Raw genomic sequence first — 85,343 nt, 5'->3', positions numbered from 1 at the left:
CGTTTAGGGGCAACATTCTTCCCTGTGTTGCTTCCGTAAGGCTTTGCCCCTGCCCGATCGGAAGATTTGGAGCGGCCAGTTTTCACTTCCTTGCCAGATGGCAACGGTCGCGTGGGTGAACACGATCTCCCCACCCAAAATATGGCTAATTAACACGCCTGACATTAAATATAAAAAGGCCATCCACCGTGACCGGAAGACGGCCTTAATTCAACCCTGAAGCTTATGGTTGTGGGCTAGGATGAACCATTTGTTGTGCCTGTTGAGCCATTTGCTGATCGACTTGCACTTGTTTGGAGAAGTCTTTGGCGTTATACCATCCCTTTTGTTCCATGTAGGCGTACACTTGCTCATGGTGGTTGATGCAATCTTGTAACTGGCGTTTCAGCATTTCCCGAACTTCCGGAGTGGAGGCTTCTGTCAGGGCAAATGCGGTGTTCCGAACGCCATTTTTGGCAGCCAGTAGCATATCGACGGAAATCAAGCTTTCGTTCATTTGTCCCTGACCAGCCACCATCTGTTTCATCTGATTCATTTGAGTCATTGAGTCATCCCTCCTTGATTTTGCGTGAGCAGACCTTGGATTTCTTGAAGATGCTGACGGGCGGTCTTTACCTCCGATTGCATCAACTGGCTTAATTGACTGTCATTCACCAGGGATTGCATCATCGAACACTTCGCGATGCAGTTGGTTTTTAACATCCCCAATTCATGTAACTCCAAGGCTTCATGTTGTCCTAGCCTCATAATTATTCACCCCTTTATTTTCATTAAAAAGTAGTGTACGTAAAACTTCGTTGGATATGTAATCCGAAAACAGGGCTGTTGATTAACCAACAAGCGGATGTTGGGAACGGAACGAAACGATCCTTTCACTCTTCCCCTTGCTCCCATCGTAAAATATTGCTTGTGTTCCTGCCTAAAATATGGCTAATCAACACACCTGGGATTCCGTATACTTTTATTCTTTATAGAGTATGTTATGGATGGTTGTTTGAATATAGAGGAAAGGTGTATAACTCTGGCATGGCGTACAAAAAGAAGGGTCGACTTTGGATGGTTATTGCCTTTCTGGTTTTGTTTGTGATAATCATGACAATCTATATGACAGAGCCTGAATATGCCTATATGCCTCCAGAGGATAAGGTGGTTCAGGTGAAAGCCGGAACCCAAGCCAAAATAGGATCCGGATCAAAGGAGCAAAAGTTTGATCTCTCCGGCTATACAGGCCCCAGTAATAGAAACCTGGATCCTTCAAAAGAAGGGATCATTGATGATGCATTTCTTCGTACCGGGAGAGAAGCTTTTTACAAGGAAACATTCGGAAATGAAGTGTTTCTCACAGACATTATGGGAATTGTAAATGGGCCCTTGACGATCGGCAGTATTACTAAAGCGATTCTGAAATTACAAGGTGAAGGAACCACCAATCTAAGAGTGGAACTTGCAAAGGATGCCGTTGTCGGGGGGAAAAAATTCAAAAAAGGGGAACTGGTCGATACCGGTATTGATGTGCCAAAGGGAGCTTATGCACCACTGGGCATGCCAGTTAAATGGTCGAAAGGAAAACTAAAAGTGGGCGTTTCATGTGCCGCCTGTCATGCAAGTGTAGATTCTGTCTCGAAAAATGTGATTGAAGGAGCACCCAACCGAGACTTAAACGCGGGGCTGCTCATGGGGTTGGCAACAAATTCAACCGCTTATTTCACTCATGCCCAGATTGAAGGTCTGGAAAATTACCTGACTGAAACCAAGCGGAAAGTCACCACTTCGACCGGAAAAAAGCATGGCCTCCCCGACCCTGAAAAACTGGAAGATGCAGTGGATTCCACCTTTTTGAAATGGCCGCGGGGAAACTTTGATTCCACGATTGATATGGTCAGCAATCCTGCCCAAATTCCTGACTCATTCACCAAAGGCGACCATCCTTATGGATGGAGTGGATTTGCTACTGCGGGGCCCTTTCATGGATTGAGCGCATTCAGTAACAATGTACATGCTCAAAATTCCGATTCCCTCGGCCAGGCAGAGAATAGCTCGCCATTATTTGGAATAGATCAGGAGGTATATTTGGGAACGATCCTGCAGAATGCCGCCAATCCAAAGTTCAGGTATGATCCCAAAAAAGGAAAAAAACCTTCCAGTTTTTTTACAGCTGTGGATCCAACGCCAGGTGTTCCCGGCATAAATGAAATGGTTCAGTCTCCTTCCTTCCCGAAATTAAACCTGATGGCACCCGACGGGTTGCTCATTTCCTCCCCTGGGTTCAAAGTCGGGGAGCAGGTGAATGCCATGTCGGCATGGCAAAACAGACTGGAGCCTCCCCCTGCAAAATCTAAGCATGATCCCCAAATGATGAAAGAGGGGCGACGGTTATTCCAGTCGAAGTGCATGAGTTGCCATGCCGGCCGTGCTTTTACAAACAACCGGATAATGGATGCACGGGGGATTGGGACAGAGCCCTCCCGGGCACAAGCATTGAAAAAAACGGGAAAAATTTTTGGACCGACATCGGTCTACTCCTTTGATACTCCCGTTCCGATACCAAAGGATGCAAAAGTCCTGGATGTACCCATCCAACATTTGGATCCTGAACAAATTAAACTAGGTTTTGCTCACGGAAATTCTCCAGGAGGCTATAAAGTGAAGGGGTTGATTGGATTATATTGGTCCGCACCCTACTTGCATGACGGTGGGGTGGCAGTCGGTCCCGATATAAAAACTCAACTGGGGATACCGGGAACCATTTACAAAGGAATTGAACCGGATCCAGCCAATAGTCTACGGGCATTGGTGGATCGCCGCCTTCGCAAAAGGGTGATAGAGGCCAATCACTCGGTAAAAGCATTGCGGGATGTACACGTCCAAGGGATTGGACATGAATATTGGGCGGATGAAGATGCCGGGGTTACAAAAGAACAGCAGGATGGTTTAATCCAGTACTTGCTGAATTTGACCGGTGAGAATCACAAGCAACGGAACAAATGATGTTCTTTGTAACGGAAAGGTGAGAGTGCCCTACAGGTGTGTTGATTATCTCAGGTGTGTTGATCAGCTATACTTTGGGTGGGGAGATCGTGTTCACCCACGCGACCGTTGCCATCCGGCAAGGAAGTGAAAACTGGCCGCTCCAAATCTGACCATCGGGCAGGGGCAAAGCCTGACGGAAGCAACCCAAGGAAGGATGTTGCCCCTAAGCGCCCTCTCGTAAGGCGGGAGGGTGGCTACCTTCATTCTAACTTCAGCCCATCAAGTTGTAGTGCCTTGTGGCACAATCTTAATTTCAGATTGTAGTGCCTTGTGGCACAACCTTAATTTCAGATTGTAGTGCCCATGGCGCAAAAGTCGCTTTGGCAGCACACGACTCCCTTCCGCTGCCTATTTTCTGGTTAATCAACAGCCCTAAGTGCCCACTTTATATGCAACACTTGCGGTACAATCGTAGCTTTGGGTAGCTATTGTTCTCCCACGCTTTTTTTACCTATACAGACTTGACGGGAGCCAAATTTTCAAAATATACTATACCTATCGTATAGGTAGATAGTCTGATATCTCGGTCAAGTGATGGAGGTAGGAAGCGGGATGCGAGAAATTAAAAAAGTTTCATTAAGCAAGATGGTTGCCGATGAAATCAAAGACTACATCAAGAGCCAGCGCTTGCAGGAAGGAGACAAGTTGCCTTCGGTTGACCGTTTGATGAAACAGATGAACGTCAGCCGCTCTTCTCTTCGGGAGGGTTTGCGATTTCTGGAAGCCATTGAAGTGATCGAGGTGATCAACGGCAGGGGGGTCTTCGTTAAAGACGCCAATGTATACCGGATTGAAACGAAGATCAATATCGAGAATGAAAAGAGCTTCCTGTTGCAGATGAGTGAAGTGCGCCGTGCCCTAGAAGGAAAAGCAGTGGAATTGGCGGCTGAACGTATAACCCAAAAGCAATTGGAGGAGATGGAGGATTATCTAGCTCAGTATCAATATTTCCTGAAAATTGGTAATCGAAGAGAAGCATCCAAGGCGGATGCCTCTTTCCACCAAGTGTTGTACCGGGCCTCTCAAAATTCCATTTTAGAGGGAATCATTCATTCCATTCGCGACAATCTCGATGAATTTTGGAAAAATCCCTTTGGGATTGAGTCTATCTTTGATAACTCTTTTCCCTATCACGTCACGTTGCTGGATGCGTTGAAAAAGGGGGATTCGTCTCAAGCGATGAAGGAGTTTTCCAAACTCCTCGACGCAGTGGAGCAAGAAATCCATCATGTCGATTTTGAGCGAAAAGTTTCCCAATCTCCAGAAAAAGGGGCGTCCATCTAGAAGTGTTGTGAAAAAGTCGTCATAGGACAGGATACCAGTCGTTCCTAGGGTTGCTGGCTCTCTCTGCGCTATGCGGGGAGGGTTGGGTTTCACATTGGATCGCCAGTACAACAAAAAGGTCATATGAAACCCCATCCCAACAGACTCAGAAAGTACTAAAAAAAACAGGAGGTTTTACAAATGAAAAAAGTCGCCTTCGGTGTAGTCTGTACGACAACGTTGTGCAGTTTGCTGGCAGTGCAACCGGTTCAAGCCGCGCCACAGATCGCCACAGCAAAGGCGGATGAGGTTTCCTCTGTGGGAAAAAATGTGTATCAGCAGCATGAATACGTTCTAACTGTGGAGGACAGAGTAGGCGATCCCAATTTAAGCGAGACGATTCAGCAATTTGTGGACACGTATTTCGATGTGTATCCTCGTATTGTGGAGCGCTTCTCAGCTGAAGGCAAAATAGAGACCTCTGTCATTTTGAGAATTGAAAATTTTGACGGTGTCGCCTATGCGAATGGAAATGTGATTACAGTGAATGCGGAATGGATCCGGTCCAATCCCCAGGATATCGCTTTATTGACCCATGAGTTAACCCATGTCGCCCAAGGATATCCTCGTTATGACGAGGAGACCGTGTGGTTAACCGAAGGGATTGCTGACTACTCCCGGTATCTCTTCGGACCCAATGACGAGAGCTGGTCTCTGCCGGAAGTGAGTGAAGGGCAGCATTATACCGACAGCTATCGCGTTGCCGCCCGCTTTCTGTTGTGGCTGGAGAAGCACCAGCGGGATACCATTGTGGATGATTTGCATCGCCGTTTGCAAGCAGGGACCTACAGTCCGGATGACTTTGCTCATTTCACGGGCAAAACTTTGGACCAATTGTGGGATGAGTATGTCCAAAACCCAGAACTATAATTATCTAAAAATACGTAAGAGGGGGAGGGTTCCGTCATGGGTGGCCTGAAGAAAAAAGGTTGGTTGTCGCTGGTGATGGTGACGGCGTTGTCCACACTGGCAGCGGGTTGTTCCTTGTTTGGAGATGGTGGATCGAGTGATGAGGGGACAATCACCTTTTGGCATGGGACGACAGATGTAGAGAAGGAGGCACTGGAAGAGATCGTAAAGAAGTTCAACGAAAAAAATCCAGAAACAAAAGTAAAACCCGTCTATATTGCGCAACAGGGGGAAGGACAGAATGAGAAGCTGTTGGCGGCGATTGCGGGGGGGCATCCACCAGATGTGGCCTACTTTGATCGTTTTGAAATCGGCTCATGGGCAGAACAAGGGTCACTGACAGAGATCACTGAGCAGGCGAAAAAAGCAGGCATCGATAACGAGTCCTACTATGACTATGCCATCGCCGAAGCCACATACAAGGGCAAATTGTACGGTTTGCCGATGGATTCTGATTCGCGACTTTTGTTTTACAACAAAGATCATTTTAAGGAAGCGGGTTTAGATCCGGAAAAACCACCGAAATCCATCGCCGAACTGGAAAAGGCAGCTAAGAAATTGACGGTGAAGAAAGGGAATCGCTTTGAACAAATCGGCTTTGTTCCTTGGTATGGCCAGGGTTGGCTCTATACCTGGGGATGGGCCTTTGGCGGTGACTTTTACGACGAAAAGAGCGGAAAGGTGATCGCCCATGATCCCAAGGTTGTGGAATCTTTGCAGTGGATGGCGGATTACGCCAAGAAATATGGCATCGAGGATGTAACCGCTTTTACAGATTCGGCAGGTTCAGCGGCAGAAAGCCCCTTCCTCACTGGACAACTTAGCATGATGGTGAATGTACCAACGCAAATCGGCGGAATTCAAAAGTATAAACCGGATCTAAATTACGGTGTAGCTCCGATCCCCACACCGACCGGGGACAATTTTACCACATGGGCGGGCGGGTTTAGCTTTGTCATTCCCAAAGGTTCCAAACATGAGAAGGAAGCATGGGAGTTTATGAAATTTGCCGCCGGACCCGAGGGACAGGAAATCTACAGTAAGATGACCGGTAACTTTGCCTCCATTCAATCGATCAATGAGAAACTGTACAAAGACGATCCGATTAAAAAAGAATTTGTGGACAGCCTGCTCCAAGCCCATCATCGACCGGTCATCTCAGAAGGATCTCTGTTGTGGAATGAGCTGACCAAAGCTCGAGACTTGGCCATCCGTGGGAAGAATACTCCAGAAAAACTTTTGAAAGCGGTATCAAATAAAGTCAACGGTGCACTCAACAAATAGATGATCCACAGGGGAAAGGGTACCCTCTTTCCCCTGATTCTGGAGAAGAGGAGGTCACAGTATGGCAAACACAGAGCAACAGACGACGATGCAGGTTCCTCCTTTGAAGCGGAAGAAGATGAGGGCATCATCGAACAGGCGGGAGCGTTTCTGGGGTTGGATGTTTGCTGCCCCTTGGATCATCGGTCTACTCGTTTTTTTCGCCTTCCCACTCGTTTCATCGATTTACTACAGCTTTACGACGTACAGTATTTTGCAGCCAGGGCAGTTTGTCGGGTTGGATAACTATCGCGAGTTGATGCATGACAAAGTCTTTCTAGCATCTGTGTACAATACGGTCTATTTTACGATCTTTTTTGTACCACTCAGTATTCTGTTTGGAGTCAGCTTGGCCCTTTTTTTAAACCTGAAAGTGAAAGGAATGGCGATCTACCGGACCATCTATTTTTTGCCGACACTGGTCCCTCAGGTGGCGTTGGCAGTCTTGTGGATGTGGTTGTTAAATCCTCAATTCGGTCTGGTCAACGGGCTACTGGCTTCGATCGGGATCGATGGTCCCGCCTGGTTGGGCAGTGAAATTTGGTCCAAACCTTCCCTCATCTTAATGTCCCTGTGGGGAATTGGCCAAGCAGTAATCATCTACCTGGCTGGTCTCCACGATATCCCACAGGATTATTATGATGCAGCGGATGTGGATGGGGCCAACTGGTTTCATAAAATTAGGCACATCACGTTGCCGTTGCTTACTCCGGTCATTTTCTACAATCTGGTGATGGGAGTGATCGGGGCCTTTCAACAGTTCACCCTGCCGTACACCTTGACCAAGGGACAGGGCACCCCAGCCAACTCGCTTATGTTTTATGTGATGTATCTGTACGACAACGGATTTAAGTATTTTAAAATGGGTTATGCTTCGGCGATGGCCTGGATTCTTTTCATTATTATCATGATTTTAACCGGCTTGATCTTTTGGACATCCAAGCGCTGGGTCCATTATCAGGGTAAATGAGGAGGGGTGAGTCTCAGTGAATCCAAAGATGAAGAAAAGGCTACGATCCGTGTTGACGCATGCTGTGTTGATCATCGCCTCCGCCTTTTTTATCATTCCGTTTATCTGGCTGGTCTCCACATCTCTGAAACCATCTACACAAATCTTTACTTGGCCTCCGGAATGGATTCCACGTCCTTTTACTTGGTCTAACTATGCGGATGCGATGGAGTACATCCCCTTCTTCACCTATTTGAAAAACACGTTGTTTATCACTCTTGCGAGTACGATCGGTGCCATGATCTCCTGCCCTTTGGTCGCATACAGTTTTGCCAAGTTACGTTGGCGAGGGAATAAAATCTTCTTTGCGATCACCATCGCCGTCATGATGATTCCTACTCAGGTGACCATGATTCCCCTATTTATCATGTTCGAAAAATTAGGTTGGGTAGGCACCCCCTTGCCGTTGATTATTCCAGCCTTTTTTGGTGTACCGCTATATATTTTCTTATTGCGCCAATTTTTCCTCGGATTGCCCACGGAATTGTTGGATTCTGCTAGAATCGATGGGGCAGGGGAATTTCGCATTTACTGGCAGATCATGTTGCCTTTGGCTAAACCGGCTGTATTGGCTGTAGGTTTGTTTCAGTTTATGGCCAGTTGGACAGATTTCATCGGTCCCCTCCTGTATCTGACAGATCCGGGATCTTATACGCTTTCCTTGGGATTGCAGCAATTTCATAATCTCAGGGGGCCTGAGTGGGGACTGATGATGGCCGTCGCCACGATGATGACCTTACCAGTTGTGATCTTGTTTTTCTTCTTGCAGAAGACTTTTATCCGGGGAATCACGTTTACTGGTATCAAAGGGTAAAAATTAGACCAAGAAATGGGGAGAAACCGTATGATCTCTGTAGCATTGTTGAGTAAATGGCATGTTCATGCTCCTGACTATGCCCGCCAAGCTAATGAGCATCCCCATCTTTCCATCGCTAAGGTGTGGGATGAAGATCCCCAGCGGGGACAGGAGTGGGCGACGGAACTGGGGGTACCTTTTGAAGCTGACTTGAATCAAGTGCTGGAGGATCCAGCCATCGATGGAGTGATTGTCGATACAGCGACCCATTTGCACAAGGAGGTCATCATCGCAGCCGCCCGCAAGGGAAAACACATATTCACCGAAAAGGTGCTGGCTTTCACGGTGGCAGACTGCCAAGAAATATATGCGGCAGTGGAGGAAGCTCAGGTGCAAATGATGGTCTCCTTGCCGCGACTGACAGAGCCCGCCTATCTATATGCCCAGCAGGCTTTGGACCAAGGTTTACTCGGGCGCTTGACGACTATTCGTTGCCGGCTGGCACACAACGGGGCTGTGCCCTCAGGTCCTGAGGGACAAGGATGGCTTCCGCAACGCTTTTTTGATCCGGTGGCGTGCGGTGGAGGAGCGCTGATCGATCTGGGTGCTCACCCGATCTATCTGACCAATCGCCTGGCCGGTACAGCCACCGCTGTACAGGCCCGCCTCTCCTCTTTTCTGGGAGGAGAAGTAGATGATAACGCGACGGTGATTGTCGAGTATGCATCTGGTGCATTGGGTGTAATCGAAGCCGGGTTTGTCTCTGGTGGCAGTCCCTTTCTGTTGGAATGCCATGGGACGGAAGGCTCAGTGATCGTCACCGATTCCACGATCCGTGTCAACAGCAACCATAGTTCCCAACAGGGTTGGCACCAGCCGGAGCAGCTACCCACCCCCTTGTCGTCGCCGATGGAGCAGTGGGTGGATCGGATCCGAGATGGTAAGGAACCTACTATTACAAAAGAAGATGTGATTGGACTGACGGCAATCAATGAGGCAGCCCGGTTAAGCCATCAAGAAGAGCGTAGAGTGAAGATGGAATCCCAGAGCTGTTGATTAACGAGAAAATAGGTGGCGGAAGGGAATCGTGTGTTGCCAAAGCGGCCTTTGACATTCTACCCAGTGGAGAGTATAGAGAGGGCGCTTAGTGTTGCTTCCGTCAGGATTAGCCCCTGCCCGGAGGATTCAGAGCGGACAGTCTTCGCTTCCTTGCAGGATGGCATGGGAGTGTGGTAGAACCACGATCTTCCTATACAAAATATGGCTAATCAACACGCTTGATGGAATCCTATTAAACCGATAACAGCGAGAGGCGGGAATTATGATGACCAACACATTACGAGTCGGAATCATCGGTGCAGGCGGGATCGCCAAGGGGGTTCACCTACCTGCCTATCAAAAGTGCGGAGACCAGGTAAGTGTCGTGGCTGTAGCAGACGTGGCCAAGGAAAAGGCCGAACAATTGGCGGAAGAGTATGAGGTGCCTCATGTCTTTGCCAGCTATGAACAGATGTTTTCCGAGGTGGAACTAGACGCAGTCAGCGTATGTGTCCCCAATAAATTTCATGCTCCTGCAGTGATTGCTGCCCTGAAACAGGGGTGTCATGTCTTGTGTGAAAAGCCGCCGGCGATGACACCGGAAGAAGCGGAAGAGATGGCTCAGGTTGCCAAACAGGCTGGCAAGATTCTAACCTATGGTTTCCATTATCGACATTCGCCAGAGGTGGAAGTGTTGAAACGGTTTATCGATGCCGGCGAATTAGGGGAACTTTATGCCGCTCGAGTGCATGCCATCCGCCGACGGGGAATTCCCGGTTGGGGTGTTTTTACCAACAAGGAATTGCAGGGTGGCGGTCCCTTGATCGATATTGGGGTACATATGCTGGATACAGCCCTGTACCTGATGGGCTATCCGCAACCGGAACTCGTGCTGGGCAGTACTTATCAGAAGCTAGGCAACCGCGAAGGCGTGGGATTGATGGGGGCATGGGATTGGAAGAACTATTCTATCGAAGATATGGCCATCGGCATGATCAAATTTAAAAACGGAGCCACATTAACGTTGGAGACCGCCTTTGCGGCCAATGTGGAAAAGAATGATGTGATGCAAGTCTCCCTCATGGGCGACGAAGGAGGAGCCGATGTGTTTCCGCTGCAGATTTATCAAGAAAAGCACGGTGCTCTGTTGGATCTCACCCCCGCCTATCTCCCCTCTGGAGACTATCATGATTTGGAGATTAAGCGTTTTGTGAAAGCCTGCTTAACAGGGACTGACACGCTGTGTACCCCAGAGCAAGGGGTGATCGTGCAAAGGATCATCCATGCGTTGTACGAGTCAGCTGCAACCGGTGAAGCGGTGAAACCAAAATCTTGAGTTTGGAAGATGAATGATTTACAGAGAAAACAGACTCCTGCCGGATTCGGCGTGAGTCTGTTTTTTCAAGCTTCGGATTTCTGGGAACTTAGCCTCTTTACTGTTTGTGAATTCCTTTGTATATTTGAATAAGTCTTTTTGCTATGATGAGGGTACAGATGAGTACAGAACTGTGGATGAACTGAAAAATGAGGTGATTGAAACCTTTTAAATAGATCGAGCACGGGATCAGCAGAAGATTGTGATTGACTTCGTTTGCAGACGGTGGAGATGAGGGAAGCAGCCCTAGTGCCCCTTCAGGCAATTTTGATCTTGTTTTTCAGCAAAGCGGGGGCGGGATGGTGGGGCGGCTCCGATCTCTTGCAAAGAGCGCAAAGGCGAATCAAATCCCCACCATCTTTGCCCATCTGTGATTTTCCACACAATGTTTGCTGAGGGGGCACTAGGCACGACTGGTGTCCAGTGGGTATGGCCACTTTTTCACAAGCTTCAATCGGATTGGGCTTCCAAAGGCATAGTTTGAAGTCTGCATTCTGCATGGTTGTGCGAGGATCTAAAGCAGGGCGACGGCCTGCATGTTTTCCAAGGGGCTGTGGCTTTTTTCTTGGTTCAGAAAAATTTTTGGCCAGGGGATCCTTTGAAAAACAAACTGGCTACCGGAGACGGTATAACGAATCGACCTCCGGCAACGGATGGGTCTGATTGCCCCGAGTACTGTGGAACGGGATTGTTTGACTTTCACCACTAAATCGTTATGCTATGTATAACAGATCCGTAATCGAAGGGGACGGAAGAAGGAGGATTCCATTTTGGATATACGAGAAACTGACTTACCAGGAATCGGCCGCAAATTTCAATTGGAGACTCGCTCCGGCGAGAAGGCCGTGGTCATCCTCCATGACGACGGAAGAAGGGAAGTCTATCAATTTGAACCGGATGATCCAGATGAGAGCAAATGCATCGTCACACTGGACGATGAGGAATCTCGGCAACTGGCTGGAATCATCGGTGGAATGAGTTATCGCCCCAAAGCCTTGGAAAACATCGAAATGGCTTTGGAGGATTTGATCATCGAATGGTATAAGATTCCTCCCCATGCGAAATGTAACGGAATAACCATCGGAGAGCTGAAAGTGCGTCAAAGAACGGGAACGACAATTATCGCCGTGATCGAAAAAAATCAGCGTAAAATTATCAATCCCGGGCCCGATCATGTTCTGGTTTCAGATGCCACCATGATCATTGCTGGCAGCAGAAAACAGATCAACCATCTCAAACAGATTCTATCCGGTCAGGAATAGTTTGAAGACCCAAGAGGGCATCGCTTCAGCGATGCCCTCTTGCTTTTCTCATATGAAGAATCATTCTCGTGTTCGGACCCAGCTGGTAGCTTTTTGAAAAAGCCCGTAAATCCTTTTCGATTCCTTTGTCAAGAGGGGTCCCAGCACAGCCAGAATCAGAACGTAAAGTACGGCAAAGGACTGTAACACGGGCTGCAGGTCGCCCTCTTTTCCGATATTCGCCATAATGATCGAAAATTCCCCACGGGAGACCAGGGTAAATCCGATATTCGCCGAGGATTTTGTAGATATGCCGGATGCACGCCCAGCGAAAAACCCGGACACGATATTGCCAATAATGGTCAACAGGACACCGACCACCGCAACTGTGACAGCCCCTCCCAGGGTAGTCGGATCAATGGACAAGCCGAAGCTAAAGAAAAATATGGCACCGAATAAATCTCGGAAGGGCACGACTAATTGTTCGATTCGTTTAGCATGAACGGATTCCGCCAGTACCAGTCCGATGAGCAAGGCTCCGATGGCTTCTGCCACATGGAGTGATTCGGATAAACCGGAAACCAGGAACAGAGAAGCGATTACAAGTAATAAAAACAACTCAGAGGACCGGATGTCCAGCGCTTTATCCACCCATGGCATCACTTTTCGTCCCACGATAATGAACAGTAGGATAAAGACCAAGGCTGTCAAGCAAGTGAGTAGCACACCTGTCCAGGAGGTCGCTCCACTGAGTACGATCCCGGATAATAAGGAAATGTGAAAAGCGATGAATAAGTCATCGAACATGATCATTCCCATGATAATTTCCGTTTCCGGGTTGGCTGTCCGTTTCAGATCGACGAGCACTTTAGCCACAATGGCTGTGGAAGAACTGGTCATAATCCCGCAAATGACCATGGTTTCTTTAAATGGAAAGCCCATCATCCACCCGAGTAACAGCCCGGAAAGGAAATTGATCACGACATAAAATGATCCGCCGACCACGATCGATTTTCCCGACTTGATAAGTCGTCCGATGGAAAACTCCAAACCGAGGTAAAACAGCAAAAACAATACGCCGAGTCGTCCCATAAAATCGATAAAAGTTGCGCTTTCGATAAACCGCAAATCGATGATTCCGAAATGAGGGGCGTGGGGTCCAACCACCATCCCCACCAGAATATAAAAGGGTATTACTGAAAAACGGAGCTTAGCTGACAAGAGTCCAACCATTGAGACCAAAGCAACTGCCAGACCTATTTCAAATATGAGTGTGTCCATAGCTCCCTCCCCCGTCATAATCCCTTGTGTAAATAGGTTTTCAATGATTTTAACTGTTTCCGTTCGCCTGCGACGATGAGGGTGGAACCGGCAACCAATGGAAAGTCTGGTCCCGGAATCAGATTTTTTTGTCCTTTGTCAATCACTGCGATGATAGTGGCACCCGTCATCTCGCGGATCTTCAGTTCGCCGATGGTGTTGCCGATACATTTCGCACCGGGTTCAAGTTTGAACCATTCGATGATCAAGTCGTCGAGGGCTACCTCCATTGTTTCTAGTGCCTTGGGTTTATAAGTCATGCCGCCGATAATGCCTGCCAGGTGTCTCGCTTCGTCATCATCCAATGTTGCAATGGAGATATTTTTATCGGGATCGTGGGAGTTGATATGGTACAGTTCGCGCCTTCCATCATCATGAATAATGATGACCATTTCCTCGCCATTTCGGGTGGTCACCTTAAACTTATGCCCAATTCCAGGTAGGTCTGTTTCCCCGATTTTCAAAGTGGAACCCCTCCGTTGGTTAGGTTCATTTCCGTATGTCCAATGGACATTGTGATATCTTAAAATTGTAGTATACTCCAGGCATGAAGACTCTATTTGAAATTTGCACTTAGGATATGTAGGAAAACAAGGTTTTTATGGAATAAAAAAGAAAGAGCTTAAGTGGAGGTGAACTTCGTAGTCATGAGGAATAAATATCTCATCCGGATCCAGATGAGATTCAAAACAAAAACGATGGGACACGTAATCAGTAAGACCAAAAATAACGGGATAAATGCACATATAAACATATAAAATATCGATTTCACGGGAACGGTCCAGTTTCGATGAAGACAGTGTTGAGGATTTCTTTGGGAGAGAATGAACGTCTCCGATAAAAATGGGTACGATAGCAACGATCAGTAGAATCCAAACGAGGAAAAAAGTGAGCAGGTACCAACGTTAATTCCTGCGCATGGTTGACCATTCACCACCGAGTTTCAGATTAACTACCAAAAATAAGGGTATCATTTAGTATGGTATAAATCAAGATCGCTTTACTGCGAATTCCCGTGGATCCACATCTGTTTTGCCTAGTATGCTCTATTACATGGGCTTTAAGGCGAAATATATCCAGGGGTTTAATTTATTGGGTGCCCTTTGGTGCGAGGATGTTAAAATAAAGTTTTAAGCCTCCAAAAATAAAAGATGAGATCGTACATCGTCAGGATCGAATGAAAAAAGGAAGCCTTAATGATTAAACCAGAATAAGCGGTGATCCGAAGTGGATGTATTCTTGATGTTGCTGGTTATTACCCTTTTGGGTATCGTCTCCAAAAACGCCACGGTCTGGATCGCAGGAGCAGGATTATTGGCCCTGCGCCTGTGGCCGGGAAATCAGCTGTTGACATGGACAGAGCAGTACGGTTTGAAAATCGGAGTCATCATTTTAACCATGGGCGTGCTCGCTCCTGTCGCTTTGGGTAAAATCCCTTGGTCTCAGCTGGTGGATACGTTGAAGAGTTTTTCTGGTTGGGCAGCTGTGGTTGTGGGGATCCTTGTGGCTTATCTGGGAGGCAGGGGGGCCCACATGCTGACAAATCAGCCGACGATCGTCACCGGATTGATGATTGGAACCATTATCGGGGTTGCTTTTTTTCGTGGTGTTCCCGTGGGGCCGCTGATTGCCGCCGGGATCTTATCTTTGTTTTCTCAATTTCTGCGGGGATGAATGCCCAGGTGACTCCAGAAAAAAACCGCATTTCAAAGCCTTCAAATCGGCTTGAAATGCGGTTTTTTTCGGTTTGTGCAGGTATGAAAGATCCCTCCTCTGCTGATACTATGCCCGGATTTAACTGAAATGGGGCAAGGAGGGTGAGAATTGACTGAGCGAGAACATCACAAAAAGAAACGGAGATCCAAACATCGACTGGATGAAAAGGATATTACTGTCGTCGATCCCCAGGTGGCGAAAAAAGCGGTTGTGGCCACAGCTCTGGGGAATGCGATGGAATGGTTTGACTTTGGTATTTATTCCTACTTAGCTGTGACCATGGGCAAGGTGTTTTTCCCTGAAATGAGTAGCGGTGTGCAATTGATCTATGCCTTTGCCACCTTTGCAGTCGCCTTTCTTGCCCGACCATTGGGCGGTTTCCTTTTCGGAATGTTGGGGGACCGCTGGGGACGCAAACGAGTGTTGGCTATCACGTTGATCTTGATGGCGGTCTCTACCTTGAGTATCGGCTTGATTCCCAGTTATGCCTCGATCGGTTCCACCGCGACTTTCCTATTGTTACTCGCTCGCTTGGTTCAAGGGTTTTCAACCGGTGGAGAGTATGCTGGGGCGATGACCTTTATTGCAGAATCGACCCCGGATAAGAAGCGGGGAGTGATGGCCAGCGGATTGGAAGTGGGGACCCTGATCGGATATGTTGCCGGATCAGGCCTGGTCACATTGCTCACCTTTGTGCTTGGAACAGAAACGATGTTGGACTGGGGATGGCGTATTCCCTTCTGGATTGCCGCACCCTTGGGATTGATCGGCTTTTACTTGCGGAATCGTCTGGAAGAGACGCCTGCTTTCGAAGCGATGGAAGAGACACGGGAAGAAAATAATCATATCTCGATTAAGGAGATCCTTACCTCCTATTGGAAGACATTGCTGATCGGCATGATTGTGGTGTTTTTTTATAACGTGGTCAATTACATGGTTTTATCTTACATGCCTTCTCATTTGTCGGCTGTGCTGGGGTATGGAGAGACCAAAGGGCTGCTGTTGATTGTGATCGTCATGGTGATCATGATTCCGATTGTGATCCTGATGGGGTATTTTGGCGACCGTTTGGGTGCCAAACGGATTGTGCAGGGGGGATTGATCGGAGTGATCCTTCTATCCCTTCCCGCCTTTTGGTTGATCGGAAGCGGTAGTACAGGATACGTTTTTTTAGGTTTGATGATGTTGGCGATCTTTTCTTCCACTTTCCAAGGGTCGATGCCCTCCCTGCTCCCTTCCCTCTTCTACACGGAAGTGAGATATGGAGCGCTGGCGATCACCTATAATATCTCCGCCTCCATCTTTGGCGGCACCACCCCTTTACTGGTATCTTGGTTGATCAATTGGACGAAAAGCCATCTGGTACCGGCTTACTACCTGATCTTCGCCGGAGTGGTCGGGATAGTGGTCGTCACTTATTTTGTCAAAGACACTTCCGGTAAGTCCCTGCGCGGATCCCCGCCAGCGGTGGCAGGAGAACATGAAATTCAAGAGGTGCTGGAAGAGCCGGAAGAAGCCTTGTGGTGGCGGGAGGAAAAAGAGGACCAGCCATGAGGGGAACCGATTCCATGGGTGATCTAGAGGGGATGATGTTTGGAGGCCTTAAAGCAAGCTCTAAAGGGGGGCCCGTAAGAAAAACGGAACCTCTTCAGAACCAGCTCCGATATCGTCCAGCTTTACCCCTGCTCGATGGTCAGATTCTTAAACGGATCGTTTTCGCTTCCTTGCTGAATGGCAGGGTTACGTGGTAAATATGGTCTTTCTCTATAAGATATGGTTAGGGTTAAGGTCGGAAATAAGGTCGAGATGGTGGGACGGTGAAGAGCCTTTGCGTTCTTTGCAAGAGATAGCCGTCCCACCATTCCCGTCCCCTCAAGCGCTATTTTACGATGGGGGCAATGGGAAGGGCGAAAGGATCGTTTCGTTCCCATCATCCATTATGTCGTTAATCAACAGCCCTGGCCTGGGGTAATAAGTGTGTACCTCATTATCCTGATCCTCCGACAAAGGGAGACCAATCCAGGGGAAGAAGATGTGATGGTTTGTTCTGGTAGGTGATTTCCAACCGGGGAACGAAGCGCCGATAAAAGACGATTCCAGATAAGGCGTGGATTTTCGGCTTTTGTGGGCCCAAAAATTGAACGGCCCCGTGATCATGGGTGGGAAGGTAAAGATAAATTCCCAATGTTTTTTTCTTTTGTTGGATGAATCGTTGGATCAGTGAGGTGAGGTTCAGGGTGATCGGGACCTGATACACTTTTTTTCGGTTAAGGATGTTCATGTCCACGGAAATGGTCTGTGCTTCCTTTTCCAAGGTAGGGTGGCTCAGCTCTTCAGTACAACTGAAAAACCGGCAGGTGATTTTTGTGTTTTTAATGGGATCAATCGCAAGAAACAGCTTCAACTGGGCTTGATGAAGATCGAGTCCTTCCTTCGCACAGGAAGCGAGTGAAAACAATAAACCGCTTCGGATTTCCTGGTTGGGGGATCCTTTTTTCCTTTTTACGGTGAGATACGAACTTTTGCTTAATTTTCCTTGCGGCAGGATGCTTGAAAAAGTCGAGTGGATACGAATTTCTTGACGTAATAAAGGGCTGGGAAACCGATAAGATTTCCTTTTTTTTCGCTTGATTTGTAGCATTTTTGATGCAATGTCCAGCATCTCCTGGACGCGGTGGGCGTACCGGTGGTTCTGATGCACCGACTTCTGGCCATTGGCAGCTATTGTTTGCCGGGTTTCTTTATTTTGTAGTAGGAAATGAGCTAACTTCCGTGTCTCCTCTGCACTACGACTGGTCAGTAAATGTTGACGGGGCCGAAAGTGGCGGAGTACGGCAGGGGTGTGGTTGGTGATCAATAACCCGCCGGTGCCGAGGCATTCCCAGGTCCTGCGAGTTAATAGATCCCTGTGATTTTGAATCCCCAAGACCAATTTGGCAGAGGAATAAACGTAGGGAACACGGTTGTATGGAAGAGGCCCCCGGATGGTGCTATCGGGAACAGAAAAAGGAAGGAGCTTCTTCCCCTGTTCCCATCCCTTCCCCCATATGGATACCGAAAAATTTGCTCTCAGCAACGGTTCCAACAGAATTCGGAGGCTGCGGATTCGCCAACTCTCCATCGTTGCATTGGAGAAATTGGCCACTAGGGCAATATCAGATCGATATTGGGGGAGTGAAGGGAGAGAGCGGTGAATTCGGGGATTACAGGCAAAGGGAAGATAGTAGGAGGGAATCCCCCTTTCTTGATACATTTTCGGAGCGTGAACAGCGTGGGTGAAGACGATGTCAGGCTGCCCGATTTCCAGAATATACATTCCCCAATAATCGGTATGAAGGGGATCTTCCGTCGACCAAAACACATGAAGGCTTTGGGTTTCTTCGCAATACTGGCGAAGGACCTGAAAATAAGGTTCCCGATGAAAGGGTGTCCACCCATTGGTCAGGATCACGTCAGGTTGATATCGGTTCAATTCTTTGACCAACTCTTGTGAAGTTAAGTCTGGTTTGGGGATCCGAAGTGGGACTCCGTTCTTTTGAAACCCAGAAGGAACCGTATCAACATAATTGGGGATATTTTCAAAATAGTACCATTTCATTTTGCTTCCGCCCTTTATAAAAATCGATCTTTATATTCTTTAAATACGGATCGCCAGGGCAGAAGGTCTTGGATCATCCCATCCATTCCCACTTGGAGAGAAACCGCCTCCTGTGGGAGAAAATGCTGTCGAAACCCTTTGTTTTCCATCTGCATCTGGTGGGTTTCATTTTCCTTTCTGGGATTGGGAATATGGCTGACTTGGGCTTGCAGACCTTGCTTTTGCCCGGCTTGTTGGATCTGTTCTGCCAGTTGTTTAGGACTGATCAGCCCGGTCATTTGGTTAAACACCTGAAATTTATGGTTGAGGGGGCGTGCGGCGGCCTGAACCAGGGAGTCTACCGCATCTTCCAAGGCGATCATCGGCTTTTTCTGCTCCCCTTTTCCATAAAGAGTGATGGGATGATCTGCCAGCATCTGCGCACAAAAACGGTTCGCCACGACACCGAAGTAAAAATCAAAATCAAACCGGGTTGCCAGATGGGGGTGCAGCCGGGTTTCTTTCGTTCCGGTTCCAAATACGATTGCCGTTCTTAAATCAGTGATGGTTAACTCCCACATTTTGGAGGAGAGATACAGGTTGTTGATGTCCGCCACTTTGCTCATGTGATACCAGGAGGTAGCCATTCCGGGGTAAGGGATGACGTCAGAGCCCGTCTCCGTTTTCACATCGATAAATCCCTCCGGAATGGTGAAATTGGGTGATCCGTACACTCCGGTGGTTGTAGTTTCCACCAGATGGGTTTCCTGCTCCAGCCCGCATTCTTTGATGCCCCATAAGAGATTCCGACACATCTGGTTGTTGTTTTCCTGTGTATAATGGGCTAGCGGGGCGTGTAGGTGGGAATAGGGGGCGGCGGGTTGAGCAGCCACATGGAGGATCACTCGGGGGCGAAAGGTTTTTAATAATTGACAGACCCGCTGATAATCGGTGAGATCGGCATGGATAAAGGTGAGGTTCTGCATCCCGAATTCTTTTGCCGTCTCCAAGCGCTTTTCCATTGATGCGATCGGGATGGCGCTCACACTTCCGATCTCTTCGACCCAGCGACGTCGACCCAGGTGATCCACTCCGACCACCCTTTCCTCGGGATAAGCTTGACTCAGCTTCATCATCAACGGCCAGCCGATATAGCCATCTGCACCTGTCAATAAAATCACTTGGGCTCACTCCTTTTTCCCATTTCCGATTGAATTTGCTCCACCAGCTTCATGACGCGGAACCCATCCATCTGGGACACTGCCGGTGGGCGATCGGTTTGTACAGTCTGGATAAAGTGTTTGATTTCCTCCAACAAGGGAGAACTTGTCGGGGTAAGGACGGTCCGGCACTGGATAGAATCGGAGAATCGGTGGGATCGGGTGTATAGATCCAGACGGTGATTCAATAGATCAGCAACCCAGGTTCGGTCTGTCTCCGTCAAGATGATCTCCCTTTTTCGGAGAGAACCGGCCCGGACTGCGTGAATCGTCACATGAAAAGAAGAAGTAAAAGAGAGATGGACCTGGGCATTATCGACCTTACCTTGGTTCATCTCCTGCGGGTGCACCACCTGACCGGTGGCGGAAAGATCTGTAGGAGAGACTTTCATTCGATCGGCGATGTGAAGCACGTGGTCCAGATCGTGAACCATTAAGGTCAGGCAGACATCTGCATCGATTCTCTTTTTTAAAGGGACATAGCGATAAAATTCACCCATCACCAACTGTTCGTATCGAACCGACTGGAGCAACGTCTGAATTACAGGATGAAATCGCTCCACATGTCCCACTTGAATGTGAACTCCATAGTGGGAGGCCATCTGGCAGAGAGACTGCGCCTCTTCGAGGCGGTGGGTGAAAGGCTTTTCCACAAACACATGGCATCCCTGCTGAATCGCTTCCACAGCGACTGCATAATGGGCCATCGTCGGTACACAGATGACAGCAGCGTCTGCTGCTTTCGTCAGGTCAGGCAGTTTTTTGGCGAGAGGAACCTGATACTTTTCAGCAAGGATCTTGGATTTTGCAAAATCGGAATCAAATATCCCGATCACTTCTACATCGGGTAGGGAGATCAGATTTCGCAGATGATTCTCTCCCATAAATCCAGCGCCCACAAGGGCGATGTGTACGATTTTTGCGGACAAAGGCTCATCCCCTTCGGTCTTAAATGAATTGGATGGATCATAGAATGAACGGTGAGGAGGGGGAGCGATGATCCCATTAATCGATATCCAACGTCAGCATCAATCGCTGCGAGAGGAGCTGGAGAAGGAGATCAGAGATGTATTGGAGCGCGGGCAATTTATTTTGGGAAAAGCGAGTGAAGCCTTGGAAAAAGAGGTGGCTACCCTTTGTGGCACCCAATATGGGATCGGAGTAAACAGCGGAACCGATGCTTTATTCCTGGCGTTGACCGCCTGGGGTGTGGGTGAAGGCGATGAAGTGATTACGAGTCCATACACTTTTTTCGCCACCATCGAAGCGATCGTGCAAACGGGTGCTCGGCCGGTTCTAGTCGATATTGAGCCCCGGAACTATCAGCTGGATCCTGACCAGGTGGAACAAGCGATTACATCACAAACCCAAGCGATCCTTCCCGTTCACCTGTTTGGCCATCCTGCAGATATGAAAGCATTGTCCTCCATTGCCCAACGCCATCGACTGGCGGTGGTAGAGGACGCCTGTCAGGCGATCGGTGCCCAACTCGATGGGCAACCGGTGGGTTCCTGGGGAGATATCGGCTGCTTCTCTTTCTATCCCACAAAAAATTTGGGTGGGGTTGGAGATGGCGGCATGATCACCACCTCCAACCCCACGTTGTATGAAAAAATCCAACGCTTGCGCACCCATGGAACTGAGCGTAAATATCATCATTCTTGTTTCGGTTATAACAGCAGGCTGGATGAAATTCAGGCGGCGATCCTGAGGGTGAAGGTGAAACATTTGCTGAAATGGAATCAGCGACGGCGAGTTTTAGCCAGTCGTTATCGGGATGCGTTTCACTCATTGCCGGTTCGACTTCCCTCCACCTCTACGAGGGTGTTGCCAGCCTATCACTTGTATATTGTGCAGACGATGCACAGCGCCTCATTGAAAAAATGGTTGAACGCCCATGGTATTGGCTGTGAAATCTATTATCCGATGCCGTTGCATCACCAAAGAGCATGGCAAGACCGTTTTCCAGTCCCGGATCTGCCTCAGGCGGAAGCGGCGGCGGGAACGACATTAGCTTTGCCGATTTATCCGGAATTGACGAATGAGGAGCAAGAGATAGTGATCGAGAAAGTGGTTCAGTTTTTTGAGGAGGGGAACGCTCTTTGAAATCCTTTGTTCATCCTCAAGCGCAACTGGGTCAAAACGTTCACCTCGGCTACTCCTCCTATATTGGCCCCCAGGTGAAGATCGGCGATGATGTGGAAATCGGTTCCCATGTGATCATTCATGAGCAGGCGGTGATTGGAGAACAGGTAAAGATCGGGGATCACAGTATTGTGGGAAAACAACCGATGAAAGAAGAGGTTTCCGATCCGGTCATCCTCGGCAAAAAGGTGCAGATTGGGAGCAACAACATCTTATATCGTGGAGCCACTGTCGGTGACCATAGTTTGATTGCAGATCTGGTGACCCTCCGGGAACATGTGATCATCGGAAAGCAAGTGATAGTTGGCAGAGGAGTCACACTGGAGAATCAGATCCAGGTGGGAGATCGATCCAGCTTGCAGACCAACGTCTATCTGACTGCCTTTTCCCGCCTGGAGGAAGATGTGTTTGTAGCGCCATGTGTGGTGACCTCCAATGACCCCTTTGCGGCCCGCTCGCCTCATCCAGTCACGCTGAAGGGAATCCATGTAAAGCGTGGAGGCAGAATCGGAGCGGGAGCGGTCTTGCTTCCTGGGATCACGATTGAGGAAGAAGGATTTGTGGCGGCAGGAAGTGTCGTTACCAAAGATGTTCCTGGCAAAACCATTGTAAAGGGCGTTCCCGCCAAGCCTTTCCGACCGGTTCCCGAAGAACAATGGCTCTCCAATCTTCGACGGGGAACTTAGAAGCGTGGTGAAAAAGTTGTTTTCAGGAGGGTGGGGTGTTGTTAGTTCGTCTGAACCTTGGGCGCAACCCAACTCCTGCCGTCTACATCTGCAGTCAATCACAACGCTTTTAGGCATGTGTGGGGAGAAACCCCATACAAGCACACCTTGCAATCTCGAATCTAGTCAGGGTCTTCAAAGTACTCTTGAATTCCTTTTTGCAGGCTTTTCATAGTTCTGCCCTTGAAGAGACGGTCCGTCTTTTCAGTGTTCCATGTGATCAGGTGGGTCTTTGGTTCACTGATCGCTTGCTTCTGTTTTCGAATGATGGGCACTGATCTGTTGAAAGATTGTTCTCCAACCCGATTCACCAAGTGGGCCAGCTCCCAAATACTTAAGGTGTCTTTTCCCCCGAGATTGTAAATCCCTCGAATAGATGGAGAGAGCCCCTGGTAGTAAGCCCATACCACATCATCTACATGGATGAAATTGCGTGTCTGTTGCCCAGATCCATTAATGGTGATCGGTTGGTTTTCTAGGAAGGATTTGCAAAAACTTTCGACTACAGTTTTCTTGGAAACCCATCCCTTCCCGTACACGTTGGATTGGCGGAAAATGACGACATCGAGATGAACCTGTTCCTTCAGCAGAAGCTCCTCCGCCCACTTTTTCAGCTGGCCATAGAAATTGCTGGGATTTAAGAGAGTCTGTTCGGTAATCTCTTTTTGCTGGGGATCATATACCGCAAAAGTGGAGGGAAAAATGATTTTTTTCACTCCAGCCCGGACGGCCTCTCGCACCAAATACTTCAGGGAGAGCAGATTGATCAGGATGGCATCTTTGGCATGGGTTTCACATTGGGAGATATCGCTGATCGCACCCAAATGAATGATCGTGTCGATCCCCTTCACCATTTTTTTTACGTCATCGGCTTGGGTGAGATCCAAAGGCTGAATCGTCACTCCGTTGATAGGGGGCGGGGGATAGACACGAAAGTTATCAATCGCCCGCATGGGGATCTCTTTTTTTGCTAGAAAATCAACCAACTTGGAGCCGATATATCCTGCTGCCCCGGTGATGAGAATCATTCAGACGAAAATCCTCACATAGCCGACATTTTGAATGAGAAATGTCACCAGATTGGGGCCTCCATATCCCGGTGGGGGAGCGGTTTGAACGGTAAATGCAGCCTTAGATACATTGACCAGTTGACCCTCGACAGGACTCTCTGTTTCAGAGACTGCCACTTGAACGGTACTGCCGATGAATTGGCGAAGACGAGCAGCCATCGTTTTTGGATATCCTGCCATCTCAACTTACACCTCCCTGAGCGTCCACATAGATGATGCTCTCAAAGGGGATCAAAATGATCTCCCCAGCCGACTGTAATTCGAGATAGTCGGCGCCGACGGCAGTGACCAGACCGGATACTTCTCCGCTGACGGTTTCAACGATCACATTCTGGTTTAGATAGCGTAGAAGCCGCCGCCGGATTGCTTCGTTTTCATCACAGTCACCTGGGAATCCCGGGTGTCCTCCTGGAAAAGCAGGACCGAAAATACTGTCCAAGATCCCTCCGACCCATTGAAAAATGTTATTAAGCAATCTTTTTTCCACCTCCTGTTATAGAGTATTTATCTAAGAGAAAAGTGGTAGGGCGAATATAACTTTTTTAAAAGAATAGGATAGATTGGATAAGAACCCAATCAAAAAAACCCCGACTTCCAAGGAAGTACGGGGGAAATTCTGCCCGGTCACTGATCGACGGGGGACTTCACAAAGGCAGGATCGCATAGGCGAGGCTAAAGAACATACCCAAGGCGGAAAGCACTAGAATGGGGATATGGATCGCAGTGGGTAGAAAACTGCCATGGATGATCATCCGGTAGTCTTCTGCCGGATCGGCTCCCTTGACTTCCAGCCGGTAGTGGGTGGCTCTGTCATCCTTCACAATAAACAGTTTGTGAGCTTGTTGTATGGCAGTCAGTGAACTGCGGGTTTCATTCCAGAAGACGGGGATCAATTTTTGGGGTTGGCGGCTGGATTGATTGAACAGATTCAACTCTTTGTATGGAGGAGTGAACATGATACCTCTTTTTTTTCTTCTTCTTTGCAAGGAAATATTGTACCAACCTTTATCCGGGATGGTAAATTCATAGATTCCATTCCTCAAGAGGATTTCAAGAATCGGGTGTTTAGCTTTTCTCATTCCCTTGATGATTTTGATAACAGCGAAGATCAGAATGAGAGCACAGATGAAAGAGACGATCAGCAACCCATTTGCCATCAGATCCGATCCCTCCTTTCTATTTTCGGAATTCTTCTTCTGGCAACTTCATTACTGATTCTATAAAGAGAAATGGTTTGGTTTCAAGCCATCACGAAAGAGGAGGGAAGAGAGCAAAGAAAGCCGGGAGGGCAGAAGCTCCCGGCTTTTCCTTATTTCAGTCCGAACTGTGCTTTTTGCACTAGTTTATCACTTTGAAACATCCCATTCATGTTGGAGCCATCAGGGTTCATCCAGGTGTGTACAGGGTGGTTTTTTCTTCCGCTGATCTCGTTTTGATGTTTTCTTCACCTTCAAAACCGATGATGTTGACGACTTCCTTTTTAAGCTACTTTAGAAGCGGTCCCGACAAATACTCTCATAAGAGTAGAAAAACAAATCCCCTTAAATCTTTTTGTTAATGACAGGACTGTTGATGAACCATAAAGTGGGTGGAGGAAACAAAATTAACCCTTTCGCTCTTCCCATTGCCCCATCGTAAAATATGGCTAAGCAACACGCCTGTGTTAATGAATATCATGCTTTTTGAAGTTACCGCCTTTCACTTCTGCCACATCATATACAGTAACAAAGGCAGATTTGTCAATTTCATAAATGATTTCCTTCATTTTGCTGTCCTCTAACCGGTTAATGACACACGTGATTTCTTTGAATTGTTCATTTGAATAGCCGCCTTCAACTAGGTTATATGTTGCACTACGACCTAAGCGGTCCCGAATGGTTTCCACCATTAATTCAGGTTGATCGGTGATAATTTTAAAGGTTTTAGACCCACTTAAACCTTCTTCCACGAGTTCGATCACCTTAGAAGCAATAAAATAAGCGATTCCTGATAAGAAAGCCCCTTGAAGACCAAAGACGGTTGACACAACTATAAACACAAACAAATTTAAGAATAAAATGAGATCACTTGTTCCAAAAGGCAATTTTCGAGCCAGTAATACGGCTAACATATCAATCCCATCTAATGCACCGCCATTTCGCAATGCTAACCCTATGCCAAAGCCAATAATAATACCTCCAATAACGGTTACTAACAATGTATCTCCTTGAATAATGGTCGGAATATGGTGCATAATACTTGTCCCATATGCGAGTGAAGCAATACCAATAACGGAATAGATCGCAAAACTTTTCCCAATCTGTTTATACCCTAAAAATATGAATGGAATATTTAGTGCCGCAATTAGAAGTCCTAGAGGTAATCCAATTAATTGGGAACCAACGATACTTAGACCTGTCACACCGCCATCTGATACGTTGTTTGGAATTAATATCGCCTCTAGTCCATATGCAGTTATAAATGCCCCGATAATAACTGCTAACGCTCGTAATACTTTTTTAGATCTACTAGTCCTTTTTTTCTCAGTGATTGTATTCATTTCATTTCCTCTTTCTGGACTTTTTTTCTTTGGCTTTACACTTTTTTATATAGCCATATTTTAACCATATTTTTAATTTCATTTCCACCCTAACATTCACGCAACTGAAAAATTGCCATGATGCTTCATCTGAAACCTCTCTTGTACTGCCGACAGGTAAGCAAAGGAGTTCCCCATACGAACGTAGGTAATATTCGACGTAACGGGGCCTCGGCGGTAAACTTTCGATTCAGCCGGTTCGGAAAGAAGATGGATGCTTTCCGCCAGGATTCCAAGCCCTCGCATCAGTATACGGACCCATTTTCGATGGACCACCATGCCTTTGCGTCGGAGACGTTGGTCTTTCGAATATACTCGTAATACGGGTGGAGACGATGGATTGCAAGGATATGCTCTTGAATCCAGGCATCTCTGGATCGGCGTTTTTCGGCGAGAGATCGGGTCTTCTTCCGCTTGTAGTAACCAGAACGGGAAACCTGGGCGATTTGCAGCAACTGTGCCAAGGAGTGATGATGGCGTAGTTCATCGATCATGGCAAAACGATTGCTTTTGGAAATCACTTCAGTCCGAACTGTGTTTTTGCACTAGTTTCATTTTGAAACATCGCATTCATGTTGGAGCCGTCGGGATTCATCCAGGTGTACATGATGTTTGGCTCCGCTGATCTCGTTTTAATGCTTTCTTCACCTTCAAAACCGATGGTGTTGGCGACTTCCTTGTAGCTCATGCCGTTCTTGATCTGATCGGATTCTGCTTTGGTACATTTTCTTCTGTTTTGGCCACTTGATCCGCTTGGGTGTCTGCACCACCCAATCCCGGACCCTTTAAGGCTCACTAAATCACAACTTTAGGGTGTGGAAATCAGTAGCAAAAAAATATCGCCTTCCCGGAGGCGATGAACTCTGTATGATAGAAGTGGTCGTTTCCCGGGAAGGCAGGGTTAGATCCCATGGGGAAACAGCATCAAAAAAATGATGATGAACATGGAGACGGTGGTGAGAACTCCGTGGAGGCGAACCTTTCGCGACCATGGTTTGAACTCGGGCGGCGTGGGGGAGTTGAGATATTTTCGGATATGATAGCCAAACATTCCTCCAAAACCGCCGATCGCTGTAAAGATCACCGCCACCCCAATCATCCAGTGGAAAGGATATTCTCCTCGGATGTACAGGTAACCGCCGGAAAAGAACTGGACGACGAGAACCCACTGGGTGATGAAGTTCGTCCAATACATTGCATGAAGTACCGACCTTTCTTGTAAAAAAACTCTCTGCAGAAAAAAGGGCAATAAAAGATAAAACCCCATTCCAACCGCCCCTACAACATGAAAAAACAACATCAGCTTGGCCAACAGCGCCTCCCCTTCCTCGATGGGTGGATCCGATCCTCATTTTATCACGTTCTGAAAAAGAAGCTGTGATTTCTGTCACAATGGGTTCGATTTGGAGTCGGGAGGGCCAATCGGAGATGGATTGCCCGCCCATTTGTTTAAATAGGGTCAGGGTTGTTGATGAACCATCACGGGCAGGGGGCTCAGACGTGGGGACCTATCTGAGTGATGGATGACTTTGAAGAATTGATTCAGATACCGGAGATGCAACCCAATTTCGAAACCGATATATAATTCGGAATTATTTTAGTAAAATATACATGGCAGTAGCTAAGGGCGGAGGCCACACAACCTCTCGACGGAGAGGGGGTGAGGCCATAGAGCTTCTCAGCCTGATCATTAAGAAGGGCCGATGTGGTGGTACAAGCATGGGCTGTGTATGTGGCCATATCGGGCACTTAAAAAGAAGTAACCCGCCCCTACAGCAAAGGTACGCGGGTTACTTCTCGCCGTACTGTGGCCTCTGGTCTGCGGCAGCTGCCCGGCGGCAGGGGTGTCACCCTGACGCCGTTACTATTTCTATCCACAGAATAGCACGGATATGCACTTTTCGTCCAGTTTGAGGTAGTTCTCCTTCCGGGGAATCCCGCGGGGATTGTTTAGAATCAGGCTTACGATATTGGGAGGCTTTTACTCCGGGAGCACCTCTTTTTCTATCTCGTGATGTTCCTTTTTACAAGCGATCGTAATGGTCTCAAATAGAAGATGGAAGGTCGTTTGGTTTCTATTCCAGATTTCTTTCCCAGTTGGATGGTAAGGGTTTTACCCTTGGCTGTCCAGGTGTGCCGCGCCGATCAATCCGGAGTTCCCTTCCAGGGCTGCTGGTTTGATTTCTACCTGGCCTCGCAGTTGGGGATAGAGGTAGGCTTGCACCTTTTGCAGCAAGTCCTCCCAGAACCACTCTTTGGACTGAAGCACACCGCCACCGATGATGAGAAGATCCGGGTCTACCACATGGATGATATTGGCGATCCCGATGGAAAGGCTTTGCAAAAATTCATCCACCACTCGTTTTGCAGAGGGGTTACCCTCTGCAGCAGAGCGGAAAAGGGCCGCGGTGCTATCCAAGTGGCTCAACTCCCTTTGAATCTCTCGATTCAGGGCGGTCCCGCTAGCCATTACTTCTAGAGCTCCCCGGTTCAGTAGTGGATGTTCGGGGCCGTGGGGATCGATTACCATGTTGCCGATTTCGGCGGCGCAACAGTGTGCCCCCTGGATGATCTTCCCCTCATAGACGAATCCGCCACCAATTCCCGTGCTGACAGTCATATAGAAGACACTCTGTTTGCCCTGGCCAGCACCGAACAGGGCCTCCCCGAGGGCCGCTGCGTTAGCATCGTTCTCGAGCTGAACTGGCAAGTTCAGGATGGATTGCAAACGATCTTTCAGAGGAATCGCTTCCCAGCCAGGAAGGTTGGGCGGGTGGAGGATCACTCCTTGACGGGCATCCAGCGGGCCGGGGGAGGCGATCCCGATGGACTCAAAGTCCCACTCACTCTGCAGGGATTGTAGTAGCTGGATCATATTTTGGATGATATAGTCGGGACCCAGGTGAGCAAAGGTGGGAGTGGTCAGCATCCTGCCGATAGATCCGTCAGACAGGATGGCTGCGACCCGGAGGTTGGTACCGCCGAGATCCACCGCTGCTTTGGCTTTTTTTCTCGTCTGACCCTCTGGAGGGGTGGCAGGTTCGGTGATAAAGAGTTCGCCGGATCCGGACAGCCTATAGCTTCCCAGGTCATGAGGGAGCAGGAAGCTGTCCCCTGGTTTCAGTGGATAGACTCCTCCGTCTGTAATCAGGTGGAGGGAACCCCGCAGCAGATTTCCCAGGGCATAGGTGCGGTGGGGTGGGATGTCCAAGTCTCCTTGTACTTGAATTCGATGCAAGGAAAATCGGCTGTTTTCTGTCAAGGTTTCCACCCGATTCTCTCCTTCTGCAAAGACCTTTTTTTCTTCTGTGGACCGGATATGGGGAACTTGAATCACATCCAGCCCTTTCTTCAGATGAAGCTCTCTCTTTTTTCCCTGGGAATCTGTCCGGTCATAATCGTATAAACGATAGGTGGCATCAGAACTTTGCTGTACTTCCAGCACCACAGTGCCCCGGCAGATCGCATGGACGGTTCCGCTGGGAATCAAGTAAAAATCTCCTGGCTGAATCGGAATGCGTTGCAATAGATCCGTCCATTGTCCAGCATCGATCATCGATGCCAACTCTTCTCGGGTAGCGGCAGTATGACCGAGGATCAGCTCTGCATCCTCTTCACAGTCTACAACATACCAGCATTCAGTTTTTCCATAAGCTTCTTGTTCATATTTGTTGGCATAGGAGTCGTCCGGATGGACTTGTACCGATAAATCATGCGTCGCATCCAGCAGTTTGATCAGGAGGGGGAATTTTTCCTCTGGAGGATGGCCGAACAACTCGGGGTGCTCCTGCCACAGTTGTTGTAATGTTTTCCCCTGAAAAACGCCTCTGTTAACTTGACTGACCCCATGGGGATGGGCGGAGATGAGCCAGCTCTCTCCCACATTTCCTTCTGGTAATTCATATCCGTAACCTTGCAGTTTTCTGCCACCCCAAATTCTCTCTTTAAATACGGGATGAAAAAAGATCGGTTCCATCTTCGCCATCTGTACGCACCTCTTTTATGAAGTAAGTGTTGATTTGAGTTTACTAAAAATCCGCATCCTACTGCATAAGGATTTGAAATCCTTTATATCAAGCAGGACATTTTCACCTGATTCAGAAGATTTCATCGTAACCAACCTAGGGAGGTTTGCGAAATGATGAATTCAGGAGGAGTCATCCATCGCTTTCCAAAAGACTTCTGGTGGGGAACTGCCACTTCAGCCACCCAGATCGAAGGAGCGGCAGATGTGGGCGGCAAAGGTCCGAACATATGGGATTATTGGTTTGAGCAGGAGCCCCATCGTTTTTTTAACCAAGTGGGTCCAGGAAACGCTTCCCGGTTCTATGAGCAATACGAAGAAGATATTGAACGGATGAAAGAGCTGGGGCACAATTCCTTTCGTTTTTCCCTCTCTTGGTCGCGATTGTTCCCTGAGGGACAGGGGGAAGTGAACGAGCAGGGGGTCGATTTTTACAATCGAGTGATCGACAAGCTGATCGCCTGTGACATTCAACCCTTTGTCAACCTTTATCATTTTGATATGCCCCTCGCTTTGCAACAGCGGGGCGGCTGGGAGAGCCGCGAGGGGGTCGAGGCTTATCGGATGTATGCGAAGGAATGCTTTGCCCGGTTCGGTGACCGTGTGAAATATTGGTTTACACATAATGAGCCGATCGTTCCTGTGGAGGGGGGATATTTGTACGACTTCCACTATCCTAATCTCATGGATTTCCAAAAGGCGGTTCAAGTCGCCTTCCACTCGATCCTGGCCAGCGCCCAAGCGATTCAAGCCTACCATGAAGGGGGATATGGAGGGAAGGTAGGGATCATTCTCAACTTGAGCCCCTCCTATCCCCGTAGCCAACATCCGGCAGATCTGCGCGCCGCCCGCTGGGCGGATCTCTTTTTCAACCGTTCCTTCTTGGATCCCTCCGTAAAGGGGGAATTCCCCGAGGAATTGGTGAACTTGCTGGCGGAGACTAATCATTTGCCAAAGGTGGAAGAGGGGGACTTGGAGACCATTCGCATGAATACTGTGGATCTGCTGGGGGTGAATTATTATCAACCCCGCCGAGTGAAGGCAAAGGAACATCTGCCGCACCCGGAAGCTCCCTTCATGCCGGATCGTTTTTTCGATCCCTATGAGATGCCAGGCAGGCGCATGAATCCCTACCGAGGTTGGGAGATCTATGAAAAGGGAATCTATGATTTGCTGTTGGATCTGAAGGAAAACTACGGAAATATCGAATGCTATATTTCCGAAAACGGAATGGGTGTGGAAGACGAGGAGCGTTTTCGGACAGAGGAAGGGATCCAGGATGATTATCGGATCGACTTCATCCGAGAACATCTGCGGTGGATCCATCGGGCGATGGAGAAAGGGGCTCATGTGAAAGGGTATCACCTGTGGACGTTCATGGATAATTGGTCCTGGACAAACGCTTATAAAAATCGATACGGTTTGGTTGCGGTGGACCTGGAAAATAACTGCAAACGAACCGTCAAAAAAAGCGGCCTCTGGTTTAAAGAAGTGATCGCTCAAAATGGGTTTTAAAGAAGCAAGGGCTCTCAGGTTCATCTCCTGTTTTTTCGCAATCGGAGTCCGGTATATAAAAAAGACCGCCCCATGGCGGTCTTTCTTCAGCTCTGCGTACTTTGGAAACGGTCTTTGTCTTGTCTTTTGTCAATGATTTTGGAGGCGGCCCAAGCCACGACGATCGCGGAGAGTACACCGATCAGGATGCCACCTAAAATATCCGTGGGATAATGGTGGCCGACCCAAATGCGTGAAAAGCCCATGATCAGAGCCAGGACAGCCATAGGAATTCCCATTCTGCGATCGTAGATCCAAAGTGCACAGGCGATGGTAAAGGCTGCCGTGGTGTGGTCACTGGGAAAGGAAGCATCAGCCGCATGATGGACCAACATATTGACATGATCGTGATCCACAAAAGGACGTGTGCGCTCATACAGTTGTCCAATCACCCAACTGATCCCAAATCCCAGGAACAAAGTTGCAAAGCCCATGAGCCCGGCAGGCCGGGTGGAGCGCAGAATCACCAACAATACGAGCACACCAGCAAATAGATAAGGGACATACTCGGTAAATGCAATCATGATGAAGTCCAACCATCCCACTTGTCCAGCCCATCCATTGATCGTTTTGAAAATTTGGTAGTCCATAAAACTCCTCCAGGATAATGATGATGGCGGAAATATCAACGGAAGCTTACATCCCTTGCAACCTTCCGATCGCCTCCCACAGAGGGGGTTATACAGGCACTACAGTGGAAAACGGGAGATGAGGATGCAAAGGTTCACTGCGATAGACATTGGATCTGAGGAGGGTTTGTATTACTCTCCTGATGGTATTATACAGAAATCATGCGAAATAGTATCGATTCAGCGGAAATTTCCGTGAAAAGCTCACACTCCGGGAAATCCTGCAAATACCTAGAAGTGTGACTTATAGAATAAAAGATGATTAAGTAAATTGCGAAACCAGATCTCCTACTGTATGATAAAAGAGAGAATAGAAAAAAGAGGATAATAAGGGTGGTGAGTGCATATGAACTCAATGGAATTGCATGAGATCGGAGAAATTATCAGAAAGGTTCGAAAGGAGAGGCGTCTGCGGCTGGAAGATTTAGCTGATGAGAATATCTCACCGGCGACGATCAGCAATATTGAGCGCGGCGTCCCCCATGTCAATCCCCAACGGGCGGTCTACCTTCTCGAAAAGCTGAATATCGAAATAAAAGATCTTCCGAATCTGATTCTGGAGGAGAAGGAAAAGTTCAAAGAAGATCAGTTCCATCTGAATTCAGCGGATTTGAAACGGGAGATGGGGGACGTAAAGGGGGCACTGGCGAAACTGGATTCCTTGAAGATCGGCGATGATCACCCCCTGGCGCCCACGCTATACCTTATGAAAGGCAAGTGTTATCGGGATCTTCGAAATTGGAAACGGAACGAACGCCACTTGTACAAAGGAATTCAATTAGCCAGCCAGCGTCCGGACTCCAGCAATACGGAAGCAGCCTGCTTTCTGGAGCTGGGTCTGTGTCAGTTCCTGCAGAATGATCTGGACGCAGCTCTAAAGTTTACGGAAAGCGGGATCGATGCCTTTCAACCGGAGGGAGAGCGGCTATACGTCTGGCATCAGCTGCATGCGAACAAAGGGATCTACCTGGAACGGCTGGGTCGGACCGCAGCGGCTATGAAAGTGGTGGAGGAGAATTGGAAAGATATCGATCGGATGGAGAAAGTGTACACCACGCTGACCTTCTACTGGTTGCGCTCAGAATTAAATTACCGCCTGGAGATGTATGATGAGGCGGCCCACTATGCTGTAGAGGGGTTGGAATTGGCCCGGATCAACCGAGAATTTCGGTCCATCTTTCCCCTCGACATCGTTCTGGGTAACGTCTATATGCAGCAAGGGGAACTTGAAAAAGCAGAAGAATGCTTTATGAACGCTCTGGGGTGTAAGGACAAGCTGGATGATCAAAAAAGTATTAGCAAAGTCTATATTCGATTAGGTATCCTATACAAACTCCAAAAACAGTACGATCAGGCGGTGCAAATCCTTGAGAAAGCCATTGGAATCGGAAAAAAGCAAAATGATGTGCCCCGTTTAACTTCTGCATATATCGCCATGGGAGAACTCTTACTCTCCTGTGAAAAACGACGGGAAGCGATCCAGTATTTCAGTGAAGCCCTCAACCTGGCGAAAAGGCACAATCTGAAGAAACGGGAGTACCGGGTACTCTATGGTCTCTCCCGTTCATGGGAGCCTCTTGACAAGCAGGAATTTCAGAAATATATGTATAATATGTATGAGGTACAGGGGAAATTAAGGGAGAAGGAAGGAGTGTTTTTCGATGAAGTGGATTAAAAAAGGGATGTTGGTATTTTCTGTGGGTATGATCCTTGCTATTGGTGCTTATTATGGAGCGGTTGAGAAGGTTTCTAATCATGATCTAATTACAGACAATAGACCCAACGGTGATGATCCGGCAGGTGTCTGAACTAGGGATATACAGAAGTTATTAAATAAGAGATAGGATGTCCTGTATAATCCAAGATGCCGGTGCAACCGGCATCTTTTTTTAGACCCGTTCACAGGTTATTTTCTTATGAAACGTCACAGCGACATGACGTTGACGAAGGGAGGAAGATTATCATATACGCAAACGAGCCCGCCAGCCCGGCGGGTCTCCTGCTTTTTCAGGATGGTGACTCACTCTGGGTTCAGATCCTGCTGCCTTTGGGCCAGTTTGAGACGGGTGAGTTCATCTTCCAGTCTGCCGATCCCTCGATTGAGAGCTAACGCTATCAGTTCAGGCAGAGTCCCTTTATTCAATGGGAAGGTATTCAACTGTCGGGCTTCCTTCAATAGGATGCGGAGTCTCTTCAACTCCTCATCGGGAATGATAATCTCCCCTTCATCAGGCACTTTCACTTTCATGATCTTTTTCTCCTTTCCAGACAGACCGTCACTTTCCATTATGAAGCGGATGGACCCCGATTTAAACCATGGGATGGGGACAGAAGAATCCCCGGTGCAAAGAATCTCTGCCGCAATCCCCCCTGATTGGGTTCTCCACTACAATAGGCGGCTCAAGTGGCTGAATCCCAGTGAAAAAAGAACAGCGCCCCAGGGCTCGCTGATCCGGCGGGCCCTGGGGCGCATTTGCGATTTCCTTTGTTGGAATCATTGTGAAGTTGGTTGTTGGCCGGATCGGTCGGGATGGGGTTTCACATGACCTTTTCGTCGCTTTACTGATCCAAAATCACTCCATGTGAAACCCAACCCTCCCTGTGAAGGACTTTTTCATACCCTTTCAGCGGTGGCGGGGATAGTGGATCAGGTTGACAAACATGCGGTAACCACCGGGGATCTGGTCCTGGATTTGACGGTACCAGACTAGACTACTGTAGATATAGGAGCCTTTTCCATAGTCGGCGACCAGCAATCCTCCCTGCAAGGGTTTTTCCCCAGGGTCGGCTACAGATAGAAGCGGGGTGTAGGCGGAATCCCAAGTGGAGGGGAAGTAAAGCCCGCGCTCCTGGACCCACCCTGCAAAATCGGCCTCGGTGATCCGATGGGGGGCTTGGAAAAGGGGATGGTCCGGCTGGAGAAAGGTGACGGGGGCGTTTTCATCCGTTATCCGCCATTCAATGGAGGGTTCTCCAGGTGTCAGGGGATAGGGTGCCAGTTGGGGATCCCAGTTGTCCCCAGGTTTGTGGTATTGCATCACCACATGCCCCCCCTTTTGGACGTATTCCAAGAGACGCTGATTCTGCTTCAGCAGGTCCGGGCGGGAGAGATAAGCCCGGATCCCGACGACGATGGTGTCGTAGCTGCTGAGATCCCCGATGGCCAGTTCCTGTTCTGTCAAGGGAGTGACATCCATCCCCGCCTGACGGAGGTGATCGGCCACCTGATCGAAGCCGCTCTCGATATAACCGACCTTTAATTTGGGATCGAACTTCAGCGGAAAAGCTTGGATGGGCAGACGGGCTTCAGTCAACAGGTAGCTGGTCCCGATATGATCATAGGTGATCGGTTGCACCTGGGTGTGAGAGCGTCTCCCCTCCACCTCCGCGGTAAATCCAAGGGTATAACGGCCAGGGGAGACCGACTTCGGCGGAATCAGGTGGAAGGTGGCTTCCTGCTGCTGATAGTTCCGGGTGAAGGAGAGGGAGCGAGAGCTAGGTTTTGCCTTCCAGCCTTTAGGCAGATTCGGACGAAGAGTACCTGTACTGTTTCCTGATCTGTGATTGGTGACAGAAACCCGGATTTTACGGCGTTCGCCTTCCTTCTCTGTATTGAGGATCGTGGTGGCGGGAGTGATCTTCAACCCCCAGTCGGGCAGGAGGGCGACGGTCTGCTTGCGAGGATCTACGGTAACGATTCGAGTTACCTTCGCTCCCTGTAGCCGGTAGTGGACCCGGACCTGAAGCGGAGAGGGTTGATAAGGTTGGAAGTAGGCGGCATCTGGAGGGGCCTTCACTTTCATGTGGAGGTTAGCCTGGGCGCCGGGAGCCAAAGCCTTCGGGACCGACTTCAAAGATGACTTCCATTTTTTTGGGGCCAAAGGTTGGACCTGTAACTGGCTCATCCGGGATGTGCTGCCGTTTTTTATGGCCAGGTGAACCCCGGTGGTGGCGCCTCGGGTCAGCAGAGGACGGTCCACGGTCAGCTGGAGTCGGATCTTCGAAGCTTCAGCCCCAGCTCGTAACAACTGCTCTTCCTTCACTTGTAACCGGTAGCGCAGGTCGATTTTTTCCTTCCTTGACAAAGAACTGTTGGTGACGGTAGCGGTCACCTGTCGCACTTGCTTCAGTGTCCTCTGTACCTGCCGGGTAACTGCCTGGCGATCGGGATAGGCTTTCTGGATTTGTTCCAGTTGCCGCTGCAACTTGACCAGTTTCCGTTTCATTCTCGGATCATCCAGTGTGGTACCCAGGTCGGCCAGGGTGACTGGAATACCTGCAAACAAGCTGGATTCTTGAGCCTTTTTCCCGGTGGAGGATTTCACCAGTTCCAGAGAAACCCAGTAATCCGCCTCGGGTAGATCGCGACCCATCCCCTGGCTTTTATGTAGCTTTCGCGATTCTTCTCCGAGTTGGGGATAGGTGAGGCCATAGACGGGATCTTGCTTTCCGATGTTGAAACGGAGGGTTTCCTGATCTGGGGTTCCCCGCAAATACAGTTTTTTGATCTGCCAGGGATGGAGCCCTTGTTTCCGATGCTGGGGAAATACCTTTGGGTTGGCTGCATCGGCAAAAGCTTTGAGACTGAGCTGGGAGATTGCTCGGTGATGTCCATGTTCACTGGGGACGTCGCGAAAGGAAGGTAGCAAAATATCCGGCCGCTGTTCCCGGATGCGCCGGATCAACCGTTCATAGACCACCTCTTCCCCCCACCGATCCAGGGTTTCTGCCGGAGACTTGGAAAAACCGAAATCATAGATAGGGTCATCTATCTGTTCACTGAGCAGAAACAGATCGGTGCCCAGCAGATGGGACGCTTCCTGCAGTTCACGGGAGCGAATGATGCCCAGCCCGTTGTCCAGCTCAGCACCGATCTCATTTTGTCCCCCTTCTCCCCGATTGGCCAACAGGCTGGAGGTGCGTACCCCCTGGCCGAGGGAGAGCCAAGCGAGCAACGCGCTGAATTCATCATCGGGATGAGCCCCGGTGTTCATAAAACTGACGACTTTGTCCAAAGGGCGGAGCACTTTCCAGAGTTCGGGATCCTGTTTTTTAGACGCCTGTACTGGAAGAGTGGGAACCAACAGACTGACTGCCAACAGCAGGGTGAGTAGCAAGGAAATTTTTTTTCGGTACATGCCGGACCGGACCTCCCGGATTAAATTTGGAGCAGGGTTGGAATCCGCTTCTTTCAGTATGCTTATCTCAGATTGTCCCTATATATGACATACCGAGAGGGGAACTGGCATATTTTCATATTTCAGTGGATAACCATGTAGTGGAATGGGCCTACCTCCGGGGGTCGCGTTTTTCCCTCTGGAAACCGATCGAGACGTGGGTTGAACCCTTGGGATCAGGAGGGGTGGGGTTGAAAGCAAAATGGAGATGGATCGGGGCGATGGTGCTGGCGATGGGGGTGACCACGGGTTGCATGGCCTCTACCTCCGACGGGGACAGTACTGACAAGGACGGTTTGGAGGAAAAGGTGGTCATCTATTCTCCCCACGGAAAAGATATCTTACAAGATTTTGAGAAGCAGTTTGAAAAGGAGCATCCCCAGGTAGATGTGGAATGGCTGGACATCGGTTCCCAGGAAATTCTCGACCGGATCCGTTCCGAGAAGGCCAATCCTCAGGCAGACCTTTGGTGGGGGGCTCCCTCGGTGATGTTTGAACAGGCTCGGGAGGAGGGGTTGCTTCAGCCTTATCAACCGGGCTATGCCGAATCTCTTCCCCAAGAGTTCCGAGCATCGGACTGGTCCTGGACGGGAACCAGCCAGACCCCGGAAGTGATTATGTACAACACCCGGGAGATCCCCAAGGGAGAAGTCCCTCAAGATTGGGATGATCTCCTGGATCCCAAATGGAAAGACCGAATCATCATCCGCTATCCCCTGGCCTCAGGAACCATGCGAACCCTCTACTCCGCCATGATCTACCGGGATTACAAAGAAACGAAAAGTCCGGAGTCAGGGTTTGAATGGTTGAAAAAGTTGGATGCCAATACCAAGGAATACTCCGCCAATCCGGAGATCATGTACAGCAAGGTGGCTCGGGGAGAGGGAGCGCTCACGATTTGGAATATGCCGGATACCGTCATGCTGAAAGAGACCAAGAATTATCCCTTTGACTTCGTGATTCCCGAGAGCGGCACTCCGGTCCTGACTGAGGGAATCGCCTTGGTCAAGGGAGGCCAGCACCCCCAAGCGGCGAAAGCTTTCTATGAGTTCGTCAACTCTAAATCAGCGATGAAGCACCTTGCGAAAACCTACTACCGCATCCCCACCCGAAAGGATATTCAGGATTTGCCTTCCTGGATCGAAAAAACCCGCATTCAATCGATGGATCTCGACTGGAAACTCCTGCGGGAAAAGGAGAACGAATGGATGGAACACTGGGATCAAAAGATTAAAAGCGGAGCCAAACAAAGAGAGGAATAGTTCCGATAGGGAGGGGGATTGCTGTTGAGTCAGGTGGAGCTCAAAGGGGTGTGCAAAAAATTTGGTTCCGTGGTAGGGGTGGAAGAGCTAGATCTCACCATCCGGGAGGGGGAATTTTTCACCCTTCTCGGTCCCAGCGGTTGCGGAAAAACGACCACCCTGCGGATGATCGCCGGTTTCTATGCTCCATCCCAGGGACGCATCCACTTGGATGGCAAGGATGTGACCGAGGTTCCCCCTCAAAAGCGGGGCACGGGGATGGTATTTCAAAATTACGCACTCTTTCCACATATGACTGTCTTTGAAAACGTAGCCTTTGGACTCCAGGTGCGCAAAATTCCCAAACCGGAACGGAAGGAGCGGGTGGAGCAGGCTCTGAACTTGGTTCGTTTGGGAGGGTTGGGTGACCGGCAGATCGCCCAGTTGAGTGGGGGTCAGCAGCAACGGGTCGCCCTCGCCCGGGCCCTGGTGATCCGACCTCGGATTCTGCTCTTGGATGAACCCCTGTCCAATCTGGACGCCCGCCTGCGGGATGAGATGCGCTCGGAGATTCTCTCCCTGCAACGTTCCCTGGGGATCACCACGATCTACGTGACCCACGATCAGGTGGAAGCCTTGTCCATGAGTGACCGGATCGCCGTTTTCCAGCAAGGGTCCTGTCGGCAGATAGGCACTCCGGAAGAGATCTACAATCGGCCGGAAGATGCTTTTGTCGCTTCCTTTATCGGGGAAACCAATCTGCTTCCTGCCACCGTGGAAGCGGTGAATGCAGAAGAGATCCAGGTGCGAAGCCTGGGACGCCGTTTTCGAGTGGAGCCCAGGGCGAAGGAGAAGGCGACTTTTGCTCCAGGGCATCAGGTCTGTCTCAGTATCCGTCCGGAAGGGGTAGAACTGGTAGCCGATCCGGGAGAAAACACCTTGTCTGCCACCCTGACACTGGTGCAGTTTATGGGATCTTCTTTTCATTGTACGGCTCAGGTGGAAGCTGAAGCTTTTCTCCGTGCCCTCTTCGTCAACCGCCCGGATTTCACCGCTGACCTCCAGGCAGGGGAGCCGGTGGTATTTCGGTTGCCGGCGGATTGCATTCAGCTGCTCCCCGGAGGTGGTGAGTGTGCTTGAGTGGATCCGGAGGCGACTCGGATCGGAGCGAATGCTCACATGGGCACTTTTGTTGCCGGTGCTGGCGGTTCTCTTGGCTTATGTGCTGTATCCCAGTTATCGGACCCTGGCGGAGAGTGTGTGGGTGGAAGGCGCGTTTACCCTAGAAAATTACCGGGCCTTCTTCAGTCCAGAAAGCTTGTCCAATCTGGAGGCCTTGTGGAACAGTGTCTATATCTCCCTGTTGAGTGTGCTGTTCAGCGCCCTGATCGGTGTTCCCTTGGCGCTGATTTTCAACCGGTACGACTTTCCTGGACGTCGTCTGTTCGCATCGGCGGCGATTTTGCCAATGGTGTTGCCGTCCCTGGTCGGGGTGATGGCCTTTATGTTTCTATATGGGGAGTCGGGTCTGGTGACCCGTTTCTTACAAGAACTCTTCGGTTTGCAAAAGCCGCCCTTTCAGCTGCGAGGGGTGGCAGGTATTCTGTTGGTTCACGCCTACACCATGTATGTTTATTTCTATATGACGGTCTCCTCTGCTATCCGGGGAATCCATCCCGCCCTGGAAGAAGCCGCAGCCAACCTGGGGGCCGGTCCTTGGAGAAGGTTTCGAAGTGTGATCTTGCCCTTGCTGACTCCGGCATTGGTAGCGGCCTCTCTCTTGGTCTTTATGACTTCCATGGCCTCCTTTTCTGCTCCTTTTCTGCTCGCTGGCGGGTTTCGCGTCCTCAGTCTGCAGATCTACTTTTCCAAGATCAATGGCAATCTGGATATGGCCGCTGCCCAGTCGGTGATCTTGTCTGTCATCTCCATCTCCTTTCTGCTGTTTATGCGTTGGTACCAAGGACGGCGGGATTATCGGATGTTGGAAAAAGGAGTGAGTCACCATCGGCGGGAGGTTCGCAATCCCTGGGTAAAATGGCCGCTAGTGATTGCAGGGGTGCTGGGGGTGATCCTGCTCCTTCTTCCCCATGTGACCCTGGTGATTCTCTCCCTGGTTCCAGAGGGTAGCTGGACCTGGCAGACCTATCCCACCCAGTTTAGTCTGGAAAACTATCGGTTATTGATGGAAGATCCCCGGATCTGGGAGCCTGTCCGCAACAGTCTATGGATGGCGACCTTGGCCACGGCAGGGAATTTACTGTTCGGTGTGTTAACTTCCTATGTACTGGCTAAACGGAAATTCAAGGGAAAAAACCTGCTGGATATTTTGGTGATGTTACCCTGGGCTTTGCCGGCTACCGTGGTGGCGATGAACCTGATCCTGGCCTTTAACGTACCCACTCCCTTCACTTGGGGTCGCATCCTGGTGGGTACCTTCTGGATTCTGCCCCTGGCCTACTTTGTACGGCACATCCCGCTGGTGGTTCGTTCCACCCATGCCGCTCTGGAGCAGTTGGATGACTCTCTGGAAGAGGCGGCTCGCAATTTAGGGGCCCGCTGGTTTACCGCCTTCCGCAGAGTGGTTTTGCCGGTAATCCTGCCGGGAATCTTGGCTGGGACTCTGCTCGCCTTTGTGACAGCAGTAGGGGAGTTTGTCTCATCGGTGATGCTCTATACCCTTGCGAACCGTCCCATCTCCATCGAAATCATGAATCAACTCCGGATGTTCAACCTGGGGCAGGCGTCGGCCTATGCAGTGTATCAAATACTCCTGATCGCAGGTGTCCTCTGGATTTCCCAGCGTTTTTTCGGAGTGAAGGCGGAGAATACGCTTTGACGCAAAGGAGGGGCCAAATTGGGAACCAGGGAAGAGATCCAGCAGCGAGATGGAACGGTCTTTCCCGGCAAGACTTATGTGGATTGCTTGTTGAAGCCGGTGTTTAACGATCAGAGGGACTATCTCTTCAAAGCTCAATTTCAGATTCACCGTGCCCATGTGCTGATGCTGTGTGACCAGGGGATTCTGTCTGCACAGGAGGCGGGGAAGATTCTCCGGGGTGTGGAAATCTTGGCGGGGTTGGATCCATCCCAGCTCCACTACGATCCTCGGTATGAGGACCTGTTTTTCATGGTGGAAGGTCTGCTGGGCGAAGAGATCGGGGAAGAAGCTGCGGGCAATATGCATATCGCCCGCAGCCGCAATGACATGGGAGTGGCTATGTATCGGCTGGTGTTGCGGGAACAACTGTTGGAAGTGATCTGGAGGGTGCAGAGGTTACGGGAAGCTCTGCTGGAGGTGGGGGGAGAACACCTGGAGACGGTGATGCCCGCCTACACCCATACCCAACCCGCCCAACCCACTACCTTGGGCCATTATTTGCTCGCAGTTCATGATGTGACGGAACGAGACACCCGCCGGTTGTGGTCCGCTTATCAGACGGTCAACCGCAGTCCCCTGGGAGCGGCAGCACTCACCACCACCGGATTCAAGATCAGCCGGGAGTCGGTGCAGGCGTTTCTGGGTTTTGAAGAGCTGGTGGAAAACTCCTATGATGCCATCGCTGGAGCGGATGATCTGTTGGAAACCGCGACGGCTCTGATCCTGCTCATGACGGATGCAGGGCGTTGGATCCAGGAGTTGCTCCAATTCTGTACCCAGGAATTTAACTTTCTGCAGGTGGCGGATCCCTATGTCCAAATCAGCAGCATCATGCCTCAGAAACGAAATCCGGTCTCCGTGGAGCATTCCCGCTCTCTCGCCAGCAGTGCTATTGCTGATGCCCAGGCGGTTTGCACAATGATTCACAATACCCCTTTTGGGGATATCGTCGATACAGAAGATGATTTGCAGCCCCATCTATATCGGGCTATCGACAAGAGCAATCGGGTGCTGAAGCTGATGACTGCTGTGATCAGCACCATGGAAGTGAATCAGGAAGAGATGAGACGTCGTGCCGGGGAAGGATGGATTACCGTCACTGAATTGGCCGACACTTGGGTTCGGGAAGGGGGACTCCCCTTCCGTAGGGCGCACCAGATCGCTTCCCAGGTGGCTCACCGTGCTTTCCGAGAACAGAGGCATCGGATCGAACCGGAGTGGTTACGGGAGGCAGTGGAAGAGAGGATCGGCAAGGAAATTCCCTTCCCAGAGGAGAAATGGGCGGAGATCTGTGACCCACGATATTTTATCGATGTCCGCCAGTGCCGAGGAGGCCCTCACCCTCGAGAAACTCGGCGAATGTTGAAGAATCGGCAAGAGCGGTTAGATGCCGACCGGCAGGAGTGGGAACGGCGGAGGGAGGTCCTTCGCGGAGCGGAGGATCACTTGCAAGCCCGTGTTCAGCAGCTGCTCTCTCAAAGTAGGTGAAATTCTGTACACCCGAACTTCCGGGTGTTGTTTTTTTGTATAAAAGTTCGATGGGGTGACGACGCGGAAACAATCCTTTGCTATATTCAAGAGAGAGCTCATCGAAAAGGGGCGGAGCATATGGCAAGAAGAGAGGCTTTCATCCTGGTGATCGCGCTGGTTGTGTCAGCTCTCACCGGATGTGGAAGCGAAAAAACCGAGGCGAAGGGAGAGAGGAATTCCGCTCAGAAGGCGGCGGCCATGCTAGATCAGGCCTACGCTCATCTGAATCAAGTTCAGGGCTTGGAATATATAACCGAAGGGAAGCAAAAAAACCGAACCCATCCTAAAAATAAGTCCTCACACAGTGAGATCCGTCAGAAAATGTGGACAGAGGCCGGATACGCACCGGACCGTTTCCACATCGTTTCCCTGGGGGAGGGGTCTCCATCTGAAGAGATCTACTTGAATCACCGAGCCATGTATCTCAAAGATCCCGAGGGGGACCGGTGGGAAAAGATCTCCGCCAAAGGGACAGAGGGAATGGCCTTGGATCTCATCCATCCCCATGATCCGAAACGACTGTTGAAACAGTTGAGATTACTAGGTGAAGATTGGGCCCTCACTCAACAGCAGGGAGATTATCTCTTGCAGATGGAGTGGACGGGAGAGAGCATCGCTTCCTATATCCGTCAAGTCTGGTGGGGTCATAAAGAACTGGCTGTGATGGATACCTCGCCGGGCCTCGTGAAATGGAAGGATCATCTCCAGGTCAAACGCATCCAACAGACGATCCGGCTGGACGCAGAGACCTTCCGACCGATTCGGCTGGAACGGAAGGTGGATGCCGAAGTGGTGATGGATGGCTTTCATTTGACAACGGAGCTGGATTTTAAAACCGAGGTACGAGAAAGGAAGAGGCCACTTCAAATTCCTGCTGAAGTGAAACAATCTGCTAAAGAAATAAAGCCTGAAATCAGGGCTGTTGATTAACCAGGAAATAGGTGGAGGAAATAAAATTGACCTTTCGCTCTTCCCATTGCCCCCATCGTAAAATATGGCTTGAGGGGACGGGGAGGGTGGGAGGGCTACGATCTCTTGCCACCATCCCGACCTGGTTTCCTACCTAAAATAGGGCCAATCAACACGCCTAAGAACACCCGAATCAACCGCTCTGATCTTTGGACCTGTCTGTTGAGGAGTGCGAAGTCCACCTTGCGAAACGAGCAGGGGGCTTCTCGATCAAAAAAGGGAGAATCTTCGTTGTTTCGGTATAATAAGATGATCGAATCCGAACTCAAAGGAGTCTTATGCCATGAAATGGTTCAAGATTTTTTGTGTGGTATTTCTGCTGGTTGTAGGAGGAGCGGGGGGATATGGTTGGTACCTCTATTCTTCCATGAAAGAGACAGCCTCTCAGATCTATGAACCGAAGGCACAGAAAAAATCGGAACTGCGTGAGAAAGAAGTCTCGGTTCACAGACAGGACCCCATCTCCATCCTGATCATGGGGGTGGATGAGCGGAAAGGGGACAAGGGACGCAGTGACACGATGGTGATTCTCACTGTGAATCCACGGACCGACAGCTCACTGATGTTCAACATCCCCCGAGACACCCGGACAGAGATCGCAGGCAGGGGGAGCCAGGACAAAATGAACCATGCTTTTGCTTTCGGTGGAGTGCCCATGGCCGTGGAGACGGTGGAAAGCTTTTTGAAGGTACCTATCGATTACTATATCAAAGTAAATATGAAGGGATTTGCTGATATTATTGATACCTTGGATGGAGTGGATGTGAATAATCCCTTCGCCTTTGATTACAAAGGGACTCCCTTCCCAGAGGGACAGATTCACCTGAATGGAGAAGAAGCACTGATGTATACCCGGATGCGTTATGAAGACCCGCGGGGGGACTTGGGCAGAAATGACCGTCAGCGCCAGGTGTTGAAAGCAGTGATTGCCAAGGCGGCCAAGCCGTCGATCTTGATGGACCTTTCTTCGCTCTTGGAAAATCTGGACAACCAAGTGAAAACAAATATCTCCCCTGAGGAACTGCAACAGATGGCTATCGATTATCGAAGTGCCACCCGACAGATGGAGACTCTAGAGGTAAAGGGAACGGGTACCAAAATCAATGGGACTTATTACTACCAAGTATCCGAGGCGGAGCGGGAGCGAATCGGACAAAAAATGCGCGACACCTTGGATTTGAAATGATTTGATGTGGATGAAAGGGCGAACCGCCCTTTTTTTTATGGAGCCCTTGACAAATGGATGAACAAGCTATATGATTAATTTTGTTGCCAAATTAATTTTGGGGCATTAGCTCAGCTGGGAGAGCGCTACACTGGCAGTGTAGAGGTCAGCGGTTCGAGCCCGCTATGCTCCACCATCATCCATCCTTCTCTCAAACTTTGAGGGAAGGATGTTTTTTTTGAGGGAAAAAAGGGATTTTCTCTAAATAGAAGAATCATGGAGAGAGCAAGGGCTGGGAGGCGACTCACCGATCCTTAAGTCGATGGATTAAGTTCTCAAAAAGGGGGGATCTTCCTGATCACAAGAGAGCCATTGGAAAAAATCGAGCGTGGATTTATGGGGTCTGTCTGCTCTTAGCTGCTGGACTGGGTTTATTCCTTCCAACCATCCCACCATCCCCGTCCCTCAGGCAATATTTTACGATGGGGGCAATGGGAAGAGCGAAAGGGTCGTTTTGTTCCCATCATCCACTATATGGTTCATCAACACGCCTGAAAATCGAACATTTGCTCACTTATTGCCGCTCGGCCCCCCACCCTTTAGATTGGGTGAGGGGCCGCTTGCATTCTTTCATTTACCGTTTCCAGATGTCAAAGATGCGATGGGCGATGTCCGTGTTGTCGATGCGGCCGGCTAACCGCTCTTTTCCTTTGCCGAAGGCGAATACTTCCACATCATCCCCAGTATGTCCGGAGGTGGTCCATCCGGTGTTGGAACGGACATCGAAGATGTGGGAGATGGCCTTTTGTACAGTGGAGGCTTTTCCGGAATCACTCGCCTCACGGACGCTCTGTAGTTCTTTATTTGTCAAATCGAAGCCGATGTAGCGATTCAAGGTTTTTTCCACGTCCGCGCCGTTGACGATCTGATTCGCCATAAACTCTGGTGTGCGTCGGGCTTGTTTGATAGGTTCAGTATTCCACACATACTTCCCGTCACTGCCGATGGAGAGACCCCCAGTGGAATGGTCTGCCGTGGCGATGACCAATGTTTGCTTGTCTTTTTTGGCGAATTGGATTGCAGTCTGTAACGCTTGGGCAAAATCCTCCATTTCGCTCATGGTTCCGACCACATCGTTGTCATGCCCGGCCCAATCGATCTGGCTCCCTTCCACCATGAGGAAGAAGCCTTTTTTGTTTTTGCTGAGCCGCTGAAGTGCGGCTTGGGTCATCTCCTTCAATGCGGGAGTCTCATCGGTACGGTCGATTCTTTTCGGTAGCCCTACTTCTGCAAATAATCCCAAGAGCTTGTCGTTCTTGCTTTTCCAAAGTTCCGACTTCGTGGTCACATAGTCGTACCCATCCTGTTGAAACTGTTTGACCAGATTACGATCCTCCCGGATAAAATAATCGGTGCCGCCGCCGAGCATCACATCCACTTTGTGCTTTCCGCCGATGCGTTCATCATAATATTCGTCTGCGATTGCGTGGTAGTTTTGTCGCGATTCATTGTGAGCGGCAAAGGCAGCAGGAGTGGCATGGTTGATCTGTGAAGTGGCGACGAGGCCGGTGGACTTGCCCAAGGATTTAGCCCGCTCCAGCACAGTCTCCACAGGTTGTCCGTCGAGATCCACGGAGATGGCTGCATTGTATGTTTTTACTCCGGAAGCGATCGCTGTGGCCGCAGATGCGGAATCGGTGATGTTTTCGTCTGGATCCCAAGCATAGGTGGTTTGCATCCCGACAAAATGTTTGTCAAAGATCGTCTTTCTCACATATTTCGATCGCGGATCGTCCTGGTAGTAACGGTAAGCTGTCGTATAGACCGGCCCCATGCCGTCACCGATCAACAGGATCACATTTTTGGTACGGTGGTGGGCCCCTTTGGCAGGGCTTGTCCCTTTAGCATCAGCAAATGAAAAGCTGTTGATCAAACCCCCTGTGATCAAAAGCACCGCCGACAACGCGATAAGGAAACGCTTCCGTATCATTTTACAGCCTCCCTCAAAGTAATCCCCTTTATTATAGCAATTTTTATAATTTATGGGAAATTGTTAGAGAGAAGGAGTCAGAGTTCGATCCGTCCCACCCCAAATAGAGCCAATCCCCACGCTAAAAAATCACTGCGGACCTTCTCCGCAGTGATTGGTTCAGGACTCTATGGACTCCAGCTTTTCCAGAATCCGGCGTTTGCGATAAAGCATCCGAGTGACTTCCGCCACGTTTCCCACGGCGGCTTTGTTGATCCAAGCACCGAAGAGGATGCCGGCGATGGGGACGAGCTGGAACAGCTTTTTCCAGCCCAAGTGATCCCGGTAGGTAGCGATCACTTCATGCCATCCTTGCAACTGGGAGATGGACTCCCGTTCGGCGTCCTTTAGGTGAAAAGAGGACAGGTTTTTGAGAATGGCTTGTTTTCCCACATAATCAGCAGAGGCAAACTGGAGGCACTGAACGATAAAGATGCGTTCTTTCTTTTCCCGTGGATCGTAACCGTGAACCAGCGCCATTTCTTGGGCCGTTTTCAGGGAGAGACCGAGGAGAACCGGGATATCGATGGCAAGTGTCAGGAAGCCGCCCACCCCGGTGGTGGCCCCCTGATATTTGGCTACTTCTGCTCGGGATTTTTGTAAGTCCTCCGCTACGTGGTCCATAACTGTCAGAGGCAAGTATGGAACTTGGGAGAGACCAATAGAACCGGAAGGTTGTCCAGTCTCTTGGGACAGCCGGTCGAGCATGGCATGCTGGTTGATCAGGTAGCGGCCCCCGGTCTGGATATAGGCGCCGAGTTCATCCAAGAGCTGACCGATCCAGTCGCGAAGAATCCGGGGGGTGATCCGGTCCAGCAGAGCGAAGGGAAGACGACCGATCTTTTCCCAGAACCACAGGTCTTTCTGTTCTTCTTCCCATCGTTCGATCATTCGAAGTTCCACCGAAAGCTGGTCTCTCGATTCTTCCCTGACAGGTGTGGGCAAGGTGATCACCTCATCCCTAAGGTTTTCTTTAAGTATAACGGTTGCGAAAGGGATTGGACAGTAGAGGCGAGGAGTTTTGTCTGAATAAAAAAAAGAAAGGCTTTTTTGAGTGGAGTGATTTAGTATATTCTTAAGATGAGTGGGATGGGGCATCAGTGGATCCAATATCTGAGTGGTTGATCGCTTTTTCTATCGATAAGTGAGACCGGTTGGCTCTCCAGTGGAGCGTGGCGGTTTGGGGGCAGGGGATTTGGGCAGTTCAGCCTGTTCTTTCAGGTACCAGATTCCGGTGAACAACAGGGTACCCACAATAAAACTGAGCACTCCAATATCGATGGAAGTCATTTGAAACCTACACCCCTTTCGGTCTTTTGTACTAAAAAGATAACACATGTATCAGTATGGTTTTTTAAGGGATGATTAATTCCTGTTTGATTCTCTGTTTCAAAAAGTTTTCAACTTCTCTCGATAGTGACGATCCGCCTGGGGGAGGAAGATACTTGTGGATGGGGAAGTGATTTTAGGGGGGAATCACAGGCTAACTCCATGGAAACCTTACAACAACAAAGGAGTGAATATCGATGTTTCGCAATTTGTTCGGGAAAAAAGAGAAAACACTGCTTTTGGCTGCTCCCTTGAAGGGAAAGGTGATCTCGCTAAATCAAGTGCCGGATCCTATTTTTTCTGAAAAAATGATGGGGGATGGGATCGCCATGGAACCGGCGGAAGGGATACTCTGCTCTCCGGTGGATGGGGAAGTGGTCCAAATCTTTCATACCAAGCACGCTGTTAGCCTCCGCACGGTGGAAGGCCTGGAAGTGTTGCTTCATATCGGTTTGGAAACGGTGTCCATGGAAGGAAAAGGGTTTACTGCCGAAGTGAAGGAAGGGGAGCAGGTGAAGACCGGTCAGCCTTTGATTCGCTTTTCGTTGGAAACCGTCCAGGAACAGGCGAAAAGCACCGTGACCCCCATGGTGATCCTCAATATGGATCGTGTGGACCATCTGGAGGCCAAGTCGGTGGAAGCGGCTGAACCAGGGGATGGGATCCTGGAAGTGACGCTGAAATCATCCTAGGTCGTCTAAAGGTGATGGAAAAAACATTCACCGCAGGGCTGTTGATTAACCAGGAAATGGGTGATGGAAACGAAATTGACCTTTCGCTCTTCCTATTACCCCCATCGTAAAATATCGCTTGAGGGGACGGGGATGGTGGGACGGTGGAGAGCCTTTGCGCTCTTTGCAAGAGATCGTAGCCGTCCCACCATCCCGACCTGTTTTCCTGCCAAAAATATGGCTAATCAACACGCCTGCCTTCACCGGGAGGGCGGGTCTTCACATGGAGTGACTTTGCCTTGTTAGAACTTGGGTACTGAAATGTGAAACCCAACCTCCGTCTCGACGGAGACTCCTTGGGTACAAGTCTCGCCAGGGAAGGGAAGAGTCCTTCCGGCGAGACTTGTACCCTCTTGAATGCCAGGACAAAAACAAGATCAAAGTGGATTGAAGGCACACTAGAAGTGTTGTGAAAAAGTCATTACAGGGGCTGGGTTTCACATGGAGCGATTTTGGCGGAATGTAAAAGCCGACCCCAACCGTCCAAGATCGATGTAAATCACAATGTAGATGGGAAGAGTGGAGATCGATCAACAGAGTGCATCTGATTCTGTGAGGAGGATCGACATGACACGGGAACGTCAGGCGGAAGACCTGTTGGAGCTTTGGTTGAAGGATCCGGTGATCGACCAGGAAACCAAGGATGAGCTGTGCAGCATTGCACAGGATCCAAAAGAAGTGATGGACCGTTTCCACAAAGACCTGGAGTTTGGCACGGGAGGTTTACGGGGGCTGATGGGAGCAGGCAGCAACCGGATCAACCGGTATACCGTGGGGAAAGCCACACAGGGTCTGGCCCAGTATCTCTTGCAACTGGAGAACTCCCCTTCGGCAGTGATCGCCTATGACTCCAGACGCCATTCTGCGGAGTTTGCCTTGGAGGCGGCGTTGGTACTGGCCGGAAACGGGATTCGCACAAAATTGTTCAAGGAGATGAGACCCACCCCGGAGCTGTCTTTTGCCGTCCGATATTTACAGACGACGGCAGGGATTGTCATCACTGCCAGTCACAACCCGGCCCCTTATAACGGTTATAAAGTATACGGCAGGGAAGGAGGGCAGCTTCTCCCTGAGGCCGCTGCACAAGTCCTCTCATGGATTCGGCAGATCCACTCCTTCGCCGACATCCAAAAAATGACCCGCAAGGAAGCGGAAGAGAACCAGTGGCTGGAGTGGATCGGGGATGAGGTGGATGAGGCCTATCTGGAAGCGGTCACCTCCGTCAGCGTGCAACCAGAGGGAACAAGGCCTATCAAGCAACGACTAGGCATCGTATACACCCCGCTTCATGGAAGCGGGAATCTGCCCGTCCGGCAGGTTTTGCAGCGGACCGGGTTTGAACGGGTCTACGTTGTGAAAGAACAGGAGGAATCGGATCCCCTCTTTTCCACCGTGGAAACTCCCAATCCGGAAGATCCGAAGGTGCTTGCAAAGGCGATCCGGCTGGCGGAGCAGATGGAGGCAGATCTGGTGATCGGGACTGACCCCGACGCGGATCGGATCGGGGTTGCCATCTCAGACGGAAAAGGAGGGTATACCCCTCTGACGGGAAATCAGACTGGGGTCTTAATTTTTCATTACCTTCTCTCCACCATGAAGAAAAGGGGAACCCTGCCGCCTAAGGGAGCCATGGTCAAAACTGTGGTCACCGGGGAGATGGGAGCCCGGATTGCACAGATTTACGGTGTTGAGGTGTTTAATACCTTAACCGGTTTTAAATATATTGGCCAAAAAATCGAGGAATTCAGGCGAAGCGGAGACTATCAGTTTATTTTCGGATATGAGGAGAGCTGTGGCTATTTGGCTGGAACCCATGCTCGGGAAAAAGACGCCGTGGTGACGGCGATGCTCCTCTCCGAAGCGGCGGCGGAGTATCAAAGCCAAGGAAAAAGCTTATATGTAGTCCTGGAAGAATTGTATCAAACCTATGGTTACTTTGCGGAGGGCATGCAAACCCGAACATTGCAAGGGATGGAGGGGGCCCGGAAGATCCAGGAGATCATGGCGGACTGGCGACAGAATCCTCCTCAGAGAATCGCTGGTGTTCCCTTGCTTGGCATGGAGGACTTTGCACAGGGATTATACGGGCTCCCAAAGGAAAACATGCTTAAGTTTCATCTCCCCGAGGGGGCCTGGATTTGTCTGCGTCCATCGGGTACGGAACCGAAAATCAAGATCTACTTTGCCACCATCGGATCCTCCGCCCTCGAAGCCTCCCAACAGTTGCAACAGTTGATCCAAGGGGTGGGGAGGCGCATTGATGAATATTTGAGAGGATGCTAAGGAGCGGAACGTGGAAGAATAGGATCCCCCCTCATTGAGCGAATCCACATGCCTGGATCAAACTAGATATTGACAAGGATGAGTCGATTTATTATAGTTAACGGAAACTTAGGGATTGATGATTTACAATCAATCCTCACAACCGAATACTTGATTCTCTTATCAAGAGAGGCGGAGGGACTGGCCCGATGAAGCCCGGCAACCTACTGTGCATTTTGCGCGCGGTGTGGTGCCAATTCCTGCAGAGTAAATCTCTGTCAGATGAGAGACCGAATTGGAAATAGCGGACCTTTCATCTCAGAGAGATGGAAGGTTTTTTACTTTTCTGAGGGGTGAACTAGGGATGACCCGCACAGTTGGAAAAAAACCGATCCAGCAAAGGCTGAAGGAGAAGATATTGGTTCTTGACGGAGCGATGGGCACTCAATTGCAAGGGGCAGCATTAATAGCAGAAGATTTTGGAGGGGAAGAGTACGACGGTTGCAACGAATACCTCAACTTGACCCGACCGGACTTGATCCGGAGGATTCATCGAGAGTATCTGCAGGCCGGAGCCGATGTGATTGAAACCAACACCTTTGGGGCGACCCCGGTGGTGCTGGCGGAGTATGGGTTGCAGAAACAGGCAGAGGAGATCAACCGGCAGGCGGCGAGATTGGCAGTAGAAGCGGTCGCAGACTACACTACGCCGGATCATCCTCGTTATGTGGCGGGAGCTCTCGGTCCCACTACTAAGACCCTCTCTGTCACTGGGGGAGTCACCTTTGATCAGCTGGTGGATTCCTACCGGGAACAAGCCCAAGGTTTGATTCGAGGAGGAGTCGATCTTCTGTTGCTGGAGACTTCCCAGGATACCCTCAATGTGAAGGCGGCGGGAATCGGGATTCGGCAAGCCTTTGCGCAATTGGGTAGCGAAGTGCCCCTGATGATCTCCGGTACCATTGAACCCATGGGAACGATGTTGGCAGGGCAAAACGTGGAATCCTTCTATCTGTCCATTCAACACTTAAATCCCCTGACCGTAGGGTTGAACTGCGCCACGGGTCCGGAATTCATGCGGGATCACCTACGGACTCTTTCCGGGCTGGCCCATTGCGGAGTGAGTTGTTACCCCAATGCCGGACTTCCCGATGAGGAGGGGCACTACCATGAGACTCCACGAGGCCTGGCACAAAAACTGGCTGGATTTGCCGAGCAGGGTTGGATCAATGTGGCCGGGGGGTGTTGCGGGACGACGCCGGAACACATCGAGGCGATCGCGGAAACGCTGGCGGACAAGGAGCCCCGTCGTTGCAATCCTGCCCATTCCCCTGCGGTATCCGGGATTGAACCCCTTTTTCTGGAGGAGGATAACCGCCCGATTCTGGTAGGTGAGCGGACCAATGTGATTGGCTCCCGCAAGTTTCGCGACATGATCCGCGAGGGGAAGTATGAGGAAGCTTCCGGAATCGCCCGGCGGCAAGTGAAGGGAGGGGCCCAGGTGATCGATATCTGTTTGGCGGACCCAGACCGGGATGAGCTGGAGGATATGGAAGGGTTCCTTCAGTTTGCCGTCAATCAAGTGAAGGTTCCTCTGATGATCGATTCCACGGATCCCCAAGTAATCGAGGGGGCCTTGAGGTATTCCCAGGGAAAAGCGATCATCAATTCCATCAACTTAGAAAACGGAGAAGACCGTTTCCGGGAGGTGGTACCGCTCATCCACCGATACGGAGCCGCCGTGGTCGTAGGTACTATCGACGAGGAGGGAATGGCTGTCCGGGCGGAGCAAAAACTGGCCATAGCCAGACGCTCCTATGACTTGTTGGTGAACGATTACCACATTCCGCCGGAGGATATCATCTTCGATCCCCTGATCTTCCCTGTGGGAACGGGGGACCGAGCTTATATCGGAGCTGCTGGAGAAACCATTGAAGGCATCCGTCGGATCAAGAAAGAATTGCCGAAATGTAGCACCATACTCGGGGTATCCAATGTCTCCTTTGGTTTGCCCACCGCCGGCAGGGAAGTGTTGAACGCGGTCTGTCTATATCATTGCACCCGGGCGGGGTTGGACTATGCCATCGTCAATACAGAGCGGTTGGAACGTTACGCTTCGATTTCCGAAGCAGAGCGAAAACAGGCGGAGTTGTTCCTCTTCGGAACCAACGAAGAAAACTATGACGATGTTCTGGCGAAATTCGCTGGATTTTACCGGGATAAGAAGCCGACACAGAAAGAAGAAGTGCAGAGTCTCCCTCTGGAAGAACGTTTAGCCCGATATGTGGTAGAGGGAAGTAAAGACGGGCTGATTCCCGATTTGGAAAAAGCATTGCAAAAGTATAAACCGCTAGAGATCATCAACGGCCCCCTGATGAAAGGAATGGATGAGGTGGGCCGTCTGTTCAATGATAACCAGCTGATCGTGGCAGAAGTGCTCCAAAGCGCTGAAGTGATGAAGACATCGGTCACTTTTTTGGAGCCTCACATGGAGAAAACCAGTCAGGAGAGCAAGGGAAAGATCCTATTGGCCACAGTGAAGGGGGATGTTCACGATATCGGGAAAAATCTGGTGGAGATCATTTTGTCCAACAACGGTTATGATGTGATCAATTTGGGGATCAAAGTGCCTCCGGAGCGACTGATAGAAGCTTGCCGTCGGGAAAATCCGGATATGGTGGGGTTGTCCGGTCTGTTGGTCAAATCGGCTCAGCAGATGGTGCTGACCGCCCAGGACATGAAGGTGGCCCATTTGGATGTGCCTGTACTGGTGGGTGGGGCGGCTTTGACGCGAAAGTTTACCGATCAGCGGATCGCTCCTCAATATGACGGACTGGTTCTCTACGCCAAGGATGCCATGAATGGGTTGGAGTTGGCCAATCGGCTCCGGGATGGTGAAAAACGACGGCAATTGGTGGTGGAAGTGCAACAGAACCGGGAGGAGAAAGCACAAAGCCGTAGCTCGGGGACTTCGGTGCAGGAGGCGGCCGGAGGCGGCGGGGTGGCTACCTCTGTCCACGTCTCCACGGTAAACCGGGAGGCGCCGGTCTACTCTCCGCCGGATTATCGTCCTCACATCCTGCGAAATTACCCCCTCAGCCACTTGGAGCCCTACATCAACCAGCAGATGCTGTTGGGCAAACATCTAGGCTTGAAGGGAAATGTAGAGCAACTTCTGTTAGAGGGCGATCCCCGGGCAACAGACCTGAAGCGGAAATTAGACGAAATGATCGCCGAATTGCGAGGGGCGGGGGAACTCAGCGTCAACGGAATCTATCAGTTTTTTCCGGCTCAGTCCGATGGGGAGACCATCCAGATCTATGATCCGGAGTTTGCTGGAGAGAAAGTGTTGGAAACCTTCACTTTTCCCCGTCAGAGCAAATCTCCATACCTGTGTCTGGCTGACTTTTTGCGGTCGCGGGAATCGGGTGTGGTGGACACAGTGGGTTTTCTAAACGTGACGGCGGGCCATGGGATTCGGGAGCGGGCGGAAGCCTGGAAGCAGAGTGGCGACTATCTGCGCTCTCACATGGTGCAGGCTTTGGCCTTGGAGTTGGCGGAGGCTTTTGCCGAGAGACTGCACCATGTGATGCGGGACGGGTGGGGCTTCCCCGATCCACCGGAGATGACGATGCGGCAGCGGTTTTCTGCTCGCTACCAAGGGATTCGGGTCTCTTTTGGCTATCCAGCCTGTCCCGATCTGGAAGACCAAGCCAAACTGTTTCGCCTGATCCGCCCCGAGCGGATCGGAGTGAAGTTGACTGAAGGATTCATGATGGAACCGGAGGCGTCGGTATCGGCCATGGTTTTCTCCCATCCCGAAGCGAGATATTTCAATGCCGTGTGAAAGAGGAGGAGAGGAAATGACCCATCGTTCGGATCTGAGGGCTGCCCTGACAGACTCTCTGCTGGTGGGGGATGGGGCGATGTCCACCTATCTATATCAACAGGGGATTCCCGTCGGAATGATAGCAGAAGAACTCTCTCTGTCTCGACCAGACTGGATTGAAGAGGTGCATCGTCAGTATCTGGAGGCAGGAGCCCGATTGATCGAAACCAACACCTACGGAGCTAATCGGGAACGTCTCTCTCGCTACGGATTGGAAGGAAAGGTGAGCCGGATCAATCGGGAATCTGTTGCTATCGCCCGCCGGGCGGCGGAAGGCAAGGCTTATGTGGCCGGTGCTGTCGGCTCCATCAATGCTGGCCGGGTGCCCCGCTGGTCTCCAGCGGAATATCGGGATCTATATGAAGAGCAGGCCACTGCTCTCCTCTACGGTGGGGTGGATGGAATCATTCTGGAGACATTTTTTGATCTGGAGGAATTGTTGCTGGCGTTGGAGGTGATCCGGCCCCTTACCGACCGCCCTATTCTGGCGCAGCTCACCATGCTGGAGGTGGGAAGAACCCGGGATGGACATCCCTTGACGAAAGCTTTTTCCGAACTACAAAAGCAGGGGGTGGACGGGGTAGGGCTCAATTGCCGCGTCGGCCCTTTGCAAATGGAGCAGGCTTTGGAGAAAACAGTACTTCCCGATGGGCTGATCCTTACCGCTTTTCCCAACGCTGGCCGTTTGGGAGGGAGCGACGGGGAATATCAATATGAATCCACACCTGAATATTTTGGAAGCCGGGCCAAAGCCTTGCGAGAACAGGGGGCTCGTCTGATTGGGGGCTGTTGCGGAACGACCCCGGGGCACATCCGCAAAGTGGCAGAAGCCTTACAAGGATTGGCCCCGATCCCCCGGGTGAATCCGAAAATTCCAGAGGAAGAAGTCGTTTCACTTCCCTTGCAAGTGCGATCCCGGCCCACCGTGGTGGAGCAGGTTCGCAAGGAGACGACGGTGATCGTGGAGTTTGATCCGCCCAAGGATCTCGAGATCGAAGAATTTCTCCATGGAGCGGAGATGTTGCATCAGGTAGGTGCGGATGCGATCACCCTCGCTGACAATTCCATGGCCACCCCTCGCATGAGCAATATGGCTCTCGCCTCGATCTTGAAAAGCCGGACCCATGTAGAGACTCTGGTGCATATCGCTTGTCGGGACCGAAACCTGCTGGGACAGCAGTCCCATCTGATGGGGCTTCATGCACTGGACATCGATCAAATTTTAGTGGTGACAGGAGACCCCACACGGATCGGCGATCTACCTGGGGCCAGCTCCATCTATGATGTCAACTCCTTTGACCTGATTCGGATGGTGAAGCAGTTAAATGAAGGGATCTCCTTCTCGGGAAAGCCCTTGCGACAACGGGGACGGTTTGTGGTCGGAGCCGCTTTTAACCCTCATGTTTCCCGGCTCGAGGCGGCGATCCGCCGCTTGGAGAAAAAGGTGGAGGCCGGAGCGGATTTTATTATGACCCAGCCGATTTATGATGTGGAGACGTTGCAACGGGTTCATGAAGCCACCCGACAAATTCCGATCCCGATCTTTATCGGTGTGATGCCCCTGACCGGCCACCGCAATGCTCTGTTCCTTCACCATGAACTCCCTGGCGTCAAAATTCCGGCATCGGTGATGGAGCGAATGCAGGATTTGAAGGGACCGAAAGGCAGGGAGATCGGTGTGGAGCTGGCTGAGGAGCTGTTGGATGAAGCGGTTTCATTGTTCAATGGAATCTATTTGATCACACCTTTTCATTACTGGGAGATGACAGCAGAGCTGACGCGCCGTATTCGGCGAAGAGGTAAGAATCGCTCCATTGCGACCCTGGAAAGACCTTGATTAGAGCGATGTGATCGGAGACGTCACACAGGTCTGACCCCGGTAAGGGATGGATGAGACATATCCTCGAACAGGCTGTTGATTAGCCTGCGTTTTTTGCAAGAGATCGTATTTTTCCCACGATCCCTGTCCCCTCAAGCCATATTTTAGGTGGGGAGATCGTATTCACCCACGCTCGGATTGCCATCCGGCAAGGAAGTGAAAACTGGCCGCTCCAAATCTGACCATCAGGCAGGGGCAAAGCCTTACGGAAGAAACACAGGGAAGATATTGCCCCTAAACGCCCTCTCGTAAGACTTCTCCGCTGGGTAGGATGGCAACCTTGCTATCGAGATTGTAGTGCCTGTGGTGCTACCTTCATCTAGAGTTTCAGCTCCTTTGGATTGTAGTGCCTGTGGCGCATCCTTAACTTCAAATTGTAGTACCTATGGTGCAAAGGTCGCTTTGGCAGCACACGACTCCCTTCCGCCGACCATTTTGTGGTTCATCAGCAGCCCTGACCCTCGAAATATTGTGAAAATATTGTCACAGGGAGGATGGGGTTTTACATGGAGCGTCTTTGGCGCCGGAATGTAAAACTTCCATCCCGATCGTCTGCAAAGGCAGGTAATCACAAACCTTTTAGATCCAGCCCCTTTTCCTTCATCTGTAACTGAAAGGGGCTTTTTCCTGTACAATCTTCCAGGAATGTAGTATATGTTTGATGATTAGACCACCTTGAGGGGAGGTCCCTCGATTGCCAGACACAGAATTGTTCAATGTGCTATTGTTGTTTATGATTGTGAGCTGCATGGTGTTGATGGTTCTTTACATACGGGAACGAGGAAAAAACAAAAAAAAATGAACCTCCCCTAGGGGAGGCGAAAAGTTTGTCCTCAGCTCATCCATGCCAATGGTGAAATCCATGTTTGGGATCAAAGTGCATATGGGAGCTGGAGCTGGAAGAAGAACTGCTGGAGGAACTACTACTGGAAGATTCATGGGGATGGCAGCCGCAGTGTTCCATGTACTTCTTCATCATTTTTCGTTCCATTCGGTGACACATCTTCATGTGATGGTACATCATATGCGGATCCATACTGCAGGGATTCATCATCGGCTGATGAGGGACCGGCATATGGGGACCGTGCATATGCGGGACGTGCTTTGGAATATGATGATGAAAATAATTCGGCTTGTGGGGAATGTGGTGCTCAGGCATCTTAGGGAAGCTGGGTAAATTAGGCATTTTCGGCATGTATTCTGGCATTTTGGGCAGAGGTGCTACCGGTTTTTTGGGGGACTCGTGGTTTTTTTCACCCATCGGTTGTTCTCACTCCTTCGCTTTGTTGGCGGATACACTGTATCCTATGTGGAAGGCCAGACACCGGTACCTAAGAAAAGTGCCTATATTTCCCCTCAGTTCTCGGTCACCTTGGTCAGACTTAGGGAAGTACGTTATAATAACGGGGAATGTTTTGTCTGGCCCGGACTGGGCCTGGGAGGGATTTTGGAATGGACGTGTTGCGAATTACCCCCCGTGGTTATTGTTATGGGGTGGTGGATGCCATGGTATTGGCCCGTGAAGCAGCCAAGAACCTGGATCTTCCCCGTCCTATATACATTTTGGGAATGATTGTTCATAACCGTCATGTGGTGGAAGCATTTGAAGAGGATGGAATCGTCACTCTGGACGGGAAAAACCGGCTGGACTTGCTGGAAGATGTGGATCAGGGAACGGTGATTTTCACCGCTCACGGCGTCTCCCCTGAAGTACGCCAGCGAGCGCGGGAAAAAGGGCTGACCGTGGTGGATGCGACCTGTCCGGATGTCACCCGTACCCATGATCTGATCAAGGAGAAGGTGGCAGAAGGTTACGAGGTGGCCTATATCGGGAAAAAAGGGCACCCTGAACCGGAAGGGGCGATCGGAGTCTCTCCGGATCACGTCCACTTGGTGGAAGCGGAGGAAGATGTGCAACGGCTTCAGCTGGATTCCGAAAAAGTGCTGATCACCAATCAGACGACGATGAGTCAATGGGATACCCGTCATTTGATGAAAAAAATCAAGGAGAAGTATCCCCACGCCGAGATTGTCAATGAAATCTGTCTGGCGACACAGGAACGGCAGGAAGCCGTGGCTGAACAGGCCAAAAAGACAGAGATGGTGATCGTGGTTGGTGACCCCCGGAGCAACAACTCCCGGCGGCTGGCTCAGGTGGCGCGGGATGTGGCGGGGGTAGAGGCCCATCGGGTGAATGAGGTGACAGAGATTGACCTCGAATGGTTAAAAGGAAAAAGCTATATCGGAGTGACTGCTGGAGCTTCTACTCCTACACCGATCACCCGGGAAGTGATTAAGTTTCTGGAACAATTTGATGAAAAGGATCCTTCCACATGGGAACCGGAACGAACAGTCCGTAAAGATAAATTGCTTCCCCCGATTCGCAAGAAGCGTAGGACCCAGTAACCCAAATGAAAAAAAAAGCCACGGCTTGATACCGTGGCTTTTTTGGGTGGACCCGAAAAAATATTCTGTCAAATAAGGGGAGTCTTACCGATCCGTTTCCTTTGGATATAGGAATAGCATTGGTTCATCGATCCCCGAAACTCCACTCGATGGTCTTTTTTCATCGGGTTGTACCATTGAAAGTACTGGTCTTCATGCAGAATGGACAGGGGATATTTCTCCGAATCCATGATGACGTAATACATCCGACATCACACCTCCTGTTCTCCAGTATGGTCGAAATCTTCACTGGATAAGCATGATTCCACTGTTTTTTCAAAAAGATCCCCCCTTGAAGGGGGGAGAGGGCTAAAAAATCAGGCGGAAGCGGGAACGCAGAGCCCAGGGGCGTTCCGTCCGTTTTTTGTATTTGGGTAATGAGCGATAGATTGCGATCGCCTCGCGATATGCCTCTTGACTTTCTTCCCGGCGGCCCATCTGTGCATACAAACGGCCGAGTCGATAGTAGGCTTCACTGGAAGAGGATTGGATCTCCCGAAACTGATCCAAGTGATAGAGGGACTTTTCCTGATCAGAGGAGCTGAAGGCTTCTCCCAAACGAAGATGGGGTTCGCCGTAGTAGACCCGGGGGTTTTGTTCCAGGGCCTCGAGCATCATCTGTTCTCCTCGCTCCAAATCCCCCAACTTCAGACAACAGAATCCGATTTCCGCCCGGATCTCGTCGGATTCCGGGATCACCTGCAGTACCTCCTCCAGGTAGGGAAGTGCTTGTCGAAACTGCTTTTTCTCCATGAGCAGACGGGCTAGTTCTCTTTTATTAGATGTATGATGGGGATTGAGCTGGAGAGCCTGTCTCAACTTGCGAAGTTGGCTGTTTCGCCGGAAAGGGCGGGTGACACTGGGAAACATCCCAACAAAGCGCCTGTCCAGAAAATAGATGATAACGAGCAGGATCAACAGGGCGATCAAGGGATTTCCGGTCAACATCCACAGAATCCCGAATGAAAAGAACTTACCCATGGCAACACCCCCAGCAAAGGAAAGAGCCCGCTTCTTTAAATCAAGCGGGCTCCTATTTATTTGTGGACAGGTCCTCTGGGTCCAACCATTCCTCCGCCCAGATTTGAACCTCGTCCATTACGGGTTTTAATGCTTTTCCTTTTTCAGTTAGAGCATATTCGATCCGGACAGGGGTCTGTGGAAAGATGTTCCGCGTCAGGACCCCGGCGGCTTCCAATTCTTTGAACCGCTCTGTCAGCATTTTGTCGCTCATACCGGGGATCATCGTGGAGATCTCTTTAAACCGTTTAGGGCCATCCAATAATACCCGGATGATAAGTCCGGTCCAACGTTTGCCCAGGAGTGTAAAAGCGAACTCAAATTTGGGACACAGTTTTGTTGTACAGGGATGTTCTTGATTTGACATTTGGACCACTCCCAACCCTATTTTACCATATTGGCTTGACAATAAGTAAGTGATTGTTTTATTTTAATTACTAAAGGTAAGTGGTTTACGTTTATATAGTGACTAACTATATATAACTCAAAGGAGGATGGATTCATGGATGAAGGACTTCTTATCATTCGTTTGGTATTTGGCCTGACGATGGCCGCCCATGGAACGCAAAAACTTTTTGGCTGGTTTGGAGGTCAAGGATTGAAAGCAACGGGTCAATTTTTTGAATCCATCGGAATTCGTCCCGGTGTATGGATGGCTCTGTTGGGAGGACTGGGAGAGTTTGTCGGTGGGCTGTTGCTGGCATCAGGGGTTTGGATGCTTGTAGGTTGCGCCTTGTTCGTGGTGACCATGCTGGTGGCGATCATCAAAGTTCACGGTAAAAATGGGTACTGGGCCACTGGAGGCGGGATTGAGTATAACGTGGCTATCATCGCTGTTGCTGTTGGGCTCGCCCTGACCGGCCCCGGTGCCTATACCCTGTTCTGATCCAAAAGTGAAGATTTTAACCGTACAAAAACCGCAACCCTTTAGACTGGGATGCGGTTTTTGTGATGCGGGCGCCGGCTTGGATGATTTATAGAAAAACTCAGGCGTGTTGATTGTTGATTCGCTCTATTTTAGGTAAGAAAACAGGTCGGGATGGTGGGACGGTGAAGAGTCTATGCGCTCTTTGCAAGAGATTGTAACCGTCCCACCCTTCCCATTCCCCTCAAGCCATATTTTACGATGGGGACAATGGAAGGGCGAAAAGGTCGTTTCGTTCCCATCATCCAATTAATGGTTCATCAACAGCCCTGAGGAAAACGATCGTTTCTTGCTGGATTCGGAAGTGATTATTACTTTGAAAAGCAGATAACCTGCCCTTCCTGTCGGCTGGCCCGGCGACGACGGTCCTTGTTTTTGGAGGCCACATATTTGGCGATCTCTGCCGGATGGGGCTGGTGCCACTCCGGGGGAGTGTACCCCTCATGGGGATGGGTGAGGTAATATTCCAAAATAATTTCCAACAATTCCTCAAAGGGAGAGAGAGGGATTTTCTCCTTGGCCAGCTGTTTCATCACGGACCAGAGTAGACCCGGGGTCAGATGACGGGATTCCAACTCTTTCACCAGTTCTGGATTGTGAGATTGGGCTTGCTTCAACCAGTGGGTCGCCCAATCGTAGGTGATCAAATCATCCAGACGCCGGTTCAGGATGGAGCGGACATGGCGGATGATGATTTCAGCACAAGTCTCTCCCGCCCCCTCGGTCCACCAGCCTTCAGTCCGCTGCAGAGGATGAATTGCCGGAGTCGACTTGGTCTCTCCGGGTTGGTCGGCAAAGCGGAGAGGCGGATTGAGAACTCCTTCAGCGGCGGACCTGCCGCGTACTCGGATCATATAACAACCGGGTTCCATGGAGGAAAGGGTACGGATCCGGATCGCTGGCAGATAGACTCCCACTTGGCGAAAGATCTCTTTGCGGAGTCCCTGGATCTGTGAGGTGAAGTCGGGATCTTGTAACAGGTGTTCATATAACTGAGCTTCCAGCTCCAAGGAAATGATTTCGCTTTTTTGCTCACCGTAAGCATCGGTTAAATTCCAGTCTGACATCATTCTACCTCCTGACAAAAACTCAATCATGAGGGGGAAGCCGGTATCAAGATGCCGATGGGAAGGGCGGAGAGGATCTGTTCATCTTGCCACCGACCCCAAGCCATCACACCTCTGAGATATTCCACTTCAAACAGGCGGGAGTCTCCTTCAACCGCAAACCGTTCCCCGGGCCGGATAGTATCCGGATCGGTCAGGTAGGACTTGGCAAAGTTGATTTTTTGTCGGATCACCGTTTCTTCTCCAGGCATGGTGGAACGGCGGGCCCGGTTTTCTTCTAGTTCCAGACGCCGGATCTCTTGCTCCAATTCCTCCCGGCTCATGTTATTGTATTGAATCATGGACTGCCCTCCTCGGCGTGTTCCTGAGGATACACAGGTATTATACCAAAGGCCGGGGGATGTTTCCTGTGATACAATGGTGAGGACAAGGATGGGTTCGGGAAGGAGGCGCGGGATGTCGGTCTTTTTGTTGTTTATCGACGGGGTGGGACTCGGGGAGCGAGCCGATTGGAATCCCTGGTACACGGAGTCCACTCCCCATCTAGAGCAGACGTTAGGCGGGATGCCTCTCATCGGGGAAGCCGTGGGGGGCCACGGGAAGAATAGCCTCCTCCTGTCGACAGATGCCAAGCTGGGAGTGGAAGGTCTGCCTCAGAGCGCGACAGGGCAAGCGACGATCTTTACCGGTCGCAATGGGCCCCAGGCGATGGGAGAGCATCAGCGTGGGTTGCCTTTTTGGCGATTGAGGGAATGGGTGGAACAGGACAACCTGTACCACCAAGCGGAAGCCGGCGGATGGAAGGCTACTTTTTCCAACAGCTATTCTCAGGATTATTTTGAACTTCCTACAACCCGCAGAGGATGGATCTCTGTGTCTACTGCTACGATGCTGAGTTCGGGTCAGCCCTTGCGGATGTTGGATCGGCTGATACAGGGACGTGCGGTTCACCATGACCTAACCCGACGCTCCCTGGTGGAGAAAAATCCGGAAGTACCCGTGATCGAGCCGGAACTGGCTGGCCGCCACCTGTTGGGTCTCGGCAAGGACTATGACGTGGTGGTCCACGAGTTTTTTCTGACCGACTTAGCAGGTCACCGTCGGGATTCCACCTTGGCGGGCCAAGTGATCCGAGAGTACGACCGGTTTTTCGGCGAAGTAGTGCTTGGCTTACGGGAAGAAGATACAGTGGTGTTGGTTAGTGACCATGGGAACAGCGAAGATTTGCGGAGGAATACACACACTTTTCATCCAGTTCCCACGTTGGTGGTGGGAGCTGGTGCAGATGCGGCCTCCCGATTTGCTGCGGAGCGTGAGGTATGGGATTTAACCGGAATCACCCCGTTGTTGCTCCATCTGTTAGAGCAAACAGATAGAAAGCGGGAAGAAAGAGGGGAAGGACATGGCTGAACGATATGTACCCCGAATCACGGAGGCTGCCATTCCTGAGGATGGCAGCTGGGCGGAGTTGGCCGAGAAAAATGTGCTGATGCTCCATGTGCCTGAGTGGGAGGAGGAGGTCCGTCTTCCCTTTCGCGGAGCGCAGCGGGTCTGGTTGTATGACCGGCAGGAAGACGCCTATATCTTCTGCTTCCGTTTGCAGGACGGGACAGAACGAGCTCTCGCCTTTGCCAAAGATCACGGGGGACGATTGCTCATGGATGAACGGGCACACGGCTTCTTTTCTATTCTGATTGTCACAGAAGCATTGGATGCGTTGCAAAAGGAGACCCCCATGCTATTGTTTCCGGAAGTTTTTCTGAAACGGCACCCGAAGGCGGGCTGGTGAAGTCGTACAGGAAAAACCGAAACCCTCCTTTCCCGTCTCTCGGGAAAGGAGGGTTTCGGTTTTCTGCGTATATGGGAGGCATATTAAGAGGAGGAGGGATGGAACGTGAACTTTCTTCTCAAAGTGGTGATCTATATGACCGTTCTACACGGAATTTACCTGTTGCTGGATGGATTGAGCTATTCTACCATCCTGGCTCCGGTGGGAGTCGTCCTCTTCCTGGCCACGGTGGGCCATTTTGCCGACCGTTGGGTGTTGCCCCTGCTGGGAAATCCCCTGTCTACCCTCGCTGGCGGTTCCTTTATGGTGGCTGTCATCTGGGGAAGCCAGTTTCTGTTTCCCGGCTCCCATGTCCGTTTCCCGGTGGCCCTGTTGGCCGGTGTCATCCTAGGCGGGGTGGAATACCGGATGCATAGGGACATCCTGGGGAGGAAGGAGACGGTCTGAGTCGACAGGGCCAGCGACCTCAGCGCGCTGCAGGATCCTGGTTTCCGACTAGGACTTCATTCCAGATCAATACAGATCAAACCAGGGCTGTTGATGAACGATAAAGTGGGTGATGGGAACGTAACGACCTTTTCGCTCTCCCCATTGTCCCCATCGTAAAATATGGTTTGAGGGGATGGGAAGGGTGGGAGGGCTACGATATTGCAAGGAGCGCAAAGGCTCTTCCTAAAATAAGGCGAATCAACACGCCTGAGATCAAACATATTGACCGGATGTTCAGATCGATCGACGGGATCTGTACCCAGATGACGGGCCAGATCCAACAGGGGCCTCATATTCTCCTGCGCTTGGTGGGACCACTGATCCGACTCCACCTTGGCTAACAGGATTTCCAGTCGTCCGAACCCCTACCTTCAACTATTCCCATACACCTCACGCATCAGGGATACACCTGACATCCAAATCGATGACCAGATTCCTTTAGGTATTACAAAGAAACAACCGTTGTGATGGCAAAAAAAGAGACTTCATCCCCGACGAGAGGGAGGAGAAATTTTTCTGATGGGCAGAGATGCAGCCATTTTCCATTTAAATCTCTTCAAATAGTAGTATAATTAACAGGAATTTCTTTTTGGGGTGCATTTAAAAGTCTGGGAGGAGAAGAAACCAAAGAAATCAGGGCTGTTGATTCACCAGGAAATGGGCGGCGGAAGGGAGTCGTGTGCTGCCAAAGCGACCTTTGCACCACAGGCACTACAATCTCGATAGCAAGGTTGCCATCCTACCCAGCGGAGAATCTGGAGGGAGGGCGTTTAGGGGCAACATCTTCCCTGTGTTGCTTCCGTAAGGATTTGCCCCTGCCCGATGGTCAGATTGGGAGCGGCCAGATTTCACTTCCTTGCCGGGTGGCAACGGTCGCGTGGGTGAACACGATCTCCTCACCTAAAATATGGCTAATCAACACGCCTGCAAAGAAATAATACTTTGCAAAAACTTATATCTGCCATGACTGAGAATGATAAATAGTGAGTATTTAATGCAGAGCAACCTGCATTAAAAGATATAAAATAGTTTATAGCGTAGAAAAATAGACACCAAAAATAAAAGGATAATCATTATGTCAAATTTGATAGAAAGGACTGGGACAACGGAACTTGACCCTCTGTCCGAGAGGAGAAATTATGAAGACAAGGTATGTTAATTTGAATGGTGTGTCGAATAAGAAAACGTTTCGAGATATGCGAAAGTGGCTGAAGGAAAGACGAAGTAAAAAGAAGGATTTAACTGAAAATATACCGCAATGTTCAAAAAAAAGGATCCAAGAAATTAAGGAAAACAGAAGTCGAATTTCTTATACCTGGATTGGACATTCTACTTTTTTGTTTCAACTTGATGGCCTTAATATACTTACTGATCCAGTATGGGCGAAGCGAATGGGTTTTCAGAAGCGATTAACTGAACCGGGAATTCCGTTGGAAGATTTGCCAGAAATCGATGTTGTGGTCATTTCACATGGTCACTATGATCATCTTGATTTTCCGACGTTGAAAAAACTAAAAGGAAATCCATACTATTTTGTTCCCATTGGGATGAAATCTCTTTTTATAAAAAAAGGTTATCAAAATGTAAGAGAAATGAGCTGGTGGGAATCGTTTGAATATGAAGGGATCAAAATTCACTTTGTACCAGCTCAGCACTGGACAAGAAGGTCGCTTAACGATATGAATACTTCCCATTGGGGTGGGTGGATATTTCAAACTACCAGTAAAACGTTTTATTTTGTGGGGGATACAGGATTTTTCTCAGGTTTTAAGGAAATAGCTGCACGTTTTATGATTGATATCGTATTTATGCCAATTGGTGCCTATGAACCTGAATGGTTTATGGCAGATTCGCATATTTCTCCTGAAGATAGTGTAAAGGCATTTATTGAATTAGAGGCGAAGCAATTTGTTCCTATGCATTATGGTGCATATCGATTGGCAGATGACACAGGTCCCGAGGCCTTAGAGCGTTTACTGCGTGAATGGAAAAAACGCCAGCTGCCAAGGGAGCAATTGAAGGTTTTATCAATAGGGGAAACCGTGATGTAATTAATTTGAAAAATGATTTTGGAATGAGGTCATTGCAAGGAATTTGCGGTCGTGGGGTGCTTGAATTAGAATGATAAAGTATGGATGAGCATGATTTCAGCGGTTGAGGAAGGGGAAATCGATATGGTATCGAAATCCAAGATCCAAGTGGTAGCTGTTTCCGATTATGAGGAGTTGAGCCGGGAGGCAGCCCGGAGAATCATTGCAGTGGTTCGTCAACATCCTGCCTCCGTGCTCGGTTTGGCTACAGGGAGTACCCCTGAGGGGACTTATCGGGAATTGGTACGTGACCATGAGGAACAAGGAACCTCCTACCATCAAGTGACCACGTTCAATCTGGATGAGTATGTGGGGTTGGCCGCCAATGATCCTCATAGTTACCATACTTACATGGACCAGCACCTGTTTCGCCATCTGGACATCCCCCAGGGGAACACACATCTTCCCGATGGGTCTGCAGAAAAACCCGAGGCGGAATGTCGCCGTTACGAGGAGATGATCCGACAGGCTGGGGGAATCGATTTGCAACTATTGGGGATCGGGGTAAACGGCCATATCGGCTTTAATGAGCCGGGAACACCCTTCTCCAGTGAGACTCAGGTGGTACAACTGGACGAGTCTACCCGGCAGGCGAACCAAATCCATTTTGAGGATCCACAACAGGTACCCACCCATGCGATCACGATGGGAATGGCGACGATCCTCAAGAGTCGCGGTATTTTATTGCTCGCGTCAGGAGCGAAGAAAGCTCCGGTGCTCCAGCGTCTGCTGACGGAAACAGAGATCACTCCGGATCTCCCCGCTTCGATCCTTCGCTCACATGAGGATGTGACCCTGATCGCAGATCAGGAGGCCCTCTCCCTGGTGGAGGCCGATTTGGGCTAAAAGAGGAAATCCTCTCCTGACGGGAGGGGATTTTTGTATTCAATTTTCCCTACGAGTGAGCCTGGAAATTCCGCTTTCAGGTGAAGGATGGAGGAGACATTGACATTCCTTGTTTTTTCCGATACGCTGAAATGGATTTAGTAGCTGGTACTAATCTTGCTGGGTCGATCCGAAAGCTTACATAGGAAAGGGGAACACCCGATGAAACTGATGGAAGGTAAACGGGCGCTCATCATGGGAGTGGCTAACCAGCGGAGCATCGCCTGGGCGATTGCCCAAGCGCTCCATGAACAGGGAGCGGAGCTGGCATTCACCTATCAGGGAGAACGGTTGGAAAAGAAGGTAAAGGGTTTGGTGGATAAGGAGATGCCCGGTTCTCTGTGTGTCTCCTGTGATGTCACCTCTGACGAGGATGTCCGTCACCTCTTTGATACGATCGGTCAGAAATGGGATGGTCTGGATGTCATGGTTCACGCCATTGCCTTCGCCAAGAAGGAGGATTTGGAGGTCCCTTATGTGGAAACCTCTCGGGACGGATATGCCCTGGCCCAGGATATCAGTGCTTACTCACTGGTTACTACAGCCAACGCGGCTCGCCCGCTGATGAAAGAAGGCGGGAGCATCATTACGATGACCTACATGGGTGCTGAGCGGGTCATCCCCAACTATAATGTGATGGGTGTCGCCAAAGCTGCTCTGGAAACCAGCGTGAAATATTTGGCTTATGACCTGGGACAAGATAATATCCGAGTCAATGCCATATCCGCTGGTCCAATCCGGACCCTGGCCGCCAAGGGGGTCAAGGATTTCAACTCGATGCTTCACGTGGTGGAAGAACGTTCTCCGTTGCGCCGGGGGATCGATGCTTCCGAAGTGGGGGATACCGCCGTATTTTTGGGCAGCCATATGGCTCGGGGAATCACAGGAGAAGTGATCCATGTGGACTCCGGATACAATATCATGGGGATGTGAACTCTCCGCCACCTCGGTGGCGGTTTTTTCTTGCGCCTTTCCCGTAAAATATACCGGTAAACAGGCGTGTTGATTAGCTTATATTTTAGGCAGGAAAACAGGTCGGGATGGTGGGAAGGTGAAGAGTCTTTGCACCCATAGGGCACAAGTCTCGCCAGGGTCGCTTTCCGCTCCCGGGTCTCGCTATGCGTTCTTTGCAAGAGATCGTAGCCCTCTCACCACCCCGTCCCCTCAAGCCATATTTTACGATGGGGGCAATGGGAAGAGCAAAAGGTCGATTTAGTTTCATCCATCCATTTTCCTGGTTATCAACAGTCCTGACCGGCAAAAAATGATTGCGCCCCATCGGAAAGTGTGGTAAGTTGATTCTTGCAAAATTGCGCTAGAAGGATCCAAGATTCACTGAAAGGGTTGGGACCTCTATGGACTAACCTTCCCCCGTGGTGAATGAGCAGATCCTAGCGGAATATTGGCTGAACACCATATTTCCTAGGAAGGGGGCCGAAGGAATGGAATATTCCACTTTCGGACGTCATGTAGCCATGGATGCTTGGGGTGTCGATTTTGATCTGCTCAACGATGCCCTTCTGCTGGAGAAGCATATGAAAGTGGCTGCGGAGAAGTGCGGTGCCACGGTGTTGTCATCACAGGCTCAGAACTTCGAGCCACAGGGAGCCACGGTTCTTGTGCTTCTGTCAGAGAGCCATCTTTCCGTCCACACCTATCCTGAAAAAGGGTTTGCCGCACTGGATTGTTACACTTGTGGTCATGGAGTGGATCCGGCAGTTGCGATTCGCTACATGATGGATGTGCTGAAGCCGACGCAAGCCTTTGAAAAGGTGATGCGACGTGGTGACGGGCCGATTGAGGTAGCCCAACCCGAACCGCAAGTCAGACTGTTCAAAAAGTAATCTGAACAACTGAAATCCAAGCGCCTCCGGGTTGGAGGCGCTTCATTTATTTTGAGTCAGGGTGAAGTATCTTTCAGATCCCTTCTCTGTGTACCAAGAAACCCCCATCCGTAACCGGATGGGGGTTTCTTGGTGTGAGTAGTTTCTTCAAGCTCTTTCCGCCAGGGAACGGACTTCCTCTGGCGTGGGCTGGACGAGGACTTTGTCTGCCAGTTCGCGGGCTTCCTCGGTTTGAACCTGCCGGATCCTCTCTTTTACTTCCGGTATGGTTCCAGCACTCATGGAGAGTTCGTTCAAACCGAGCCCGATCAAAATTTCACTCATCCGGGGGTCGCCGGCTAACTCTCCGCACATTCCAACCACGATCCCCTCTTGACGGGCTGCGTCGCAGGTCTGGCGAACCAGGCGGAGGACAGCGGGGTGGGCGGCGTCATACAGAGAGGCCACTCGTTCATTTCCCCGGTCGGCGGCAAGGGTGTATTGGGTCAAGTCATTGGTGCCGATGCTCATAAAGTCCACCTCTTTGGCCAAGAGATCGGCAATGACAGCGGCCGCAGGCACTTCGATCATGATGCCTGTCTTCAATTTACGCGCTGTCTGGACACCCTCTGTCTCCAATTCATTCCGAGATTCCTCTAACAGTGTCTTTGCTTGTCGGATCTCGGAGAGATTCTCCACCATAGGGAACATGATCCAAAGGTTTCCATGAACCCCGGCGCGTAGGAGGGCACGGAGCTGGGTCTTGAAAATTTCCGGCTGGGACAGACAATAGCGGATGGCCCGGTGTCCCAAAAAAGGATTCTCTTCTTCCGGCAGGTCAGCATAGGGCAGATCTTTGTCGCCGCCGATATCTAGGGTGCGGATCACCACGGGCCGATCCCCGAAGGCTTCCAACACTTGGCGATAAGCTTGATATTGTTCTTCCTCTGTCGGCCAATGGTCATTTTCAAGATATAAAAATTCGGTCCGGAAAAGTCCGATGCCTTCGGCCCCGTTTTTTAGAGCCCCATCCACATCTGCCGGACTGCCGATGTTGGCAAAGACTTGGATTTGTTCCCCATCAGCGGTGACCGCTTCTTGGTCCGCTTTTTGCAGAGCGGCTTCCCGGAGTTGCTGCTCCTGGTCGATCTGCTCCTGGGTCTGTTTCAAAGTGTCAGGATCGGGATGCAGGGTAATGTACCCCTCTTCGCCATCGACGATCAGTGTTTCTCCCTCTTGAATCTGGCTCAAATCTTTCCCCAGACCGAGAACGGCGGGAATGCCAAGGGTTCGGGCCATGATCGCCGCGTGGGCTGTTTTGCTTCCTCGGGCAGTGACCATGGCAGCGATGCCTGGCGGGAATTGAGCAGTATCCGATGGAGCTAGTTCCTCGGCGATGACGACGCTCCCCGGTTGGATCAAAGAAGGATCAAAGGGCTTCTGACCGGACAACAGGAGAAGGAGTCGAGTCCCCACATCCCGGATATCATCAGCCCGGGCTTGCATATACTCATCGGGTAGGGAAGCCATCATTTGTGACATCTCTTCGGTTACTTCTTGACAGATGGATTCCGCATTTTGTTTACGGTCGAGGATGCGATTCTTCATTTCGCCGATATAAGCTGGGTCATCGAGAAATGCCAGATGGGCATCAAAGATCTCTGCTTCTTCGTCTCCCATCCGCTCCCGGGTGGTTTCCCGCAGGCGGGTAAGTTGTTCCTTGGCCTGAAAAACTTCTTCCTCTAAGCGGGCGACTTCCTGTTCCGGATTCTCTACCTTTCGGGATTCCATCCGGGGCTGTTCTTTGCGCCACCGGACCGCCTGTCCGATAGCCAGTCCAGGAGCGGCTCCCACTCCAGCGATACGTTGTGTCACGGTATCCCTTCTTTCCTTTGGGTGAACTGTGTTTTTCCGATCCGGTGGAAACAGAAGAGATTCATGAAAAGGGATAAGAGTTCATCTTCGCAGCTTCCCGGATCCTCCCAGAGCCAGTTTCATCTTATTATGTAAGCTCCTTTTCCGAACTATAATGCAAAAAACAAGCCATTTCAACCGAAGACATCAGATTATCGTCATGTGTGACCATTATATTGAAAAGAAGGCGGATGCAAGTATGCTTTATTATGGTCTTAAAGTTATTTATTGCCATAAAATCACTGATATATTTGGAAGAGTAGGGCGGGGTAAGGCCTGATATTCTGGGGATTCGGGGAGAATCGTTAGAGACGGTCAACGGGAGTCAATCCCTTTGATCAGGCTGAATTACATAAATCTGACAATCAAGATCACCCGAATCCTGTGTTAGTATGTCCCTGAGTTTGAAAAAACCAGCTAAACAAAGGAGGATTTGATGCGGAACACTAAAATATTGAAAAAAGTGGTGCTCACGTCAACAGCGTTTCTTCTGCTGGGAACGGCGGCCCCTGCGGCGGGACAAGCCCATGCCGCTTCGGCAGACGTCCAAAGTATCTTCAAACAGGTAGGTATCAAATACAACTTCGTCAAATCGGTCCAAGCTAAAAAACCCGAGGCGTCAAAGCCGGAATCTTCACAACCTAACCAACCTTCCAATCCTTCGCCCGATGCGCAGCAACCTGTTCAAGAGGAACAGAATAGCAGTTTTGGGGACAAGATCATTGCTACCGGTGAAAAATTCATGGGAACCCCGTATCGATTGGGAGCCAATTATGCCAAGGAAGGCAAGTTCGATTGTTCAGCATTTACCCAACATGTTTTTAAACAGAATGGTATCGACCTTCCCCGTTCGTCCCGATCTCAATCCAAGGTCGGCGTGGACGTTCCTCGTAACCAATTGCAAAAAGGAGATTTGCTCTTCTTTAAATTGCGAGGCAAGTCTCAAATCGGCCACGTGGCCATCTACGCCGGAAATGGAAAAGTGCTCCACACTTGGGGCCCTGGTGGTGTACGCTACGACAAATTGAGCACCCCCTGGTTGGATCAAGGCTTTGTCAAGGCGACTCGCGTACGTTGATTTTTTCTCCCCCCGGATTTCGGGGGTTTTTTTATAGAGGGCGGGTGGAGCCCTACCGCTGGAGAACGGGATCCTGAGAATAACGCAGAAAGGAGGGGCCATCGCAGGCGTGTTGATTAGCCCTAATTTAGGTAGGAGTAGGACGGTGAAGAGCCTTTGCGCTCTCTGTAAGAGATCGTATCCGTCCCACCATCTCCGTCCCCTCAAGAGATTTTACGATGAGGGGCAATGGGAAGAGCGAAAGGATTGTTTCGTCCCTTCAACCACTTTATGGTTCATCAACAGCTCTGGGGCCATCGATTTCAACAAATTTGTTACCAGGAGACTATTTAGAACCACTTTATAAGAGAGACAGAAGTGGAGGGGCTGGTGTCCAGAATCGTGCTGGTGGACGAATACTACCAGATTGTGTTGATCAAGGTGGAGCATCGGCGGGCATCAGGGTTCCCTCCTTCCGTATTAAGGAACCTGGTGGATTGTCAACTGGTTTTGTTTGCGATTTATCGACTAAAGGTAGTAAATAAAAAACTTTTTTTACTCTCAATGAACAGTTCTTCTCCCATGTTCGTGCCTTGTTGAATTCAAAGTGTTATAGTATAGAAGACAATCTCTTCGGACAAGCGGGATCAACTGGCGGGGGACGCTGCCAAAACTACGGGCGTTATCCTCCGAACACTTTCACTCCCCCCAATAGGAGTAACAACAGGGCGAGCCCTATGATGATGATGAAATAAATGTTCGCACCTAGGCGTTTTAACCAGTTCAAGGCGGTTCCTCCTCACCAGAGATAGACTTGAATGTCCAAGTGATTTGTTTTATACTCTAGCAGACTTAAATGATAACACAAAAGTCCTATATAATTACCTCGCGATTTATACAGGATGTAAACGGGTTAGCCGTGAAAAGTCTTAAGCAAGCGGATTGTGAAAAAATGCGGGAGGTGGTCTCTGTGTGGGAGGAGATCGGATACCAGCTGAGACAAGCCCGGGAGCAGGCCGGTCTGTCTCTGGATGAGATCAGGGACCAAACTAAGATAGACATCGTCAGTCTGAGGGCATTGGAAAATGGTGATTTTAATAAGATTTCCAGTCCCTTCTTTGTCCGGTCTCATATTCGGGCCTATGCCAAAATCGTGGGTCTGGAACCGACCTATTTGTTGAAGAGATATCGCCCGATTCCAGAGGGTGACAACAGCGAGAATGGGAATGGACTGGATTCCACCGCGACCATGAATCAGATGACAGGCTCTTGGAACCCTGTGGGGGGAGGTTCCCAAGACTTTCAAAATACAATGATCCATCGGCGAAATTCCGAACCGATGGGCACTAGCACAAATCTTCCGGCACCATCCTCTAGTCATGGTCATCAGGAGGAATATGACCCTTACCGGACCCGTCACTCTAAGGCTCTTCCCTCGCTCTCGGATTCCGGGATCGAGGAGTCTGTTGATCCACAGCAGGGAGGGCTCCATTCTGGCAGAAGTCGGATGGGAAAAAACACAGAAGTCACTTGCCAACTTCCTGCACTCCGTCATACCGGTTCTCACCGGGGGGGACAAACTCAGGTTCCTTCATCTGATTCTGATACCGAATATCCTGCCGGTGCTCCAGGGGGAAATGATTTCGGTACCACCCCGGTGGGGGAATCCGGTGTAGGCGATAGAGAGTGGGGGACCCGTTCGGATTCAACCGATTTCAGGAATCCGAGGCCTTTGAGACGGAGTGGGCGTCACACTGCGGCAAATTCCATCGAAGGAATGTCCGAATCCCCCTACGCCGAGGATACCGGATCGGAACTATATCCCGAACCTGTCGGCGGTTTGCCTTCACGATCTACCGGTGCACTAGTTCCTTATCAACCGCCGGTGGAAGATGGGGAAGGGCACTTGTCACGAACCGCTGCACGAAAAGCCATCGATATTTCACCGAAGGCGAAGGGCGTAGGCAAATGGGTGGCTAAGCTCCCAAAAACCTGGGCAGCTCGTATTGCGGTGTTTGCAGCCATTGTCCTGGTTCCGATGACCGCGGTCCTGGCCTATAATAGTCTGAACGAAGAGGAACAGGTGCAAGAGAAACCGCAGCCATCTGGAGAGGGCCAAACCAATGTCGCCTCAACAGATAATAACAACAATTCGTCGTCGGCACAGGTGGTTTCGGTGAATCAGGGAGCCGGTTTTTCCGAGTATAAGTTGAGTGAACCGGCTGCAGTAGACTTACAGTTTAAAGCCCAGGATTCCAGCTGGATTCAGATCCGGGATCAGAAAGAAGCGGTTGAGGGCAGCTACCTGAAAGATTTCACTCTGCAATCCGGGGAAGGTTATTCCTTCAAATTGGAACAGGGCGCCAAGACAGAGCTTTGGATTACCATCGGTGCGCCACAAGATGTTGAAATCACATTGAATGGGCAACGCATCCAGGCAGCTAAGTCCATGCATATCATCCTCAGCGATCCCAATTGAGAGAGAAGGGAAGTGCTCCTGAAAAGGGGCATATTTTTTTTGTGAAAAAATAGTGTGGGTGCTGACCCAGGACGACATGTTCAAATCATTTCTACTAAGAGAGAAAAAACGTAATCCCCACAGGCGTGTTGATTAGCCATATTTTAGACAGGAAATAAGTCGGGATGTGGGGCGGTGAAGAGCCTTTGCACCCATAGGGCACAAGTCTCGCCAGGGTCGCTTTCCGCTCCCGGGTCTCGCTATGCGTTCTTTGCAAGAGATCGTAGCCGTCCCACCATCCTCGTCCCCTCAAGCCATATTTTACGATGGGGGCAATGGGAGGAGCGAAAGGATCGTTTCGCTCTTCCCATCATCCACTTGATGGTTCATCAACAGTCCTGTAATCCCCAGTACCTGGGCCCTTGCACATGGAATGATTTTGGATCGATAGAACCACGAAAACGACATGTAAAACCCCATCCCGACCCTCTGCAAACGCAGGGGTTCACAACACTTCTAGAAAGGGATTTTTTACAACGTTTTTGCTGAACGATATGATAGGATGAAAAGGAACCTATCATCGATGAAGCGGAGGGAAACCCAACCGGTCAGACGCCATTGATCGGGATCGGTGTCGGATCTTCGCTCCGTAGGATCGAGTGAAGGAGCCCTTTGGAAATGAGATTGGAGAAAAAAAGAATTGCTCTGACTTTTAACCGGCAGGCCGAAGTATACGACAGGCACGCTGTGGTTCAGCAACGGATGGCCCACCGGATCATACAGACGCTGGAAGAAAACAGGGTGGAAGCAAGGAGCATACTGGAGGTAGGGTGTGGAACCGGCTATTTAACCCAGTTGCTCTCGGAATATTTCCCCGATACAGGCCTGGTTGGGATGGACCTGTCCCCCAAGATGGCGGCGACTGCCATGGAGCGGACAGGCAGTCCGGTCCGTTATTGGGTGGGAGATGTAGAAGAAGATCCTCTGGGTGAGGAATGCTATGATTTGATTGCTGCCAATGCTGTCATCCATTGGTTGCAAAACCCGGAAATCACTTTGCAACGACTGGTAGATGCCCTTCGGCCCGGTGGTTTTCTGATTCTTTCTGCTTTTGGTCCGGATACACTTCAGGAGTTGGCTTGGATCTATGATGCCGTTGAAAAGGAGATGGGGCTTCCCCCTTCCCGACAGGTGGGTGCCTTTCATTCTGAACGGGAATGGATCCGACGACTGGAACAGGCGGGAATCTCCTCTCCCCGATTCTTGCAGTGTTGGCAACGGCTTCCCCACTCCTCTGCCAAGGATCTCCTGACAGCAGTGCGGAGCATGGGCGCGGGAGCAGCACGGATCCGAGAACATTCCGTCTCCCCAGTGCAGGAAAAGGGGATGATCCGGGAGGTTTTGCAACGATACGATCGAATGTGGAGAGACAAAGAGGGCGTTTATGCTACTTTTCAGCTGATCCAAGTCTACGGATGGAAAGGGATCCAATATCCGATGGCACAAAAATGAGAAGAGGCAGGGCCAAGGCTGTGGATGAACCGAAAAATAAGCGGTAAGCAACCTTGCATACCATAGGTATATCAATTTTACTCAGGCACTCAATCTCGATGGTTTGAAGCCTTGAGATAGGAAGAGGAGAGACTCAAGGTAATGTGGTGAAACTCCATCCCGACGGGATTGATTCCACTTCCTTCCTGGATGGGTGTTGGGGGTTGGAGCAGGAGGTGAAAAAATCGATGGAGTTGATTTTCCTGGGAACCGGAGCGGGGACGCCTTCCAAGGAACGGAATGTGTCGGCCATCGCTCTCCGCTGGTCAGAGGGGAGCGGGGACACTTGGCTGTTTGATTGCGGAGAGGGGACCCAGCATCAGATTCTCTCCACCACAGTCAAACTGACCCGGGTGAGCCGGCTGTTCATCACGCATTTGCATGGAGATCATATTTTTGGTCTGCCTGGTCTGCTGGGAACCCGTTCCTTTCAGGAAGACGAACGCCCTCTCACCATTTATGGTCCGCTGGGGTTGGAGGCCTTTCTGGAAAAGGCTTTGCAGGTGAGCGGAACACATCTTCGCTATCCTTATACATTTCAGGAAGTGGAGGATGGATCGGAATTCATCTGCGATGGCGTCCGGATTCAGGTGGCCCAACTGGAGCATGGGATCCCCTGTTACGGATACCGGATCGAAGAGCCCGAGCGTCCGGGGACTTTGCGTAGCGACCTGTTGAAGCGGGAGGGGGTGGCGCCAGGCCCTCACTATCGTCAGCTGAAGGAAGGAAAAAAGGTCCGGTTATCGGATGGACGGACCCTAGATGGGAAGGATTATCTCGATGCTCCGAAGCGAGGGCGGCGGTTGGCGATCCTGGGAGATACCCGTCCTACTGCAGCAGCGGTGAAGTTGGCCCAGGATGTGGATCTTCTCGTCCATGAAGCCACCTATGGAAAGGATCGGGAAGACTTGGCCCGAGAACATTTTCATTCCACCACGCTTCAGGCAGCGGAAACCGCTTGTGCTGCCCAAGCAAGGCGATTGATTCTCACCCATATCAGTTCCCGGTATGCTTTGGCAGAGGGGGAATCTCTGGCTGAGGAGGCCCGGGCTCTGTTTCCCGAGACCGAGGTGGCTAGAGATGGGAAAATCGTCACCGTGGTGCGGGAGGCATAAGGGTGAACCATCTGCTAAGATGGAATGAAGGGAGATGGGGTTGCTTTTTCAACTTTTCTTCTGTCTGGGACCGCCGGCTCTCGCCAGCGGTTATTTTTGTTTGGAACTGATTCCAATCGATAGAATGGGAACGGAGAGATGTAAAATGGCTGTTCTTTTACTCGTGGATGATGAGCCCTCCCTTCTGGAAATGCTGGAGGTGACATTGCGCAAGGAAGGATTTCAAAAGATCCTAACCGCTCGTACCGGGGAGGAAGGCGTCCGTCTGGCCCGGGAAAGGAATCCGGATCTGGTTTTACTCGATGTGATGCTTCCGGATTTGGAGGGTTTTGAAGTATGTCGTCGGCTGCGCTCCTTCACCACAGTGCCGATCTTGTTTTTAACCGCCCGTTCCAACGATCTGGACAAGCTGATGGGACTGGGAATTGGGGGGGACGATTATATTACCAAACCTTTCAACCCCTTGGAGGTGGCTGCCCGGGTCAAAGCTCAGCTCCGCCGTCAGCAATTGGCGGGACAACCGTTTCAGGTGGAAACGCGGATCCATGATTGGGGAAGATTTCGTGTCGATGAGGGAGCGGGACAACTGACTGTGGAAGGGACTGTGATTCCTTGCCCGGCGAGGGAGCTTCAACTGCTGTCCTTTCTCTGTCGTCATCCCAATCGAATCTTCAGCAAAGCCCAGCTGTATGAGCAGGTCTGGGGAGAAGAGAGTTTGGGAGAGGATAACACAGTCATGGTTCACGTCCGTAGACTGCGGGAGAAAATCGAGCCGAATCCAGCCACTCCCCACTACTTGGTCACGGTGAGAGGCTTGGGGTACAAACTGCTCCCGACGGACAGGGGGCGTCATCGTGACGCTTAAAGCCCGGCTGACCTGGCGTTTCCTGCTGTGGCTCTTTCTTTTATTTGGAGGGATGTTTTTTCTCTACCTCCTGGTGATCACCACTTATCTTGGGATTAATGTTCCCGGTGGGAAAAACCCCTATATCGGGGATGTGCTGCGAAATATGAAGAAAGCGACGGTGGTGGAGGGAGAACAGGTCCGGTTGTCCGATGAAGGCATCCGGGAGCTGGAGCGTCTGCCGGCCTGGCTGCAGATCTTGGATGACAAAGGGGAGGAGGTGTATCGCCGGGGTGTCCCGAAGGTAATTCCCCGGCGATACTCCCCCAGCACTATGAAGGAGACTGTGACCTCCCACCCGGATCTCCACACCTGGTACGGTAGTGTGAAGGGAAAGAAGTTGACCTGGATCTTGGGAATGGAGAGGAATTCTCTCCTCATACGGGTGGCGGAGTCTGCGGTGATTCGGAGAAATCGGATCCAGCTTCCGGATCCGATCCAGAAGGAGGTTCGCAGAAACGGCGGCTGGTTGCAGGTGCTGGATGAGAGGGGAAGGGAAGTGGGGTCTTATCGCCGTCCCGCCTCTCAACCGGACCGACTGACGGCGGGAGAAGTGATTGAGGTTTTGTCACAGCGGGGAAGATCAGAGTATAGCTTTCATTACTGGCATGACCGGCGGGACGGACGGGACTGGACTTGGTTGCTCGCTGAACCGGTTGTGGCGGATGAGTCGCAACCGGAGTCCTACGACCGGATGGTACTTATTTATTTTCTTCTCTGGGCGCTGATGACGGTGGTCATCGCCTTCCTCTTCGGTCGCCGGTTGGGCTCTCCGATTCTCCATATGATGAACTGGCTCAAAAACCTGTCCCACGGGAAGTTGCAGGAGCCGAAGGATAAACGGGGGCGTCCCGTCAGCCGATCCGGGGAGGGGAAGCTACACAGGCCCTACCGGGTATACCGTGAGGTGATCCAGTCCCTGGATTCCTTGACCGGATCCCTGAAACAGACCGAGGAAGCCCGGGCTCGCCTGGAACAGTCACAGGAGGAGTGGATCACCGGGGTATCCCATGATTTGAAGACGCCTCTCTCCAGTATCAAAGGGTACGCTGACCTGTTGGCAACTGACCGGTTTCAATGGACAGAGGCGGAAGTGCGGCAATTCGCTGGATATATTCAGGAAAAATCGGATTATATGGAACAATTGTTAGAGGATTTGAGCCTGACTTTCCGTTTGAAAAACGAGGCATTGCCACTCCAACTCCGGCCTGTGAATGTAGCGGAGTTGCTCCGGCGGTCCGCAATCGATCTGGCCAATGATCCCCGATTTGAGAACTGTGAAATCCAATTGGATGTTCCTGAAGAGAGAGTAACCTATCCACTGGACGGGGCATGGTTTAAGCGGGCGTTGGATAATCTGATCGCCAATGCGGCTATCCACAACCCGCCGGGGACCCGAATCCGTCTCGCGTTACAGATTCGAGGAGAGCAAGAGGAATGTACTTACGCCGGACTGTTGTTCCGTGTGGAAGATGATGGGCTAGGGATGGATGAGGAAGGCGTTGCCCGCCTCTTTGACAGATACTACAGAGGCACCTCCACCGGTCAGGAACAAGGGACGGGGCTGGGAATGGCCATTGCCAAGCAATTGGTGGAAGCCCATGGAGGAGAGATCCAAGTGGAGAGTCAACCGGGATCTGGCACCCAGGTGGAGATCCGCCTGCCCCCGAAAAGTTAAGGTACCGTTCAGGTAGTGTTTCGGAAGCTTTCACCTTTACCCGCTACGATGGTGAAGGAGGTGGAAAGAATGTCGGAAACATTGGTGCAAACGGTCCATTTGACCCGCCGCTACGGGGCGCAGGCGGTGGTGAACCGACTCAATCTGAAGGTGGGGCGAGGAGAAGTGTACGGTTTTCTCGGCCCTAATGGAGCAGGAAAAACGACAACGATCCGAATGCTCCTGGGGCTGATCCGTCCTACCTCGGGAGAGGTTGAAATGTTTGGTCAACCTCTGGCGAAGAACCGCAAACAGATCCTGCGTCGGGTGGGGGCTCTGGTGGAATCCCCCTCTTACTACGGCCATCTTACGGGACGGGAGAATCTCGAGGTGACCCGGCGACTCCTGGGAGCGCCCAAGCGGCGAATCGATGAGGTGCTGGAGCGGGTGCGTCTACGCAAGGCAGCGGATAAAAAGGTGAAACAATACTCCCTCGGGATGAAACAACGGTTGGGAATCGCCTCAGCCCTCCTCGGGAAGCCGGATCTTTTGATCCTCGATGAGCCTACCAACGGACTGGACCCCGCCGGCATCCAGGAGATCCGGGAGTTTATCGTCGAGCTGCCCCGCCTGCAGGATGTCTCGGTGTTGGTCTCCAGTCACTTGTTGAGTGAAGTGGAACAGATGGCCACACAGGTGGGGATCATCCAACAAGGGGAACTGATCTTTCAGGGGCCGATCGCAGAACTTCAGAAACAAAGTCGGCCCCGTGTTCGCTTCGGTGTGGGGGATCCGGCAGAGGCCCAGCGTTTCTTACGGGAACAGGGGTGGCAGGTTTCCGTAGAAGAGGGGGATCTTTGGATCGAAGGAATGAACCGGGAGGCGACATCCCGGGTGGTGGAAAGTCTGGTGATGGATCGGTTTTCCGTCTACCGGGTGGAAGAAGTGAAACCTTCCTTGGAGGAGTTGTTCCTCGGATTGACCGGGAAGGGGGAGAGCCTCTGATGTTCCGGATTCTTGCCGCGGAAAAATTGAAGATGAAGCGTACCTGGTTACCGGTGTTGATTTTACTGGGTCCGGCGGGGATCCTCCTGTCGATGATGGTGGATTTCGGATTGCGCCGGGACTATCTCCTAGAGCAACCACTTGATAGTTGGGTGATCTTGGTGAAGGAGGTTTCTGCTTTACTTCCTCTGGCATTGCTCCTGGGGTCGACGTTACTGGCTTCCTTGATGGTGGGGGTGGAACATCAAGCTTCCGCCTGGAAACATCTCTTGACCTTGCCTCTGTCCCGTTTTCGGATCTATCTGGGCAAAGGGATTCAAATGACCGGTTGGTTGCTGCTTGCAGGGATCTTAATGGTGCCGGCCTTTGCTTTGTTGTGGATCTGGTTTGAATTGGGGAAGGAGATCCCCTGGGGCTCCTTTTTGAAAGGCGGGCTTTATCCAGTGTTGGCGGTGTTGCCAGTGGCGATGTTGCAGCTGTGGCTGTCGGTGGTGATCCGCAATCAGGCGCTCCCGGTATTTATCGGCGTGGTCGGCTCCTTGTTTAACAGGATGCTTCCGGCCTGGATGCCCTGGGCGTATCCGGGGAATTCGCTTCCGGCCCAGATTGCCCAGGAGGGGAACGACCCGGCGGTTTGGGTACCGGCGGGGATCGGAGTGGGTATTCTCCTCCTGATCCTGGGCGGGCTGCATTTTTCCCGTCGGGAGGTGGAGGCCGGATGAAAGAGCTGCTTCGCTTGCTTACTGGAGAGTGGTTGAAACTTCAAAAGTGGTTGCTGTGGATTCTGCTGTTGCCGGGACCCTTCCTGGCCGTTTGGGCTGGAAGTCAATCCCTGGAGATGAATCCTTCCGGGGCGGATCAGTGGTTATGGATGTACTCCATGACCGTTCAGCAATATGGTTGGATGTTTTATCCTGTCTTGACCGGGGTGTTTGCCGCCCTGATCTGCCGTTATGAACATGTGGGCGGCGGGTGGAAGCATCTGTTGGTTCAGCCGGTCTCCCGTACCCAGGTGTATCTGGCCAAGGCTTTTCTGCTAGCGGGATTTGCCGCTGCCAGCCAAGTGATGCTACTTATTTTCTATAGGATGGGCATCTGGTGGAACGATCTCCAGGACACTGTTTCCTGGGGAGTTCTGCTCAAAAGTGCTTTTGCCGGCTGGGTGGCGGTGCTACCTCTGGCGGCTCTACAGTTGTGGGTCTCCTTTTTATGGAGGAGCTTCGGGGTTCCCCTGGCGATCAACATTGCGCTGTCTCTGCCGACGATTTTAGCCGTTCAATCGAAGGAATTGGGCCCTTTTTACCCCTGGGCGCAACCGATGCTGGCGATGATGCCGACGGGGAATGGCTACCTGGATGTTCACACAGAAACCTTGGTTATGGTCGTTGGGATCGGCTTTCTTGTCGCCGGAATCGGCGGCTGGCTCCACTTCATCCGTCGGGACCAATCGGCGTGAGAGTAAAAACCGACCTTTCATAGGGGAGGTTTTCGCTTTGACCTCCTTCATATCCAAAAAGAAGCCATCTATCCTGAAGCAGCACTTGCAGCCATTAACAGAGCCATTGAGGAGATCAAAAGAACCCCCGACCCTGCCGCACTTCTAAAGAAAGAGCCGCTGATCGGTGACAGAAAGAAGAAATTTTACTCCCTTCTACAGCCGCAGGAAGGCGCAAAGCCTGATTTGCGGCTAATCTATTTATACAATAAGGGAGAGGATTCCATGGTTGGTTTGAAGAGAGATTTTTTGATACAGTGGATTTTATTAAATGGCAAATAAGTATGTTCGTACATATCCCGGAAAAGGGCTGGACGCGGCTTTTTCAACTTGAAGAGAAGAAGATGTCCCTTCTCGCGCCGAGATCTGAACTTTGGTACAATTGGAACTGAATTGGAAAGATTTACGCTCCTGGCAAAGGAGGTGAGCGGAGATGCTTCTGAAAAATGTGCTTCCCCCGCCCTGCCGAATCCGGACCAAAGGATACGGAGGCTGAAAACGGACGGGGCGAGACCTCAAAACTTAGCTGGAGGATTCGCGCATCCCGTCCGGATCATGAAGGAGGGATCGGGATGCGACATGGTTTGGGATGGATCGGTCTGGGAGCGTTTCTGTGGGGGACGGCGGGACTGGCGGGAAAGGTGCTGATCACACGCCATGGGATGGATCCGCTGGTGATTGGTGCTTGGCGTCTGGCGATCAGCGCCCCTGTACTTATCCTGGCGGCGATCTGGGAAAGCAGGAGCCAGCAGGCCCCGGTGAAGAGTTGGTGGAAGTGGGGATGGATGTGGGTGTTCGGACTCGCTGTGGCCGGCTACCAGGTAGGTTATTTTTCCGCTGTGGATCGAACACTGGTATCCACAGCCACGATGCTGACGGTTTGTACAGCTCCCCTGGTGGTGGCCATCCTGGCCCGGGCTCTGTTGAAGGAACAGCTGAGTATTTCCACTCTCGTCGCTTTGGCGGTGGGGCTGGCGGGAACGGTGCTTCTGCTCGGAGCGGAAGGCCTGGCAGGGCTGACAGATTCTCGTCTGATGACTGGCAATGCCCTCGCTTTATTTGCGGCGTTATGTTATGGAGGTTATACTTTAGTAGGAAAGCATCTGCTGGCGGATGCTCCCCCTTTCCGAGTGTTGGCGGTAGCCTTCAGTCTGGGGGCGTTGCTGTTGTCACCAGTGATCCGGTTGCCGGAGCCTTCGAAGGAGGCATGGTTGCTCCTCTGTTATTTAGGTGTCATCCCTACAGCTGTCGCCTATCTCTTTTATATGCACGGTTTGCGCCGGTCGACGGCGACCCGGGCAGCAGTGGTGGCCTTGTTGGAACCTTTGACCGCGGCCTTGCTGGCTCTCGTTTTTCTCGGTGAGCGCTTAACCCTTGCCGGATGGGTCGGAGCCGGACTGCTCCTCTCTTCTCTAGTTCTGATGCAATGGCGTCCAGAGTCAGTGGGGAAGGAACAGGAACCCAGACAAAAAACGGGTTAAGATCGAGAGTCAGTGGGGAATAACAAGGTGAGTAACTTCGTCTGCCAGTAGGCATCGATGATCCGCTACAATCCCCTCGCCTCGGGGAGAACGGAACATTACAAATAGTAACCGACTACCTTGAATCAGGAAAAGGAGGCAATCTATTTTGGCCTTTGTGATCACTTCTGCTTGTAAGGACGAAAAAGCGGCTGAATGTGTGGAAGTTTGCCCGGTGGACTGCATCGATGGGGATGACGTGATGTATTACATCGATCCGGATACCTGTATTGAATGTGGGGCGTGTGAACCGGTTTGCCCAGTGGAAGCCATTTTTGAAGAAGAAATGGTTCCGGAAAAAGAGAAGGAGTATATCCAGATCAACGCCAATTTTTACAAATAAGGAGGCGAGCGGGCATCGTTGTGCCCGCTTTTCTCTGTTTTCCCGCTTTCTTGCAAATCGAAAAAATTGACGATAAACTCTTGACTCCGAAGCTCATCGGGTCAATA

General features: G+C 50.7%; 73 protein-coding genes, 1 tRNA gene, 2 pseudogenes and 1 riboswitch. Of the genes and pseudogenes, 47 read left to right on the top strand and 29 right to left on the bottom strand.

Going from position 1 to position 85,343, the window contains the following annotated elements:
• Positions 1–223 precede the first annotated feature (223 nt).
• On the bottom strand, positions 224–544 hold the full coding sequence (locus JOD24_RS07120; protein ID WP_429246633.1) for a spore coat protein: 321 nt from the start codon (positions 542–544) through the stop codon (positions 224–226).
• On the bottom strand, positions 541–747 hold the full coding sequence (locus JOD24_RS07115) for a spore coat protein (RefSeq protein WP_380165636.1): 207 nt from the start codon (positions 745–747) through the stop codon (positions 541–543). The genes JOD24_RS07120 and JOD24_RS07115 overlap by 4 nt, the downstream gene beginning before the upstream one ends.
• Positions 748–1,056: 309 nt before the next feature.
• On the opposite strand from JOD24_RS07115, the gene JOD24_RS07110 reads away from it, so the two are divergent.
• The 9 genes from JOD24_RS07110 to JOD24_RS07070 all read left to right on the top strand — a co-directional run bounded on the left by JOD24_RS07110 (position 1,057) and on the right by JOD24_RS07070 (position 12,065).
• Positions 1,057–2,988, top strand: coding sequence for an electron transport protein (locus tag JOD24_RS07110; RefSeq protein WP_429246632.1), 1,932 nt, complete (start codon positions 1,057–1,059; stop codon positions 2,986–2,988).
• A gap of 594 nt (positions 2,989–3,582) precedes the next feature.
• Positions 3,583–4,314: a FadR/GntR family transcriptional regulator gene (locus tag JOD24_RS07105; protein WP_429246631.1), complete on the top strand. Its 732-nt coding sequence runs from the start codon at positions 3,583–3,585 to the stop codon at positions 4,312–4,314.
• A 180-nt stretch (positions 4,315–4,494) separates the two neighbouring features.
• On the top strand, positions 4,495–5,223 hold the full coding sequence (locus JOD24_RS07100; protein ID WP_429246630.1) for a basic secretory protein-like protein: 729 nt from the start codon (positions 4,495–4,497) through the stop codon (positions 5,221–5,223).
• A 36-nt stretch (positions 5,224–5,259) separates the two neighbouring features.
• Positions 5,260–6,546 (top strand): ABC transporter substrate-binding protein, encoded by a 1,287-nt coding sequence (locus tag JOD24_RS07095; protein WP_429246629.1) that lies wholly within the window; start codon positions 5,260–5,262, stop codon positions 6,544–6,546.
• 61 nt (positions 6,547–6,607) lie between these two features.
• Positions 6,608–7,555, top strand: a complete 948-nt coding sequence (locus JOD24_RS07090) for a carbohydrate ABC transporter permease (protein ID WP_429246628.1) — start codon at positions 6,608–6,610, stop codon at positions 7,553–7,555.
• Between the two features lie 16 nt (positions 7,556–7,571).
• Positions 7,572–8,408, top strand: coding sequence for a carbohydrate ABC transporter permease (locus JOD24_RS07085; RefSeq protein ID WP_429246627.1), 837 nt, complete (start codon positions 7,572–7,574; stop codon positions 8,406–8,408).
• Positions 8,409–8,438: 30 nt separating this feature from the next.
• On the top strand, positions 8,439–9,446 hold the full coding sequence (locus JOD24_RS07080; protein WP_429246626.1) for a Gfo/Idh/MocA family protein: 1,008 nt from the start codon (positions 8,439–8,441) through the stop codon (positions 9,444–9,446).
• A 268-nt stretch (positions 9,447–9,714) separates the two neighbouring features.
• Positions 9,715–10,764 (top strand): Gfo/Idh/MocA family protein, encoded by a 1,050-nt coding sequence (locus JOD24_RS07075; protein WP_429246625.1) that lies wholly within the window; start codon positions 9,715–9,717, stop codon positions 10,762–10,764.
• Positions 10,765–11,570: 806 nt separating this feature from the next.
• Positions 11,571–12,065, top strand: coding sequence for a cation:proton antiporter regulatory subunit (locus tag JOD24_RS07070; protein WP_380165695.1), 495 nt, complete (start codon positions 11,571–11,573; stop codon positions 12,063–12,065).
• A 60-nt stretch (positions 12,066–12,125) separates the two neighbouring features.
• Here the strand turns inward: JOD24_RS07070 and JOD24_RS07065 are convergent, their stop codons facing one another.
• Positions 12,126–13,325, bottom strand: coding sequence for a cation:proton antiporter (locus JOD24_RS07065; protein ID WP_380165653.1), 1,200 nt, complete (start codon positions 13,323–13,325; stop codon positions 12,126–12,128).
• A 14-nt stretch (positions 13,326–13,339) separates the two neighbouring features.
• Positions 13,340–13,828 (bottom strand): cation:proton antiporter regulatory subunit, encoded by a 489-nt coding sequence (locus JOD24_RS07060; protein ID WP_380165655.1) that lies wholly within the window; start codon positions 13,826–13,828, stop codon positions 13,340–13,342.
• A gap of 778 nt (positions 13,829–14,606) precedes the next feature.
• On the opposite strand from JOD24_RS07060, the gene JOD24_RS07055 reads away from it, so the two are divergent.
• On the top strand, positions 14,607–15,038 hold the full coding sequence (locus tag JOD24_RS07055) for a DUF441 domain-containing protein (protein WP_429246624.1): 432 nt from the start codon (positions 14,607–14,609) through the stop codon (positions 15,036–15,038).
• Positions 15,039–15,188: 150 nt separating this feature from the next.
• Positions 15,189–16,634 carry an MFS transporter gene (locus JOD24_RS07050; RefSeq protein WP_429246623.1) on the top strand — a complete coding sequence of 482 codons (1,446 nt, stop codon included), beginning with the start codon at positions 15,189–15,191 and terminating at the stop codon, positions 16,632–16,634.
• Between the two features lie 433 nt (positions 16,635–17,067).
• On the opposite strand, the gene JOD24_RS07045 is transcribed toward JOD24_RS07050, so the two are convergent.
• From JOD24_RS07045 to JOD24_RS07035, 3 genes are read right to left on the bottom strand one after another with little or no spacing between them, the layout of a single operon-like run.
• Complete coding sequence (locus JOD24_RS07045) at positions 17,068–18,678, bottom strand: CgeB family protein (protein ID WP_429246622.1); 1,611 nt, start codon at positions 18,676–18,678, stop codon at positions 17,068–17,070.
• 14 nt (positions 18,679–18,692) lie between these two features.
• Positions 18,693–19,838, bottom strand: coding sequence for an NAD-dependent epimerase/dehydratase family protein (locus tag JOD24_RS07040; RefSeq protein ID WP_380165661.1), 1,146 nt, complete (start codon positions 19,836–19,838; stop codon positions 18,693–18,695).
• Complete coding sequence (locus tag JOD24_RS07035; protein ID WP_429246621.1) at positions 19,835–20,806, bottom strand: Gfo/Idh/MocA family protein; 972 nt, start codon at positions 20,804–20,806, stop codon at positions 19,835–19,837. The genes JOD24_RS07040 and JOD24_RS07035 overlap by 4 nt, the downstream gene beginning before the upstream one ends.
• Positions 20,807–20,873: 67 nt before the next feature.
• Between JOD24_RS07035 and JOD24_RS07030 the strand changes: the two genes are divergently transcribed.
• Both JOD24_RS07030 and JOD24_RS07025 read left to right on the top strand, forming a co-directional pair.
• Positions 20,874–21,983 carry a DegT/DnrJ/EryC1/StrS family aminotransferase gene (locus JOD24_RS07030; RefSeq protein ID WP_380165665.1) on the top strand — a complete coding sequence of 370 codons (1,110 nt, stop codon included), beginning with the start codon at positions 20,874–20,876 and terminating at the stop codon, positions 21,981–21,983.
• The gene (locus JOD24_RS07025; RefSeq protein ID WP_429246620.1) at positions 21,980–22,708 is read left to right on the top strand and encodes an N-acetyltransferase; all 729 of its coding nucleotides are present in this window, start codon (positions 21,980–21,982) and stop codon (positions 22,706–22,708) included. Before JOD24_RS07030 ends, JOD24_RS07025 begins: the two co-directional genes overlap by 4 nt.
• Positions 22,709–22,869: 161 nt before the next feature.
• On the opposite strand, the gene JOD24_RS07020 is transcribed toward JOD24_RS07025, so the two are convergent.
• From JOD24_RS07020 to manA, 10 genes and pseudogenes are all read right to left on the bottom strand, one after another.
• On the bottom strand, positions 22,870–23,775 hold the full coding sequence (locus tag JOD24_RS07020; protein WP_429246619.1) for an NAD-dependent epimerase/dehydratase family protein: 906 nt from the start codon (positions 23,773–23,775) through the stop codon (positions 22,870–22,872).
• Complete coding sequence (locus JOD24_RS07015) at positions 23,776–23,997, bottom strand: hypothetical protein (protein WP_380165671.1); 222 nt, start codon at positions 23,995–23,997, stop codon at positions 23,776–23,778.
• Position 23,998: 1 nt separating this feature from the next.
• Positions 23,999–24,292 carry a DUF2642 domain-containing protein gene (locus tag JOD24_RS07010; RefSeq protein ID WP_429246618.1) on the bottom strand — a complete coding sequence of 98 codons (294 nt, stop codon included), beginning with the start codon at positions 24,290–24,292 and terminating at the stop codon, positions 23,999–24,001.
• 169 nt (positions 24,293–24,461) lie between these two features.
• Complete coding sequence (locus JOD24_RS07005) at positions 24,462–24,974, bottom strand: hypothetical protein (protein ID WP_429246617.1); 513 nt, start codon at positions 24,972–24,974, stop codon at positions 24,462–24,464.
• Positions 24,975–25,480: 506 nt separating this feature from the next.
• A complete protein-coding gene (locus JOD24_RS07000; RefSeq protein WP_380165677.1) occupies positions 25,481–26,356 on the bottom strand; it encodes a YitT family protein in 876 nt (291 codons plus the stop codon).
• A 284-nt stretch (positions 26,357–26,640) separates the two neighbouring features.
• Positions 26,641–26,889 carry a hypothetical protein gene (locus JOD24_RS06995; protein ID WP_380165679.1) on the bottom strand — a complete coding sequence of 83 codons (249 nt, stop codon included), beginning with the start codon at positions 26,887–26,889 and terminating at the stop codon, positions 26,641–26,643.
• A gap of 23 nt (positions 26,890–26,912) precedes the next feature.
• Positions 26,913–27,191 carry a hypothetical protein gene (locus tag JOD24_RS16085; protein ID WP_488168469.1) on the bottom strand — a complete coding sequence of 93 codons (279 nt, stop codon included), beginning with the start codon at positions 27,189–27,191 and terminating at the stop codon, positions 26,913–26,915.
• A 105-nt stretch (positions 27,192–27,296) separates the two neighbouring features.
• Positions 27,297–27,707, bottom strand: coding sequence for a hypothetical protein (locus JOD24_RS06985; RefSeq protein ID WP_429246615.1), 411 nt, complete (start codon positions 27,705–27,707; stop codon positions 27,297–27,299).
• An 801-nt stretch (positions 27,708–28,508) separates the two neighbouring features.
• Positions 28,509–29,381, bottom strand: a pseudogene (locus JOD24_RS06980) (ROK family protein); the annotation flags it as partial.
• Positions 29,382–29,426: 45 nt separating this feature from the next.
• Positions 29,427–30,380, bottom strand: a pseudogene (manA, locus tag JOD24_RS06975) (mannose-6-phosphate isomerase, class I); the annotation flags it as partial.
• A gap of 153 nt (positions 30,381–30,533) precedes the next feature.
• On the opposite strand from manA, the gene JOD24_RS06970 reads away from it, so the two are divergent.
• Entirely contained in the window at positions 30,534–31,934 is a 1,401-nt protein-coding gene (locus JOD24_RS06970) for a glycoside hydrolase family 1 protein (RefSeq protein WP_429246614.1), read from the top strand.
• An 86-nt stretch (positions 31,935–32,020) separates the two neighbouring features.
• Here JOD24_RS06970 and JOD24_RS06965 read toward each other — a convergent pair whose 3' ends face one another.
• Positions 32,021–32,563, bottom strand: a complete 543-nt coding sequence (locus JOD24_RS06965; RefSeq protein WP_380165700.1) for an undecaprenyl-diphosphatase — start codon at positions 32,561–32,563, stop codon at positions 32,021–32,023.
• A 385-nt stretch (positions 32,564–32,948) separates the two neighbouring features.
• On the opposite strand from JOD24_RS06965, the gene JOD24_RS06960 reads away from it, so the two are divergent.
• Positions 32,949–34,277, top strand: a complete 1,329-nt coding sequence (locus JOD24_RS06960) for a helix-turn-helix domain-containing protein (protein WP_429246613.1) — start codon at positions 32,949–32,951, stop codon at positions 34,275–34,277.
• Complete coding sequence (locus tag JOD24_RS06955; protein ID WP_380165704.1) at positions 34,264–34,410, top strand: hypothetical protein; 147 nt, start codon at positions 34,264–34,266, stop codon at positions 34,408–34,410. Before JOD24_RS06960 ends, JOD24_RS06955 begins: the two co-directional genes overlap by 14 nt.
• Before the next feature lie 212 nt (positions 34,411–34,622).
• On the opposite strand, the gene JOD24_RS06950 is transcribed toward JOD24_RS06955, so the two are convergent.
• On the bottom strand, positions 34,623–34,850 hold the full coding sequence (locus tag JOD24_RS06950) for a hypothetical protein (RefSeq protein ID WP_429246612.1): 228 nt from the start codon (positions 34,848–34,850) through the stop codon (positions 34,623–34,625).
• A 376-nt stretch (positions 34,851–35,226) separates the two neighbouring features.
• Positions 35,227–37,740 (bottom strand): NEW3 domain-containing protein, encoded by a 2,514-nt coding sequence (locus JOD24_RS06945; protein ID WP_429246611.1) that lies wholly within the window; start codon positions 37,738–37,740, stop codon positions 35,227–35,229.
• Between the two features lie 230 nt (positions 37,741–37,970).
• Here JOD24_RS06945 and JOD24_RS06940 point away from each other — a divergent pair, with 230 nt between their 5' ends.
• From JOD24_RS06940 to JOD24_RS06910, 7 genes are all read left to right on the top strand, one after another.
• Positions 37,971–39,041, top strand: coding sequence for an extracellular solute-binding protein (locus JOD24_RS06940; protein ID WP_429246610.1), 1,071 nt, complete (start codon positions 37,971–37,973; stop codon positions 39,039–39,041).
• A 24-nt stretch (positions 39,042–39,065) separates the two neighbouring features.
• A complete protein-coding gene (locus JOD24_RS06935; protein ID WP_429246609.1) occupies positions 39,066–40,160 on the top strand; it encodes an ABC transporter ATP-binding protein in 1,095 nt (364 codons plus the stop codon).
• A 31-nt stretch (positions 40,161–40,191) separates the two neighbouring features.
• Positions 40,192–41,859, top strand: coding sequence for an ABC transporter permease (locus JOD24_RS06930; protein ID WP_429246636.1), 1,668 nt, complete (start codon positions 40,192–40,194; stop codon positions 41,857–41,859).
• Positions 41,860–41,877: 18 nt separating this feature from the next.
• On the top strand, positions 41,878–43,389 hold the full coding sequence (argH, locus tag JOD24_RS06925) for an argininosuccinate lyase (protein ID WP_429246608.1): 1,512 nt from the start codon (positions 41,878–41,880) through the stop codon (positions 43,387–43,389).
• A 120-nt stretch (positions 43,390–43,509) separates the two neighbouring features.
• The gene (locus tag JOD24_RS06920) at positions 43,510–44,361 is read left to right on the top strand and encodes a DUF6612 family protein (RefSeq protein WP_429246607.1); all 852 of its coding nucleotides are present in this window, start codon (positions 43,510–43,512) and stop codon (positions 44,359–44,361) included.
• Positions 44,362–44,683: 322 nt separating this feature from the next.
• Entirely contained in the window at positions 44,684–45,586 is a 903-nt protein-coding gene (locus tag JOD24_RS06915) for an LCP family glycopolymer transferase (protein ID WP_380165718.1), read from the top strand.
• Positions 45,587–45,685: 99 nt separating this feature from the next.
• Positions 45,686–45,761: transfer RNA gene (locus JOD24_RS06910), tRNA-Ala, on the top strand.
• Between the two features lie 438 nt (positions 45,762–46,199).
• On the opposite strand, the gene JOD24_RS06905 is transcribed toward JOD24_RS06910, so the two are convergent.
• The 3 genes from JOD24_RS06905 to JOD24_RS06895 all read right to left on the bottom strand — a co-directional run bounded on the left by JOD24_RS06905 (position 46,200) and on the right by JOD24_RS06895 (position 48,884).
• Positions 46,200–47,555, bottom strand: a complete 1,356-nt coding sequence (locus JOD24_RS06905; RefSeq protein ID WP_380165720.1) for an alkaline phosphatase — start codon at positions 47,553–47,555, stop codon at positions 46,200–46,202.
• A 159-nt stretch (positions 47,556–47,714) separates the two neighbouring features.
• Positions 47,715–48,485, bottom strand: coding sequence for an EcsC family protein (locus tag JOD24_RS06900; protein ID WP_380165875.1), 771 nt, complete (start codon positions 48,483–48,485; stop codon positions 47,715–47,717).
• Positions 48,486–48,728: 243 nt separating this feature from the next.
• A complete protein-coding gene (locus tag JOD24_RS06895; RefSeq protein ID WP_429246606.1) occupies positions 48,729–48,884 on the bottom strand; it encodes a hypothetical protein in 156 nt (51 codons plus the stop codon).
• A gap of 236 nt (positions 48,885–49,120) precedes the next feature.
• Between JOD24_RS06895 and JOD24_RS06890 the strand changes: the two genes are divergently transcribed.
• The 5 genes from JOD24_RS06890 to JOD24_RS06870 all read left to right on the top strand — a co-directional run bounded on the left by JOD24_RS06890 (position 49,121) and on the right by JOD24_RS06870 (position 60,090).
• Positions 49,121–49,615 (top strand): PTS sugar transporter subunit IIA, encoded by a 495-nt coding sequence (locus JOD24_RS06890; RefSeq protein ID WP_429246605.1) that lies wholly within the window; start codon positions 49,121–49,123, stop codon positions 49,613–49,615.
• 606 nt (positions 49,616–50,221) lie between these two features.
• Positions 50,222–51,937, top strand: coding sequence for a phospho-sugar mutase (locus JOD24_RS06885; RefSeq protein ID WP_429246604.1), 1,716 nt, complete (start codon positions 50,222–50,224; stop codon positions 51,935–51,937).
• A gap of 156 nt (positions 51,938–52,093) precedes the next feature.
• A riboswitch (SAM riboswitch) is annotated at positions 52,094–52,205 on the top strand.
• 75 nt (positions 52,206–52,280) lie between these two features.
• Positions 52,281–55,763 carry a methionine synthase gene (gene metH / locus JOD24_RS06880; RefSeq protein ID WP_429246603.1) on the top strand — a complete coding sequence of 1,161 codons (3,483 nt, stop codon included), beginning with the start codon at positions 52,281–52,283 and terminating at the stop codon, positions 55,761–55,763.
• Between the two features lie 16 nt (positions 55,764–55,779).
• On the top strand, positions 55,780–57,642 hold the full coding sequence (locus JOD24_RS06875) for a bifunctional homocysteine S-methyltransferase/methylenetetrahydrofolate reductase (protein WP_429246602.1): 1,863 nt from the start codon (positions 55,780–55,782) through the stop codon (positions 57,640–57,642).
• A 1,494-nt stretch (positions 57,643–59,136) separates the two neighbouring features.
• Positions 59,137–60,090, top strand: coding sequence for a 4-hydroxy-3-methylbut-2-enyl diphosphate reductase (locus tag JOD24_RS06870; protein WP_380165732.1), 954 nt, complete (start codon positions 59,137–59,139; stop codon positions 60,088–60,090).
• Between the two features lie 68 nt (positions 60,091–60,158).
• Here JOD24_RS06870 and JOD24_RS06865 read toward each other — a convergent pair whose 3' ends face one another.
• The 3 genes from JOD24_RS06865 to JOD24_RS06855 form a co-directional block, all read right to left on the bottom strand.
• On the bottom strand, positions 60,159–60,335 hold the full coding sequence (locus JOD24_RS06865; protein WP_380165734.1) for a hypothetical protein: 177 nt from the start codon (positions 60,333–60,335) through the stop codon (positions 60,159–60,161).
• 103 nt (positions 60,336–60,438) lie between these two features.
• Positions 60,439–61,110, bottom strand: a complete 672-nt coding sequence (locus tag JOD24_RS06860; protein WP_380165736.1) for a tetratricopeptide repeat protein — start codon at positions 61,108–61,110, stop codon at positions 60,439–60,441.
• Between the two features lie 52 nt (positions 61,111–61,162).
• Positions 61,163–61,516, bottom strand: coding sequence for a winged helix-turn-helix transcriptional regulator (locus JOD24_RS06855; RefSeq protein ID WP_380165738.1), 354 nt, complete (start codon positions 61,514–61,516; stop codon positions 61,163–61,165).
• A 135-nt stretch (positions 61,517–61,651) separates the two neighbouring features.
• On the opposite strand from JOD24_RS06855, the gene JOD24_RS06850 reads away from it, so the two are divergent.
• Positions 61,652–62,035 carry a DoxX family protein gene (locus JOD24_RS06850; protein ID WP_380165740.1) on the top strand — a complete coding sequence of 128 codons (384 nt, stop codon included), beginning with the start codon at positions 61,652–61,654 and terminating at the stop codon, positions 62,033–62,035.
• Between the two features lie 350 nt (positions 62,036–62,385).
• Here JOD24_RS06850 and JOD24_RS06845 read toward each other — a convergent pair whose 3' ends face one another.
• Positions 62,386–63,141, bottom strand: coding sequence for an FHIPEP family type III secretion protein (locus JOD24_RS06845; RefSeq protein ID WP_380165742.1), 756 nt, complete (start codon positions 63,139–63,141; stop codon positions 62,386–62,388).
• 26 nt (positions 63,142–63,167) lie between these two features.
• A complete protein-coding gene (locus JOD24_RS06840; protein WP_380165744.1) occupies positions 63,168–63,482 on the bottom strand; it encodes a DUF1811 family protein in 315 nt (104 codons plus the stop codon).
• Between the two features lie 115 nt (positions 63,483–63,597).
• Between JOD24_RS06840 and JOD24_RS06835 the strand changes: the two genes are divergently transcribed.
• The 7 genes from JOD24_RS06835 (at position 63,598) to speD (ending at position 70,238) form a co-directional block, all read left to right on the top strand.
• Positions 63,598–64,551 carry an alkaline phosphatase family protein gene (locus JOD24_RS06835; protein ID WP_429246601.1) on the top strand — a complete coding sequence of 318 codons (954 nt, stop codon included), beginning with the start codon at positions 63,598–63,600 and terminating at the stop codon, positions 64,549–64,551.
• Complete coding sequence (locus tag JOD24_RS06830; protein WP_380165748.1) at positions 64,544–64,930, top strand: hypothetical protein; 387 nt, start codon at positions 64,544–64,546, stop codon at positions 64,928–64,930. Before JOD24_RS06835 ends, JOD24_RS06830 begins: the two co-directional genes overlap by 8 nt.
• A gap of 105 nt (positions 64,931–65,035) precedes the next feature.
• Positions 65,036–65,377: a DUF2512 family protein gene (locus JOD24_RS06825; RefSeq protein ID WP_380165750.1), complete on the top strand. Its 342-nt coding sequence runs from the start codon at positions 65,036–65,038 to the stop codon at positions 65,375–65,377.
• Between the two features lie 1,181 nt (positions 65,378–66,558).
• Positions 66,559–67,470: an MBL fold metallo-hydrolase gene (locus JOD24_RS06820; protein ID WP_380165753.1), complete on the top strand. Its 912-nt coding sequence runs from the start codon at positions 66,559–66,561 to the stop codon at positions 67,468–67,470.
• Between the two features lie 123 nt (positions 67,471–67,593).
• Positions 67,594–68,355, top strand: coding sequence for a glucosamine-6-phosphate deaminase (gene nagB, locus JOD24_RS06815; protein ID WP_429246600.1), 762 nt, complete (start codon positions 67,594–67,596; stop codon positions 68,353–68,355).
• Positions 68,356–68,556: 201 nt separating this feature from the next.
• Entirely contained in the window at positions 68,557–69,327 is a 771-nt protein-coding gene (gene fabI / locus JOD24_RS06810; protein ID WP_380165756.1) for an enoyl-ACP reductase FabI, read from the top strand.
• A 509-nt stretch (positions 69,328–69,836) separates the two neighbouring features.
• Positions 69,837–70,238, top strand: coding sequence for an adenosylmethionine decarboxylase (gene speD / locus JOD24_RS06805; RefSeq protein WP_380165758.1), 402 nt, complete (start codon positions 69,837–69,839; stop codon positions 70,236–70,238).
• A 147-nt stretch (positions 70,239–70,385) separates the two neighbouring features.
• On the opposite strand, the gene ptsP is transcribed toward speD, so the two are convergent.
• The gene (ptsP, locus tag JOD24_RS06800; protein WP_380165760.1) at positions 70,386–72,092 is read right to left on the bottom strand and encodes a phosphoenolpyruvate--protein phosphotransferase; all 1,707 of its coding nucleotides are present in this window, start codon (positions 72,090–72,092) and stop codon (positions 70,386–70,388) included.
• A 475-nt stretch (positions 72,093–72,567) separates the two neighbouring features.
• Between ptsP and JOD24_RS06795 the strand changes: the two genes are divergently transcribed.
• The 11 genes from JOD24_RS06795 (at position 72,568) to JOD24_RS06745 (ending at position 85,236) form a co-directional block, all read left to right on the top strand.
• Positions 72,568–73,209, top strand: a complete 642-nt coding sequence (locus JOD24_RS06795) for a C40 family peptidase (RefSeq protein WP_380165762.1) — start codon at positions 72,568–72,570, stop codon at positions 73,207–73,209.
• 949 nt (positions 73,210–74,158) lie between these two features.
• A complete protein-coding gene (locus tag JOD24_RS06790; protein ID WP_429246599.1) occupies positions 74,159–75,667 on the top strand; it encodes a helix-turn-helix domain-containing protein in 1,509 nt (502 codons plus the stop codon).
• A 657-nt stretch (positions 75,668–76,324) separates the two neighbouring features.
• Positions 76,325–77,158, top strand: a complete 834-nt coding sequence (locus JOD24_RS06785) for a methyltransferase domain-containing protein (protein ID WP_429246598.1) — start codon at positions 76,325–76,327, stop codon at positions 77,156–77,158.
• Between the two features lie 227 nt (positions 77,159–77,385).
• Positions 77,386–78,312: a ribonuclease Z gene (rnz, locus tag JOD24_RS06780; RefSeq protein ID WP_429246635.1), complete on the top strand. Its 927-nt coding sequence runs from the start codon at positions 77,386–77,388 to the stop codon at positions 78,310–78,312.
• Positions 78,313–78,457: 145 nt separating this feature from the next.
• Positions 78,458–79,177, top strand: a complete 720-nt coding sequence (locus JOD24_RS06775; RefSeq protein ID WP_380165768.1) for a response regulator transcription factor — start codon at positions 78,458–78,460, stop codon at positions 79,175–79,177.
• Positions 79,167–80,894, top strand: a complete 1,728-nt coding sequence (locus JOD24_RS06770) for a sensor histidine kinase (RefSeq protein WP_429246597.1) — start codon at positions 79,167–79,169, stop codon at positions 80,892–80,894. Before JOD24_RS06775 ends, JOD24_RS06770 begins: the two co-directional genes overlap by 11 nt.
• Before the next feature lie 69 nt (positions 80,895–80,963).
• Positions 80,964–81,878, top strand: coding sequence for an ABC transporter ATP-binding protein (locus JOD24_RS06765; protein ID WP_429246596.1), 915 nt, complete (start codon positions 80,964–80,966; stop codon positions 81,876–81,878).
• A complete protein-coding gene (locus JOD24_RS06760; RefSeq protein ID WP_380165774.1) occupies positions 81,878–82,600 on the top strand; it encodes an ABC transporter permease in 723 nt (240 codons plus the stop codon). Before JOD24_RS06765 ends, JOD24_RS06760 begins: the two co-directional genes overlap by 1 nt.
• Positions 82,597–83,334, top strand: coding sequence for an ABC transporter permease (locus tag JOD24_RS06755; RefSeq protein ID WP_380165776.1), 738 nt, complete (start codon positions 82,597–82,599; stop codon positions 83,332–83,334). Before JOD24_RS06760 ends, JOD24_RS06755 begins: the two co-directional genes overlap by 4 nt.
• A gap of 611 nt (positions 83,335–83,945) precedes the next feature.
• The gene (locus JOD24_RS06750; protein WP_429246595.1) at positions 83,946–84,854 is read left to right on the top strand and encodes a DMT family transporter; all 909 of its coding nucleotides are present in this window, start codon (positions 83,946–83,948) and stop codon (positions 84,852–84,854) included.
• 148 nt (positions 84,855–85,002) lie between these two features.
• Complete coding sequence (locus tag JOD24_RS06745; protein ID WP_380165780.1) at positions 85,003–85,236, top strand: ferredoxin family protein; 234 nt, start codon at positions 85,003–85,005, stop codon at positions 85,234–85,236.
• Positions 85,237–85,343: the final 107 nt, after the last annotated feature.

Origin of the sequence: Kroppenstedtia sanguinis (assembly GCF_050433445.1) — a bacterium.
In the GTDB taxonomy this organism is placed as follows: domain Bacteria; phylum Bacillota; class Bacilli; order Thermoactinomycetales; family DSM-45169; genus Kroppenstedtia; species Kroppenstedtia sanguinis.
Note: the sequence above shows the minus strand (reverse complement) of the source record. Positions and strands in the feature narration are given on the sequence as shown.

Bases quoted from the DNA above. Each gene is read 5' to 3' on its own strand.
- JOD24_RS07120 (WP_429246633.1), bottom strand. From the start codon at position 544: ATGACTCAAATGAATCAGATGAAACAGATGGTGGCTGGTCAGGGACAA.
- JOD24_RS07115 (WP_380165636.1), bottom strand. From the start codon at position 747: ATGAGGCTAGGACAACATGAAGCCTTGGAGTTACATGAATTGGGGATG.
- JOD24_RS07110 (WP_429246632.1), top strand. From the start codon at position 1,057: ATGGTTATTGCCTTTCTGGTTTTGTTTGTGATAATCATGACAATCTAT.
- JOD24_RS07105 (WP_429246631.1), top strand. From the start codon at position 3,583: ATGCGAGAAATTAAAAAAGTTTCATTAAGCAAGATGGTTGCCGATGAA.
- JOD24_RS07100 (WP_429246630.1), top strand. From the start codon at position 4,495: ATGAAAAAAGTCGCCTTCGGTGTAGTCTGTACGACAACGTTGTGCAGT.
- JOD24_RS07095 (WP_429246629.1), top strand. From the start codon at position 5,260: ATGGGTGGCCTGAAGAAAAAAGGTTGGTTGTCGCTGGTGATGGTGACG.
- JOD24_RS07090 (WP_429246628.1), top strand. From the start codon at position 6,608: ATGGCAAACACAGAGCAACAGACGACGATGCAGGTTCCTCCTTTGAAG.
- JOD24_RS07080 (WP_429246626.1), top strand. From the start codon at position 8,439: ATGATCTCTGTAGCATTGTTGAGTAAATGGCATGTTCATGCTCCTGAC.
- JOD24_RS07075 (WP_429246625.1), top strand. From the start codon at position 9,715: ATGACCAACACATTACGAGTCGGAATCATCGGTGCAGGCGGGATCGCC.
- JOD24_RS07065 (WP_380165653.1), bottom strand. From the start codon at position 13,325: ATGGACACACTCATATTTGAAATAGGTCTGGCAGTTGCTTTGGTCTCA.
- JOD24_RS07055 (WP_429246624.1), top strand. From the start codon at position 14,607: ATGTTGCTGGTTATTACCCTTTTGGGTATCGTCTCCAAAAACGCCACG.
- JOD24_RS07045 (WP_429246622.1), bottom strand. From the start codon at position 18,678: ATGAAATGGTACTATTTTGAAAATATCCCCAATTATGTTGATACGGTT.
- JOD24_RS07030 (WP_380165665.1), top strand. From the start codon at position 20,874: ATGATCCCATTAATCGATATCCAACGTCAGCATCAATCGCTGCGAGAG.
- JOD24_RS07020 (WP_429246619.1), bottom strand. From the start codon at position 23,775: ATGATTCTCATCACCGGGGCAGCAGGATATATCGGCTCCAAGTTGGTT.
- JOD24_RS07015 (WP_380165671.1), bottom strand. From the start codon at position 23,997: ATGGCAGGATATCCAAAAACGATGGCTGCTCGTCTTCGCCAATTCATC.
- JOD24_RS07005 (WP_429246617.1), bottom strand. From the start codon at position 24,974: ATGGCAAATGGGTTGCTGATCGTCTCTTTCATCTGTGCTCTCATTCTG.
- JOD24_RS07000 (WP_380165677.1), bottom strand. From the start codon at position 26,356: ATGAATACAATCACTGAGAAAAAAAGGACTAGTAGATCTAAAAAAGTA.
- JOD24_RS06995 (WP_380165679.1), bottom strand. From the start codon at position 26,889: ATGATCGATGAACTACGCCATCATCACTCCTTGGCACAGTTGCTGCAA.
- JOD24_RS06970 (WP_429246614.1), top strand. From the start codon at position 30,534: ATGATGAATTCAGGAGGAGTCATCCATCGCTTTCCAAAAGACTTCTGG.
- JOD24_RS06965 (WP_380165700.1), bottom strand. From the start codon at position 32,563: ATGGACTACCAAATTTTCAAAACGATCAATGGATGGGCTGGACAAGTG.
- JOD24_RS06960 (WP_429246613.1), top strand. From the start codon at position 32,949: ATGAACTCAATGGAATTGCATGAGATCGGAGAAATTATCAGAAAGGTT.
- JOD24_RS06955 (WP_380165704.1), top strand. From the start codon at position 34,264: ATGAAGTGGATTAAAAAAGGGATGTTGGTATTTTCTGTGGGTATGATC.
- JOD24_RS06950 (WP_429246612.1), bottom strand. From the start codon at position 34,850: ATGAAAGTGAAAGTGCCTGATGAAGGGGAGATTATCATTCCCGATGAG.
- JOD24_RS06945 (WP_429246611.1), bottom strand. From the start codon at position 37,740: ATGTACCGAAAAAAAATTTCCTTGCTACTCACCCTGCTGTTGGCAGTC.
- JOD24_RS06930 (WP_429246636.1), top strand. From the start codon at position 40,192: ATGCTCACATGGGCACTTTTGTTGCCGGTGCTGGCGGTTCTCTTGGCT.
- JOD24_RS06920 (WP_429246607.1), top strand. From the start codon at position 43,510: ATGGCAAGAAGAGAGGCTTTCATCCTGGTGATCGCGCTGGTTGTGTCA.
- JOD24_RS06915 (WP_380165718.1), top strand. From the start codon at position 44,684: ATGAAATGGTTCAAGATTTTTTGTGTGGTATTTCTGCTGGTTGTAGGA.
- JOD24_RS06905 (WP_380165720.1), bottom strand. From the start codon at position 47,555: ATGATACGGAAGCGTTTCCTTATCGCGTTGTCGGCGGTGCTTTTGATC.
- JOD24_RS06900 (WP_380165875.1), bottom strand. From the start codon at position 48,485: ATGATCGAACGATGGGAAGAAGAACAGAAAGACCTGTGGTTCTGGGAA.
- JOD24_RS06895 (WP_429246606.1), bottom strand. From the start codon at position 48,884: ATGACTTCCATCGATATTGGAGTGCTCAGTTTTATTGTGGGTACCCTG.
- JOD24_RS06890 (WP_429246605.1), top strand. From the start codon at position 49,121: ATGTTTCGCAATTTGTTCGGGAAAAAAGAGAAAACACTGCTTTTGGCT.
- JOD24_RS06885 (WP_429246604.1), top strand. From the start codon at position 50,222: ATGACACGGGAACGTCAGGCGGAAGACCTGTTGGAGCTTTGGTTGAAG.
- metH (WP_429246603.1), top strand. From the start codon at position 52,281: ATGACCCGCACAGTTGGAAAAAAACCGATCCAGCAAAGGCTGAAGGAG.
- JOD24_RS06875 (WP_429246602.1), top strand. From the start codon at position 55,780: ATGACCCATCGTTCGGATCTGAGGGCTGCCCTGACAGACTCTCTGCTG.
- JOD24_RS06870 (WP_380165732.1), top strand. From the start codon at position 59,137: ATGGACGTGTTGCGAATTACCCCCCGTGGTTATTGTTATGGGGTGGTG.
- JOD24_RS06865 (WP_380165734.1), bottom strand. From the start codon at position 60,335: ATGTATTACGTCATCATGGATTCGGAGAAATATCCCCTGTCCATTCTG.
- JOD24_RS06860 (WP_380165736.1), bottom strand. From the start codon at position 61,110: ATGGGTAAGTTCTTTTCATTCGGGATTCTGTGGATGTTGACCGGAAAT.
- JOD24_RS06855 (WP_380165738.1), bottom strand. From the start codon at position 61,516: ATGTCAAATCAAGAACATCCCTGTACAACAAAACTGTGTCCCAAATTT.
- JOD24_RS06850 (WP_380165740.1), top strand. From the start codon at position 61,652: ATGGATGAAGGACTTCTTATCATTCGTTTGGTATTTGGCCTGACGATG.
- JOD24_RS06845 (WP_380165742.1), bottom strand. From the start codon at position 63,141: ATGTCAGACTGGAATTTAACCGATGCTTACGGTGAGCAAAAAAGCGAA.
- JOD24_RS06840 (WP_380165744.1), bottom strand. From the start codon at position 63,482: ATGATTCAATACAATAACATGAGCCGGGAGGAATTGGAGCAAGAGATC.
- JOD24_RS06835 (WP_429246601.1), top strand. From the start codon at position 63,598: ATGTCGGTCTTTTTGTTGTTTATCGACGGGGTGGGACTCGGGGAGCGA.
- JOD24_RS06830 (WP_380165748.1), top strand. From the start codon at position 64,544: ATGGCTGAACGATATGTACCCCGAATCACGGAGGCTGCCATTCCTGAG.
- JOD24_RS06820 (WP_380165753.1), top strand. From the start codon at position 66,559: ATGAAGACAAGGTATGTTAATTTGAATGGTGTGTCGAATAAGAAAACG.
- nagB (WP_429246600.1), top strand. From the start codon at position 67,594: ATGGTATCGAAATCCAAGATCCAAGTGGTAGCTGTTTCCGATTATGAG.
- fabI (WP_380165756.1), top strand. From the start codon at position 68,557: ATGAAACTGATGGAAGGTAAACGGGCGCTCATCATGGGAGTGGCTAAC.
- speD (WP_380165758.1), top strand. From the start codon at position 69,837: ATGGAATATTCCACTTTCGGACGTCATGTAGCCATGGATGCTTGGGGT.
- JOD24_RS06795 (WP_380165762.1), top strand. From the start codon at position 72,568: ATGCGGAACACTAAAATATTGAAAAAAGTGGTGCTCACGTCAACAGCG.
- JOD24_RS06785 (WP_429246598.1), top strand. From the start codon at position 76,325: ATGAGATTGGAGAAAAAAAGAATTGCTCTGACTTTTAACCGGCAGGCC.
- rnz (WP_429246635.1), top strand. From the start codon at position 77,386: ATGGAGTTGATTTTCCTGGGAACCGGAGCGGGGACGCCTTCCAAGGAA.
- JOD24_RS06775 (WP_380165768.1), top strand. From the start codon at position 78,458: ATGGCTGTTCTTTTACTCGTGGATGATGAGCCCTCCCTTCTGGAAATG.
- JOD24_RS06765 (WP_429246596.1), top strand. From the start codon at position 80,964: ATGTCGGAAACATTGGTGCAAACGGTCCATTTGACCCGCCGCTACGGG.
- JOD24_RS06760 (WP_380165774.1), top strand. From the start codon at position 81,878: ATGTTCCGGATTCTTGCCGCGGAAAAATTGAAGATGAAGCGTACCTGG.
- JOD24_RS06755 (WP_380165776.1), top strand. From the start codon at position 82,597: ATGAAAGAGCTGCTTCGCTTGCTTACTGGAGAGTGGTTGAAACTTCAA.
- JOD24_RS06750 (WP_429246595.1), top strand. From the start codon at position 83,946: ATGCGACATGGTTTGGGATGGATCGGTCTGGGAGCGTTTCTGTGGGGG.